The 115,343-nt window shown below is 45.3% G+C and carries 100 protein-coding genes, 3 tRNA genes, 1 pseudogene and 1 riboswitch (2 of these 105 running past the window's edge); of the genes and pseudogenes, 81 read left to right on the top strand and 23 right to left on the bottom strand.

Translation table 11 applies throughout. From position 1 onward, the window contains the following. Positions 1-534 carry the 5' portion of an iron-containing alcohol dehydrogenase gene (locus tag NV381_RS10355; protein ID WP_258213197.1) on the bottom strand. The gene continues 630 nt to the left of window position 1, outside the view, so only the first 534 of its 1,164 coding nucleotides appear in the window; the start codon lies at positions 532-534; its stop codon lies off the left edge, out of view. Positions 535-688: 154 nt separating this feature from the next. On the opposite strand from NV381_RS10355, the gene NV381_RS10350 reads away from it, so the two are divergent. The 19 genes from NV381_RS10350 (at position 689) to NV381_RS10260 (ending at position 20,358) form a co-directional block, all read left to right on the top strand. Continuing rightward, a complete protein-coding gene (locus tag NV381_RS10350; RefSeq protein WP_258213196.1) occupies positions 689-1,426 on the top strand; it encodes an SDR family NAD(P)-dependent oxidoreductase in 738 nt (245 codons plus the stop codon). 32 nt (positions 1,427-1,458) lie between these two features. After that, positions 1,459-2,070 (top strand): SGNH/GDSL hydrolase family protein, encoded by a 612-nt coding sequence (locus tag NV381_RS10345; protein ID WP_258213195.1) that lies wholly within the window; start codon positions 1,459-1,461, stop codon positions 2,068-2,070. 383 nt (positions 2,071-2,453) lie between these two features. Beyond that, complete coding sequence (locus tag NV381_RS10340) at positions 2,454-3,407, top strand: ABC transporter permease (protein WP_258213194.1); 954 nt, start codon at positions 2,454-2,456, stop codon at positions 3,405-3,407. Beyond that, positions 3,397-4,344: an iron chelate uptake ABC transporter family permease subunit gene (locus NV381_RS10335; RefSeq protein WP_258213193.1), complete on the top strand. Its 948-nt coding sequence runs from the start codon at positions 3,397-3,399 to the stop codon at positions 4,342-4,344. Before NV381_RS10340 ends, NV381_RS10335 begins: the two co-directional genes overlap by 11 nt. Further along, positions 4,341-5,099 (top strand): ABC transporter ATP-binding protein, encoded by a 759-nt coding sequence (locus tag NV381_RS10330; RefSeq protein WP_258213192.1) that lies wholly within the window; start codon positions 4,341-4,343, stop codon positions 5,097-5,099. The genes NV381_RS10335 and NV381_RS10330 overlap by 4 nt, the downstream gene beginning before the upstream one ends. A 76-nt stretch (positions 5,100-5,175) precedes the next feature. Next, positions 5,176-6,165, top strand: a complete 990-nt coding sequence (locus NV381_RS10325; RefSeq protein ID WP_258213191.1) for a siderophore ABC transporter substrate-binding protein — start codon at positions 5,176-5,178, stop codon at positions 6,163-6,165. Positions 6,166-6,332: 167 nt separating this feature from the next. Beyond that, positions 6,333-7,346 (top strand): hydroxyacid dehydrogenase, encoded by a 1,014-nt coding sequence (locus tag NV381_RS10320; protein WP_258213190.1) that lies wholly within the window; start codon positions 6,333-6,335, stop codon positions 7,344-7,346. Between the two features lie 128 nt (positions 7,347-7,474). Continuing rightward, on the top strand, positions 7,475-8,152 hold the full coding sequence (locus NV381_RS10315; protein WP_258213189.1) for a FadR/GntR family transcriptional regulator: 678 nt from the start codon (positions 7,475-7,477) through the stop codon (positions 8,150-8,152). Between the two features lie 102 nt (positions 8,153-8,254). Beyond that, positions 8,255-10,447, top strand: coding sequence for a dihydroxy-acid dehydratase (locus NV381_RS10310; RefSeq protein WP_258213188.1), 2,193 nt, complete (start codon positions 8,255-8,257; stop codon positions 10,445-10,447). Positions 10,448-10,484: 37 nt separating this feature from the next. After that, complete coding sequence (locus NV381_RS10305) at positions 10,485-11,420, top strand: U32 family peptidase (protein WP_258213187.1); 936 nt, start codon at positions 10,485-10,487, stop codon at positions 11,418-11,420. A 131-nt stretch (positions 11,421-11,551) separates the two neighbouring features. Further along, positions 11,552-12,352, top strand: a complete 801-nt coding sequence (locus tag NV381_RS10300) for a Gfo/Idh/MocA family protein (RefSeq protein WP_258213186.1) — start codon at positions 11,552-11,554, stop codon at positions 12,350-12,352. After that, on the top strand, positions 12,280-12,570 hold the full coding sequence (locus tag NV381_RS10295) for a Gfo/Idh/MocA family oxidoreductase (RefSeq protein ID WP_328517112.1): 291 nt from the start codon (positions 12,280-12,282) through the stop codon (positions 12,568-12,570). Before NV381_RS10300 ends, NV381_RS10295 begins: the two co-directional genes overlap by 73 nt. 166 nt (positions 12,571-12,736) lie before the next feature. Then, positions 12,737-13,495, top strand: coding sequence for a response regulator transcription factor (locus NV381_RS10290; protein ID WP_258213184.1), 759 nt, complete (start codon positions 12,737-12,739; stop codon positions 13,493-13,495). Further along, positions 13,492-15,204: a sensor histidine kinase gene (locus NV381_RS10285; RefSeq protein WP_258213183.1), complete on the top strand. Its 1,713-nt coding sequence runs from the start codon at positions 13,492-13,494 to the stop codon at positions 15,202-15,204. The genes NV381_RS10290 and NV381_RS10285 overlap by 4 nt, the downstream gene beginning before the upstream one ends. 259 nt (positions 15,205-15,463) lie before the next feature. Beyond that, entirely contained in the window at positions 15,464-16,414 is a 951-nt protein-coding gene (locus NV381_RS10280; RefSeq protein WP_258213182.1) for an ABC transporter permease, read from the top strand. Between the two features lie 29 nt (positions 16,415-16,443). After that, positions 16,444-17,337: a carbohydrate ABC transporter permease gene (locus NV381_RS10275; RefSeq protein ID WP_258213181.1), complete on the top strand. Its 894-nt coding sequence runs from the start codon at positions 16,444-16,446 to the stop codon at positions 17,335-17,337. A gap of 28 nt (positions 17,338-17,365) precedes the next feature. After that, positions 17,366-18,955 (top strand): extracellular solute-binding protein, encoded by a 1,590-nt coding sequence (locus tag NV381_RS10270; RefSeq protein ID WP_258213180.1) that lies wholly within the window; start codon positions 17,366-17,368, stop codon positions 18,953-18,955. A 39-nt stretch (positions 18,956-18,994) separates the two neighbouring features. Then, positions 18,995-19,957, top strand: coding sequence for a Gfo/Idh/MocA family protein (locus tag NV381_RS10265; protein ID WP_258213179.1), 963 nt, complete (start codon positions 18,995-18,997; stop codon positions 19,955-19,957). Between the two features lie 53 nt (positions 19,958-20,010). Continuing rightward, positions 20,011-20,358, top strand: a complete 348-nt coding sequence (locus tag NV381_RS10260) for a cupin domain-containing protein (RefSeq protein WP_258213178.1) — start codon at positions 20,011-20,013, stop codon at positions 20,356-20,358. 542 nt (positions 20,359-20,900) lie between these two features. Here the strand turns inward: NV381_RS10260 and NV381_RS10255 are convergent. The 4 genes from NV381_RS10255 to NV381_RS10240 form a co-directional block, all read right to left on the bottom strand. After that, positions 20,901-21,824, bottom strand: coding sequence for an AEC family transporter (locus NV381_RS10255; RefSeq protein WP_258213279.1), 924 nt, complete (start codon positions 21,822-21,824; stop codon positions 20,901-20,903). Positions 21,825-21,862: 38 nt separating this feature from the next. Then, positions 21,863-22,705, bottom strand: coding sequence for a sugar phosphate isomerase/epimerase family protein (locus NV381_RS10250; RefSeq protein ID WP_258213177.1), 843 nt, complete (start codon positions 22,703-22,705; stop codon positions 21,863-21,865). A gap of 96 nt (positions 22,706-22,801) precedes the next feature. Beyond that, positions 22,802-23,950, bottom strand: a complete 1,149-nt coding sequence (locus NV381_RS10245; RefSeq protein ID WP_258213278.1) for an MFS transporter — start codon at positions 23,948-23,950, stop codon at positions 22,802-22,804. Between the two features lie 97 nt (positions 23,951-24,047). Continuing rightward, positions 24,048-24,797: an MBL fold metallo-hydrolase gene (locus tag NV381_RS10240; RefSeq protein WP_258213176.1), complete on the bottom strand. Its 750-nt coding sequence runs from the start codon at positions 24,795-24,797 to the stop codon at positions 24,048-24,050. A 162-nt stretch (positions 24,798-24,959) separates the two neighbouring features. On the opposite strand from NV381_RS10240, the gene NV381_RS10235 reads away from it, so the two are divergent. The 8 genes from NV381_RS10235 to NV381_RS10200 all read left to right on the top strand — a co-directional run bounded on the left by NV381_RS10235 (position 24,960) and on the right by NV381_RS10200 (position 35,093). After that, entirely contained in the window at positions 24,960-25,637 is a 678-nt protein-coding gene (locus tag NV381_RS10235) for a DUF421 domain-containing protein (RefSeq protein WP_258213175.1), read from the top strand. A gap of 79 nt (positions 25,638-25,716) precedes the next feature. After that, positions 25,717-27,372 carry a response regulator gene (locus tag NV381_RS10230; RefSeq protein ID WP_258213174.1) on the top strand — a complete coding sequence of 552 codons (1,656 nt, stop codon included), beginning with the start codon at positions 25,717-25,719 and terminating at the stop codon, positions 27,370-27,372. Between the two features lie 18 nt (positions 27,373-27,390). Further along, positions 27,391-29,232 carry a sensor histidine kinase gene (locus NV381_RS10225; RefSeq protein ID WP_258213173.1) on the top strand — a complete coding sequence of 614 codons (1,842 nt, stop codon included), beginning with the start codon at positions 27,391-27,393 and terminating at the stop codon, positions 29,230-29,232. A gap of 241 nt (positions 29,233-29,473) precedes the next feature. Further along, positions 29,474-30,442, top strand: a complete 969-nt coding sequence (locus tag NV381_RS10220; RefSeq protein ID WP_379375294.1) for an ABC transporter permease — start codon at positions 29,474-29,476, stop codon at positions 30,440-30,442. A gap of 15 nt (positions 30,443-30,457) precedes the next feature. Then, positions 30,458-31,333: a carbohydrate ABC transporter permease gene (locus NV381_RS10215; protein WP_171656527.1), complete on the top strand. Its 876-nt coding sequence runs from the start codon at positions 30,458-30,460 to the stop codon at positions 31,331-31,333. Between the two features lie 71 nt (positions 31,334-31,404). Then, the gene (locus NV381_RS10210) at positions 31,405-32,949 is read left to right on the top strand and encodes an extracellular solute-binding protein (protein ID WP_258213172.1); all 1,545 of its coding nucleotides are present in this window, start codon (positions 31,405-31,407) and stop codon (positions 32,947-32,949) included. Between the two features lie 88 nt (positions 32,950-33,037). After that, positions 33,038-34,450, top strand: a complete 1,413-nt coding sequence (locus tag NV381_RS10205) for an FAD-dependent oxidoreductase (protein ID WP_258213171.1) — start codon at positions 33,038-33,040, stop codon at positions 34,448-34,450. After that, positions 34,437-35,093, top strand: a complete 657-nt coding sequence (locus NV381_RS10200) for an SGNH/GDSL hydrolase family protein (RefSeq protein WP_258213170.1) — start codon at positions 34,437-34,439, stop codon at positions 35,091-35,093. The genes NV381_RS10205 and NV381_RS10200 overlap by 14 nt, the downstream gene beginning before the upstream one ends. Positions 35,094-35,630: 537 nt before the next feature. Here NV381_RS10200 and NV381_RS10195 read toward each other — a convergent pair. Continuing rightward, entirely contained in the window at positions 35,631-37,187 is a 1,557-nt protein-coding gene (locus NV381_RS10195) for an ABC-F family ATP-binding cassette domain-containing protein (protein ID WP_258213169.1), read from the bottom strand. A 483-nt stretch (positions 37,188-37,670) separates the two neighbouring features. Between NV381_RS10195 and NV381_RS10190 the strand changes: the two genes are divergently transcribed. The 3 genes from NV381_RS10190 to NV381_RS10180 all read left to right on the top strand — a co-directional run bounded on the left by NV381_RS10190 (position 37,671) and on the right by NV381_RS10180 (position 41,324). Then, a complete protein-coding gene (locus NV381_RS10190; RefSeq protein ID WP_258213168.1) occupies positions 37,671-39,086 on the top strand; it encodes an MATE family efflux transporter in 1,416 nt (471 codons plus the stop codon). A gap of 76 nt (positions 39,087-39,162) precedes the next feature. After that, positions 39,163-40,137, top strand: coding sequence for an aldo/keto reductase (locus NV381_RS10185; protein ID WP_258213167.1), 975 nt, complete (start codon positions 39,163-39,165; stop codon positions 40,135-40,137). Next, complete coding sequence (locus tag NV381_RS10180; protein ID WP_258213166.1) at positions 40,134-41,324, top strand: MFS transporter; 1,191 nt, start codon at positions 40,134-40,136, stop codon at positions 41,322-41,324. The genes NV381_RS10185 and NV381_RS10180 overlap by 4 nt, the downstream gene beginning before the upstream one ends. A 174-nt stretch (positions 41,325-41,498) precedes the next feature. On the opposite strand, the gene NV381_RS10175 is transcribed toward NV381_RS10180, so the two are convergent. Continuing rightward, complete coding sequence (locus NV381_RS10175) at positions 41,499-42,296, bottom strand: SDR family NAD(P)-dependent oxidoreductase (RefSeq protein WP_258213165.1); 798 nt, start codon at positions 42,294-42,296, stop codon at positions 41,499-41,501. 203 nt (positions 42,297-42,499) lie between these two features. Between NV381_RS10175 and NV381_RS10170 the strand changes: the two genes are divergently transcribed. The 4 genes from NV381_RS10170 to NV381_RS10150 all read left to right on the top strand — a co-directional run bounded on the left by NV381_RS10170 (position 42,500) and on the right by NV381_RS10150 (position 46,160). Next, positions 42,500-43,390 carry a DMT family transporter gene (locus NV381_RS10170; protein WP_258213164.1) on the top strand — a complete coding sequence of 297 codons (891 nt, stop codon included), beginning with the start codon at positions 42,500-42,502 and terminating at the stop codon, positions 43,388-43,390. Between the two features lie 895 nt (positions 43,391-44,285). Next, entirely contained in the window at positions 44,286-44,753 is a 468-nt protein-coding gene (locus tag NV381_RS10160) for a GyrI-like domain-containing protein (RefSeq protein WP_258213162.1), read from the top strand. A gap of 55 nt (positions 44,754-44,808) precedes the next feature. Beyond that, complete coding sequence (locus NV381_RS10155) at positions 44,809-45,309, top strand: DUF1572 domain-containing protein (RefSeq protein WP_258213161.1); 501 nt, start codon at positions 44,809-44,811, stop codon at positions 45,307-45,309. A 482-nt stretch (positions 45,310-45,791) separates the two neighbouring features. Next, entirely contained in the window at positions 45,792-46,160 is a 369-nt protein-coding gene (locus NV381_RS10150) for a DUF4180 domain-containing protein (RefSeq protein WP_258213160.1), read from the top strand. Positions 46,161-46,301: 141 nt separating this feature from the next. On the opposite strand, the gene NV381_RS10145 is transcribed toward NV381_RS10150, so the two are convergent. After that, positions 46,302-47,465, bottom strand: a complete 1,164-nt coding sequence (locus NV381_RS10145) for a copper amine oxidase N-terminal domain-containing protein (RefSeq protein ID WP_258213159.1) — start codon at positions 47,463-47,465, stop codon at positions 46,302-46,304. Between the two features lie 285 nt (positions 47,466-47,750). On the opposite strand from NV381_RS10145, the gene NV381_RS10140 reads away from it, so the two are divergent. Next, positions 47,751-48,461, top strand: a complete 711-nt coding sequence (locus tag NV381_RS10140) for a YebC/PmpR family DNA-binding transcriptional regulator (RefSeq protein ID WP_258213158.1) — start codon at positions 47,751-47,753, stop codon at positions 48,459-48,461. Between the two features lie 252 nt (positions 48,462-48,713). On the opposite strand, the gene NV381_RS10135 is transcribed toward NV381_RS10140, so the two are convergent. Together NV381_RS10135 and NV381_RS10130 are read right to left on the bottom strand one after the other, a co-directional pair. Further along, complete coding sequence (locus NV381_RS10135) at positions 48,714-49,280, bottom strand: 5' nucleotidase, NT5C type (RefSeq protein ID WP_258213157.1); 567 nt, start codon at positions 49,278-49,280, stop codon at positions 48,714-48,716. Between the two features lie 193 nt (positions 49,281-49,473). Continuing rightward, entirely contained in the window at positions 49,474-50,475 is a 1,002-nt protein-coding gene (locus tag NV381_RS10130) for an NADH:flavin oxidoreductase (protein WP_258213156.1), read from the bottom strand. A gap of 151 nt (positions 50,476-50,626) precedes the next feature. On the opposite strand from NV381_RS10130, the gene NV381_RS10125 reads away from it, so the two are divergent. Next, positions 50,627-51,064, top strand: coding sequence for an Lrp/AsnC family transcriptional regulator (locus NV381_RS10125; protein ID WP_258213155.1), 438 nt, complete (start codon positions 50,627-50,629; stop codon positions 51,062-51,064). 110 nt (positions 51,065-51,174) lie between these two features. Here the strand turns inward: NV381_RS10125 and NV381_RS10120 are convergent, their stop codons facing one another. Continuing rightward, a complete protein-coding gene (locus tag NV381_RS10120) occupies positions 51,175-52,041 on the bottom strand; it encodes a sigma-70 family RNA polymerase sigma factor (protein ID WP_258213276.1) in 867 nt (288 codons plus the stop codon). 197 nt (positions 52,042-52,238) lie between these two features. Between NV381_RS10120 and NV381_RS10115 the strand changes: the two genes are divergently transcribed. After that, on the top strand, positions 52,239-52,709 hold the full coding sequence (locus tag NV381_RS10115; protein ID WP_258213154.1) for a carboxymuconolactone decarboxylase family protein: 471 nt from the start codon (positions 52,239-52,241) through the stop codon (positions 52,707-52,709). Positions 52,710-52,811: 102 nt separating this feature from the next. Next, complete coding sequence (locus NV381_RS10110) at positions 52,812-53,468, top strand: NAD(P)H-dependent oxidoreductase (RefSeq protein WP_258213153.1); 657 nt, start codon at positions 52,812-52,814, stop codon at positions 53,466-53,468. Between the two features lie 186 nt (positions 53,469-53,654). Here the strand turns inward: NV381_RS10110 and NV381_RS10105 are convergent, their stop codons facing one another. After that, positions 53,655-54,092, bottom strand: coding sequence for a MarR family winged helix-turn-helix transcriptional regulator (locus NV381_RS10105; protein ID WP_258213275.1), 438 nt, complete (start codon positions 54,090-54,092; stop codon positions 53,655-53,657). Positions 54,093-54,295: 203 nt separating this feature from the next. Here NV381_RS10105 and uvrA point away from each other — a divergent pair, with 203 nt between their 5' ends. The 7 genes from uvrA (at position 54,296) to NV381_RS10070 (ending at position 62,820) form a co-directional block, all read left to right on the top strand. Continuing rightward, positions 54,296-56,800 carry an excinuclease ABC subunit UvrA gene (gene uvrA, locus NV381_RS10100; protein WP_258213152.1) on the top strand — a complete coding sequence of 835 codons (2,505 nt, stop codon included), beginning with the start codon at positions 54,296-54,298 and terminating at the stop codon, positions 56,798-56,800. A gap of 129 nt (positions 56,801-56,929) precedes the next feature. Further along, positions 56,930-58,453: an MDR family MFS transporter gene (locus NV381_RS10095; RefSeq protein ID WP_258213151.1), complete on the top strand. Its 1,524-nt coding sequence runs from the start codon at positions 56,930-56,932 to the stop codon at positions 58,451-58,453. A 217-nt stretch (positions 58,454-58,670) separates the two neighbouring features. Further along, positions 58,671-59,252 carry an RNA polymerase sigma factor gene (locus NV381_RS10090; RefSeq protein WP_258213150.1) on the top strand — a complete coding sequence of 194 codons (582 nt, stop codon included), beginning with the start codon at positions 58,671-58,673 and terminating at the stop codon, positions 59,250-59,252. Next, positions 59,239-60,957 (top strand): DUF4179 domain-containing protein, encoded by a 1,719-nt coding sequence (locus NV381_RS10085; protein WP_258213149.1) that lies wholly within the window; start codon positions 59,239-59,241, stop codon positions 60,955-60,957. The genes NV381_RS10090 and NV381_RS10085 overlap by 14 nt, the downstream gene beginning before the upstream one ends. A 187-nt stretch (positions 60,958-61,144) precedes the next feature. Next, on the top strand, positions 61,145-61,351 hold the full coding sequence (locus NV381_RS10080; protein ID WP_258213148.1) for a hypothetical protein: 207 nt from the start codon (positions 61,145-61,147) through the stop codon (positions 61,349-61,351). A gap of 24 nt (positions 61,352-61,375) precedes the next feature. After that, a complete protein-coding gene (locus NV381_RS10075; RefSeq protein ID WP_258213147.1) occupies positions 61,376-62,629 on the top strand; it encodes a methyl-accepting chemotaxis protein in 1,254 nt (417 codons plus the stop codon). A gap of 56 nt (positions 62,630-62,685) precedes the next feature. After that, positions 62,686-62,820 (top strand): hypothetical protein, encoded by a 135-nt coding sequence (locus tag NV381_RS10070; RefSeq protein ID WP_258213146.1) that lies wholly within the window; start codon positions 62,686-62,688, stop codon positions 62,818-62,820. Positions 62,821-62,901: 81 nt separating this feature from the next. Here the strand turns inward: NV381_RS10070 and NV381_RS10065 are convergent, their stop codons facing one another. Continuing rightward, complete coding sequence (locus NV381_RS10065; protein ID WP_258213145.1) at positions 62,902-63,801, bottom strand: CAP domain-containing protein; 900 nt, start codon at positions 63,799-63,801, stop codon at positions 62,902-62,904. Between the two features lie 183 nt (positions 63,802-63,984). On the opposite strand from NV381_RS10065, the gene NV381_RS10060 reads away from it, so the two are divergent. Continuing rightward, positions 63,985-64,659: a hypothetical protein gene (locus tag NV381_RS10060; protein ID WP_258213144.1), complete on the top strand. Its 675-nt coding sequence runs from the start codon at positions 63,985-63,987 to the stop codon at positions 64,657-64,659. A 559-nt stretch (positions 64,660-65,218) separates the two neighbouring features. Here the strand turns inward: NV381_RS10060 and NV381_RS10055 are convergent. Genes NV381_RS10055 through NV381_RS10040 form a run of 4 tightly spaced genes read right to left on the bottom strand, consistent with a single transcriptional unit; the run spans position 65,219 to position 67,903 of the window. Further along, positions 65,219-66,055, bottom strand: a complete 837-nt coding sequence (locus NV381_RS10055) for an energy-coupling factor ABC transporter ATP-binding protein (protein ID WP_258213143.1) — start codon at positions 66,053-66,055, stop codon at positions 65,219-65,221. After that, a complete protein-coding gene (gene cbiQ, locus NV381_RS10050) occupies positions 66,052-66,858 on the bottom strand; it encodes a cobalt ECF transporter T component CbiQ (protein WP_258213142.1) in 807 nt (268 codons plus the stop codon). Before cbiQ ends, NV381_RS10055 begins: the two co-directional genes overlap by 4 nt. Further along, complete coding sequence (locus NV381_RS10045) at positions 66,855-67,139, bottom strand: energy-coupling factor ABC transporter substrate-binding protein (RefSeq protein ID WP_258213141.1); 285 nt, start codon at positions 67,137-67,139, stop codon at positions 66,855-66,857. The genes cbiQ and NV381_RS10045 overlap by 4 nt, the downstream gene beginning before the upstream one ends. Next, complete coding sequence (locus NV381_RS10040; RefSeq protein ID WP_258213140.1) at positions 67,136-67,903, bottom strand: energy-coupling factor ABC transporter permease; 768 nt, start codon at positions 67,901-67,903, stop codon at positions 67,136-67,138. Before NV381_RS10040 ends, NV381_RS10045 begins: the two co-directional genes overlap by 4 nt. A 141-nt stretch (positions 67,904-68,044) precedes the next feature. After that, a riboswitch (cobalamin riboswitch) is annotated at positions 68,045-68,237 on the bottom strand. Between the two features lie 261 nt (positions 68,238-68,498). On the opposite strand from NV381_RS10040, the gene NV381_RS10035 reads away from it, so the two are divergent. From NV381_RS10035 to NV381_RS10015, 5 genes are all read left to right on the top strand, one after another. Further along, positions 68,499-70,043 (top strand): ABC transporter substrate-binding protein, encoded by a 1,545-nt coding sequence (locus NV381_RS10035; RefSeq protein WP_258213274.1) that lies wholly within the window; start codon positions 68,499-68,501, stop codon positions 70,041-70,043. Between the two features lie 17 nt (positions 70,044-70,060). Continuing rightward, the gene (locus NV381_RS10030; protein WP_258213139.1) at positions 70,061-71,047 is read left to right on the top strand and encodes an ABC transporter permease; all 987 of its coding nucleotides are present in this window, start codon (positions 70,061-70,063) and stop codon (positions 71,045-71,047) included. Further along, positions 71,044-71,910, top strand: a complete 867-nt coding sequence (locus tag NV381_RS10025) for an ABC transporter permease (protein WP_258213138.1) — start codon at positions 71,044-71,046, stop codon at positions 71,908-71,910. Before NV381_RS10030 ends, NV381_RS10025 begins: the two co-directional genes overlap by 4 nt. A gap of 123 nt (positions 71,911-72,033) precedes the next feature. Beyond that, a complete protein-coding gene (locus NV381_RS10020; RefSeq protein WP_258213137.1) occupies positions 72,034-72,957 on the top strand; it encodes an ABC transporter ATP-binding protein in 924 nt (307 codons plus the stop codon). Next, a complete protein-coding gene (locus NV381_RS10015; RefSeq protein ID WP_258213136.1) occupies positions 72,947-73,594 on the top strand; it encodes an ABC transporter ATP-binding protein in 648 nt (215 codons plus the stop codon). Before NV381_RS10020 ends, NV381_RS10015 begins: the two co-directional genes overlap by 11 nt. Here NV381_RS10015 and NV381_RS10010 read toward each other — a convergent pair. After that, positions 73,575-74,054 carry a C40 family peptidase gene (locus NV381_RS10010; protein ID WP_258213135.1) on the bottom strand — a complete coding sequence of 160 codons (480 nt, stop codon included), beginning with the start codon at positions 74,052-74,054 and terminating at the stop codon, positions 73,575-73,577. The genes NV381_RS10015 and NV381_RS10010 overlap by 20 nt on opposite strands. A gap of 362 nt (positions 74,055-74,416) precedes the next feature. Here NV381_RS10010 and katA point away from each other — a divergent pair, with 362 nt between their 5' ends. After that, complete coding sequence (gene katA / locus NV381_RS10005) at positions 74,417-75,868, top strand: catalase KatA (protein ID WP_258213134.1); 1,452 nt, start codon at positions 74,417-74,419, stop codon at positions 75,866-75,868. Between the two features lie 119 nt (positions 75,869-75,987). Continuing rightward, a complete protein-coding gene (locus tag NV381_RS10000; RefSeq protein ID WP_258213133.1) occupies positions 75,988-76,479 on the top strand; it encodes a hypothetical protein in 492 nt (163 codons plus the stop codon). Between the two features lie 85 nt (positions 76,480-76,564). On the opposite strand, the gene NV381_RS09995 is transcribed toward NV381_RS10000, so the two are convergent. Then, entirely contained in the window at positions 76,565-77,368 is an 804-nt protein-coding gene (locus tag NV381_RS09995) for a WYL domain-containing protein (protein ID WP_258213132.1), read from the bottom strand. After that, positions 77,343-78,668 carry a helix-turn-helix transcriptional regulator gene (locus tag NV381_RS09990; RefSeq protein ID WP_258213131.1) on the bottom strand — a complete coding sequence of 442 codons (1,326 nt, stop codon included), beginning with the start codon at positions 78,666-78,668 and terminating at the stop codon, positions 77,343-77,345. The genes NV381_RS09995 and NV381_RS09990 overlap by 26 nt, the downstream gene beginning before the upstream one ends. 811 nt (positions 78,669-79,479) lie before the next feature. On the opposite strand from NV381_RS09990, the gene NV381_RS09985 reads away from it, so the two are divergent. The 18 genes and pseudogenes from NV381_RS09985 to NV381_RS09900 all read left to right on the top strand — a co-directional run bounded on the left by NV381_RS09985 (position 79,480) and on the right by NV381_RS09900 (position 99,508). Next, positions 79,480-79,554 (top strand) — tRNA-His (locus NV381_RS09985). Between the two features lie 4 nt (positions 79,555-79,558). Then, positions 79,559-79,633, top strand: a tRNA-Gln gene (locus NV381_RS09980). A 200-nt stretch (positions 79,634-79,833) separates the two neighbouring features. Continuing rightward, a tRNA-Ser gene (locus NV381_RS09975) sits at positions 79,834-79,903 on the top strand. Positions 79,904-80,233: 330 nt separating this feature from the next. Further along, on the top strand, positions 80,234-81,733 hold the full coding sequence (locus tag NV381_RS09970) for a TROVE domain-containing protein (RefSeq protein ID WP_258213130.1): 1,500 nt from the start codon (positions 80,234-80,236) through the stop codon (positions 81,731-81,733). 2 nt (positions 81,734-81,735) lie between these two features. Further along, positions 81,736-82,524 (top strand): nucleotidyltransferase domain-containing protein, encoded by a 789-nt coding sequence (locus NV381_RS09965; protein WP_258213129.1) that lies wholly within the window; start codon positions 81,736-81,738, stop codon positions 82,522-82,524. Between the two features lie 37 nt (positions 82,525-82,561). Then, positions 82,562-83,827 (top strand): class I SAM-dependent methyltransferase, encoded by a 1,266-nt coding sequence (locus tag NV381_RS09960; RefSeq protein WP_258213128.1) that lies wholly within the window; start codon positions 82,562-82,564, stop codon positions 83,825-83,827. Positions 83,828-83,830: 3 nt separating this feature from the next. Beyond that, positions 83,831-86,416 carry a metallophosphoesterase gene (locus tag NV381_RS09955; RefSeq protein WP_258213127.1) on the top strand — a complete coding sequence of 862 codons (2,586 nt, stop codon included), beginning with the start codon at positions 83,831-83,833 and terminating at the stop codon, positions 86,414-86,416. Between the two features lie 27 nt (positions 86,417-86,443). Further along, complete coding sequence (locus NV381_RS09950; RefSeq protein ID WP_258213126.1) at positions 86,444-87,670, top strand: RtcB family protein; 1,227 nt, start codon at positions 86,444-86,446, stop codon at positions 87,668-87,670. Positions 87,671-87,992: 322 nt separating this feature from the next. Next, on the top strand, positions 87,993-89,291 hold the full coding sequence (locus NV381_RS09945; protein ID WP_258213125.1) for a hypothetical protein: 1,299 nt from the start codon (positions 87,993-87,995) through the stop codon (positions 89,289-89,291). 151 nt (positions 89,292-89,442) lie between these two features. After that, a complete protein-coding gene (locus tag NV381_RS09940) occupies positions 89,443-91,164 on the top strand; it encodes a DEAD/DEAH box helicase (RefSeq protein ID WP_258213124.1) in 1,722 nt (573 codons plus the stop codon). A 14-nt stretch (positions 91,165-91,178) separates the two neighbouring features. Continuing rightward, positions 91,179-92,282: a DUF4236 domain-containing protein gene (locus tag NV381_RS09935; RefSeq protein WP_258213123.1), complete on the top strand. Its 1,104-nt coding sequence runs from the start codon at positions 91,179-91,181 to the stop codon at positions 92,280-92,282. A 139-nt stretch (positions 92,283-92,421) separates the two neighbouring features. Beyond that, a pseudogene (locus NV381_RS09930) lies at positions 92,422-92,577 on the top strand (slipin family protein); the annotation flags it as partial. A 214-nt stretch (positions 92,578-92,791) separates the two neighbouring features. Continuing rightward, positions 92,792-93,943, top strand: coding sequence for a Gfo/Idh/MocA family protein (locus tag NV381_RS09925; protein WP_258213122.1), 1,152 nt, complete (start codon positions 92,792-92,794; stop codon positions 93,941-93,943). A gap of 15 nt (positions 93,944-93,958) precedes the next feature. After that, positions 93,959-95,119: a dihydrodipicolinate synthase family protein gene (locus tag NV381_RS09920; protein WP_258213121.1), complete on the top strand. Its 1,161-nt coding sequence runs from the start codon at positions 93,959-93,961 to the stop codon at positions 95,117-95,119. A 302-nt stretch (positions 95,120-95,421) separates the two neighbouring features. After that, entirely contained in the window at positions 95,422-96,243 is an 822-nt protein-coding gene (locus NV381_RS09915; RefSeq protein WP_258213120.1) for a sugar phosphate isomerase/epimerase family protein, read from the top strand. Between the two features lie 210 nt (positions 96,244-96,453). Beyond that, positions 96,454-97,266: an AraC family transcriptional regulator gene (locus tag NV381_RS09910; RefSeq protein WP_258213119.1), complete on the top strand. Its 813-nt coding sequence runs from the start codon at positions 96,454-96,456 to the stop codon at positions 97,264-97,266. 31 nt (positions 97,267-97,297) lie between these two features. After that, a complete protein-coding gene (locus NV381_RS09905; protein ID WP_258213118.1) occupies positions 97,298-98,509 on the top strand; it encodes a Gfo/Idh/MocA family protein in 1,212 nt (403 codons plus the stop codon). Between the two features lie 6 nt (positions 98,510-98,515). Further along, positions 98,516-99,508 (top strand): Gfo/Idh/MocA family protein, encoded by a 993-nt coding sequence (locus NV381_RS09900; protein WP_258213117.1) that lies wholly within the window; start codon positions 98,516-98,518, stop codon positions 99,506-99,508. 82 nt (positions 99,509-99,590) lie between these two features. Here NV381_RS09900 and mraY read toward each other — a convergent pair whose 3' ends face one another. After that, positions 99,591-100,538 (bottom strand): phospho-N-acetylmuramoyl-pentapeptide-transferase, encoded by a 948-nt coding sequence (gene mraY, locus NV381_RS09895; RefSeq protein ID WP_258213116.1) that lies wholly within the window; start codon positions 100,536-100,538, stop codon positions 99,591-99,593. Positions 100,539-100,775: 237 nt separating this feature from the next. Between mraY and NV381_RS09890 the strand changes: the two genes are divergently transcribed. From NV381_RS09890 to araA, 4 genes are all read left to right on the top strand, one after another. Next, a complete protein-coding gene (locus NV381_RS09890) occupies positions 100,776-101,870 on the top strand; it encodes a GntR family transcriptional regulator (RefSeq protein ID WP_258213115.1) in 1,095 nt (364 codons plus the stop codon). Between the two features lie 80 nt (positions 101,871-101,950). Further along, complete coding sequence (gene araD, locus NV381_RS09885; RefSeq protein ID WP_308861734.1) at positions 101,951-102,640, top strand: L-ribulose-5-phosphate 4-epimerase; 690 nt, start codon at positions 101,951-101,953, stop codon at positions 102,638-102,640. 65 nt (positions 102,641-102,705) lie between these two features. Beyond that, positions 102,706-104,376 carry a ribulokinase gene (locus NV381_RS09880; protein ID WP_258213114.1) on the top strand — a complete coding sequence of 557 codons (1,671 nt, stop codon included), beginning with the start codon at positions 102,706-102,708 and terminating at the stop codon, positions 104,374-104,376. A gap of 102 nt (positions 104,377-104,478) precedes the next feature. After that, a complete protein-coding gene (araA, locus tag NV381_RS09875; RefSeq protein WP_258213113.1) occupies positions 104,479-105,969 on the top strand; it encodes an L-arabinose isomerase in 1,491 nt (496 codons plus the stop codon). Between the two features lie 932 nt (positions 105,970-106,901). Here the strand turns inward: araA and NV381_RS09870 are convergent. Continuing rightward, positions 106,902-107,666 (bottom strand): SDR family oxidoreductase, encoded by a 765-nt coding sequence (locus tag NV381_RS09870; protein ID WP_258213112.1) that lies wholly within the window; start codon positions 107,664-107,666, stop codon positions 106,902-106,904. A 277-nt stretch (positions 107,667-107,943) separates the two neighbouring features. Between NV381_RS09870 and NV381_RS09865 the strand changes: the two genes are divergently transcribed. Beyond that, positions 107,944-108,939 (top strand): glycerophosphodiester phosphodiesterase family protein, encoded by a 996-nt coding sequence (locus NV381_RS09865; protein ID WP_258213111.1) that lies wholly within the window; start codon positions 107,944-107,946, stop codon positions 108,937-108,939. 124 nt (positions 108,940-109,063) lie between these two features. Here NV381_RS09865 and NV381_RS09860 read toward each other — a convergent pair whose 3' ends face one another. Further along, the gene (locus NV381_RS09860; protein WP_258213110.1) at positions 109,064-109,870 is read right to left on the bottom strand and encodes an IclR family transcriptional regulator; all 807 of its coding nucleotides are present in this window, start codon (positions 109,868-109,870) and stop codon (positions 109,064-109,066) included. Between the two features lie 209 nt (positions 109,871-110,079). Between NV381_RS09860 and NV381_RS09855 the strand changes: the two genes are divergently transcribed. The 5 genes from NV381_RS09855 to NV381_RS09835 form a co-directional block, all read left to right on the top strand. Next, entirely contained in the window at positions 110,080-111,228 is a 1,149-nt protein-coding gene (locus NV381_RS09855; protein WP_258213109.1) for a mandelate racemase/muconate lactonizing enzyme family protein, read from the top strand. A 33-nt stretch (positions 111,229-111,261) separates the two neighbouring features. After that, entirely contained in the window at positions 111,262-112,263 is a 1,002-nt protein-coding gene (locus NV381_RS09850) for a zinc-dependent alcohol dehydrogenase (protein ID WP_258213108.1), read from the top strand. A gap of 85 nt (positions 112,264-112,348) precedes the next feature. Then, positions 112,349-113,146, top strand: coding sequence for an SDR family NAD(P)-dependent oxidoreductase (locus tag NV381_RS09845; RefSeq protein WP_258213107.1), 798 nt, complete (start codon positions 112,349-112,351; stop codon positions 113,144-113,146). A 168-nt stretch (positions 113,147-113,314) separates the two neighbouring features. After that, positions 113,315-114,661: an ABC transporter substrate-binding protein gene (locus NV381_RS09840; protein ID WP_258213106.1), complete on the top strand. Its 1,347-nt coding sequence runs from the start codon at positions 113,315-113,317 to the stop codon at positions 114,659-114,661. Between the two features lie 48 nt (positions 114,662-114,709). Further along, positions 114,710-115,343, top strand: the 5' portion of a protein-coding gene (locus tag NV381_RS09835; RefSeq protein ID WP_258213105.1) for a carbohydrate ABC transporter permease. 245 nt of this gene lie beyond the right edge of the window; only the first 634 of its 879 coding nucleotides appear in the window; it begins with the start codon at positions 114,710-114,712; the stop codon falls past the right edge of the window.

Raw genomic sequence — 115,343 nt, 5'->3', positions numbered from 1 at the left:
CAGCTCGGCGTCCAGCAGGGCCAGCTTCGGAAATAAATAAGGGCTTATAACAGCAGCCTTAAATTGAGTTTGTGTATTAGTAACGATAGTGGAGGCTGTCACTTCACTTCCTGTACCTGCCGTAGTAGGAATAGCGATAAGCGGATACCCGGCATTCTGAATTTTACCTACGCCTTCGTAGTCCAGGATATGCCCGCTATTCGTAGCCATGATAGCGATACCCTTGGCTGTGTCGATACTGCTTCCTCCGCCGATGGCGAGAACATGCTGTATTCCCGATGCCTTCAGCTTCTCAAGACCATTCATAATACTATTTGCGCTTGGGTTGGGCTCGGTTTCATCAAAAATCTCAAAGGCAATGCGCTGCTCATGAAGGCATTGTTCAATGGGCTCCAGCAGCCCGGCCATTCGGATTCCACGATCCGTCACAATGAACACACGGTCAGCCTGATAGGATTGGAGAATTTCACCGATTTTACGGCTTATGCCTAAACCGCATTCCACAGTAGTCGGCATAGCATATTTAAAATTCATCTAAGGAACCATCCTTCCTCTATTGGACTAACTAATAGGCTTGATTTAATTTTAGTATGAATTTCGTTAAGAATCACTACAAATTTTGCCATAGATCGCTTGAATTATTGTACTATAGGAAATAGTGATCTGATTAAACAAAAAGGAGAGATTCATGATGCTAGGTAAAGCCGCACTAATTACAGGAGCTGCGACAGGAATCGGTAAAGCGATTGCACTTCGTTTGGCTAAGGAAGGCGTACATATTACGATTAATTATTCCAAATCCGAGAAAGAAGCGTTGGAAACAAAGAAGGAGGTTGAGGCGCTTGGCGTGAAATGTCTGTTGGCCCAGGCAACTGTGTCGGACGATCAGCAGGTGAGGTCCATGGTTAAGCAAACTATCGAAGCTTTTGGACGTTTGGATATATTGGTCAATAATGCGGGAGTTACCGATTTCGTTAGACATGATGACCTGGAAGGCTTGAAGGAAGAATATTGGGATCGGGTTATGGATGTTAATGTTAAAGGCATGTTCTTCTGCTGCCGCGCTGCTGAATCCGAATTGAGGAAACAGCATGGTTGCATCGTGAATATTACATCCGTGGCTGGACTAACAGGATTAGGCAGCTCTATCGCTTATGCGGCTTCTAAGGCTGCGGCGATTAGTGTAACGAAATCGTTGGCGAGAGTGATGGCACCCGAAGTACGAGTAAACTCGGTTGCCCCCGGCATAGTTCAGACGCGTTGGATCGAAGGCCAGGGGGAGCATGTTTCACGGCTGGCGGAGGGAACTCCACTTGGCAGAATTGCAACGCCTGAGGATGTGGCGGAGGCAGCTTATTCGTTAGTCGCTCATTCCTCTTTTATTACCGGGGAGACGATTAAAGTTGACGGCGGAATGTTCATCTAAAATTAGTTGAGGAGAAGGGGATGGGAGGATAAATGAAGCGCAGTGTGTTTGTAATCGGTGATAGCATCTCGATTCAATATGGTCCCTATTTGCAGGCTGAAATAAGTTCAAGCTTTGCCTATGACAGGAAGCAGGGAACCGAACAAGCGTTAAAGGATTTGAACATTCCGGTTGGCGCTAACGGTGGGGACAGCGGAATGGTGCTGGCGTATATGAGAGAGCAGCAGCAGGAAGGCGCGCGATATGACATTTTGCTGCTTAATTGCGGATTGCATGATATCAAAACAGATCCGGTAAATGGCAGCAAGCAAGTGACCGCTGATCAATATGAGCAACATATTCAACAGATTGCTTCCTTGGCGCTAAACATGTCCAATCGGGTCATTTGGATTCGAACGACTCCTCTTATAGATGAAGTGCATAACGAGCTGAATCAATCCTTTCACCGGTTTCATAAAGATGTTATAGATTATAATTCAATAGCTGACCGAATAATGGGACAAAATGATATCCCAATGCTGGATCTGTACACTTTTACACTTGAGTTGGGGCCGGATGTATATTGTGATCATGTTCATTTTAAAGATGAGGTAAGGAAGGAACAAGCTGTATATATCGCTAAACAGCTGCTGGAGATGGTTTAAGTTGAGCGGCTGCATTATTTAGAGGAGGCCTACGGTCCTTCTCTTTTTTGCGTATATAGATTTTATATGTTTGGGGCTCCCCGCAAAGTATCTGAATCAACTTCGAAGCAAGACCCCACTTTGTGGGGATATTTGATGCCATCCTCCGCTTAAAGGGCAGGAACAGGACGTCTGATTCATAATGTTGTGTCAAATTTAGAGAAATAAGCACTTCGTGCAGAAAAGTCCATGCTCAGAAATGAAAAGTCTATTCATGCGAAGAATCGGTATCGAGTAATATAATACATGCTGATAATGATTATCACTTTCATGGTACTCAGAATGATTATCGTTATTAATTCAAATCAGACAATCCTTCTGTAAAGGAAGAGTAAGGATAGGCTATGAAAAAAAGGTATCTTCTTATCGCGCTAGTCATTTTATCCATATGCTCTGTATTTATAGGAGTAAAAAATATATCGCCTCTTGATATTTTTCATTTGACTGAGGATCAAACGGATATATTGCTAATCAGCAGGCTTCCGCGTTTAATCAGTATCATCATTGCTGGAGTCAGTATGAGCGTCATTGGCTTGATTATGCAGCAGTTGACCAGAAATAAATTTGTTTCGCCAACTACTGCGGGAACCGAGGATTCAGCGAGGCTGGGTATACTGGTATCGATGATCCTGTTTACTACAGCGAGCCCGATGGAAATGATGTTTGTTTCGTTTGCATTCGCTCTGCTAGGTACTTTTATCTTTATGAAAATTCTTGAGAAGGTCAAGTATAAAGATGTTATTTTTATACCCCTTGTAGGTTTAATGTTCGGAAGCATCGTGGGATCAATTACTACTTTTTTTGCCTTTAAGCACGATCTTATTCAGAGTATATCTGCATGGCTTCACGGGGATTTCTCAATGATCATGAAAGGCCGATACGAAATGCTGTATATCAGTATTCCTATCGTCATCATAGCGTACTTCTATGCAGACCGATTCACCGTTGCCGGCATGGGAGAAGAATTCTCTGTCAATTTGGGTCTAAATTATAAACAGGTGGTTAATATCGGGCTAGTTATCGTAGCGTTAGTGACTTCAGTTGTCATCCTCACCGTCGGTATGATTCCATTTCTCGGTCTGATCATTCCTAATATTGTAACTATTTTTAAAGGCGATCATCTTAAAAAAAGTTTGTCACATACCGCCCTGCTGGGAGCTGTATTTGTACTGTTTTGCGATGTGCTTGGACGCATCATTATTTATCCCTACGAGATTGCGATTGGTCTTACAGTCGGAGTGATAGGAAGTGGTATATTTCTGTACTTGCTTATGAGGAGAAAGGCATATGAACATTAGAACGAAGCTAAGCATTCTGGCCGTTGCGGCTTTAGCATTAATTGCGACTTTTTTATTCATCAAGCTTGGCAATAATTGGGGATATGCTCTCGAGAGAAGGGGAATCAAGATTCTGGCCATCGTTCTAACCGCTGGAACTATCGCCCTATCGACTATGGTGTTTCAGACCATTACAAATAACCGGATATTGACGCCCAGCATTCTCGGATTGGACTCCCTTTATTCATTGATACAAACGTTTGTCATCTTTGCTTTTGGATCAACAACCCTAACGATGATGAATAAAAACATCAATTTTGCTTTGTGCGTAGGGGTAATGGTGCTGTTCGCAGGAGTGCTCTACAAAATTATTTTCAAAAGAGAAGGTCAAAACATTTATTTCCTTCTGCTGGTCGGAATAATATTCGGAACATTGTTCCAGAGCTTCTCTTCATTTATGCAGGTGCTTATTGATCCCAACGAGTATCTCCGGCTGCAGGACAAATTGTTTGCAAGCTTTAATAATGTGAATAAAGATCTCTTGTATATATCCATCCTTGTGCTGATATTCATCGGGTTCTATTTTAAGAGATTCGTCAAATATTTGGATGTGCTGTCGCTTGGAAAAGAGCAGGCTGTGAACCTGGGCGTCGATTATGACTATGTTGTAAAAAGACTGCTTATTATTGTTGCCATTCTTGTGTCCATATCAACAGCTTTAGTTGGACCGATCACTTTCCTTGGGCTTCTAGTAGCGAATGTAACTCATCAGTTAATTGGGACATACCGGCACAAACACTTGATTCTTGGTTCTGTGCTGATCAGCATCATTGCGTTAGTTGGAGGACAGTTAATTGTTGAGAGAGTGTTCACCTTTACTACAACGATAAGCGTGGTCATTAATCTCGTCGGTGGCTTGTACTTCATCTATCTCTTACTAAAGGAGAATAAATCGTGATAGAAGTAAAGAAGGTAACGAAGCGGTACGGAAATAAAAATGTAATCGAGGACGTATCCGTAACTATAGCAAATGGCAAAATCACCTCGTTTATCGGACCCAATGGAGCTGGTAAAAGCACTTTACTGTCTATGGTAAGCCGCCTTCTCACGAAGGATAGCGGAGAGATTATGATTGACGGCAAAGAGCTTCGCGAATGCAAAAGCAATGATTTGGCCAAAAAAATCTCGATATTAAAACAATCCAATCACATTAATGTACGTTTAACGGTCAGAGAGCTAGTCAGCTTCGGACGATTTCCTTATTCTCAAGGCAAGCTGAAGGACGAGGACTGGAAATTTGTCGATGAAGCTATTCACTATATGGAATTGGAAGAGATGCAGGATAAATTTCTGGATCAATTAAGCGGGGGTCAAAGACAGAGGGCTTACATAGCGATGGTTATTGCTCAAAATACAGAATATATACTGCTGGATGAGCCGCTTAATAATCTGGATATGAAGCATTCCGTACAAATTATGAAGGTGCTCCAACGAATGGTTAACGAGCTTGGCAAAACGATTGTTATCGTTATTCATGACATTAACTTTGCCTCCTGTTACTCCGACTATATCGTAGCGCTCAAGGATGGGAAAGTCGTCAGAGAAGGAACAACCGATGAGATCATAACCCAGCCTGTATTAAAAGAGGTTTACGATATGGACATTCAGATAGAGACGATTAACGGTAACAAGATATGTGTATATTTCGCTTAAGGCAGCCATCGTTTCACTAATTCCGATTTGAAATTATTTCAAATAGCATGAACAAATAAAATTAGGGGTGATTAGATTGAAAAGAAAATTATCTATGCTTTTAGTAACGATCATGATTATGTTGGTAGCTGCGGCTTGCGGTACGACGAGCTCCAATACAGGTTCAGGCAACACAACAGGAGGTGCGCCGACTCCAGCTCCAGAGGCTGCTAAAGCGCCAACTGAGTTGACTTTCAAGCATCTATTGGGTGAAACTAAAGTTAAAACCAATCCGAAGAAAGTGGTTGTATTCGATTACGGTATTCTGGATTCATTGGATAAGCTTGGTCTGGATGCTGCTATAACGGCAGTACCGCAATCCAATCTGCCTCCGTATTTGGCCAAATATAAAGATGCAAAATTTAAAAATGCGGGTACTTTGCAGGAGCCGGCTTTTGAGAAAATCAACGAAATGAGTCCGGACCTTATCATTATTTCCGGCAGACAGCAAGCCCATTACGCAGAATTAAGCAAAATTGCTCCAACCGTATATATGGGAGTGGACAACAAGAAATATATGGAAACTTTCACTGAAAATATGGAAAGACTGGGACAAATTTTCGGTAAAGAAGCTGTTGTAAAAGAAGAGCTGGGCAAAATCAATGCTTCTGTTAAAAAAGTGAAGGACGCAGCGGCAGCAAGCGGCAAAAATGCGTTGGTTACATTGGTTACAGGCGGTAAAGTTACAGCCTACGGACCAGGCTCCAGATTTGGTATGATCCATGATGTGCTTGGAATTACGCCTGTAGAGAAAAATATAGAAGTATCTACTCATGGCCAAAACATCTCCTTTGAATTTATTGTAGAAAAAAATCCGGACTATTTGTTTGTAGTTGACCGTGAAACAGCGGTAGGTGAAAGCAAAACAACGGCTAAACAAATTATCGAAAATGAACTGGTTAAAAAATCCAACGCATTTAAAAACGGCAAAATCATCTATTTAGATCCTAACTATTGGTATTTGTCCGGCGGTGGATTGGCTTCTGTAGCGGCGATGGTCCAAGAAATCGAAAAAGGCTTTAAATAACTAACAAAACGCCTTCCTGTGAACTGAGTGCACACTCAAGTTTCGTGGGGAGGCTTTTTTTATAACTTATTGCAATAAAAAGGCATGGGATATTTCACTAGGCGAGCCAAGATTGTACTGTTATAATAATGATGTTCATGACCTGAAATAATAGCGGGAGGCGCGTTATGAAAGTAAAGGCGATATTTTTGGCTGACAGCAGTGATGCGAGGATCGAAAAGGCATATGATGAAAGCGTTCGCAATAGATTGGCGGAAAAGGTTGATTTGCTGCCTGTCTATATTAACCAGGAAAATGCGGAGCTTCATATCCATGATTTACACGATGCAGAAATTGCTTTTTCCACTTGGGGAGTACCGAATTTCTCCGAGGCTGAGCTGCAGCGTTTTTTGCCGAATTTGAAAATCTTATTCTACGCAGCAGGTTCCGTTCAACGTTTTGCACGTCCGTTTATGTCCCGTAATGTAATCGTTATCAGCGCTTGGGCTGCCAATGCAATTCCGGTTATTGAATTTACGGCAGCGCAAATACTGTTGGCTAACAAAGGCTTTGCTCAATCGGCAAGGTTTTATAAACAGCATGGCGATTATCGTCAGGCACAGCAGATCTCAAGAGCATTCCCAGGGAATTATAGTGCCCGTGTAGGTATTCTGGGTGCAGGAATGATCGGCAGAGGCGTCATAGAAATGTTGAGCAAGCATGAGCTGGCCATTGATGTATTCGATCCGTTTCTTTCAGATGAGCGGGCGGCGGAGCTCAAGGTTCGTAAGACGGATTTAATCGATATTTTTTCAAATTGCGATACGATATCCAACCATCTGGCCAACTTGCCTGCTACGGTAGGCATTTTGAACAAGGAACATTTTGACCGAATGCTGCCTCATGCTACTTTCATTAATACAGGGCGGGGTGCCCAGGTAGTCGAAGCTGATCTGATTAAGGCTCTGCGCGAGGTATCGACGAGAACGGCTATATTGGATGTAACGGCTCCCGAGCCGGTTCCTGAGAACAGTCCCTTCTTGCAGCTGGATAACGTTCTGCTTACACCCCATATCGCTGGAAGTATGAATAAGGAGATTTATCGAATGGGCCTTTATATGGAGGAGGAATGCGAGAGGTATTTAAATGGGACTGCCATGCGCTATGAGGTGAAGCTGGAGATGTTGGAAACGTTAGCTTAGTTCGCATTCTTTGGAGTTGTGATGAAAACGCTTAAAAAGTCTCCTGTCAGGAGGCTTTTTTTTGTTGTCTGATTAAGGATCTAGTGATAATATGAGTCTAAATACATATCATATGAGTTGGTGGGCTTATGAAAGAGCTGGTAAGCACGAAGGTTTTGAACGAGCTGACAAAGCGGATCGAGCAGGAGGATTGGAAGCCGGGTCAGAAGCTGCCTTCATTAGCGGGACTGGCCAAAGAGTATGAGGTCGGTGTCTCAACGGTAAGGGAAGCTCTCCGAATTATGGAGAACAGAGGCTACCTGATTATTGAGCATGGTCGTGGAATGTATGTGCGCAGCCGAAATTATTGGAACAATCATTCATCTACTGAGCTAGCGCAGCTGCCGATAGGCGATTTGTCCTCACTTCTGGAGTTTCGCGGCGTGCTTGAGCCTGAAATGGCGGCATTGGCAGCCGAACGGGGGTCACCGGGGCAAATTAGCGCTATCAAAAAGGCGGCTTCTGTCATGATAGATGATTTGGAGAAAGGCAATGACTATTTTTCAGCCGATATTGCATTTCATGAGTACATTGCTGAGGCATGCTCCAACAAGGTGATGGCTAATGTTATGAAGGGTATTTCCGATCTGCTGCTCGAAAGCCGCAGACAAACTAGCAGGATTCCAGGAAGCGCGGAGAAAGCGTCTCATTTTCACATGCTGATTGCATTAGCCATTGAGCAGCGGAACGCTTCTCTTGCCAAGGAGATGATGAAAGCTCATCTTGAAGATGTGAAGCAGGACAGTATGATACTGAAGGAAATTTGAAGGAAGTCTGAAGGTAGCGGTGGTACAAATGCCCAGTGGTTATCAGAGGAGTGGGGGCAGAGTATTCTGGGTAAAATCGTAACGAGAAGGAGAGCTGGCGCAATGACAACGATTAACAATCCAATCAATTCTTATCGTGGAAATGTGCAAGGCAAAGCGAATGAACCGATTACCGTTGCAGGATTGCTGGACAGGGCATGGCGCGAACTTGGGGGTCAGTATGAAGGAGGGGGACCGGATTGGACGCTGGATCATATATATGACCGACTGGAGCATAACGCGCCAAGGATTGCTATTATCGGAGGTTCGACCGATCATCCTGCACACATATTGGATCATGAGACAGTATGTAAAGCTGCGTTGAAAATTTGGCTGGAAGGCGGAGTGCCGTTTTATTTCAGCACACCCGTGCTTTGCGATGGAACCGCTCAGAACAATATCGGCATGTCTTATTCCCTGCAGAGCCGCAATGCCATAGCGGAGGTTGTAGTCAATCAAATGGAAGCGCATTCATATCATGCGGCTTTTGTTATTCAAGGCTGTGATAAGCAGCCCCTTGGCGTGCTGAGCGGACTGGCCCATCTCGATCGTGTACGGAGATATCGCGGCGAACATCCCGTCTATGCAACCTTCAGTCCCTCCCATGTACTTAAGGGGGGAACCATTCCTGATGACTTGAAGCAAGAATTGATGCAGCTGGCTGCTCAAGCGAAATCCAGCGGATTCGATGATATCGCCGCAGACATCGATGAGGCGGTCAGCTATATACTGCAGTGCTCCTCCAACACATCGTTTCAAGGTGTGTTTCAGAGAGCAGTAGAATGCGGTTTACTTACAGAGGTACAGCATAAATATTTTGAGAAAAGGCTCGCCGTTAACACCTGTGATTCCAAAGGCGGTATTTGTGCCTTTCATGGAACCGGCAACAGCTCCCGTGATGTAACGGCCGGATTCGGTGTTGTTTGCCCGGAACTGGAGCTGCTTACGGAGCCTCCTACTCAGCAGCAGGTCAATAAGGCCGTTGAAGGCTTGTTTGCAATCCTTCCGAGACCTGAATGCAGTGTAAGTGAACTGGTAAGCGCCAATATAGCCAACACGATTCGTATTCACAGCGCAGGCGGGGGCTCTACTAATCTGATGATGCATATCGTAGGAGCTATGATTTATGCAGGCTATGATTTCTCATTGGAGGATTTGGAGCACATTGCCAATGAATATCCGATTCCAGATTTATTTGATTACAGCCTTACAGAAGGCAGGGACATCTATGTGCTGGCGCAGCAGTGCTGTTCAGGGGACATTCGTGGAATGGAGACATTAATGTATGAGCTGAACCGTAATGGCGTGCCGATGGATCTGGATGCGCCGACTGTGACAGGGCAGACCTGGAGGGAGCGGCTATCGGATACAAGAGGGCTTAGTGCGGATGGAGTGAAAGAGAACCCGATTATATTGAGCAAGCCGAGGCGCAGCTTTAGCGGAGTGGATGTGCTGCGGGGAAATTTCTTCAACAATGCGGTAGTCAAAATCAGTGGTATGCCAACGAAGCAACTGGATCAGTTCGATAATAAAATGGCGTTCGTGCTTTATTACGAGAATGAAGATGAAGCCAATCATCATCTGCTGGATGTCGGTCTGCTGGATAGCTTAAAGGCAAAAAAGCTATTTAAGCTGGAGCAGATGAGGCAGATGGCTGCGCATAACGCCTCGGTAACGTTGGATGAGCTGATTGGATTGAGCTATGACGAGCTGTTCGATCGGATGATCTCGGAAGAATGGATCCGGCTCGCGTTAATTATTGCAGGTCAAGGACCGGAGTCGTTCGGCATGCCGGAGATGTTCACGCCGATGCAGCATATTAATGCTCATCGTCAGCTCAAACGTCTCACGACTCTAATAAGCGATGGCCGCTATTCAGGTGTTACCTTTGGAGCGGCTGTAGGGCATGTGACACCGGAGGCTTTTCATGATGGTGGCCTCCTGTACATTCAGGAGGGCGATCTGCTGCATTTGCAGTTCCGCAATAAGCGCATCGATTTGCTGGACGCTGAGCAGTTCGAATCCGGCATAGTGCTTCCTTATGCCGGTGATCTTCGGGCGCAGCGCAGCGAGCTGGGCGTGAAACGGCTGCAGAGGCTGCGCATGCGGCAAAGGCAGGTCGCGGCAACGAACCGGCTGCGCGATTGTACAGATGCGGCGCGAGGCGTAGTGCCGATGGCCGTGGCATTGGATGCGGAGTTGCCGTGGCGAGAGCTGCGGGAGAAGCTGAGGCAGGAACAAGCGTCTGCTAAATGAACCTAAATTTATAGTTTAGAGAGGGAGAACGGATAGTATGGATAAATCGAAAGCTTTGTTGAAATCTTTAGGATTCCTGGACAGGGAGGCCTATGATTTGCCGGATTCCGCCAAGCGGTTTCCGGATGGCGCACAGTATCGCTTGGAAATTCCAAGCGTGGAAGGGCCTGGAGCGTTAAAAGCTGTATTTGAGGAAGCAGACAAATACGGGCTAATCGTTCATCGCGTCTCGCAAGGCAGCGGCATCATGCTGCTGACGGATGAAGAGATCACAGAAATGGTCGAGCTATGCGCTCAGCGCGGAGTTGAGCTCAGCTTATTCGTTGGACCACGCGGTACTTGGGATATCAGCGCCTTGCCGCTGACTCCCGCTGGCAAGGTTGTCGCTTTGCGGCATGAGGGCATCGACCAGCTCGTCTATGCGATGGAGGATTTGCAGCGGGCTAACCGTCTTGGTGTCCGCGGAGCGTTAGTGGCGGATGAAGGGCTGCTGCTGCTGACCAAGGAAATGAAGAAGCAAGGATTGATCGCACCTGATTTTGTAATCAAAGTTTCTGTTCAAATGATGGCTGCGAATCCTGTATCGATTAAGCTGATGGAGGATATCGGTGCCGATACGTATAATGTTCCTACTGCGTTAACGCTGCCTAAGCTTGCTTCGATCCGGCCTGCCATTGATATTCCTATCGATTTGTATGTAGAAGTGCCTGACGGTCTTGGAGGATTTATTCGACATTATGAAATTCCTGAATTTATTCGGATATTGTCTCCGGTTTATATTAAGTTCGGCTTACGCAATCATCCGGATGTATACCCTAGCGGCATTCATCTGGAGCAGGTTAACATTAATTTGTGCCGGGAGCGCGTAAGAAGAGCCTATATGGGGATGCAGCTGCTAAAGCAATATGCCCCCGAGATGGTCACTTCGGAATTGGGTGCACCAGGCTTGGGTGTTCCAGTTCCACAGAAATAGCAAGGAGCAACGCCATTCGTCCTTCGAATTACAGCGAAGGATGAATGGCGTTTGTGATACAATGAGCAGTATACAAAAGTTTCTATAAATGGGGCGTTCAAACGATCAGGGCTATTGGAGGAGAGGTATGTATGGGGAAAAACCTCAGATTTGCGATTATCGGAACAGGCATGGTCGGTGCTATTCATGCTCAGGCTATTCAATCGGTGGAGGGTGCAGAATTAGTCTATGTACATAGCCGCAATGCCGAGATGGGGAAGGCTTTTGCTGAAAGATTCAACTGTACCTATGCGCCTGGCTTGCACGAAATCCTTGACAACGAGGACATTGACGCGGTAGCGGTTTGTACTCCCAGCGGCAGTCATGCCGACCTGATAATTCTCGCTGCACAGCATGGTAAACATGTGATGGTCGAGAAGCCGATAGACATTGATCTGGGAAAAGCGGATCAGGCTATAGAGCAGTGCCGCCGCAGCGGGGTCAAATTGTCAGTTGTCTTTCAGCTGCGCTTTATGCCGGATGTGGTTATAGCGAAGCAGATGCTTGAGGATGGCTTACTCGGTAAATTGATCGAGGCGGATGCCTATCTTAAATTTTATCGGCCGGAATCGTATTATCGTAGCAGCCAATGGAAGGGGACTAAGCAATGGGATGGTGGAGGGGCCCTGATGAATCAGGGTATTCACGGTATAGACCTTTTGCTGTGGCTCGCAGGACCGGTCAGCTCTGTAACCGCTCAAGTACGCACGTTGAAGCATGATATTGAGGTGGAGGATACCGCAGCGGCGATTATTAACTTTGAAAAGGGTGCGATGGGTGTTCTCCAAGGTACGACCTCCATTTACCCTGACATCCGCAGCTGCTCATATTCCATGGTACGAACGGAACCCTGGAGCTTGCTGGAACCGAGGTTCCTTATATACGCCAATTAGTACTGCTGGATCGCCCCGAATTGAACATATCGAACGTACAGCCGCCCAAGGACCAGCTGGGTGAAGCTCATCGCTTGCAATATATTGATTTTATCGATGCCATCCGTCATGACCGCGAACCTTTCATTAACGGCTATGAGGGCCGAGAAGCATTGGAGCTTGTAAGAGCAGTTTATATGTCGTCTGAAAAGAAAGGCGAAATTGCCCTTCCCATTTGATTTGAATCCAATAGTGCACGGAACATCAGGCTTCCCGTGGGGAGGCTTCTTTGTGTTCAATAAAAAACTGAAAGGTAAAAAAAGTCATGTCAAAGTAATTTGGCGTAATGTACCATATATTGGTATACTGTATGATTAAAATAGTCGAGCTTGAGAGGTGATGTTGTTGTACAAAGTATTAGTTGTGGATGATGAGAGAATTGAACGTGAGGGTATCAAATTTTTGATCAGTCACTATGATTTTCCTATAGAAATAACAGAAGCAGAGAATGGTCTTAAAGCATTACAGGTATTGAAAGCTGAAAAGGTTGATATTCTGTTTACCGACATCAGAATGCCATTCATGGATGGTCTGCAGCTGATTGCGGAGGCCAGGGCGATTCAACCGGACTTGAAAGCAATTATTTTAAGTGCTTATGGGGAGTTTGACTTTGCCAAGGAAGCGATTCGGCTTCAAGTTGCTCATTATTTACTTAAACCGGTTGAAACCGAGGAGTTTCATGAGGTATTCTCCAATGTTCTTGGTATAAAAGGAAAACCAAATGCAGAGATGCTATTGGATGCATTGCCTGACAGAAGTAACGGCAGTAATGGAAGCACCTCAAGAAAGGTGATTGAGGAAGTGCTGCAGCTGATTCATAATCATTACAGGGAATCTATTGGGCTGGACTGGATTGCGGAACAGGTCTATTTAACGCCCAGCTATTTGAGCTATTTATTTAAGAAGGAGATGGGCGTTAACATCGTTAAATATATCGTTTCTTACCGGTTTGAGAAGGCGGCGGCGCTTCTTTGCGGCACTAATATGAAAATCATCGATATTTCTGTTGAGGTGGGCTACGAGAACTATCCGTATTTTTGCTCTCAATTCAAAAATTATTTCGGAACAACGCCAGCAAAATACCGGGAAGGACAACGCAAATGAAACCATGGCCGTATTCTATTAAACATTTGCGGTTTCGTCAAAAGCTCATATTATCTTATATAGCCGTAGTGCTGGTTCCGCTGCTGCTGCTTGGCCTTTACTCCTACTACCAATCACTTGAGCTATTGCAGAAGCAGGCGATTCAGGGAGTCAGAGAAACGGCTGGCACTGTTGCGGGCGGGATCAATAACAATATGATTCGTTATGAAAGGATATTTGACTCCATCGTGCTAAATCCGGAAATCCAACGTTTTTTTGGGAGAACTTATACCGACCTGACTGAATTATCGAGTGATTTGAAAAAAAATGTGGACCCTTTTTTTACGATGGTAACCCATTTAAACAAAGATGTAAGTCAAGTTACAGTGTTCACGAAGAACGATATTCCGGAATATGGGAATTATATTCAGTCCTTTGATAGGGCGCGAGAAGCAGTATGGTATGACCAAGCCAGCAAGCAAAAGAAAACGTTCTGGTATTACCGCTCTGGCGAATTTGCAGCTGTGAAAAAATTTCCTAACATTTACGTTAACGAGGATACAACATTGCTGTATTTGAAGCTAGACACGGCGCATTTGCTGGATACGACAAACATAGGGAATGCGGATCATTATGGCTTCGTGGTGTCCGATAGCAATCACAACATTATATTGGAAAAAGCGATTCCGGACGCAGCCCAAAGAGGAATTAAGCCTCAGGAGTTAATAAGAGAAACGGACGGTTTTTTTGTTAAGGACGGTGTTTCCTACATTGTACTCACCCAGAGTATTCCCATTCCGGGCTGGACCCTCCATTGCTACATACCGGCAAAGCAGCTTTCCGTTGACGCCACAAGCATCATTAAAGCAACGATCGTGGTGGTGGCCGTCTGTACCTTGATTTTATTCGGATTAATTTGGATGTTCTCGCGAAGTTTGCTCTATCGGATTCAATTATTACATAGATGGGCTAAGCAGGTGGAGCTCGGTGACCTCCGTGTTTCCGTCGTAAGTGATGATTACAGGGATGAAATTGGGGAGCTGACCCGACGTTTCGGTAAAATGCTTCAGAGGATCAATGAACTCATTAACGAAACCTACAAAAATAAAATTACGCAGAAGGAATTGCAGCTGAAAGCATTGCAGTCTCAAATTAACCCGCATTTTCTGTACAACTCCTTGTCTATCATTAATTGGAAGGCAGTGCAGATCGGGGCCCGGGACATCAGTCATTTTGTAACTACGTTGTCGAGGTTTTACCGAACTGCATTAAACAGGGGGGAGAGTCTGACTTCCATCCGCGATGAAATCACGAATACACAATCGTACGTAGAGATTCAATCCATTATGCACGACTATGAATTCGAAATCGTTTATGAGATCGACGAAATGATTTTACCCTATGCTACGGTCAATCTGACTCTGCAGCCGCTGGTAGAAAATGCAATCCTGCATGGAATAGATATGAAGGCGGACGGAAAGGGCAGGCTTATCATTCGTGGCAAATGGAACAACGGAACTATTGAATTTTCGGTTGAAGATAATGGACCTGGAATTGATGAGGTTTTGCAAAAACAGCTGCTATCTATACCTTCCAAAGGCTACGGCTTGAAAAATGTGCATGAACGCATCCAAATTACATTCGGTGAGCCGTATGGGCTGCAAATAGTTAGCGAAAAGGGTGAGGGAACCATCATGAAGTTGATTATTCCGGCAAAAGAATATGAATAACGTGCAGCTGCATAAAAAAACGAAATATTTCCAAAGAAACTGAAGATTCCGTCTAAGTTGAGCTGTGATATAGTGAATTCATTGAAATGAATGCGCATTCATTTTGGGGACATAGGAGTCTGTCCGACGATTTGATTTTCGTGAATATTTATTCATATGGTTATGGAGTGCCATCCCTTTCCTGCAATAACCACAGTAATGAATAAATATTTACGGACTTGCTTCCGTCGGACAGACTCATAGAAGGAGGAAATGGGCTATGGATACCTCGCTAACCGGTAAGATAGCCGCTACAGCTAAGCTACGGCTGAGAAGAAGAAAGTTCTACGAATACAAGACGCTTTATTGGATGATGCTGCCGGGGATATTGTATTTTATTATATTTCATTACATCCCGATGTACGGTGTTGTACTGGCATTCAAAAATTTCTTTATTTTGAAAGGGATTATGGCTAGCCCCTGGGTCGGATTGGATCATTTCCGCAAAGCATTTGCCGATCCGTATTTCTTTAATGTCTTGAAGAATACGCTTATCATCAGCTTCTACAAGCTGCTGTTCGGATTCCCGATCCCAATTGTCTTTGCCTTACTCTTAAGCGAAGTCACTCACATGCGTTTTAAGAAGCTGGTACAAACCGTATCTTATTTGCCTCACTTCATATCGTGGGTGGTATTGTCAGGAATTTTCATCAGCCTGTTCTCCATGGAGGGTCCGCTTAATCTGCTCATGAGCTTGTTAGGTATGGAGCCTGCGGTTTATATGGCCGATCGAAGATATTTCAGAATCATTTTGATCGTTACTGACATTTTCCAAAGCTTTGGCTGGGGCTCGATTATTTATTTCGCCGCCATTGCCGGTATCGATCCGCAGCTGTATGAAGCAGCTATAATTGATGGCGCAGGCAGGTTCAAGCGGATTTTGCATATTACGATTCCTATGTTGATTCCGGTTATTTCTATCCTGCTTATTCTTAAGATGGCTCATATTCTTGACGCCGGCTTTGATCAAGTATTCAATATGTACAACCCTATGGTTTACGAAGTGTCAGACATTATCGATACCTACGTATACCGGAAAGGGTTAGTTGAAGCCAATTACAGCTACTCTACGGCGGTAGGATTATTCAAATCCGTGATTGCACTGATTTTGATAGTGATTGTTAATAAAGCGGTTAAAACGATGGGCGGTAAAGAACATACTTTATGGTAAAGCTTCAAGCAGTTGGAGGTTAAACGGACATGAATCATATTAAGGCAACCATGGGTGAGAAATGGGCACAAGCAGCGCTTTACTTGCTTATGAGCACCATAGTGCTGGTTACAGTATTTCCCTTCTGGAATCAACTGGTCGTTTCATTAAGCACAAGTTCATCCCACGCTGTTTACTCTACGGGGACACTGCTTTTTCCAGCGGGCTTTACTTTAGACAGCTATAAGTTCGCCTTTCATTATGACAGTCTTTGGAAGGGCTATGGGAATACGCTGCTTAGAGTAACGCTTGGCGTTATACTGAGCCTTGTGTTTACCTCACTTCTGGCGTATCCGCTGTCCAAGGCCGATCTACCGGGCAACCGAATCGTCACCGCTCTGATTCTGTTTACGATGCTGTTCAGTGGCGGGCTGATTCCTCATTATTTGCTTATAAAAAAGCTGGGTCTGTTTAACAGTGTCTGGGCGCTCGTTCTCCCAAACATGATTGGCGCGTTCAATGTATTGATCATGAGAAATTTTTTCAAGTCCATACCGGATAGCCTGCAGGAGTCGGCCAAGGTAGACGGGGCTGGATACTTTCTTATATTTCGCAAGATCGTGATACCGCTTTCAAAGCCTGTTCTGGCCACGGTAGCCTTGTGGGTGGCGGTAGGACACTGGAATGCATGGTTTGACAGCCTGATCTATATTACGGATACGAACAAGCAGGTGCTGCAGGTTGTATTGAGAAAAATAATTGTCGATAACAATATGGATGAAATCAATGCCATGCTGTATCAGAGCAATCAATTCGACGCTTTTTCCAGCCGGCAGCTGCAGTCCACTATCATTATGCTCTCTGTCATTCCGATGCTGGTAGCCTATCCATTTGCGCAAAAATATTTCGTTAAGGGCATCATGCTGGGAGCAGTCAAAGAATAACAGATTAGTTAAGAGAGAAGGGGTACTTTTGGGTAAAAAAAAGCGTGTGGTTTCGGTTGTGTTAGGCTCGGCATTATTAACGGGAGTTGCATCGGGCTGCAGTCAAGGCAGCAGTGAAGCTGGCTCATCGGGTGGGGCTTCTGAACAACGTACTTACAAAATGACCTATTTGAACCAAAATTATGATAAAACGGTTAAAGACAGCTATGCGATCAAAGTGGTTGAGGATAAATTTCATGTAAAAATCGAGCAAGTTCCGCGTTCCAAGGATAATTTCAAGGAAGAGCTGTTAGTGAAGGTGGCATCGGGCGAAATCCCTGACGTCTGGGTGGATCTTCCTTTCCCGGAGTATGATAAGCTTGTAGAGCAAGGTGCGGTTGCTGAAATACCGAAGGATTTACTTGATAAGTATGCTCCTAAATATATGGCATGGCTAAAAAAACATTTGGGCGACAACCCTCTGCAATATACGATGAGAAACGGAAAAAATTATTCGATGCCTATTATTTGGACCTTGGGGCCGACTTCCAAGGTTGTCGGAATCCGGGAAGACTGGCTGCAGAAGGTGGGTATTAACAAAATACCGGAGACGCTGGAAGAGCTGGAAGCTGCCATGAGAAAGTTCCGCAATGATGATCCAGATGGTAATGGAAAAAAGGATACCTATGGTTGGACGGGAACCGGAGGGAAAACGGAAGAAATTTTCTCCCCCGTATTTGGTGCCTTTGATGTGTATCCAGGGATTTTTACCGAGGAAAATGGACGGATCTTAAGAGGCGAAATATTGCCAGGCGCTAAGGAAGCACTTACTGTGTTGAATCGTTGGTATAAAGATGAATTAATCGATCCAGAATTTATAGTTAATAAAAGCAAAAACGTTGACGACAAAGTTATTTCCGAGAAATCCGGGGTAGTTGTTGCTTCTTGGTGGAAATTTATTCCGAAAGAGGCGTTCATCGGCGGGGAGTATTATGCGATGAAAGACAAGAACCCTAATGTTAAATGGGCAAGCTTCGCAGGTCCCAAAGGCCCTGAAGGCAAGCTGGGTACGATCCAGGGGAGCCCGATTCCGAGCTCTGGCGCACAATTTGGCATTCATATGGAAAAAGATCGCGATAAGATGATCAAATATATCGAAATCGCGGAATCCACGGCGTTTGATCGGGATATTTTCGAAAAAATCGTATATGGAGAATTAGGCAAGACTTACCGTAAAACAGATGACGGCGGCTTCGAGTATCTTCCTCCTTACGATAAGGCAGAGGAGCAAATCAAATTCGGAATCGGCCAGCAGTATACCTTTGTGGGCAAATCCTTTAACGATTACGAGTTCCAAACGCCATATATGACCAAAAACAGTCTGGTTTCAGTGCGTCAAAAAGCGGAAACGACAGGTAAAGGCAAGTATGATGTTTTGAAGACGATTCAGCTTCCCCAATATAACCAGATTAGCGATAAATTGGAGCAGCTGACGATCAAAAATTATGTCGACTTTATTATTGGCCGCAGACCGCTTAGCGAGTTTGATAAATTTGTAGATGAATGGAAGAAGACAGGCGGAGAGCAAGCGATTCAGGAAGCCCAAAAGAAATACGATGAAAATTTTAAAAAGAAATAGCATTTGCTTAAAGTGAGAGTTCGAAAAGGAGTGGGGAAGTTGAAGGCTGTTTTAGTCGGTCTTGGGAACAAGGGTTATTCATGGTATAAGCGGATTCGCCGGGATCACCCTCACATTCAATTAGCGGTTGTCGAAGTGAATGCAGAGCTGCAAGCACGGTTAGCAGGTGAGCCCGTTCCGTTCTATACGTCTGTGTCAGAGGCAATAGAGAAGGAACGGCCGGACATCCTTATTAACGTAACGCCTCCAGCCTTTCATTCAGCAGTTAATGAACTGGCGTTCGAGCATCGTCTTCCTGTATTTTGTGAGAAGCCGATTTCTAATAACTATGAGGAATCCGTCCGAATTGTAGAGCTGGCTAGCCAGAGGAACATCCCGTTTATGATAGCAGAAAACTATCGCTGCTTCCCCTTTACTCGTCATATGAAATCGCTGCTTGAACAAGGGGAGATCGGGAGCATCTCAACCATTCAAATTGATTTCTGCCGTTACCATCCAACGGATATTCCTTATTTCCTTGCTCTCAAAAATCCGCTGCTGGAGGATGTAACCATTCATCATTTCGATTTGATACGTTATTTAACCGGGCAGGAGGCAAAGAGTATTTATGCTTTCAATTATTGTCCGGTCGGGAGCTGGCTGCAGGCTAATGTCAATCTGAACTTTTGCCTTGAGATGGAAGATGGGATAGTTGTCAATTACATTGGCAGTATGACAGAGAAAGGACACCAAACAGGCTGGAGCGGAGACTGGCGTATTGAAGGGACCGAAGGTGCCTTGCTGCTAATCGAAGATCGTTTGTTTCTGAATAAAGGGGAAGGCAACATTCCGGTCGACAGCAGCGGTATTCCCGACTTGTCCTGCTTCCATCATTTTCTGGAGGCTTTAAGCGAAGGCAGAAATGCGGAAACTTGCGGAGAAGACTACATCAAATCTGAGGCGCTCGTTCATTTTGCCAACCAATCGCATGAGCTTCAGCAAAGAGTGCAAATCACTTCATAATCCACTATACAATAGTACGGCAAATGGCAGCATAAATAGGAGGGATGATGTCCATGTTCAATCGTAATTTTCTGGAAGCGCAATTAGTTACGGAGCAGTGCCATCGCGGGATAGGTACAGTCAATCATACGAGTATTTATAAGAAAGAGGATTTTGATACGGCAATTCAATTTATTAATTACGTTGAAATTCCACCTGGTTCATCCATCGGATTTCATCGGCATCGTGAAGATGAAGAAGTTTACATTATTCTTGAGGGCAACGGCATTATGAAAGTGAATGATGAGCAGACAAGAGTGAAGCCGGGGGATATTCTGCTAAACAAGCCTCACTGGGGACATGAATTGTTTAATGATTCCAACGAGATGCTGAGAGCTATAGTATTTGAAGTATTGAAATAGAAGCGGGTTGTGAAAAAGGTACGAGCAAGAAGCGAACGTGCAAACGGGGCTGTCCCAAAGTAGCACCAGCCAGGGGCAGCCCTTTTTGTACGTTGCATAAGTGATGGCGCGTGAACAGATGGGTTATGTCATTGCATGGTAGTATGGCGAACTCCACGTAATTATCAGGAAAATGTCACGTTATTTCCCCAAAAAATAGCGTTTCAAGCCCAATAACTGGAATTTCTCCTGCTAATTCTAAGGATTTTGGCTGATTTCGGCCCTATTATCTAGATTAGCAGGAGTTTTTCCAGTTAGATTGCTTTCAAACGGTATCCGTGCTGGATTAACGGGAGGATTTCCATCTATTGTCTTTCTTTCGGCAGCCGCCCGAAAATCCCAGTCTCCTCTGGAATGAATGAAAGCAAATTTTGTACCGAACTTAAACGCCGATGCCCAAGATTAGCACGGGTTGGGAAGTTAATTCATCTTTGCATCGCTGAGAATACCCAAGAAGAGGCTGCCCTTCCTTTGACAGCCGCTTTTATAGCTTTTTTAACCTGTTATTGAAGTAACAGCAAGATTACAGGCAATACAAGGAAGGAGGCAAGTGTTGTCCAGAGAATGCACTTGGACACGAACTGCGGAGCCGCATTGAATTGTTCGGCTAACAGAACGGCGTTAACTGCGGCCGGCATGGAAGCCAGTACAAGGATGACCGAAAACAATATGCCCTCGATACCTAAGCAATACAAGGTGAGGTAAGCGAGCGCCGGCGCTGCAATCAGCCTTATAAAAATACCGGACCAAAACGCTTTTTTATAGATTGTCGGAAGCACGGTGTTTTTAACACTTACCATCTGCGCTCCCAGTATCGCAAGGACCACAGGAGAATACGAATCCGCCATCAGAGTGAAACCTTTATATAGCGCTTCCGGGATTTGCAGCTCCAATGTTTTGGCAATGGTTGCCAATACCGCCGCATAAATAGACGGCATTTTAAATATAGATAAAAGCGCGGATTTTACAGAAAATTGGGAACGCGCCGCGAAATATATGCCGAGCGTATTGACGATAATCATTTGAACGATGACATATAAGGAGGCTTTATCAAGACCTGCTTGTCCGAAAGCTAATAAAACCAAGGGAAGACCATAATTCACGCTGTTAGTGAAGGTTGAGACCATCGTTAGCCCCGCGCGTTCAGCGGCCGGCAGAGCAAGCATTCTACTGATTAGGAGAGCGATTGCCCACAGCACCAAAACATTAATGATCGAAAATAGTATCGTATTCGTTATGTCGTCCCACGATATCCGGGCATTGAACAAGGCAACAAATATAAGCGCAGGACTTAATATGTATAAGGCAAGCATAGATATCGGCTTTGTATCCATCCCACGGAAGCGCCTAAGTAAAGCGCCACCGATCACAGGCAGGGAGATAGGAAGAAAAACATGATAGATCGTAGAGAGAAAGGTTTGCAGCAGCATCATGGGTTGGGACTTCCTTTCAATCCGCCCATTTGCTATTTATTAAGACCCTTCAAATAGTGAATGACCTCATTCATCTCGTGGGCATCCGTATCTTCTATGGAAACATCGACGAATGGCTTGTACTCATAGAGCTTCTGCAGGAATCCCGCTGTGTCGAACACACCCGTACCTGGCTTTACGGATTTGGGACGTCCATCACGTTCGTTAAATGGAGTCACCACATCCTTCAGATGAGCCAGTACGATTCGGTCTCCGAACAGCTCGAAGGATTCGTTAACAACCTGCTCCCGGCGCTCAAAGTTCGTACGATCAAATAAGTTGCAAGGATCGAGTACAACTCCGATATTGCGGGAGGGGACTTCATCTATGATGCGCTTCATTTTCTGAGGTGTGGTAAGCGTATGTGTGCAGACAGGTTCAAGACCTACATAGGCGCCCCATTTCTCCGCTTCCTCGGCTAACTCTTCAACAGTGCTGCGCAGAATCGACCACCCAATCTCTTCATATCTCTCAGCATCCTGATTGCGGTAGGTTGTGAGATCGCCTGTTTCAGTAGCAACGATGGTTGTGCCAAACTCACGGGCAAACCGCAGATGCTCTTTAAAGCGGTCGATTTCGTACCGTCTTTGTACAGGATCAGGATGGACCGGGTTGATGTAGCAGCCCAGCACTCCAATGCGAATGCCTTGCTTGTCAAACTGCTCGGCAATATGGTTGGCCAAGCCAGGGCTTAACTTGCCCAAGGACGTATCAATATCGCCTATAGCCTTCGTCAGAGCGAGCTGTACGAAATCAATTTCAAGCTCACCTAATTTCTGTGTTAGTTGCATCAGCGGCAGTGTGCCGACTTTGTGAGCTAATGTTCCGAATGCCATGTTGTTCTCTCCTCGCTTTGTCTTAATGTTAAAGTTTGTTGAACTCCCATTCTAATGACATCATACTATTTTCCAGGAACGTAGTCGATCCTATCCTTATGTTTTGGCCTTGCGTTGTGCTCCCTTTTCATAAAAGCTCAGCCATATAATACAGACCGTGCAAGCTGCGGCAATCCATCCATTGTAATAAAAAATATTTTTCATACCGAAGGCATCACTCGCAATCCCTCCGCCAAAGCTGCCAATAATACGGGCGATACCTGCGCTAAGCAGAGCGTTTAACGTCTGTCCGCTGGCTTTCAGTTCCTTCGGAACCTCTTGATTTATGTACATAGCCATAGTGACCGACAGCACGATAAAAATCAATCCATGCAGCACTTGAGCGGGGAGTACCCAATAGGGATTGTCGGTTAAGGAGAAGGCGAACCAGCGCAGAGCAGTGGCTATACTGGCAACAAGCAAAATATGTGTGATTCGAACGCGCTTCATAATTCGCCCAGAATAGAGTAGAAAAGGAATTTCGCTTATAGCGGAAATGACCATCGACCAGCCTAATAGAAAGCTGTTTCCTCCCATATTGTGAAAATAGACAGGGAAGAACGTATAATAATAGCCCAACGTAATTTGTAGGACCAGATTAATGCCCATGTAGATCATGAGCTTGCGATTTCGGAATAAGACTCCGATATTTATCTTTTTGCCTGATGATTGATAGCCTGTAGTAGCAGGGAATTGGGAAAGCAGAAGCACACTGATGAACATAATAATAGCATAGACGACAAATAAAGAATGGATGTGGCTTTTGGCAATCCAGCCGAACAGGAGAGACATAATAGCGAATCCTATAGTTCCGCCCAACCGGATCGGACCAAAAGACCAGCGTTTCTGCTTGTCGAGCTCTTCTAAGGTAATAGCATCGCTTAAAGGGGCGATTGAAGTTTGGAAGAAGGTAAACAAGCATACCATTATTAACAAATAATAATATTCTGTTGATATCGGGAAGAGTAGAATAACTACCCCTGTGCCAATGATGAGTACGCGAAGCACGGAATTTTTTGTCCGGGCCCTATCTCCAATTGAACCCCAAACAGGCTGTGCCAATACCGCGACCAAAGGTCCCAGACTTAGCAGCAGCCCTATTTGTGTGGAGGTTGCGCCGATGGATTGGAAGTAAACTGGGATGAACGTTCCATAAACCGCATTCGCCATATAAATGACCGTATAAAAAAGCAAGAATGGGAGCATACCTTTCAAAGCAACCGCTTCTTTCCTCAATAAAATGTGAAGTATGGTGCTAATTATCACATTAATTCGGCTTGACGTAAACAATAAAAAGCAGCATTTAATGGATGGATTCCCCATCTTCTGGAATGAAGACCTGATCCTGAAGCTGATGCTTCTCGACCAATGCTCTTAGCTCCGGTCGTTTCAGGAAGCAGTGGTTCCATGTCTCCATATGAGCAACCACAATACGAGTATTCGGGCTGTGCAAGCATACTTGCCGAACGTCCTCAGAGGTCATCGTTATGGGGCCGCCTTGCAGAAATTCGGCTCCTCCCGCGAATACGACTGCAACTTCAGGTTGATATTTGGTGAGAGCTTGCGCTACATCCTCACACCAAATCGTATCACCGGCTATATATAAGGTCGGCTCGTTTGGGGCCTGAAGAACAAAGCCTGAAACAGGCCCCATAAGTCTCCCGATTTCGCCAACGCCATGCTGACCGGTAGTCCGTGTGATGCGGATGCCATTCCATACAAATTCATCCTCAATGGGCATAACCTCTTGAAATCCCCGCGAGCGTATCGTCTCCACATCCTGCGGCTGGCACAGGAAAGCTATATCTTTACGCAAGAGCTCAGCCGCAACACTGTCGAAATGATCTCGATGCGTATGGGTTAGGAGTACGGCGTCAGCCTTGAGCAATTCTTCAATGTTGATCTTCAAATTGACGAGGGGGTTGGAAAGTGTATTGGCTGTGTTTGGAACAGCTGCCATCGCCCCGGCTGGGCTGAGCATAGGATCGATTAGCAGTTTATACCCAGCGTACTGAATGAATAAGGTACTGTGACGCACGAGTTGAATGTTCATAGTTTGCAGCTCCTCTAAAAGCGTAATTATTTACTAGTGAGTCATAGAAATTATAAGCTTTGTAACACAGCCTATACAACAAGTAAAGTTAGAATTGCCATGGTTTCGTTATGCAGCCTGTTCGGGTAAAAAAAGACCAATCATCCGAAAGGGGTTTTTCCTATGGATTTCTATTACATAACCGTTAAGCTGGCTACCGCGATGGTCGGTCTATGGCTTATTACCAAGCTATTAGGGAAAAAAGAAATTTCTCAGTTAACCGCATTTGATTTCGTTTCCTCTTTGATGTTAAGCGAAATTGTTGGGAATACGCTGTATGATAAAGACGTTCATCTAACTCAGCTTCTTTATGCTCTGGCGTTATGGACTGCTCTATCCCTTGGTCTCGAGAAGCTGGTGCAGTTCATTCCTGGACTATCCAGGCATCTCAACGGTACTGCAGATCTCATTATCGTGAATGGTCAGATTGATTTTGCAGCAATGAAACGTAATAATCTTGATTTCGACCAGCTGCACACACTGCTGCGTGAGCAAAATATTTTTTCTGTCCGTGAGGTTGGCTTTGCGGTATTCGAAACAAACGGGAACTTGAGTGTAAAGAAAAAAACATCGCTCGAAAGCGTCACAAGGCAAGATTTGCAGCTTCCAGAGGAGCCGCTGTCCTTGAGTTTGGTTCTTGTTGAGAACGGCAGGGTACAGAAGAAACGGCTGGAGCATACGGGGCACAGCATGAAGTGGTTGCTGAAAGCACTTAAGGAGCAGGGGGCAGCCCGGATCGAGGATGTGCTGTATGCAGAATGGGATGAGTCTAAGGGGATGTTTTGCCAAATGAAAAAATAGTTTATCCAATCTATTGCTTGTTCCATTGAAATCGATTTCATGTATAATGATGAAAAATGGCTTAGGGGGAAGACATTGGATGTACAAGCTTGTTATCGTTGATGACGAACCGACCGTTCGTTATGGTCTGCGTAATTATTTCGACTGGAATACTTTTAATATTGACTTCGCAGGCGAGGCTGATGACGGAGACGTAGGTTTGGACCTAATTGAACGAATCCAGCCTGATTTGGTGCTGACCGATGTGCGTATGATCAATATGGATGGGATACGTATGTCCGCCCAGATTCGCGAGCGGTATCCTCATATCAAAATTGTTTTTGTAAGCGGTCATGATGATGCGGATTATTTGAAGTCTGCGCTTCAAGTCAACGCTGTCGATTATATATTTAAGCCTGTCAATATGCAGGAGCTAAGAATGGTAGTTGAGCGAGTCGTCGGAGAATTACAGAACGAAGCAAAGGAAAAGATGCTGATTGCAGATATGCAGGTCAAGCTGACCCAAAGCATGCCGTTACTTCGGGAAAAGTTTCTCATGTCGCTGATCCGCGACGGAATCACCCAGCCTGGCGGCGCACGGAATCGGATGGAGTTTCTACAGCTGGACCTGCCGGCAGATGCATCGTATTGGGTCATTGTGGTTACTATTGACGACAATGCGGAGGTAGTCGAGCCTCGCTCGGAGAGGGACAAGCAGCTGTTGTCCTATGCTGTGCTTAACGTATGCCAGGAGTTAATTGACCGGCACATGGGCGGATATGCTTTCGAGAACAGGAGCAGCGAATATGTCGGCATACTCCGTGTGCGCAATACCAACAGTAACGGGGTTGTTGGCGGCATTGGGGACGAGGAGGAGTCTCAGGAGGACCTGCTGTTCAGCCTGGCTGAAGAAATCCGGGAGAATCTGCAGCGCTGGCTCTCAATCACGGTGACCATCGGGGTCGGCGAGCATGTATCCAACCTTCAGGCATTGCCATGGTCGTATATACAAGCACGTGAAGCGGCGGATCAAAAGTGGTACCTTGGCAAGAATCGCGTCATTTCTATGGACAGCCTCGAACACGAGGAGCAAGGTATGCACAGGTTTGATCAAGTTCAAAGCGAACGCTTCTTGTCTGTTATGAAAGCAGCGGAGCCTTATCAGCTGTCGATAGAGCTCAACGATTTATTCGAATGGTTAGCAAGAAACCGCCGTGAAGGGTTGAAGTACTGCCGCAATGTTTGCCTGCAGTTGATATTGCTGTCCAATCGTTTGTTGCTGGAGCTGAATATACAAAGCCGTGACCTGGAAGAAAAGGAGCTTAGCTTGTGGGAACGCGTATTTAAGCAGGAGACGATAACGGATTTGAGGTTCACCTTGGAATCTTATCTCATAGAAGTATGCTCACGGATACAAGAGAAGCGCAGCGGGAAATCGAGCAATGTAATAGAGCGTATACGCCAAGTCATTGAAGAACGGTTGGCAGATAGCTTGACGGTTTCGGATATAGCGGAAAGCGTCTATTTAAGCCCTACCTATGTCAGCTTGCTCTATAAGCAAGAGACAGGAGATACGGTCTACGAATATTTAACCAAAGTTCGGATAGAGAAAGCCAAGGAACTGCTTCGGGATACAACGGTCAAATTATATGAGGTTTGCTATGCTGTCGGTTACTCGGATCCCAGCCACTTCAGCAAGCTGTTTAAGAAGGTTACCGGCTTTACGCCCAGCGCCTACCGTGAACAGGTCCTATAAAGGGGGGAAGCTCGTCGGATGAAATCCATGCTCCACAAGGGTGCTCGCTATTCGTTATTGCTGCTAAAAGAGCTGGCGGCCGCCAGAACCTGGCTGCTATGCTATGTTCTATTGATTTTACTGCCAGCATCTTTCCTCCTGTATTTTTATTACGAGCGTTCTTCCGTAATATTGGAGAAGGAAGTAACCCGCTCCATGCTGCAGACGATGAAGCAAACAGGGATCAATCTGACCTATCAATTTGAACGTGTGCGTGATACGTCCAATTCCATTTTTATGAATCCTAATCTATATAAGTATTTGGATCAATCTGAGGCGACGGCACCTATCGGTCAACAGCTTGTTGTGCTGAAGGATTTGCGTTATATGATGGATACGGCAGAGACGAATGGCAATGTGTTTCGCGTCAGGCTGTTTGTGGATAAGTCCAGAATTTATGCTGGAGAATTGATCAATTTCTTCCCAATGGATAGCTTAAAAAGTCGGCCTTGGTACAATAGTGTCATCGAAGCCGGCGGTTCAATCGTATGGGTAGGAGCTTATCAGGAGAATTATATCGACAGGGGCAGCGCTTATGTGCTTTCCACAGCCCGGATGATTCGCAATGCTCAGAAATTCGACCAGATGACGGGCGTGCTCGTCATCGATATGACAGAGCAAACCGTAAGAACGATACTTGATGCTGTAGATTTATCCAAGCAGCAGGTTATTTATATGGTTGACTCCGCTGGAGTCGCTGTATCGCATGCGGATCAATCTTTGCTCGGCAAGCCGGTCCTGAGCGCTGATCTAAGGAAGTCGATTATAGAAATGGACGAGGGCATAATTAAAATAGCCGAAGGTGACGATGCCAAATATGCGGTATTCACAACCATACAATCCACAGGCTGGAAGCTGGTGGCTGAGGTGCCGGCAGCAGAAATATCTCGTCAGGCCGTTACGCTGAATCGGTTTTCCAGTGTCGCGACATTGCTTGGGGTGTCGATTATGTTCCTCTTGCTGGTTTTCGTTCTGTTGGCTTTTATCATACGTGGCATGAACCGACGCGTTCAGCTTGTCATTCGAACTATTCATAAGGAAGGTTTGGAAAGTCTGGATGACCGCAATGCAGCATCCGATGGTCATATCAACGTTCTGGAACGGAGCGTTGATCATTTAATCGATAAGGTTAGAAATCTGATGGAAGAAACCTACAAGACGAAGGTGCTGGAGCGTGAAGCTCAGCTTCGCGCCCTGCAAGCTCAAATAAATCCGCATTTTCTATACAATACGCTCGATACGATCAACTGGATTGCTATAGGACGTAATGCACATGATATTAGCCAAATGATCGATGCGCTGGCCAAATACTTCAGGCTTAGCTTAAACAAAGGCCGGGACAACGTCAGTGTGGAGGATGAATTGAACTTAGCCAAAGTATATTTGGAAATCCAGCAAAGCCGGTTTCCCGAGAGCTTTGAATTTACGGTTGAGTCAGACCCGGCAATTCATAAACATTACATGCCCAAGCTGACCCTTCAGCCTATTGTGGAAAATGCGCTGCTGCATGGAATTCGTAAATCCAAAGCTAAAAGCGGTCATATCCGGATTGCCGCCCATCAGGATGGAGAGGAGCTTGTGCTGTCCGTCTCCGATGACGGAGCCGGCATGGAGGAGGAGATTGCCAGGAAGCTGCTTAGCGAGCCACGGCCGGAAAGCTCCTTCGACAGTGCTGGCAGCTCTTATGGTTTGTACAATGTAAATGAACGTATCAGGCTATACTCGGGAGAGGGCTATGGATTGTCCATCCGATCCGCACCAGAACAAGGCACGACGGTTACCGTCCGCTTGCAGATTATTCGTGAGGAGCAAGTGTCGTAGCTGATGAAGTTTTAAAGAAAATAAGCCCACCACTAGGTAAGCAATTATCAGATCATCTTATAAGAAAATGGCGCTCTTAACCCCGCTTATGCCCGGGAATGAGGGGTGCCATTTGTCTATTATCGATTAGTTTTCGACAAAAGGCAGTAGGATTAAACCAGAAATCATAGCTTTACCCTCTACTGAGCGTTTTTCAAACCCGATATAATGACATTACAAGCACAGGGAGGTGACAACAATCATGAATACAACAACGACTGCAAACTTAGAGAGTAAAGAGATCAGCCCTGAGCTTGCCGTCAAACGGGACAGCCGTTGGAAGCTGTTTCGCAGCAATTTGGACATGTATGTTTTGTTGGTGCCTGGTTTGCTTTTTTTACTGCTTTTCAAATACACGCCGATGTATGGGGTTTTGATCGCCTTTCAAGACTTTAACATTTTTGACGGTATAGCGGGGAGTAAATGGGTAGGCCTGGAGCAATTCCAGAAGCTGGTCCACTCCGATGAATTCATGCAAGTGTTCAGCAACACGTTATTGATTAGCTTTTACAAAATTATTTTGTTGTTTCCTATCCCAATCGCAGTCGCGCTGCTGTTAAATGAAGTACGCAGAATGTTTTTCAAACGAACCGTACAAACCATCATCTACTTGCCCCATTTCTTGTCTTGGGTAATTATTTCGGGCTTGTTCATCAACATTCTGTCTCCTTCAGGCGGTTTGCTCAATCAGCTCATACAATGGTTTGGGGCGGAGCCGATTTCGTTCCTGCTGGATAACGGATTTTTCCGAAGTGTTGTCGTCTTCACTGCAGGGTGGAAGGAAGTAGGCTGGAACGCTATCATCTTTATTGCAGCTATTGCGGGTATTGAGCAGGAGCAGTACGAAGCGGCAGCCATTGACGGAGCGGGGCGCATTAAGCAGATGTTTTACATCACGCTGCCAGGCATCTTGCCTACCATCGTATTAATGTTCATTTTACGTATAGGCCATCTGTTGGATGCTGGAACCGAGCAAATATTGACACTGTACAATCCGGTGGTGTATCAGACGGGGGATGTAATCGGGACCTATGTATACCGCATGGGGCTTGGCAAAATGGATTACAGCTTCAGCACAGCGGTAGGATTATTTAACTCAGTGGTTGGTTTTCTACTCATTATTTTTGGCAACATGCTCAGTAAAAAACTGCTTAATCGAAGTATATGGTAAAAGGAGGCGGGAAAGATGCGTAGAAAATCAATAGCTGACCTGAGCTTGGATGTATGTGCTTATACATTTCTCCTGCTTATGGCGGCGTCCACACTGCTTCCGTTTGCCAATGTGCTTTCAAAATCGATCAGTGAGGAATGGGCTGTTGTCTCAGGCAAGGTAGGTATATTTCCAGTAGGCTTTCAGCTGCACACAATGGAGTATGTGGTCACATCCGCCCAATTTATCCGTTCCTTTATGGTTTCTGTTGGAATCACAGTCGTCGGAACGCTGATCTCGATCTTATTGACAGCGGTTACAGCTTACCCTTTGTCGAAAAGGCATTTGCCAGGCATTAGCTTCATTATGGTGCTATTCGTTTTTACGATGATGTTTAATGGGGGCATTATTCCGAATTACTTGCTGATGCGCAACTTGAATTTGATCAACAGCTTATGGTCGCTTATTTTACCTGCGATGATCAGTGTTTTCAATCTATTGGTTATTAAAAGCTACTACGAGAGCTTGCCGGAGGCGCTTGAGGACTCAGCCAAAATGGACGGTGCCAAAACCTACACTATTTTGTTCCGGATCATTCTTCCGCTCAGCGGACCGGTGCTTGCGACGATTGGGTTGTTTTACGCGGTTTACTTCTGGAACGACTTTTTCAATCCGATGCTCTATATAAGCGATGCCTCTTTAAAGCCTTTACAGCTGTACCTGCGGGATATTGTGATGGATGCGGATTCCTCTTCGGCTCTGAACAAAAGCGTAGACGATTTAATGAATGTTTCACCTGAAGGTGTACGTGCAGCTACAGTTATTGCTTCTACGATTCCTATTTTACTGGTGTATCCGTTTTTGCAGAAATATTTTATAAAAGGTGTTCTCATAGGTTCCGTGAAAGGCTAAGCAAGCATTCAATCCTTGTTATTGAGGGGTTAATGATACAGAGATTGTAAATTAAACTAGGAGGGTTTTCTATGAATAAAAAGAAATGGCTCCTCATTACATTGGCCGCAATGACACTGACTTCTGCTGCTTGCTCATCCAAAGGGGGAGATTCTCAAGCGACGGCTCCTGCAGCATCTGGATCCACACCTGCACCCGCTGCCAAAAATGAAGTGAAACCAACGTTGAAATCACTGCAAATTTGGCAAAAGGACGATTACAACACGTATCCCGTAGCCAAAGTGCTGGAGGATAAAACCGGCTATAAAGTACAGTACGAAATGCTTCCTCAGGATAAGCCTCAAGACAAGCTTAATTTGTTGATTGCGTCTGCAGAACCGTATGATGCTATTACGACCGCTGGCGGCAGTGATTTTAAAGCGCTTTATTCAGATTATGCCAAAAAAGGGGCTTTAGTTGATTTAACGCCTCTGATCGATAAGTTTGGTCCGAACATTAAAGCATCCGTGTCCCAGGAAACATTCGATGCTGCCAAAGTGGACGGGAAAATTTATGCCATTCCCACCAAGTCCATTAATTTTTCCAGCACCGGCCTGATGATTCGTCAAGACTGGCTGGATAAGCTAAGCCTGAAAATGCCGACTACATTGGAGGAGCTGACGGCTGTCCTGAAGGCATTCAAAGAGAAGGACCCGGGCGGTAACGGAGATAAAAATGTGGCTTTAACACTCAGGGGAGACGATCCGTTCCTGCAAAATGTGGTCGGTGCGTTCGGGATGCCGAACTTTTGGAATCCGGTTGATGGCAAGCTGACTCCGCGTACATTGGACCCGGCCTTTAAAGAATATGTGGGTTACATGAGCGAGCTGTTCAAGCAAGGGCTGCTGGATAAGGAATTTGGCGTAAATAAAGATGCTACGATGAAAGAAAAATTCACAAGTGGCCGTGCCGGCGTTATTCCGCTTAACTGGTCCGATGTGCCGACTATTGCGGATGCACTGAAAAAAAATCAACCTGACGCCAAAATGGTGTTTGCTCCAGCTTTGAAGGGTCCAAGCGGCAAAATGGGCTTCTCTGCATCGTCAGGCTTTGACCGAATCACCTTTATTCCCAAATCCTCCAAACACATTGAGGATACGATTAAATGGATGAATGCCAAGCTGGAGAAGGATACTTTCAGGACGATGGCGATAGGCGAGGAAGGCAAGCACTATACGTTCAAAGACGGAGCCTATAACCCTATTCTGCCGATATTTACCGATGAGCGGAATCAGGCGAACAATTATTTGATGGGCGTTGACGAGAAAAATTATCCGATCTACTGGCAGGCACGTGTGCGTAAGGACCCGCGTTTGTTTGAAGCTTGGGAGTTTCTGAATGTGAAGCAGCCTGCGGAAGCACGCATAATCGACCCGTTGGGGATGGCGCCTTTCATGCCTGAGTATTCAAAAAATTTCCAACAGCTCAACACGATGATTAACGATTATACAGTCAAATTGATTTTTGGTGCAGAGTCTGTATCGGGCTTGGAAGCTTTCCAACAAAAGTATAAAGCAGCCGGCAGCGATTCGAGCTATAAAGAAGTTAATGATTGGTACACCACTTTGAAAAAATAACATGCCGCGAACAGAAAGCAGCTTATCTTATAGGCGGCTGTTTTCTGTTTGCTTCCCATTTTCAGCGTAAATTTGAGGAGGAAATCAAATGACCATCAAGTTGACTACGGTTACCATCCCGCAGCAGGAGCTTCCGATATCTTATACACCGGATGTCGTTGTGATCGGCGGAGGAGCTACAGGCATTGCTGCGGCTATTGCAGCTGCAAGGAATGGCGCGGATACGCTGCTAATTGAGCAGCGAGGTTACATGGGCGGTATGGGAACTGCAGCGCTCGTTCCCGCATTCTGTCCTTATACCGATGGGGAGAAGCCGGTAATACGAGGTATCGGATTGAATCTGATGGAGAAGATGAAACAAGCCTCCGGCGATATCTATATGAGCATGCATAAAGACAGGCTGGACTGGGTTCCCATTGATGTGGAAGTATTGAAGCGCATCTATGACCATGAAGTGACTCAAAGCGGAGCTAAGATGCTGTTCCATACTTTTGTTGATCAAGTGCTTACGGAAGGCGAACAGATTCAAGGAATAGTGATCAGCAATAAAAGCGGCCGTTCGGTTGTCCAAGCGAAGCTGTACATCGATGCTACGGGTGATGCGGATTTGGCAGCATTGGCCGGGGTACCCTTTCACATCGGCGGGGAGGAAGGGGAGCTGCAGCCGGGTACGATGTGCTTTATCTTATCCGGTTTGGACAAAGATGAATTTGACAAATTTATCCAGGATACCGGTCAAGGCGGCCAATTGCCGGATACCGTCACGCAAGCACAGCAAAATGGCGATTTGCCGGAGGGACGCAAGCGGATTTCCGGTACGGCCTGGCTTTCGAAGTCAGTGGCGGGCTTTAATTTCGGCCATGTATTTGGTATTGACGGTACGAAAGCAGAGGATTTAACTTATGCTGCTATCGAAGGCAGGAAATTGATAGAGACGCAGCTGCGCTTTCTGCACAAATATGTGCCAGGCTTCGAGAACGCGCATCTGGTTCATTCAGGTGATCAAATTGGAATTCGTGAAACACGCCGAATAGTTGGTGATTACACCTTGGTGGTAGAGGATTTCCTCCAAATGCGCACCTTTGAGGACGATATTGCCCGGAATTCCTATTTCATTGATATTCATCTTGCGAACGCGCAGAGCACTATGGCAATCAAACACTTGCCGAAAGGACAATCGCATGGCGTTCCTTATCGCTGCATGCTGCCGCAGGGTAAGGAGAACCTGATTGTAGCCGGTCGTTCGGTTTCCTCGGATCGTCCAGTACAAGGCTCTCTGCGAGTCATGCCGAACTGCTTCGCGATGGGGCAGGCCGCAGGCACTGCTGCTGCCATGGCGGCGAGATCCAATACCGGATTTCGCGGGATCGATATTCCGACGCTGCAAAATACATTAATAGAGCAGGGAGCTTGGCTCGGTGATCGTACGGAAGCGTCATTGGAAGCTGTGACGGCTGGAATAAACGAGACAGCTCAAGTTATATTTGATGAAGAAAATTGACAAGGAGTCTGCAACCGGACTATTCACTCCCGAAGCAAATAGATGGAGAGGTAGGAGTTGGGGGACGCTAGGCGATAGCCTAACAGAGGCCAACGGCTATCAGCCGCTTGTATGCAGCAGGCTAGGATTGAGCCGAGTGATGAATTACGGTAAAAGCGGCTGCACCATGACGGCTGGCGGAGACAGAGATTATGGGGCAACCGTGAATGTCGGTCGGAATATCGACCAAACGCTCGATTGTGTGACCATTTTTGCCGGAGTGAACGATTTTCGCTTGAATAAACCGTTAGGAGAACCAGGCAGCTATGATATCCTGACTTTTATCGGAGCTTACCGAACACTAGTTGAGCATATTTTAACTAATAATCCGGGCTGCCGGTTAAATCTTTGGACTCCATTGCCTAGAGATAAGGACGGTTACGATATATTCAGCACGAACGAAGCAGGCTGCCGCCTCTTTGATTATGTTCATGCTATCCATATGATCGGGCTTAACTATTCTTTGCCATTGCTGGATTTGTATGCAATTAGCGCTTTTAACAAGCTAACGATGCATTATTACACATCCGATGGGCTTCATCCGAACGAGAACGGGCATCTGCGAATAGCCGATTTGGCTGTTGCTTTTCTCGCGCGGCTGTAAAGCATTGTTAACAGCATTGTGTGATGTGAGGGATTAATCCTGGCATTTTGTTGTGCTTGTTATGAAATAGTCACATAGCTATGATCACAATTGCTGCAACCGTGGGTCGAGAAAATAGTGGTGGCAACGAACGAAACAGAATCGCACTTGGCATTACTTAGGTTAACAGCGGAAGTGACCGTTCCGTTATTTCCTAAAAAATCATAAAAACAGAGAAATAAAGGAAGCACTTCTTCCGTTAACTTTAAAATTTTAGCGTAAACTGCCCGAATTCTTCCTAATAACGGAACAGCGGCTTCCGTTATTGTCTCGTATTTAACGAGGCCGATTGAATAACGGAAATTTTAGTTCCGCTAAGGTCATTCTAAGCTTAATCCGGTGCCAACCCAATTTCACGAAGGTTCATGTTTCCATTAAACGCCGAATTCACAGAAAAACAAGCTTCCAATTTCCACTTTGACAGTGGTCATGGAAGCTTGTTTAATTTGGCGACTGGCTCGTTCTATGCTTGTGAGACAGTTCCTTAACATACAGGGATTAAAACATTTTTGTCGTCCAGGATTCACAATTCCAAGTATCTGTAACGACATCGCGATAAAATTCCGGTTCGTGAGAGATCAGAAGAATGCTGCCTTTATACGCTTTGAGGGCGCGCTTCAGCTCGTCCTTCGCATCCACATCCAAGTGGTTGGTCGGCTCATCGAGCACGAGCAGGTTTGTTTCACGGTTTATGAGCTTACACAATCGCACCTTTGCCTTCTCACCGCCGCTAAGAACGGTAATCTTGCTCTCGATATGCTTCGTTGTTAGCCCGCATTTGGCCAGTGCCGCACGCACTTCGAACTGTGAGTAAGAAGGGAATTCCTTCCATACTTCCTCAATACAAGTATTGTAGTTGGCTTCCTTCATTTCCTGCTCGAAGTAGCCGATACTCAGGTGCTCCCCAAGCTGAACGGAGCCCGACAGTGCTTGGATCTCACCTAAGATACTACGCAGCAGCGTTGTTTTGCCGATACCGTTGGCACCTACCAGGGCGATCTTCTGACCGCGCTCCATACGAAGGTCCAACGCTCTTGATAGGGGTTCCTCGTAGCCGATGACAAGATTCTTAGCTTCAAAAATCAGCTTGCCGGACGTTCTGGCATCCTTGAAGTTGAACTGCGGCTTCGGTTTTTCTTTGGCGAGCTCTATGACATCCATCTTGTCCAGCTTCTTTTGTCTGGACATCGCCATATTCCGAGTCGCGACACTAGCTTTATTCCGGGCTACGAAGTCTTTCAAATCTGCAATTTCCTGCTGTTGGCGCTTGTAGGCTGATTCCAACTGCTGCTTTTTCATTTCATGGACCTGCTGGAAATAATCGTAATCGCCAACGTATCGGTTCAGCTCTTGATTTTCCATATGGTAGATCAGGTTAATAACGCTGTTAAGGAACGGAATGTCATGAGAGATTAATATGAATGCATTCTCGTACTCTTGCAGATAACGTCTCAACCATTCGATATGCTGCTCATCGAGATAGTTCGTCGGCTCATCGAGGAGCAGGATGTCCGGCTTTTCGAGCAGAAGCTTGGCCAATAATACTTTGGTCCGCTGTCCGCCGCTAAGATCATTAACATCCTTATCCAGTCCTATATCGGTAAGTCCCAGTCCGCGGGCGGTTTCTTCGATCTTGGCATCGATCATGTAAAAGTCTTGATTCGTCAATGTATCCTGAATCGTACCGACATCCTCAAGCAGCCGATCGAGCTCCTCCGGAGATACATCGCCCATCTTAACGTACATGTCGTTCATCTCTTGTTCCATGTCGAACAGATATTGGAAGGCTCCCTTCAGAACATCGCGGATTGTCATGCCCTTGTTGAGCACCGCATGTTGATCGAGGTAACCTACGCGCATGCGTTTGGACCATTCTACTTTTCCTTCATCCGGCTGGAGCTTGCCTGTAATAATGTTCATGAAGGTGGATTTACCTTCACCGTTAGCACCGATGAGTCCGATATGCTCACCTTTGAGCAGACGGAAGGATACATCTTTGAAGATAGCGCGATCTCCAAATCCGTGGCTTAGTTTTTCTACATTTAATATGCTCATGAATGACACCTTTTCTTTTAAACTTTTTTCTCATTTTTTATAATATCATAATTAATAAGTTTTCAGCAGAGCTGAACCATTCTGATATTGCAAGAAAAGCTACCGCTAAGACACGAATGTATCTTGATCGATAGGGCTTCGAATAGAAGCTTTTCTTATAATATTAGAAAGTATAAGTTTGAACCGGAGGTTCACCTTTCTAATATTGCAAGAAAAGCTACCTTTAAGACACGAATGTATCTTCATCGATAGGGCTTCGAATAGAAGCTTTTCTTATTATAAGCGTTAAGGGGCGGTCAACTCAATATGGGAGACTATACAAAAGTTTTGTCAATAAATAAAGCTACTATACTAAAGGTTACTTATTGAAGCCGAATTCAGTCCTTATTAAATTGTGAGAAATCGGCTATGATTAGGAAAGCTGTTAAAATTGGAAGCTGCTGGTGGAAAATACGCCTAAAGAATGGAAACGAAGGTGACTGCATGAAAGCGCGAACAAAAGATGAACAACCTTCCGAAGCAGATGAACAGATGGATGCTCCTGAGGCGGCCTTAGCCGATCCAAACGATCGTAAAGCTATTCGTAAAATTATTTTGAAGCTGGCAGGCCCATCCTTGGTGGAGATGCTGCTGATTAATTTTATGCAGATGCTTAGCATGATTTTGGTAGGTAGGGTAGGTCCAGAAGCAGTGGCGACGGTAGGATTAACGAGTCAGCCGTATTTTCTGTTGTTAGCTATTTTCATGACTTTAAATGTAGGCACTACGGTTATTGTAGCAAGATCAGTCGGTTCAGGAAAAATTATGGAAGCTAACCGGGCTGCGAGTCAGGCTTTTGCACTAAATATTGTACTTTCTGTGCTGGTCGTTGCGCTTGGATACTTCTTTGCAGCTGACTTGCTCCGGATGATGGGAGCAGGGGAGGACGTGGTGGCGCACGGACTGCGTTATGCAGAAATTATTTTCTTGTCCGTCGGCTTTAATACGATTTCGATGGCTTTAACCGCAATATTACGCGGAGCCGGAGATACTCGTACACCAATGAAAATCAATGTGTTATCGAATGTGCTTATTGTTATTATCGGATTCCCTTTGATTTACGGAGTCTGGGGTTTGCCGGAGATGGGTGTTACCGGCGCAGCGGTTGCAACGATCGTATCGCAGCTGGTTTCCATGGTTTGGGTTATTGCTGTAATGTTCAGCGGCAAATATACCATTCGTTTAACAGCGCGCGGCTTATTTCAAATAGACCGTGTGATGATTGGGCGTATTCTCAAAATTGGGCTGCCCACGGCAATTGAACAAATCGTGATGCGGCTTGGAATGCTTGTGTTTGTAAAAGTTGCCGCAAGCCTTGGAACCGTAGCGTTGGCAGCAACGCAAATAGCGTTTAATGTGTTTGGGCTGACCTTTATGCCGGGAATGGCATTTTCCATAGCGGCTTCTACTTTGGTCGGTCAGGCACTCGGGGCCAACAATCCGGATTTAGCGGAAAAGTATGGATGGCAGGTACGCAAAATTGGGATGGTTGTAGCAGGGGCTATGGGTGTAGTGTTTATCTGCTTCGCCCCTTATATTATGATGCTGTACACGCCAGACCAAGCTGTAATCGAACAGGGAGCTGTTGGGATAAGAATTATGGGCTTTATTCAAGTGTCTCAGGCAACCCAATTTATTTTGGGCGGAGCCTTGAGAGGAGCAGGAGATACCCGGTACCCGCTGTACTCGACTTTAATCGGGGTATGGGGCTTCAGAGTTGCTTTGAGTCTCTTGTTCGTATTTGGGTTGAATTGGGGTACCGCCGGCATTTGGACAGCAGCAGCTGCAGATCAATTTGTGCGCTCGGTGCTCATATATGGACGGTTCAAGAAGGGAATTTGGAAAACCACCCGTGTATAGCTTGTCGCCTATGATAAGAACATTGGAAACAGCAATTATTTTTACTTAATTATAAATAGAAGGGTTGGGGAAATGTATGAAACACAGAAGCTTGGGAAGAACCGGATTGAAAGTATCGGAGGTCAGCTTGGGGACGATGGCTTTTGGCCGGTGGATTGATGAGACGCAGTCTCGAAATGTGTTCGATGCAGCGTTGGATGCTGGGATCACATTGTATGATACAGCAGACGTCTACGGCAAAGGAATGGATCGTGATAATCCGCTTGAATCTGGAGAATCCGAAGAGATTCTGGGGAAAATTATGCAGGGTCGACGTGATCAAATTATTCTCGCTACTAAAGTACACGGCAAAGTTGGACTAGGTCCCAATGATTCGGGTCAAAGCCGATACCATATATACCGTGCCGTGGAGGCGAGCTTAAAAAGGCTGCAAACCGATCATATCGATTTGTATCAAGTGCACCGGTTTGACTCTCAGACTCCGTTGGACGAAACGCTTCGTGCGCTCGACGACCTGGTGAAGTCGGGTAAAGTCCGCTATATCGGCTGCTCCAACTTTGCAGCATGGCAGATTGCCAAGTCGCATGGGGTTAGCGCTTTGAATAATCTTCACCGGTTTGAAAGCGTGCAGCCGGAATACAGCATCATTTCCAGAGGCATCGAGGATGAGCTGCTCCCGTTCGTTGAATCTGAAGGAGTAGGGGTTATTGTATACAGTCCGTTGGGAAGAGGGCTGTTAACCGGCAAATACCGGCAAGGTGAAGCTCCGCCGGAAGGATCACGTGGTGCTGCCGGAGAGAGAAGGCTGCAATCGTTGCTTGGAGTAGACCGCAATCTTGCCATTGTAGAGGCGATCAAGCCTATGGCTGATCAGAGGGGATGGACATTGGCCCAATTCGCATTGGCCTGGGTGCTTAGCAATAACAATATTAGCTCCGCCATACTGGGAGCATCCCGTCCTGAGCAAATTGAAGATGCGTTATTGCATATCGGAGAAACGTTGACGGCCGAAGAATTAGCCGAAGTGGACCGTGTATCGAAACAACGATGAGCACTGAAAAATCAGCAAAGGCCACTTACGTATATGTATCCTTTTATTATGCGCTTATGTTTATGGCATTAGGCGCTTTCTCTTCTTATATTAGCTTGTATTATAACAAAATTAATTTGGATCTTTTTACGATCGGCTTGCTTACCTCAGTGGGTTCGATTATTGCTTTATTCATACAGCCCTTGTGGGGGCTAGCGGCTGATCGGGCCAAATCGAAGAACGGTATTTTATTGCTAAGTCTGTTGCTGACGGCTGCTACAATATGGCTGGTTCCGTTATCGGGTAACCATCTTTGGCTGCTGCTGCTGTCCACCACTTTGTTTTCTGTGGTTCAATGTGTTGTCAATCCGCTTAGCGATACGATTGCATTGGAGCTGGCTAACAAATCGAGATTTAATTTCTCAAGGGTCAGGACGGCAGGCTCTGTCGGCTATGCGGCCATGTCGGCGGTTGCAGGGTGGATATTGGACAAGAACATCGATTATATGTTTCCCGTATTTTCCATTATGATGTTTATCGCTTTTTTATTTGCGTGCGGCATTCCAAAAGTAGAAGGCCATCAACGCAAGGCGAAGGTCAAGCTGAAGGAGCTTTTTAAGAACAAGCCGTTATTATTAATTTATATTTATACGTTCACGATTGAGTCTACGATGGGCTTCTTCTTCACTTTCCATGCCGTCTATAGTCAAGAGCAGGGAATCACCACCAGCTTGATCGGTATTGGAATTATGATCGGATCCATCAGCCAGTTTCCTTTTATGATCTTCTTTGATCGGTTGTACAGAAGGTTTGGCATTTATCAAATATTGATGTTTTCAGGCTTAATTCACATTCTTAGATGGCTGCTGTATGCGGTCGCGGTTACCAAATTTACTGTCATATTGTCATGGGTGCTGCATGGAGGAACGTTCATTTTATTTTACTTATGCCTTGCAGAATATGTGAATCGGTATGTTCAGAAGGAATTGAAGGCGAGCGGGCAAATGATGAATTCCATCATGCTGCTGGGAGGAAGCCGGATTTTTGGCGGATTGGCAGGTGGTGCTTATGCAAGCTTGTTTGGTATGGGCTCTGGGTTCGCTGTTTGTGCAGTTGTTTGTGTGATGGCTATGATTTATTTTGCCTTGTTTGTAAAGAAGCATTTACAGACACAGGTGGAGCAGAGCCAAATAGGGGTTTCTTCTTAGTGGTAAGTGGAATGCATTGTTTAATAATTGCAAGAAGAAGGCTGCCAACAGGAATGGTTGGACAGCCTTCTTTGTCTATATGGCTTGAATATAAGGGTACGGTTTGAGGCGATGAGTCCATTCGAAAGAGCTCTGGAAGCTAAGTTCCGCTAGTCAACCAGCCGTTCCGGTCACTTAATCGACAAGAAAGCCGCAGGTGAGATTAGCCACCGTGCCCGTCATAGCACCAGCTTGATCCGAAGCCATGAAAACCGCTGTGTTGGCTACTTCGGCAAGCGTAGGAAGCCGCTTCAACAGTGTGCTGCTTGCGGCCCCTGTCAGCATCTGATCCAATGTTATACCGGCGAGCTCGGCGTTGATCTGGAAGATGTCGCGGCTGTGAGAGCTTACTTCAGTGGCCTCAGGAATCATATGGGGTCTGAGGCAGATAACGCGGATGCCATTGGGAGCGAGCTCGCCTGCCAGATGGCGGGAGAATGATTCGACACCAGCGCAAGCAACGCTGTGTCCCATGAATCCTGGTCCGGCCATTCGTGACACGGGTGTTGACAGAGTAAGAATGACGCCTGATCCTTTGTTCACCATGTGCCGGGACACGGCCTTAGAGGTAATGAAGTTAGTCCGTGTATAGGTAGTGATCGGAGACATATAGTCCTCGAGGGTCAGTTCCGCGATTGGTGTGCCCTGAACATGAAAAATCCCGATGGCATTCAATACGATGTCGATACTGCCCGCCTTCATCGCCACGTCATCGGCATGATTCTGGACCGACCGCTCATCAAGAGCATCGACTTGAGCGATTTGGGCTGCTCCTCCAGCTGTGGTAATATCACTCGCCACCGCTTCGAGTTTATCAAGCGTGCGGCCGGCTAGGAAAACATGTGCCCCTTCGCGAGCGAAAGCACGGGCAATAGCGCCGCCAATCACTCCACCTCCGCCGTAAATTATCGCGTTCTTATTGTTAAGTAGCATAGTCATTTCCTCCTTTTCCACTATCATAGCACGCATCCTAAATATTGGTTTCTTCTCGATTGCTGTTTTGGATAAGGTATGCTAACCGTCTCAAGCTTGAAGGCCAACCGCTTCCCTTAAATCCAGGTATACTGGGGAATTTCAATTCAACCCTAATATGGTATGATAAGGTAGATTTGTATTACAAGCTCGGAGGTTAGTCTGTGAACCGTTTTTACTTCGCATTTTTGCTAATTGTTACTACTGCTTTAATGGGTTCATCATTTGTGGTGGGCAAAATAGGGGTAACTTACATCTCACCGCTTCTTTTGGCAGGGCTTAGATTTTTTTTGGCTGGGGCTTTAATGGCTGTTTTTGTAAGAAAATATACGCACCCTCATCTTTTAGCTGATTGGATAAAAGTTATTGTAATCGGGTTGTTTCAAACTGTTGGGGTTATGGGCTGCATATTTGTCAGCCTTCGTACGATCACAGCTGGTGAATCTTCTATTCTAACCTTTATGAATCCGTTATTTGTTGTTATTCTCAGCACCGTATTTATAGGGATAAAATATAAACCTGTTCAGTGGCTTGGAGTGGTTTTGGGTTGTATTGGGATGATAATTTTAGGTCTTTTACAATGGAGTAACGGAACCATTATTGGTTTAATAGGCGGATTATGTTGGGCCATTGCGACTTTGCTTATTAAAAAATTTAATCTCGCTTGCAGCGTTTGGGTTTTGACTGCGTATCAAATGTTATTTGGCGGATTAATATTAACGATGGCAAGCTTTTTTATGGAAAACATAAGGTTAACCGTTAATTTTATTTCCGTTTCTTCGTTAGTCTACTTGGTGTTGTTTGGTTCCATTGCGCAGTTTGCTTTATGGTTTTATTTGCTTTCTATAGGCGACTCCACTAAAACTAGTGCATTCCTGTTTCTTGCTCCGTTTTTTGGCGTATTATTCGGGTATTTATTTCTGGACGAACCGCTACACAATGAAACAGCTGTAGGAGCCATATTGGTTTGTATAGGTATTTTTCTAGTTAACAGGTCTTATTCTAAAAGCGATAAAATAATCAAGCAAAACCTGAGTAAACAGGGGGATCATTAACCCCATATGGAAGTAATGGAAAGCAACAGCTTAATAATCACGATCGAGGCTGCTGATTTCAATTGGATGGGCAGCTTTGTTGTATAAATAATGATTGATGCTGGCGCAGAACGCCAGTCGACAAAGGCAGTGGCGGTCTGGACTCAACTCATGTCCGAGGCTCTCACTGCTCTTTTTTGATGAGTGTAAAATTATTATTTAAGACTTGGCCCCTTATTGCTACGAAAGACAACCTCACCTCAAGTATTTTATAAATTGCTGAAAATAGGCATCTGTCCAATCCAAAAATTCATACCTACATACATTATATTAGCCCACTTTAGAAAAGGAGTGAAATCTAATGTCGTTTATGCCACCACCCGGACCTCCGCCTGGACCATCGCATGGTCAGCAACACGGACCTCCACATGGCCCACCGCATGGACATGGACCGCAACACGGACCCCATCATGGGCCGCCACCTGGACATGGACCGGCATTCCCGCCGCCATCTTTTGAACCGACCATATCTGCTTTTGCTGTTGACCCCCGATCTATTTCGCGCTGCTTGTTTCGAAATACTTTTGTTTGGCTAACTAATGGAAACCGCTTTTGGTTTTTCCCGACTTTTGTCGGAAACTTTTCGGTTTCAGGTTTTAGGTGGACCGGCAGGTTTTGGGTGATTTTTGGAATCAGTTTAAGAGAAATTAGTTCTTTTACTTGCTTTTAGAAGACATAAAAAAGGGCCCTTTGATCCATTTTCTTTTCTTAATCCTTCGAGAGAAAAGGAAAGGGGGAAATTAGGGCCTTTCTGTATACGGGATTGTATATTTTGTGTTGCAACCTTTACAAGCGAACGTATATTCGCTAAAATTAATGTGGGTATATTTTCCATTTGAAAAGGAGGCATTTTATAATGAAAACTCATCAAGTCGTTACGATGGAAAGAGAAGAGATCAAGTTGGTTGGGTTTACAATAATTGAAAGCTTAAACAATGTTTTAGAATCAAAGATTTTTGGAACGTTACGAGAAAATTTGGCGAAACAAATGGATGAAATTGAAAATAGGAACGGATCCGGCATTTATTTAATTCAAATTTACCCTCATGAAGGTCAATGGACTCCCGATATTCCATTTCAACATGTGATTGCCTTCGAAGTGACCTCCTATGGTGAGATTCCTAGTGGCATGATAACTTATATTGTACCTTCGGGGCGTTTTGTGAAAATTATACATACAGGTGCAGAATCACAGATTGGTACAACTTATGATTTTATTAATAAATCGTTTGGAGAAAGACCGATTGATATAGAATATTGGAACGATATTCATACATTAGAAAGTGATGACGGGCAAATTGATATTTATATACCAGCGAAATAATACAATTTGAACCAGTAACAGGCAGGATCGCCAACTTTGAAAGGTGTGTGACCAAATGGACCCATTGACCTCACTAATCGAAAGTTTTTTATGGAAATTTAGAGGGGAAAGGAAGTGGGTGCCTATACTGATCGAACAATTGTCAGAGGAAGATATAGTTTGGAGACCTACTGCAGAAAGCAATAGTATAGCCAATTTAGTGGCACATATATGGGGTACCGTACATCAACGAGTTGAAATCATATTTTTTAATATTCCTGATACTAGGGACAGAGATGAAGAGTTCAGAATTGGACTTGTCATGTCTAAAGAAGAAGCGTTAGATCTGATCATTAGATCTTTTGATATTATTATACATGTGCTGGAAGATATGAAATCGAAACCGGAAATACTGCTTAGTCAGCCTTATGTAAATATGGCACCGCTTAAATATAGTGCTTTAAATAATCAATCCACTGTACTTGATGTAATGATGCAGATGATGAATCACCTGCCCTATCATACGGGCCAAATCACATACATAGCTAAAATGAGGAAAGGTCAGCTGAATTGGTAAGCATGAAACAATGAAGTCTAAATGGAATTTGATTGAATTCCTGCAATTTTACAGGCTTTTGTTACATGAATGATCCCTTTCGCAAAATGCCTGCTTAAATGCAGGAATCTCATCTTCTACTCCTCAATGGATCCATCTGCGGGTACAAAGCCTGCACAATCGCAGGAATATGCTCTCTTCATCCATTTTGAACCAATAATTCCTGTATATTAGCAGGTTTATGTATATGTTCGATGGTCGACTACCATTGCCTTACTTAACTTCGGAAATAAAGGTTGAACTTGCAGCAGGCTTAAAAAGTATTTGGCTGGGAAGAGTAAATAAGGGGCCATCCGGATATTTCCAGCTTAGCCGATAATGTGTGTAAGATGAACCTTATCACAAATAGTGGTAAAATGAGGGTAAAGTGGATAGATTGGATAGATTGGTCACTGTTACATTCGATAGATCCAAGCAGCTTATAAGTGGAAGGTGAATTAATAATGAATATAACTATCGATCAACAAGGTAATTCAAAGGTCGCCATTGTAGAAAGCTCTGACATCATAATAAGCGATGTTCAAGGGGCATTGGATTTGATGGCTTCTGTTAGGTACAATCAGGAATGCGATAAAATAATGATTGAAAAATCGAACGTAACGAAGGAATTCTTCGAGCTAAGAACGAGACTTGCAGGTGAGATCTTGCAAAAATTTGTGAACTACAACGTTAAGTTCGCTATTGTAGGAGATTTTGATGAGTATAATAGCAAAAGCTTGAAGGATTTTATCTATGAGTGTAATAACGGCAATCAAATATTTTTCTTAAAGGATAGACAGGATGCACTAGACGCTCTGCACAGGAGCACTTAAACACTTGGTAAAGGGAATCCATAACATTGGTAGAAGTGTGGATCAAAAGAGGGAAGTGTAAAGAATCTACAAAAAACCGCATGCCCACTTCATGCGGCTTCACAAGGATTTTAGCGATACAAGTCTTGAGTGAGCTTCGTTTTATTTTTCAATTCCACCAGTATCAACGACTTCGAAATCGCTGCCTTTGAGCTTGCTCAGTTTATGCAAGTCATCGTCGTCCCATTTGGGATCAGGCGCTCCGCTTACATAGAGATCACTGCCGTTGTCAGCGACTATCATACCGTATTTCTTCATCGCGCGAAGGATCGCCTGATTTGTGGAGGAGTAACTGGATATGTCGAAATCGTCACGCAGCCTGAGCCGTAGTCCCATTGGTGGAAGATTGGGATCTGTACTGTTCGAGGCATAGTGGGTGGCAGGAGCGATGAATCCGCGTTGTGTTTTTCGAACAGTGAAACGCAGCGCATGGTTGATTTCTCCAGCTAACGCTTCCTCATACCGGACGAGTCCGGGAAAGATTGGCAAGCCAGCTGCGTCAGCGGATGTCCAATATTTGGGCCTCATCGCGTTTGAATTCAAATCCCATTTGGCTCCGTTCGAAGCTTTCCAACCATCGGGTGTGGAGTGGGCGTTGTACAATTCATACAGCATTTGATTGTCTTTATCGACAACGATAACATGACGGTCGCCATCACTATTCGGTCCGCCCTCTATAGGCGCATTTGCCGGTATTGGGTAGGGTCCCGGATCGCTCTCGTCTCCGTAGTCCGTGAAGGTAACCTTTACTTTTGGTTGATCGCTGCCTACGATCGAGTATGGAATCCCTATGGGGGCCCCTTGCCACGTGGTGCCAAAATCAGCATGCACGCTGGTATTAGTGCCAATAGAGGCGATATACTGCTTGGATTTCTGGTGAACAGGATATTTCGAGATATCCGTATTCCATGGATTATCCTTAGGAAATACTTGCAATGCCGCCGATCCGGGTGATGATTTCTTATTTTCCTCCGAAGGAGTCGGATTTTCCACCGGTTTGTCCCCGACATAAATAGAGCTTGTAGCATCATCCCAGCTTACCGGTTTACCCAAAGATTCCGATAGAAATCGAAGCGGTACATAGGTCGTATTTTTGTAAATGAATCCTTGCAGATCCTGCGGTGGCTGCTTGTTCTCTCCGTTGAAATAGTACTTTATGTTGCGAAAATAAACGTCAATGCCGACCGCATCGGCCGCGTATGTAAGACTCGAGAAAAACAAGGCGCCACAAACGAATCCGACTGTTCCTGATTTCCAGTTGCCCATTGTATATTCACTCTCCAATTTTTTTTATGCGACGTTCCTAATAATTTGGCCTATCAGATTATTCGTAGAAGAATTAATAATTTATGTCCCGTGTTTAAAATTGTTTTATGATCATGCAAAAATCAATAACAAGCGTACTATTGTCTTGAACAAATGGCAGTAGTCGAAAGGACAAAAGTATGATATTTTGATCCTGTGAATAACGAAGCGATATTATTTTTTTCCATTTATAATGAAAATCGGTTATTATGTGTAGTGAAATCAAAATAGAAAGTGGGATCAATCGTGGGCCGTAAGTGGAATAACATTAAAGAGAAGAAAGCATCTAAAGATGCAAATACAAGTCGAATTTATGCTAAGTTTGGACTTGAAATTTATGTAGCGGCACGGAAGGGTGAACCGGATCCAGAAGCAAATCGTGCTTTGAAGGTTGTTCTCGAACGGGCAAAAACCTATAATGTGCCAAAAGCGATTATTGATCGCGCTATCGATAAAGCAAAAGGGAGCTCAGATGAAATTTATGAGGAGCTTCGTTATGAAGGCTTTGGACCAAACGGTGCGATGGTCATTGTAGACACACTAACGAATAACGTGAATCGCACAGCTTCAAGCGTACGTGCAGCATTCAATAAAAATGGCGGGAATATGGGTGTAAACGGTTCAGTCGCTTACATGTTCGATGCCACAGCAGTTATCGGTATTGAAGGCAAGAGCATCGATGATATCATGGAGATTTTGTTGGAAGCGGATGTAGACATTCGTGACCTTGTTGAAGAAGATGAGATGGTTATGGTATACGCTGACCCGGAACAGTTCCATGCCGTTCAAGAATCATTTAAAAAGGCTGGTATCACGGAGTTTTCCATTGCTGAACTGACCATGTTAGCTCAAAATAGCATCGCTTTGCCGGAAGAAGGACAAGCCCAATTCGATAAGTTGATTGATGCTTTGGATGATTTAGAGGATGTGCAGCAGGTATATCATAATGTGGAATAAGATATAGAAGAATAAGCAGTTTATTTCCGCGCATGGCGCGGTTTTTTTTAGGTAACCATTTAATGTTATTGGATCAGGGGTGAGCGAAGCTTGCCCTTATTTGTCTATATAGCATTTATATGTTTCGGGGCTCCCCGCAAAGTATCTGAATCAACTTCGAAGCAAGACCCACTTTGTGGGGATATTTTATAGGCTACTACCCTAATTTTAGGCAAGCTCATTCAACGGTTAACCAAAAGTTCTCCCGAAAAACTAATTCAAGGTCAGCTTCGATGCTAAATGATCGATATGCTCTTTTACTTCAATCCAGTTTGAAGCGCGAAGTACGAAGTCGTTGGTTACGGCCAAATTATAGGGCTGCTCGTATAAAATAACCGGCTTATTTACTAGGGCAAACTCCTCAGCATAGTGAGGGCCATCATCAATCAACACATCTATTTTGGAGTTCATACATTCTTGGAGTTTATTTTCAATAAGCGTAATATTGTGATAATTAATCTTATGATGTTGAAGCCATTTAATAGTAACCTCACGAAAAAGTAAAGGTCGAGCGGTAATGATTGATATTTGATGCTGATTAAATAATTGCTGTAATATTTCTACGGCCATTGGTAAAGGTGATGAGTTCCAATGAATATCATGTCCGTATTTGTTATAAATGACATTACGTTCTGCCTCGTCCCACCCATATAAACGATATATATAAAAATCATTAACATCATCAGGTGTAAAAGACAAGCCGGACGCTATATTATAGTAATGTAAATGAGCTGAAGTGGCATCAAGAATGGTGTTGTCCAAATCTATTCCAATATGCAAAAGTTAGCAGCTCCTAACTAGAATTACTAAATTTGTAGTAACCCTATTATACCATATGTTGGGTTCTGCTTTTAAATATGTGTTACTAATCTTATCTAAAAAAAGAAACCGCCCATGTGGCGGTTTTTAGCTATTTAAAGGTGGCGCCGCATGATGCAGCGCCTCTCTTTTGTCTCTGGCGGGAAGGGAAGCCTCAGTCCCTTGGGCCTATCATTTTCTGCGCGAAATCGGGGTCTTCAAGCAGCGGTCGTCCGATAGCTACGGCATCTGCCAGCCCATCCCCAATGATCCGGTCGGCAAAGCTGCGGGTATAGATTTTTCCGACAGCGATGACGGGTACGTTAAGATGCTGCTTAATGACGGCTGCGTCAGGCAGTTGATAGCCTGGATGAACATCCGTCGGTTGGATGGGCAGCAGACCGCCGGATGATACGTCAACCGCGTCTAGAAGTCCGTTTGCTTCGAGTGGTTTGAGCATCAGCGCCAGCTCCTGCGGATTTAGACCGCCGTCGATATAATCGGTCGAGGAGACCCGCACAATTATTGGATAATTGCGGCCGGTTTCGGAACGGATTGCAGCAAGCGTGTCTTGCAAAAATTTGGTCCTACCGCGAGGTGTTCCACCGTATGCGTCATCGCGGAGATTGGAGAGAGGCGACAAAAATTGATGAATCAAAAACCCATGAGCCGCATGCACCTCAATCCCATCGAAGCCGGCCGCAATGCTGCGTCTGGCAGCCATTCGGTAATCATCAATGAGAGCCTCGATTTCAGAGAGCGACAATTCAGCAGGATTTCCGTAAGTCCCGTCATAGGGAATCGCACTTGGCGCAATGAGCCGCTTCGTCACTTCCGGTGCTGATTTTCTTCCTCCATGGGACAGTTGAACGAATATCGGTGTATTTTGGTTATGAACGGGATCGGTAATTCTTTTCAGGGCATCGGTATGTCGATCTGAATAAATGCCAATGTCATTAGGCCACAGTCTACCGTTATCGGACACTGCCGTCGACTCCACTATAATTAATCCAATCAAGTTAGCCCTTCTCGAATAATGCTGAATATGATGCTCTGTCGCATAACCTTCCGGCGAGCCTTTGTACTGCTGCATAGGCGCCATGATTAACCGGTTGCGAAGCTCCATGCTGCCAATCGTAAGAGGGGTGTCGAGAGAAAGTGATTTTGCCGTTATCATTAGTTATCTTCTCCTTCAAATCTGTTTAATGACATTTTATAAGGTTGGATATATAATTTACATACACAAAACAAGTTATAAAGAAGTCATTTTCTTCATATTAAAGTTAAAAGAACGAGTATAGCGTATAAAATAAAGGAGATCACTCGCAATGGACAAAATCGACAGTCAAATACTAGCGCTGCTGCATGAGAACGCACGAATGCCAGTTGCCGAAATCGGTCGGACGATCGCAATGACACAGCCGGCCGTTACCGAACGAATGCGCAAGCTTGAGGAGCAAGGGATCATCGAGGGCTACAAGGCGATTCTCTCATCCAAAAAGCTCGGCAAAGACGTTACAGCGTTCGTGCTGTTCAAGACGAGCAATTGTTTGGATTTCCAGGGATTCTGCATGCAATCCTCGGATGTCATAGAATTGTACCGCATTAGTGGAGAATATAATTTTATGATGAAAATAATTACCGCATCGATGGAATCGTTGGCCACTTTTCTCGATTCGTGCAGTCCGCACGGTTTCTCTTCTACGCTTATCGTGCTTTCTGCGGCGATTGAGAATAAGCGGATGGTCGCTGACAATGTCGATTAAAAAGCCACTTAAAACTTAAAGGATTCAACTTGCGAAGGTTTAATGGTAATGACAACGCAAAAAAACTGCCAATGGCGCCATTAGGCAGTTTTTTTGCGTTGCCAGATCAATCAATCTCCCAATATCGCCAGGTCGAGCTGGCGTATCCGTTCAGGGTCAGAGATCAAGTCAATCTCGGTAATTTTCTCGTTCTTTATTGTATATTTAAGGATGTAGAGCAGTTTTCCGCGAGGAGCGACGATAACTCCTACCGATCCATTTACTAGAGCTGGTTGCGAAGCTTGTACACGGCCTGAAACTTGCTTGGCGAGAGATATTGCGCCTCTAGTTACCCTTGAGGCAGCTGACTGTCGATCATCCCGAAGCACAACTTCAGGATCGAGCGCTGCTACAAGCGTATCGAAGTCGCCGGCGTGAGCCGCAGCAAGGAAAGCGTTAATGAGCTTGCGGTGACTAGCAAGGTCGGCCTCGGGGGCCGTTCGTACCCCCTGAACCCGTCGGCGTGCACGGCTTGCAAGCTGCCTGGTTGCGGTCTCGGATTTACCCACAATAGCAGCAATCTCGGTGAAGGGCATGGCAAATATATCGTGCAATACGAACGTGATGCGTTCAGCAGGATTCAGATTGCCAAGCACGACAAGCAGCGCGAGACCGACAGAATCAGCAAGCAGTGCTTCATGTTCGGGATTGCCTTTACCCTCATGGCTCGCAAATGTATCGGGAAAGAGCGTTTCTATCGATTCCTCTCGCCTTGTTTTCCGTGATCGGAGCATATCGAGGCATACCCGTGAGACAACTGTAGTCAGCCATCCTCCCAGGTTCTCGACACTGCTCGTATCCGAACGGCTAAGCCGCAGCCAAGACTCCTGTACAGCATCCTCCGCTTCACTCAATGATCCTAGCATTCGATAAGCCACCGCTTGCAAATGATTTCGGTGCGTTTCGAATTGCTGGGCCAACCCTTCATAATCGCTCATCATTCTAATCCCTTCTTAATAAAAAATTAGCCTCTATAAATATTGACGAACAAAATCCAGCCGATGTGACAAGATCGCCAAATATTCATTGAATTTCCGTGTCTTATGCAAACCTGTCACACTCCCGAGACTTGATTCGTCTTTGTAGAGAAGGGCCGAATAATTGGCTCCAATCAGAAAGAGAAGGAGTGTTTCCCATGCAATCAAGAATGAACAGCCCCGCTATGATCGTACCCGAAGCGATCCAAGCCCTGCAAGCCTTGGGCCAAGCCCTGTTTGCTTCCGCAGAGACAACCAGCGTTCCAATGCGGACGCTTTTCCTTGCCTATCTTCGGGCAAGCCAAATCAATGGAGACAGCGTCTGCGTTGAGCTTCATTCACGCAATGCTTTAGCGGCAGGTGAAAAGGCAGAGAGGCTTCTGGCCGTAGCGGCATGGCGTGAAACACCACACTTTACCGACGCCGAACGTGCTGCTCTGGCGCTCAGCGAGGCGGTTACCCGGTTCAGCGACAGAACAGACCCGGTGCAAGACGAGATCTATAAGGAGGCTGCCCGGCATTACGATGAGCAGGCGCTGGCTACTCTCATCACCGGTATCGCCACGGCCAGCCTCTGGAATCGCCTCAACGTCTCTACAAGGCAGATGGTCAGCGTTTCTTACGGCTAAATGCTCCTGCCAGTGCGGTTATTATGGACGAAGAAGGTCGTCCACCATTGGCTGTCTTTATCTTTTTGTTTTCTATAAAAAATTGAAGGTGGTAATTATATTATGGCAACTGTTTTATATATCACAACAAATCCAAATGATCATGAAACCTCATATAGTATGGCTGTAGGCGAAGAATTTGTACAGGCTTACCGCTCCGCAAATCCGAATGACGTAGTCGTTCATCTGGATCTATATAAAATGGATATTCCGCAGCTTGATGCCGACGTTTTTAGCGGTTGGGGGAAACTCGGAGCAGGCACTGCTTTTGAAAAATTGACCTATGCAGAAAAAGCGAAAGTAAGCCGTCTAACTGAACTTGTAGATCAATTTGTTGCTGCTGATAAATATGTATTTGTAAATCCCGTATGGAATTATTCATATCCACCTGTTATGAAAGCATACATCGACTCCATCTGCGTTGCAGGCAAAACCTTTCAATATATTCAGGGTAAAGGGCGGGTTGGTCTACTGAGCGATAAAAAAGCGGTTCACATTCAGGCGAGCGGAAGCGTGCTGTCCCCGTGCTCAGCTACAGCTACTGGCGACACTGGCGACTTTGAAATGGGTCATCGCCACCTGGATATCATCATGGAGTTCCTTGGGGTTCCAAGCTTTGAAGGCATCTTTGTGGAGGGTATGGCCGTAGCTCCTGACCAAGCACCAATGATTAAAGAAAAAGCGATCCAACAGGCGCGCGAAATTGCCTGGAGCTTCTAATAAATTCCATAACTTTTTTGGATTTAATGGCTCAAAAGAATTCCATAATCATTATGTGGCAACCTGCCTGTATGGTCTCAATAATTTTCGGGTATGCTTTAACTAGTGAGTTTTAATGTGAATAAGGACGGTACCCTGGAGGCATTTACCCTCTGGATATCGTCCTTTTTAATTTTCTTGCCTAGGTTAGGAAGAAGATTTGCTGCGCGCAATGGAGCTGAGATGATGAATCTGCTCTTCCAAGACCGTGCTTGCTTTGCCTAAGAACTGCGTAATAAGATCGAGCTCTTCAGGAGTATAGGTGGAAGCCAATTTAATCATTGCGGTGTGAAGAGGGAGGTACGTATTGCTGACCTCTTCTTTATTTTCATATTGTGGGACAATAATTACTTTGCGACGGTCACTGGGATCATTTTGCCTGCGAACATAACCGATTTTTTCAAGTCGATCAATCAATGCGGTAACACTCCCCGTAGAAAGCCCAGTTAATTTGGATAGTTCCCCAGCGGTGATTGGGCCTTTTTCGCGCAGAATATCCACGGATATAAAATCATGATTGTATAAACCGAGAGATGTAGCCACATTCTGCTGGTACAATACTGTTCGGGTTCCAAGTCCACGCATGAATGAGACGAAATGTTCTTTTGGATCTGTAGTTTGATCCTGCTGATGGCTTGACAAAAAACAAACCTCCTTTTATCATGTTAATATCTTGATAGTAGAGATATTTGATAATAGAGCAATTATTCTAGTTCATTGTATCGCAATCATTTATATTTTGCAAAAACGTTTAGAACTTGAGGGACTTAATAGTGAGGAGGATTTTTATGAAAGAGACTATTACTATTAAAGGTGCGAGAGAAAACAACCTTAAGAACGTCTCGCTTTCGATTCCCAAATACAAGCTGGTTGTCTTGACAGGACCATCGGGATCGGGCAAATCGACACTGGCTATGGATACACTTCAGCGGGAATGCCAGAGACAGTATATGGACTCCATGGGAATGATGACCGATACGATCAGCAAACCGAAGGTAGAATCGATTGAAGGACTATCCCCGTCCATCAGTGTAGGACAGCATGTCACCAATCGTAACCCGCGCTCTACAGTCGGTACCGTGACAGATCTGTACACATTTGTCCGTTTTATCTTTTCCAGATTGGGGGAGCGGATTTGCCCTTCCTGCAGCGGCTGCATCCCGCCTTCTTTTGAACCGACAGGTGTGATGGCAGAAGATGACGAGGAAATGGATCAGCAGACGATGAGTTGTCCGTATTGTGGAGCTAAGCTTGAGAAACTGGGAATGTCACATTTTTCCTTCAACAAACCGGAGGGTGCATGCGAAGTTTGCAGCGGGCTTGGTCATGTCGCAAGCATAAATGAAGAGGCAGTTTTCAATTCGGAGCTAAGCTTGTCAGACGGGGGAGTTGCTTCGCTGAACGGCGTCCATCGGGATATTCAGACCCGCATTTTAATAGCGGCCGGAAAGCATTATGGTTTTGAATTTGATCCGGATCAACCGTTGAAAGATTTGGGTGAGGTACAGCGTGATTTACTATACTACGGAGTCGAAAGTGAAGCATTCAAGCAGCATTATCCGAATGTGAAGCCGATCCAAGGGACTAAGTTTGAAGGTGTTATACCTGGATTATGGCGGCGTTACAAAGAGAAGGAAGGAGAGTCCGGCACTAAGGAAAAAGAGGGGAGTTTCTTTCAAGAACAGCTGTGCCCCGAATGTCTAGGAGCACGTCTTAAGAAAGAAGTTCGTCTTGTTCGAGTAGCTGGCTCATCCATTACTGATGTATCGGACTGGTCGCTCGGTGATGTATTGGAGTGGACGAAAGGTTTGCAGGCGGTGCTGCCGCCCGAGGGCCTTCATCTGCTGAAGCCGGTCCTCGATGATATGCCCGTAAGGCTAAAACGGATTATTGATGTTGGACTAGGTTATCTTTCTATGAACCGGCAGACAGTCACATTGTCCGGGGGAGAAGCGCAGCGGCTTAGGCTTGCATCGCTGCTTGGTTCAGGACTTACAGGCGTGCTGTATATTCTGGATGAACCGACGACGGGTCTTCATCCGCGGGATACTATCGGCCTCATTCGGGTGCTGCAGCAGCTGCGCGATCTGGGCAATACCGTGCTCGTTATCGAGCACGATGTCGAGATGATGCGCGCTGCCGATCATGTTATAGATATAGGACCAGGTGCTGGCTTGCACGGCGGGACCGTTGTGGGCGAAGGAAGCCTTGAGGATTTGATGTCAAGCGAGCTTTCAGTTACCGGTGCGTACTTAAGAGAAGAGAGTCTTCCGATTCCCAATCGCATTCGAAGAACAGGTAACGGACAGCATATTACGATCCGAGAAGCAGTGGCTCGAAATGTCAATATCCCGGCTGTTTCCTTTCCGCTTGGCTGTCTGGTGTCCGTAACGGGAGTTTCGGGCTCAGGTAAATCCACTCTTGTATTCGATATTCTTGCTGAAGTAAATCAGGAAGGACTAGAGCAAAAAGGCTGCAAGCAGATTACAGGATTAGAGCATGTCGGAAATATTGTTATCTTTGATCAATCGCCTATGGGTAGAATCCAGCGCTCTAATGTAGCCACTTATACCGATGTGTTTACACATCTGCGCCAGCTGTTTGCCGGCTTGCCGGAAGCTAAGGAAAGAAAGCTGACATCTAAACATTTCTCATTTAACACGCCGGGTGGACGTTGCGAGAGATGTCAGGGACTGGGTGTATTGTCTGTAGATATGAATTTCCTGCCTGATCTGGAGGTGAAATGCCCCGACTGCAAAGGTAGAAGGTTTACTGACGAGGTATTGCAGGTTAAGTATGAAGGTTTCTCCATCTCGGATCTGCTGAATTTGTCAGTGCAGGAAAGCCTGCCTATTCTCAAAGGTGAATCCAAAATTGCTGGCATAATCGAGATGCTGTGTGAGGTTGGACTTGGTTATCTTCAGTGGGGTCAATCGGTCAAAACCTTATCAGGCGGCGAAGGTCAGAGGATTAGGCTCGCGAAAGAACTGAGCAAGCCGTCCAAAAACCATACGCTCTATTTGTTGGATGAGCCAACGACCGGTCTTCATCCGTCTGACATCAAACAGCTTCATATTTTACTGAAAAAGCTGGTAGATACAGGGAATACCGTTGTCGTTGTTGAACACAGTCTGGAACTGATCCGAGAATCCGACTGGGTTATCGATATCGGTCCGGAAGGTGGCACAGCGGGTGGCAAGCTTGTAGCCGAAGGTACGCCGGAGCAGGTAGCCCAAGTGTCGGCTTCTTACACAGGTATGTTTCTAAAGCGGGTTCTGGCTGAAGGGCTTTGATCACAGAGAGCCGATTTCTTGGCGGATCCAAGCACATGTTGAAACATTCAAGCTGGAAGGTATGTTGACAGTACGTCTGTGGAATTATAATTGAAATGGCAATAAACAGTGTGGAGGGAACAAGAGTCGATGGTAAAGGGCAATAACATGGGCGTTATTATTGCAGGTCTGCTGCTGGCCATTCTTATGGCGTCGATGGATAACACCATTGTAGCAACAGCAATCGGTACGATTGTCGGCGAGCTAGGCGGCTTTGACAAATTGATGTGGGTGACCTCTGCTTATCTGGTAGCCGAGATGGCAGGTATGCCGATTTTCGGTAAATTATCAGATATGTATGGCCGCAAACGATTCTTTATTTTCGGAATCATTGTATTCATGGTCGGGTCAGCTTTATGCGGTACTGCAGATTCTATCATCCAGCTGAGTATTTATCGTGCAATTCAAGGTATTGGCGGCGGAGCTCTAGTGCCTATAGCTTTCACTATCATGTTTGATGTCGTTCCTGCAGATAAACGCGGTAAGTTGGGCGGTTTATTCGGAGCCGTATTTGGTCTTTCCAGTATTTTTGGACCGCTTCTTGGAGCCTATATTACGGATTACATCAATTGGCCATGGATTTTCTATATTAACCTGCCGTTAGGTCTTATCGCATTCATAATGATTGCATTCTTTTACAAAGAGTCTGTGGAGCATTCGAAGCAAAAAATTGACTACCTTGGTGCATTTACGCTTGTAGCTTCAATTGTTTGCCTGATGTTTGCACTTGAGCTGGGCGGCAAGCAATATGCTTGGGATTCCAGCATGATTATTGGTTTGTTTGCAGCTTTTGCAGTGCTTGTCATTGCTTTTATTTTCATCGAGCGCCGTGCAGAAGAGCCAATCATTACCTTCGCTATGTTCAAGAACCGTCTCTATGCAACAAGTAATGTGATGGCTATGTTCAGCGGCGCGGCTTTTATAACTGCTTCTATCTACATTCCAATATTTATCCAAGGTGTTCTTGGCGGCTCGGCCACGAATTCAGGGCTTGTTTTGCTTCCGATGATGGTCGGCTCCGTCGTTACCGCCGCGGGAGGCGGCTCCTTACTTACCAAGTTTAAATATCGCTCGATCATGATTCCAACCTTAGCGCTGCTTGTTGTCGGAATTGCGCTCCTTACCACATTAACGACCAGTTCCTCGCGCTTTATGGTTACGATCTTTATGATTTTGATTGGTCTTGGAATAGGCGCTTCGTTCTCCGTATTAAGCAATGCGGCGATCCATGGGTTCGCAGCAAGGCAGCGCGGTTCTGCCAGCTCCACGCTTAACTTCTTGCGCTCATTGGGTATGACGCTGGGTATTACGGTATTTGGTATTATTCAAAGCCATACCTTTACGAATAAATTAGCTGCCGTGTTCGGCGGAGGCGGTCAAATGCCGCAAGGTGTCGATCTAAGCGATCCGCGGAAAATCTTGACTCCTGAAACTCGTGGCCAAATTCCTGCTCAGGTTCTTGATAAGATTACAGAGGCACTTTCCTCGTCTATCGTTCATACCTTTGCCTGGGCGATCATCCCGTCTGTTCTTGCTTTGCTTGCTGCATTCGCCATGAGCAAAGAGAAATTAGATCCGGCTGCCGAGCTGGAACAATATTCGGCTTCTCATTAGCAGAATTGTATAGGCTAGCCCCAAAAGCCCCGCTGATTGCAGCGGGGCTTCTTCACGCGCACACCGAGTCCATCCCATTTGTGTATCGAAAGATAAGTTATCGTATAGGGTAAACATCCAGGGTCTGGAGCCGACTCCGTAAAGATTTGTCTCCTGTGTGAGAGTTTCGCGAATGTTTTTCGTCTATATGGTATAGAAACTCCAAGGAGGCTTTAAGGTGGAGAAATGGAGAGACCAGGATGAGAAAAATCATGAAAAACAATGGATTCATAATGTACTTGAGGGCCAGAAAGAGGACTATGCCTTTCTTGTAAACCGATACAAAAATAAAATATACGGAATTTTACGGGGGATGGGAGCGGATCATCAGGATGCCCAGGATCTGACTCAGGAGACCTTTATTAAGGCTTATCGTAAGCTGGCTTCGCATGACCCTAATAAAAGCTTTGCTGCGTGGATATATACAATTGCAACGAACCTGCTGAAGGATCTGCGGAGAAAAACACGTCACACGGAGTCGTTAGCGCATCCTCCCCCAGACCCTTCAACACGCAACAATCCGGAAGCAACTCTGCTGCAGACAGAGTATAGAACGGAGCTTCAGGTCCTAATCCAGCAGCTCCCTCCCAATTATCGCTTGGCGCTTCTGCTTCGTTATACGAACGATTTGAGCTATGAAGAAATAAGCGAAGTTCTGAATATTCCAGTGAACAAAGTCCAAAATGACCTTTACCGGGCTAAAAAGAGATTAAAACAAATACTAACCGTCGAGGAGGTGAGGACCGGTGCAATGCTTTAGCCCCATTGAGATTGAGCAATACCTTTTGGAAACTGCATCACCCTATAAACAGGAAATGGCCAAGCATATCGCAAATTGCCCTCGATGCCGCTCTCTCTATCAGGAACAATTCGAAGAGCAAGAGCGTTGGTCTTCAGAACTGTTTGTTGAAGCTTTGCCTGATTCATTCACGATTAACGTGATGGCTGCGCTGGAGCATGAAGAGTTGGATTCTGAGTCAACGAGAGCTGCGATATCGGGGACTAAGTCATCATTGTTCCAACAGGAAATTGAAAGTAGCTCAGCTCACGTGACAGTCACTGAAAATCCATCTACCGTAGCAGCAAAAGGCTTGCTTAAGCGAAGAGCTGCAATCTTCTGGAAGCCAATGATTGGAGTGGCATCGCTATTGATTCTTTTTAGCGCTGTAATTTTATATTCCGTTCCAACGCTAGCAGAGACGCTCCGTTCCCTATTTACGCATAATAACGTCGATATCGGGCTGCTTCGGGCACAAGAGCTTGGTCTGGTGGAGCATCCCAATATTAAGATTAAGGATAATGGCTATACCATTATGGTTAACGAAGCGGTAGCAGATCCAACCCGAGTGGTTATAGCCTTGCAGTTGTACGGACCTGATGGAAAGCATGATAGAAATCGGTTGGTTTTTGGCTCGGAGAATAGCATTAAGATTAAAGATGATCAGGGAAAAATCGTAGGAAAGATGTACGACATGGGGGCAACGAATGATTTTTACTATCTAGTCGCCTTTTTCCCCGAACCTCTTCAAACAGACCGAATTACGATAGAAGGCCGACTTACCCAGCTAGGTAATCCAATGGCCAATATCCCGTTAAGTCAAGGACGGTGGAATTTTGATTTTTCCATCGATATGAAGGAGGCTAATAAAAAGACGGCTATTACTCCGCTGAAGGGAAGCTATACCGCACCGGACGGGATGACGGTTCGTTTGAAGCGGTTGACCCGGATGGTGCAGGGGGTTCGCTTAGAACTCGACACCGAACTTAGTGAGGAAGCACTCGTCCGTTCTCCCGGCGAATTATGGAAGCAGCAGGGCTTAAGATTTCATCTAGAGGACATGAATGGCGAGGTCATTCAAACTGTTAACACGAGAAATGTGACAAAAGGGCGAGGAATGGTGATGACTCAATCTTCTCACTCCGGGGATAGGCCAGGTTTGATGCATTTGAGCTATACGTTTGAATATTTGCCTATGGATAAACCTTACACCTTTGTATTTGATGGGTATTTCATCTCAGAGCGCGACGATGCTTCGGTCCAGTTTGAACCGTCCAAGCTAAAAGCGCAGCCGGTTTCCTTCCGTTTTGACGGTGACGAACTCCTGTTAAGGGATTTCACTGTGGAATCCCCACCGAATACGAATGGCGAGGAAGTAGAGGGATCCTTGCATTTGGACGGTAAGCTGCGCAATGAGAATTTGCAAAGCGAATGGACGCTAAAGGCTTTCAATGGCAAAGAGTATGCGATCACAATGCGCGGTGCTTCGACGACAGAGAACTCTTCTGGATGGAAAGACGGTTATATTCGGCTCGGCGGACCTGATTTAGGCGGTCTATTTGAATTCCGTGCCAAGGGCCTTGCACAGATTCCGGATCGGCTTCAGCTGACTCGGACGGTAGTGGATCGCCTTTATACTAATGTGGATTGGTCCGCACAGATCAAGGAAGAAATCAAGAAACCGTAAAGGTAAACATTTCATAGACCAAGCTCTAGTCGAAATCCAATGACAAGAGCTTGGTCTATTGGTGCTGATCCGAACAATCAGATCTACCTCGTCGGAAGCAACGCTATAAACTAAACGATAAATTTACATGAAATCTTGTAAAATGATAACAAATTGCTGTCACAAGTTAGAAACAGGAGTTGAATTTATGAAAATGTCTATTGTCAAGCAAGTTGTTATCGGGTTTCTGATATCTCCGCTTTTGCTCGGATGTATCGGCGGTATGTCCTATTACTTTTTGCAAAAGGTCAATGAATCGTATTCGAATCTCGTCAATCACCAAGCTAGGGCTGCATTTGATTCACATGTCATTCAATTTGACTCGATTCAACAAATGAACTTTTTAAATGCCTAGTTTGTTGTGAATGAGAGTCAATATTTGGAGGGGTTTAAACGGACTAATATTGACTTGAATGAATTGGCTGTCAAAGTAGCTCCGAATTTATCTGGCGATGGTCAAGTCAGCTTAACACAAATAAAGGAACTGAATGCCAAGCTGCAAGCTCAAGCTGATAAGGTCGCGGGTCTGCTTAAATCTGATCCTCAGGAAGCACAGCGGATTATCCGGCAGGAAGTTCTTACTGCTGGCAGTGAAATCAACAATCTGTCCAAAACCATTGTCGACCAGCAGGAACAATTAATGAAAGAGGCTTATGACAATAACTCCATACTGGTGGATTCCATTAGAAATATGATTTTGCTAGCCAGTGTTCTCGCAATTATTATAGCTCTTACATTTGGCTTAATATTGGGGAGTAAAATATCCCGACCTTTATCTATTGTAAACCGGCAGCTTAAAAATATTGCCCAAGGAGAAGGTGATCTCACACGGCAAATTGTTATTCAATCCAAGGGGGAGTTTGGGGAAATAGCTGCTTATTTTAATCTGATGGTTCAAAATTTACGTAAACTGATCCAACAGATTGGTTCTCATGCAGAACAATTTACTTTTAAAGCAACGCAATTGAAGCAAAGTGCTGTTGATTCTGGGATTGCATCTGAACGGATTACGAAAACCGTGCAAGGATTGGCTGTTGGTTCGGAACGGCAGCATAATAAAGTCGATGAAAGCTCGCGTATTATTGACTTGATTTCAGATCGGGCCCGACAAGTTGCATTAAATATGGAACATGCCTCATCAGCAGTCGACCGGACGAAAAAAGCGGCTTTTCAAGGAAATGAAGCGATAAATTCAGCGATGATCAAAATGTCATCTGTTCACGATTCTCTTGGGATTGTCAATGGAATTGTCCAACAATTGGAGGAGCGATCGAAGGAGATTGAGAAATCCATTCATCTGATAACGGATATTGCACGAAGAACTAACCTTATTGCTTTAAATGCCGGTATAGAGTCCGCTAGAGTTGGTGAGCATGGTAAAGGCTTCACTGTTGTAGCGAGTGAAATCCGCACTTTAGCCGGTCAATCCTCAGTAGCAGCAGAAACCATCTTTGAATTAATAGTAGGCATACGTGAGGAAACGCAACAAGCGGCCCGCTTCATGCTAGAGAATGCCAGAGAAGCAAGTGAAGGGCTTCAGGTTGTAAACATCGCAGGTTCTTTTTTTGATCATATTGTTCAATCGATTCAAGATATTCATCAGGAGTTTGTGAGAAGTGTCCGTAGCGTCTAGCCGGGGAACATATTGCAACGGCAATTCATTCCATTGCTGAGGTTGCTGTCGAAAATATGGAAGGTACAAGCCGTATTCTATTATCAACTGAGGAGCAGCAAGCTGCTGTGGAATCTATTTCTCTCTCCATACAAGAGCTTTCGATAATGGCGGAGGAACTTCAGGCATCCATTGGACGATTTAAGGTATGAAAAACCAATTAGAGTAGAAGAATAATAAGGATATAAGTTCTTGTCTGTTGTTTCCGACAAGAACTTATATCAATAGGGTCGTTACCCAGTAAACTCCTGAACCCATTCACTGTTGTAATAAGCAACGCCGATATGGGTATAACTACTATTCAGTATATTGGCTCTGTGACCTGGACTGTTCATCCAATCGTTCATAACTTGGGTAGGGGTGGATTGCCCTTTTGCGATATTTTCTCCAGCTGTGCTGTATGAGATTCCATACTCCTTCATCATATCGAAGGGGGAACCATGCGTGGGAGAGTTATGATCAAAGTAATTGTTATTGTACATGTCTTGTGCCTTGACCATAGCCATGTTTGACAATTCACTACTCATACTAAGGGAGCTTAAGCCGGCTTTGGACCTTTCTTGATTGACTAAATCCAGAACCTGCTGAGCGAATTGGGAAGAATCCTTGTTGCCTTGTTTCGCTTGACCAGTCGAATCCGTAGGTGTCTGACTGGATGGATATCCGGTAGGTGTCTGGCCTGATGGATAACCTGTAGGTGCTTGGTTTGATGGATATCCCGTAGGTGTCTGACCTGATGGATAACCTGTCGGCGCCTGGTTTGATGGATAACCTGTTGGTGTCTGGCTGGATGGATAACCGGTTGGAGTTTGGTTTGTCGGATACTCGGCTGGTGTTTGGTTGGCCGGATACCCAGTTGGTGTTTGGTTTGCGGGATTTCCGGCCGGCGTTTGAATCAGATCCAACAAATACGATGGAATTCCGCTTGGTGCCTCTTTTATTGTAATAGATTCTTTACCTGCATTGGATGTAGCTGTTGATGATGCCTGAGTTATAACAGGAGTTGGTGCAGCAGTGTGAGCATGAGTTGAAATTTGACTTTGCTTAGGAGTCACTTGCTTTTGGGTCATATTTTTGTTGGCCGTACAGCCTGTTACCATTAATAATACCGCTAATAAAATAAACTTTAACATAAGCCAACCTCCTCGATGCGTTATGAAGTTACTGGCTTTAAGATTTCCTGCCTGTTCTTGATTTATTCTCGAAATCAGGTTCACCTTATCCCTATTCTGACCAAAACAGCATAATCGGGATATATTATCCATATAAGGTAAGTGAATCGGAATGGGCATAATGAAAAGAACAGGAGGTGTCCAATGAAAAAGCATCGGAAGGTTTTGATTGCTGCAGTTTGCGGATTTGTAATTTTTTCGGGATCTGTTATAGCTGCAGTAACAGGACCGCGAATTTTTATCAATAACGTTGAATTTGCCGGCAGCGCCTTTAAATTGAATATGGACGAAGGAACAGCGATGGTATCCTTAAGGTCTATAGTAGAACAGCTGCGTGGAAAAGTGACTTATAAGGATAACACCATCTATGTCACTATGCCCGAATCATCCAATTTATCTATGCAGGTGAGCAGTTTGGAGAATGCACTTGAAGCTGCGTCTCCGGAAGAAGCGGTTCGGACTTGGATCCGTGGAGTGCAAAAAAGAAGCGGGGCTATGCAGTACGCTGTATTATCGCCTGATCTTCGCCAAAAGACGAAGCAGGAATTCGAGGACAATTTCTGGGTAACAGGAGTTTCTAGCCCTCATATGGGAAAAGTCGAACAATTGCACACCAAGGAATTGTCACCGGATAAAGTTCAAGTTTCATTTAATTACCCGTTAGTGATGATGAATGGACCCATTGGAATGGGGAGTGCTTCCATTATTGTGGAAAAAATTAAACGGGAATCGTCTGATTACTGGGTAATTTCGGATATTGCATTGAAGGATCCTGGGGATACAGGGATTATGATCGGGGCGAAAAAGCTTGAGAAATAAACTGGGTAAAGAAAGGGTTTATGACCTGATATAGGGCTATAAGCCTTTTTGTGGTTTCAAAGAGTTGCGGTGAAGCTCACAGAATCCGTTGCGTGTTTTGGATATTGAGGATAAAATCGTAGACCTGCATATTGCTGCAGAAGCATTGTTCCAGACAAGCAATAATTACAGACTAGTTATGCGTGCTTAACCAATTACCCCTTTCTTATGCGGCTCATCGTCTTCGAAATGTCCCTAGAGGCTTAACTATTGACGAGCAAAAGAGGTGAACGCCGAACGAATGAGCGTAGGTTCACTACCGATCAAAGGTTTCTCTAGAGGAACGTGGATCCGCTATTTCGCAGTGCACACGTGATCATTGAAGTGAAACGGAAGTACGATCCCTTATTTGCTTGGAATGGGGCAATTCGGCAGGTCGGAGACGAAATAGCGGCTCGTAGTTCCGCGGGATCATGAATTCTAGGAGATTCCAAGCAAATAGCGGAATGACGTTCCGTAAGAAAGTGAGTAAGAGTGGAATGATTCCCAAGATAGCATCTCGATTACCGATTCACGAAAACTATGTGAACAGTTTATATACAGTTTGTTTAAACTCGGCCATATTGGTCGGAGGAATTATCCCAGAGCGTATTTTTTCAGGCAGCGATTGCCAAATTTCAAGCAGCATGGGAAGCTCCAATCCGATTGATTTGAGCTTGTCCTCATCCTTGAATACCTCCTGTGGAGAGCCCTCCATGAGGCATCTTCCTCGATCCATAACGAGTATATGCTCAGCCCATGTATAAGCGAGATTCATATCATGTGTTGCCATAACAACGGTAACGCCGCTATCATGAACCCGGTCAAGCTGTGCTATTAGCTGCTGCTCGGATACGCGGTCCAGATACGCTGTTGGCTCATCCAGCAGCAGAAGCTCGGGCTCCAGCACTAAAACTCCTGCGAGCGCAACTCTTTTTTTCTGGCCGAGACTCAGATGGTGAATAGGTGTGTCTGCCAAATGTGAAAGTCCCATTGCTTGAAGAATGCTTTGTGTTCGGCTGCTAATTTCCGTTTCCGGTACCTTGGCATTACGCAGACCATAGGAGACATCCTCATGAGGCGTATTGAGAATCAACTGCTGCTCCGGGTCTTGAAAGACAAGCCCAATTCGCTGTCGAAGCTGCTGTAAATCTTTGGAATGATAAGATATGGCATGGTCCTTCCATATCATTTGGCCTGATGCAGGGCGATGTATACCAATGGCATGAAGAAAAAATGTCGATTTTCCCGATCCGTTATGCCCGCAAATAGCGGTCTTTTTACCCTGAGGTATTCGCATATTTAATTCCTGGAGAGCAGCAGTTTTGGCGCCTTGATATATATAGCTCACATCATGCGCCTCCAAAATTGAGTTCATAACATTTCCCGCCAACCAAGCCATAATTCAAGCAGTATTAAGATGATGATCCCTGTACAGCTTTCCCATAAGCAGCGGGATGGGACCGGTTTACCCTGATACGGAGCCATATGAATTTCATCGATAAATCCTCTTGTGATCAAGCCGTGTGAAACTCCTTTATAGCGCTGCATCGACTTAGCGAACAAGCGCACGATCAGGATGGCCGTATCATTAAGCCTGTTGGTAAATCCGGTCTGTCCGCCGCGCGACTTCTGGGCTGTGTACATATCATAGGCCGTGCTCTCCAGCAAAAACAAAAAACGATACATAATTAGCATCATTTCCAATACTAATGCCGGCACCCGCAGCTTTTTCATAACCTGAAACAGCTCGGAAACAGGAGTGGTCAGCATTATAAAGGTCATGCATGACAAGCAGGCTATTATTCGCGTAAGTAAAATAATGGCTGTATGCACTCCATTGTCAGTCAAAAAGGCTGTCCAATGTAGAAATGTAAAGAGTATGGTGCTTGCTTGTGCAAGGGTCGACAGCTCAGTTGACCGTTGAAATTCAATAAGGATAGCTGGAAGACTGGCTGCGTAAAACAAACAGGGGGCAGCAATCAGCCGTAAATAATATTTGGCTCGTATTTGGGCATAGCTGACTGTCCATACAACCAACCAACCACTTATAACAAGCTGTGTGACAGGATGGGACAAGTAAGACAACAGAAATAGAACGGCTGCAAACCCGATCTTCCACATGGGAGAAACGGTCCGCAGCTTGTTATTGTAAGAGAGTGAATCGATGAATTTGATCATTGTGTTTTTGTTTTGGTAGCTCTTCCTTTGAACAACCCGATTACATATCCAATGAAGCCTGCCCCCAGTGCCGCTTGTAAGGCGAACAGCATACTTTCAGTTTCCGCAGGCGGCTCCAATAATGGGGTAAACCAAGGCTTGTAAGTAGGAGACAGCGTTGCAATCATTTCCTCGGCAGCCCCGTCTGCGCCCCCGAATTCCCCATTGACAAGTAATAAAGGGAGAGCGGCTAAGAGGATAACTGCACTTATAATTAAAGCGTTCTTAGTGCCGGTTTTCATGATTTTTGAGCTCCTTTCATTTTGCGCTGCAGCAATGATAATTCCTCAGAGCTGTAAGCTTGCAGCCAATTCCAGATCAAGATAGTGAGCAAACCTTCGCTTATTGCGAGAGGAATCTGTGTAAAGGCGAAGATCGCCCCGAATTTGCCGAAAGACGCAGCAATTCCGCCTACCTCTGCTGGAAAAGCAATTGCCAGCTGGAACGCTGTAACGACGTAAGTGGACAGATCTGCAAGCGCCGCAGCCAAAAAGATGGCAAGCCGTTGTTTTCCTGTGCTTTTCATTATCCATTTATAGACGCCGTAACCAACCATTGGACCGGCAACGGCCATCGAAAAGGCATTAGCACCAAGGGTGGTCAAGCCGCCATGCGCCAGAAGCAGCGCCTGAAACAATAGGACGATAGAGCCGAGTACACTCATAGGCAGCGGTCCGAACATAACAGCACCAAGACCCGTTCCTGTCGGATGGGAGCTGCTCCCCGTTACGGACGGAATTTTGAGCGCCGAGAGAACGAAGGTGAAGGCTGCCGCCAATCCTAGCATAATTTTCAGCTCCGGAGTTTCCTTAGTAATTCGGGTTAAAGCTCTTAGGCCTAGAATGAAGAATGGAATAAAAACCGCCCACCAGAAAATAGCCCATCCTACAGGCAGAAAACCTTCCATAATGTGCATAGCATAGGCCGATTGAGGCTCATTAAATGTCAGGTACACCGTGAATCCCAACACTAAGAGTGAAGTGGTTAGCCATTTTTTTGTTTGCATTGTGAAATCCTCCTGATTCAAAAATAGGTGAAAAAACTAAAAAACCAATCCCTTTGGAATTGGTTATGGGTACGCGCCAATAGACGACAGCATGTGGATAAGCTGAATCCATGTTCGTACACCGCTCCTTTCCGCGAAGGCCTGTGGGTGTGCTAATCAGGTAGGTCTCCTGGCTCCCGGCTCCTCATTATTCTCCATCTTCCCCGATATGCGTTCATCGAGTGATACATTGGAAAAAAACTCCCCGGTTACAGTGGCGGGACCGCTCGGGATTTGCACCCGATTCCCTGTTATCCTTTTTCAATACAAAGGCACCTGACTAGTAAATATGCGATTTTTTTAGCTGCAATCTAAGTCTATTCGATATGAACAGGCTAATTCCTTTTTTGTAACATAATTTTTCGAAAAAATAACACGGGGTAGTGACTCGGATTTTCAAGTGTGTTACTATTTTAATGATTCGTGCTACTGGGTGATTTTTCTAGTCGCGAATTCATCATAGGCTTGTGGACATGGAGCAGATAAAAAGGATTAGGAGTGGGATAGTGTGAGAAAGAGATTTGCATTTATTCTTATTATCAGTTTGATTGCAGCAATGGTAATGAACGGTTGTACAGCGAAACCTAAGGAAGAATCGTCTAAAGCTGCTAACGAATTAGTTCTGGCAGTCGGTAGTGAACCGGAAGCTGGCTTCGATCCTACAACAGGTTGGGGACGTTATGGCTCTCCGCTTTTCCAGAGCACTCTGCTGAAGAGGGATTCTGATCTGAATGTTGTAAATGATCTGGCTACTGGTTATGAAATCGGAAACGGTGGATTGGTTTGGACAGTTAAGCTGCGTAAGGACGCCAAGTTTTCTGATGGTAAACCCTTGATGGCTGAGGATGTCCAGTATACTTTCGAGACCGCATCCAAGAGTGGTTCGTCTATTGATCTCAGCTACGTGTCGAGTGTAGAGGTGGTTGATGATTACAGTGTAAAATTTACTTTAAAAGAACCTAATTCGACTTTTATTCAAATGCTGGTGGCGACTGGAATCGTACCCAAGCATGCCCATAGTAAGGATTATGCCCAGAAGCCTATAGGGTCAGGGCCTTATAAGCTTGTGCAGTGGGACAAAGGACAGCAGGTCATCGTAGAGGCTAATCCGGATTATTACGGTACCAAACCTGTGTTCCAAAAGCTGACCTTCTTGTTTCTGAGTGAAGATGCAGCATATGCGGCAGCAAAGGCCGGGAAAGTTGATGTCTCTTATATTCCCGCTGCATTCAGTAAACAGCCTGTCGCCGGGATGCGACTGGAGACTGCCCGTACTGTAGACAATCGCGGAATCATGTTCCCTTACGTGAAGTCCGGCGCCAAAACCAAGGACGGCAATCCGATAGGTAATGATGTAACCTCTCAATTATCCATCCGTAAAGCTATTAATATCGCTATCGACAGAAAAGCTCTTGTACAAGGAGTACTGGAAGGACATGGAACGCCCGCATTTACCATCAATGACGGTTTGCCTTGGTTTAATCCGAAAGCGGTCATCACTGATGCCAATTTAAAAGAAGGGCAGCAAATCCTTGCCAATGACGGTTGGAAGGACAGCAACGGAGACGGCATTCTCGAAAAGGGCTCCTTGAAGGCCGAATTCAGTCTCCTGTATCCTTCGAACGACGTTACCCGCCAATCTCTTGCGATTGCCGCAGCTGATATGATCAAGCCGCTTGGGATCAACGTTAAGGTTGAAGGAAAGAGCTGGGATGAGCTAGGAAAGCTTATGCATGCGAATGCTGTGCTTTTTGGCTGGGGAAGCCATGACCCTACAGAGGTATACAGTGTTTACAGCAGCAAATACAGCGGCATTGATTATCTGAATCCAGGCTACTATACGAATCCGACTGTTGAGAATTATATGAAGCAAGCATTACTTGCTCTAAATGACAAGGATGCTAATGAATTCTGGAAAAAAGCTCAGTGGGACGGCAATACAGGGTTAAGCGCGCTAGGAGATGCGCCTTGGGCATGGCTTGTCAATATCGATCATTTGTATTTGGTCAAGGATGGGTTGGATATTGGCAAACAGCAGATTCATCCTCACGGACACGGTTGGCCAGTTACTAGCAACATTGAGGAATGGCGCAAAAAGTAAGCAGGGGGATATCGTTGATGCATAACATCATGTTATATGGACTGCAGAAAAGCTTGAAGCTGATTATTCTGCTGCTTGCGGTAAGTGCCCTCTCATTCGCGCTTGTCGAATTTTCACCAATCGATCCTGTCCAAGCTTACGTGGGAGCAGATATGCTGCGAGTCAGTCCCGAGCAGCGTGAGGCCATAGCAGCACATTGGGGATTTAACCAACCGCCTGCTGAGCGCTACATACGCTGGATCACTTCATTGATCGGTGGTGACTTCGGTATGTCGATGATATACCGAAGCCCAGTGCTTGAAGTTATCCAGCAGCGGTTTCTCAGCTCGGCTGCTCTGATGGGAACGGCTTGGCTCTTATCCGGCATTATTGGTTTCAGTGTTGGTGTCGTTGCCGCTATGAAAAAGGGTACATGGATAGATCGGGTGATTCAGTGGTATTGTTATACATTAGCTTCAACGCCTACCTTCTGGCTTGGGCTTGTATTATTGCTCTTATTTGCTGTGTGGCTGGGCTGGTTTCCCATTGGTTTGGGCGTTCCGGCAGGTGTATTGGCCCAAGATGTTACGTGGCAGGACCGGATGGTTCATATGTTTTTGCCTGCTCTTACCCTAAGCTTTACCGGTATTTCTACTATAGCACTGCACACCCGTCAGAAGCTGATATCTGTGTTAGACAGCGATTATATTCTGTTTGCCAGAGCGAGAGGAGAGAGAGGGTTTACTTTGTTCTGGAGACATGGCTTGCGCAATGTGGCACTGCCTGCGGTTACGCTCCAGTTCACCTCCTTCAGTGAATTGTTCGGAGGAGCCGTGCTGGCTGAACAGGTTTTCTCCTATCCCGGTCTCGGACAAGCAACAGTAGAGGCAGGACTGCGTGGAGATGTACCGCTGCTGCTGGGCATCGTGCTGTGCAGCGCGTTGTTTGTTTTTACCGGCAATGTACTGGCCGATCTTATTTACCGTAGGGTGGATCCGAGAATGAGGGAAGGAGATGCCCTATGAGCCGAATAAATGAAATGGCGAGGAGCGGTTCTTTCCATCTGCCCAAGCTTCACCGAAGACATAAAACTTGGCTATCGGCTCTTTTCACAGCTGTGTTATTAACGGCAGTCTGGCTTGGATCTTCGCTGCTTGGAAACGATAATCTATCCATCAGCCTGAACTCTCGCAACCTGCCGCCATCGTTGGCGCATCCTTTTGGCACCGATTGGCTCGGGCGGGATATGCTGACGCGTACACTCAAAGGACTTGTCCTAAGCATCAAAACAGGCATGCTCGCAGGAGCGGTCAGTGTCATAATTGCTGCTCTATTGGGGCTGCTGGCGGCTACTATGGGGAAGATCACGGACCGTTTAATTACATGGCTGATCGACCTGTTCTTGAGTGTCCCTCATCTTGTTACGTTAATTCTTATTGCTTTTGTAATGGGTGGCGGGGCAAAGGGGGTAATAGTAGGTGTAGCGCTGACCCATTGGCCGAGCCTTTCTAGAGTCATTCGCGCTGAAGTCATGAACCTTCGAACCGCTGAGTATGTGCAGGTATCCAGACGTTTAGGCAAATCCCGCTGGTGGATCGGAACGAGGCATATTTTACCGCATTTACTTCCACAGCTGCTGATCGGGCTGCTGCTTATTTTTCCGCATGCCATACTGCACGAGGCTGGCGTTACCTTTATAGGAATGGGATTGTCTCCGCATGAGCCTGCGATCGGGATTATTTTATCGGAATCCATGCGATATCTTTCTACCGGGATGTGGTGGTTAGCTGTATTCCCTGGATTAAGCTTATTAATTATTGTGATTGCTTTTGGCCGATTAGGTGAAAATCTTCGACTGCTTGCTGATCCGAACAGGGCTCACGAGTAGACAGGTTTATTCAATAACAGGAGTAACCCTTAAATGCTTAGCTGTAGGTAATTAAGTAGAGGCATAAGCGGAGTGGCAGCAAATATTCAACAAGTAATCAACAAGAGTGAAGGAGGGGCTGCTATGTCCTTGCTTAAGGTTAACGATTTATGTGTAGGATTTACCCAATATATTAGTCTTTTGCGCCAAAAGCGTCTTCAGGTTATACATAACCTCGAGTTTGCTGTGGATGCAGGTGAAGTAGTTGCAGTTATTGGCTCCAGTGGTTCGGGTAAAAGTATTCTGGCTCATGCGGTATTAGGCATTCTTCCAAGCAATGCACATGTATCCGGCAATATCTATTTTGGAGGCGAGGAGCTGACTCCGTCCAGACAGGACAAGCTGCGGGGGAGCGAGATTGCATTGATTCCCCAATCCGTGCAGTACTTGGATCCCTTAATGCGTGTGGGAAAGCAGGTTAGGCATTCTGTGAAGACAGGAGATCCTGTTAAGGCCCAACGCGCTATTTTCGGGCGGTATGGGCTAAAGGCAGAAGTCGAAACCATGTTTCCGTTTCAGCTTTCCGGCGGTATGGCGAGAAGAGTTCTCGTATCAACAGCAACGGTAAGTGGAGCAAGGCTCGTCATTGCCGACGAGCCGACTCCTGGCCTGGATGCAGCCTCGATCAAAGAAGCGCTTGGTCAGCTGCGCGAGCTTGCGGATCAAGGCTGTGCGGTAATGCTGATCACTCATGATATCGAATCCGCCCTAACCATATCGGATCGGATTGCCGTTCTTTATGCTGGTACAACAGTCGAAATAGCCAACCGGGAGGACTTCAGTGGTAAAGGAGAGCAGCTTAGGCATCCTTATACGCAAGCCTTATGGAGGGCGCTTCCGCACAATGAGTTTGTTCCTATTCCCGGCTCACAGCCGCTATCGGGAGCTGTCCCGGCAGGCTGTGCATTCGCGCCACGCTGTCCATTGGCGGTACAAGCATGCATGGAAAGCTTGCCCCAGGCTAGAGAGCTTCGCGATGGGATGGTGAGGTGCATCCATGCCTCTTGAAGGAAGAAAGCTTGGTTATCGATATAATACGAAGCATTGGTTGTTTGAGAAGTTTGATATTCGCATTGAACCTGGCGAAATTGTCGGGCTTGCCGGGCCCAGCGGCTGCGGCAAGTCGACCTTGGGACGACTGCTGGCAGGCTACGCCGAGCCTATGCAAGGTGATGTCACGCTTGGCGGCGCTCCGCTGCCCCGAAGCGGTTATCATCCGGTGCAGATGGTGTTCCAGCACCCGGAGAAGGCGGTCAATCCCCGCTGGACGATGCGGAAGACGCTGCTGGAGGCGGGGGAGCCTGATCCGCAGCTCCTGTCAGCGCTAGGGATCGGTCCGGCTTGGCTGGACCGGTGGCCTAATGAGCTGTCCGGCGGTGAGCTGCAGCGCTTTTGCATTGCCCGGGCTCTGGGACCGGGCACCCGTTACCTCATTGCCGACGAAATGACGGCCATGCTGGATGCTATAACGCAGGCGCAGCTATGGCAAGCTGTTCGAGACAGGGTGAAGGAGCGCCGATTGGGTGTGCTGGTCATAAGTCATGAACGCCATCTGCTGGAGAGGCTGTGCAGCAGATTAATTGACTTCAGCTCTGCCCATATAGATGAATGGTTTCAATCTAATTCTAGTAGTGGCGGGCTGTAATATAACGCGTGCTCCAGTAGCCGGTATTCAGAGATGAGATGACAACTCCAGAGCTTTTAGTATTGCTGATGAACTCTCCATTTCCAATATAAATACCAACATGATCGATATGGCCGGGCTTATTCACACTGAACATGATAAGATCACCAATGGATAGCTGCGCTTTATTAGGTACTCGAGATCCGAATTGTGCTTGTGCGTTTGAGCCCCAAGGGAGATTAATTCCGTTCTGACTGAAAACAAATTGAGTAAACGCAGAGCAGTCAAAAGTCAGATGCTGAGGATCTCTAGTACCAAAGCGGTAGGTGACTTTACCGATATAAGATTTAGCTGTATTAACAAATTTATGACCATTAGTAGCATAACTCTCTTGTGCCGAAACCGCCGTAGGCATCGTTAAACCAATAGCAGGAAATAAAAGTGATAAGGCAACTGAGGAAGCAATGACTAATTTTTTCATTATGTATGCTCATCCTTTTCCATATATGGTATTGTGAAGCGTTTTCAGGATTAATGTACCATAGGGAATGCTGGATTGGCTTTAGAGGATTAATGGTTATGCAGGGCATATTTCCCAACACCTCATAAAGAGGAAGTCTCAGCTTTTCCGTTATTTTGGACGGTATAAGAATGAATGTCCCTCTACAGTCATAAATATGAGTAAGGCAAGTGAGGTCAGTACATAGCGTACTCTAGCGGAGAAGAAGGTTATTGCAAGCTCGCGCATAGCAATTTTTAGTTCATTTTCTGTACCATTGTACGCTATAATGATAACGCTTCAACCTTTTATATGACTAAAAATAATTACGAGGTGATTCTATTATGAGTACTGAAAAGAACAAGCTTACTACCAGTTGGGGCGCTCCCGTTGGAGACAACCAAAACTCAATAACAGCAGGCCCGCGCGGTCCCGTACTTATTCAAGACGTACATTTATTAGAAAAGCTCGCACATTTCAACAGAGAACGTGTTCCTGAACGAGTGGTCCATGCTAAGGGAGCGGGTGCACACGGATATTTTGAAGTCACGAACGATTTATCTGCTTATACCAAGGCTAATTTTTTGTCAGAGGTAGGAAAGCGCACTCCCATGTTCATTCGGTTCTCAACCGTTGCCGGTGAGCTGGGTTCTGCAGATACGGTGCGTGATCCGCGTGGATTTGCCGTGAAATTTTATACAGAAGAAGGAAACTATGATTTGGTGGGCAACAATACGCCTGTTTTCTTTATTCGTGATGCAATTAAATTCCCTGATTTTATTCATACACAGAAACGTCATCCGCAAACACATTTGAAAAACCCGAATGCCGTATGGGATTTCTGGTCCTTATCTCCTGAGTCCTTGCATCAAGTTACTATTCTAATGTCTGATCGAGGAATTCCGGCAACACTAAGACATATGCATGGCTTTGGGAGCCATACCTTCAAATGGGTGAATGCGGAGGGTCAAGGCGTGTGGGTTAAATATCATTTTAAAACCGAACAAGGGGTTCAAAACTTAGCTCCTGAGGTTGCGGCACAAATCGCCGGTGTTAATGCTGACTATCATACGGAAGATCTCTTTAATGCCATTGAAAACGGCGATTACCCAGCGTGGAAGCTATGTGTTCAGATCATGCCTCTGGAAGACGCCAATACTTATCGGTTTGATCCATTCGATGTAACCAAGGTTTGGTCTCAAAAAGACTACCCATTAATTGAAGTAGGACGAATGGTTCTGGATAGAAATCCGGAAAACTATTTTGCGGAGGTTGAACAGGCTACGTTCTCTCCTGGAACTCTCGTGCCCGGTATCGATGTTTCCCCAGATAAAATGCTTCAAGGCAGATTGTTTGCCTACCATGACGCGCATCGTTATCGTGTAGGAGCCAATCATCAGGATTTGCCAATCAATCGAGCGCGGAATGCTGTGAACAACTATCAGCGGGATGGACAAATGCGTCATGATAACAATGGCGGAGGATCCGTGTATTATGAGCCTAACAGCTACGGTGGGCCAACGGAAACACCGGAGAACAAGCAAGCTGCCTACGAAGTGTCGGGATTAGCGGATAGCGTGGCCTATGATCATAATGATCATTTTACACAAGCTGGAGATTTATACCGTCTGTTAAGTGAAGATGAGCGTGCACGGCTGGTTCAAACCATTGTTGGCGCTATGCAGCCTGTGGAGAAAGACGAAATTAAGCTTAGACAAATCGGGCACTTTTATAAAGCGGATCCGGAGTATGGTCAACGCATTGCGGAGGGTCTTGGTTTATCGGTACCTGAATGAATTTAATAGTAGGAGGCAGCTATCTATTTCTCATCCAAGATAGCTGCCTTTCTTTTTCTAACAGTAGCATAATAAATGAAAACGCAATCAATAAAAATGGATAAAACGAGGTGATCGCAGTGAGGACCCGTTTATTATCAGAGCAATTAATTAGAAAACGTTTCCCGCATTTAAGATATGTAAGGGTGCATACTCATGGGAAAAATGCAGCGACCATTTATGCGTGGAATGATGATTTGCAATTGCCCCATAAGGAAATACGCAGCTTGAAATTATTTGCTTCCGACCATTTGCACCCCTATGTGTGCTTTAAAGTGAAATCGTACAACATGGTCCAATCCGACAGGGTTCCCCAAGCCCAAGAACTGCCTCAATCCGTAATAAATTCAGCTATGAGCAGAAAATTAGATCAGGATGAAATAGTGACGTTAATCAACCGTCTATTCTCATACGGCCAATTGACCTTTAATAGGTATGATTCGACTAACGCCATCATTCATTTTGATTTTCACTCGACCGTATTTGTAAACCAAATAGATAAGGAGTTGATTTACCATTATTTATGTGAGCTGATTCCGTTGGGTTCCAGCTGTGAAGTGGCTTTTTATTAGTCGAAAAACCCGCGAGCTTCGCGGGTTTTTGGGTTGGTTAGGAGTTTTCGTATCTTCGAAAGGAAGCATTAAAGATTGTGCCGGATCAGTTTTGGTCAGCATATCGGGCAATCGCTTTAGATGAGGATTCCAGCATGCGCCTCTTGAGGTAATCACCTTCAACAATTTTTACTCGCAGTCCGAGGAATCGGATTTTTGACAATAAAAACTCACTTTCGTCTGCAAGGTAGGTTACATGAATTTGATAGATGCCAGAGTCTTCATCAAAGGAGACCGACTTTTCAAAGCAGGAGAAAGCGTATAAAATTCGTGACAGTTCAGCATTAAAGGTCGGAATGACTTGAACCACTGAGTATTCTTTACGTGCCTCTAACAGGCGCTCCAACGTTATCTTTAAGGTAAAAACCCGATCGCTAGGCAGAATCGTTTCCTCTACCGTTACGATATTTTTTAATTTTGTAGACATAAGAGAATGATTGCGCGTATTGTACCATTGCAGGTACCATTCTCTTTTCACCATGTTGTATTCCAGCTTATGAGGGAAGCCGGACTGATTTGTTTTAACTCCGCCATGCTTAATACGGTAAGTAAGAAGGATCCCTCTGTCCTGCATAATCATTCGACGGAACGTGCGAAGTAGCGGATGGTAGACCTGTCGCTCCTGACTTTTGGCTTTTTCAATAATAATCTCACTTAATTCGGTTAAGGCTTCGGTATTTAAAAGGAGGTTGAGCTTGCTCAATGTATCCGGTGTGAAGGCTTCGGCGGAGGCCGAGTGCACCAGCATCGTTTTCAGCCATGACCTCTCTTGAGAAGTTAGCGCCAGGGAGCCTGCTGCGTCGAGACGTGAGATGATTTGGAAGTTAAATATTTTCTCGAATGGATTCATAGTAGTTGTGAATCTCCTTCCATTCCGCAATGAATTCCTTACGAAGCCATGCAGGTTCCAGAACCTCACAGCTCGAGCCGAAGCTCCGCAACCAGGGCTTTATTTCATAGATTCCGTTTACATTGATTTCGTAGCGGAACGTTGCTTCCGATTCATCCGTAATGGTTCCCCACTGTCCTTGCGCCTCAACCCGTTCCCGAATAAAATTAGCACCAGATATTTCAGGATTATAAAATCGAGCGACCACTTTAATAGTGCGCATGGTATCCGTAACCCAGCTTGTTTTCATCTGTTCTTCTACAGCGCTGAGTTTTCGAGTAAACTCTTCTTCTTGAACGGTGTCGCCTTCTTCAATCTGAGTAAGTCCCTCCATGCGGAATTTCATTATTCCTATGCGGGTATTATGGCCGATTAAATACCAACGCCCGTATTGATGGTCATAGATGACTCGGAGTGGGAGAACCGTTTCTGTAATACCCTTCGTTTCTCGCTCAAAGAGTGGATTTGTATTTTGAGAAGCGTAGTTCTTACCCTTTTTAGGTGATAGATAAAGAAAATGGAGCTTTTTTCGCTGCTGAATGGCGCGAAAAATCGTATAGAGATGCGCCTCGTCGAGAATACGTGAATGGTAATTGTATTTGTATCGGTGAGTTTCCGCAGCCTCAGCATTAAATCCCCGTTTTCGTAAAACCTTCTTTAAGGTATCACGAAGCAGATAGCCTTGCACGGACGGAATCTGCGTATTGGCGATGACATCCACATAGTCGAAAAGATCCATGAGTTCATCGTCGGATAATTGGTTGACTAGGTCGTTAGCAGCCCTGTATCGATAGGGACGCCCTCCGTTTGAACGGATAATAACGCCAACTTCCTCCAGATATTTCAGATCTCCCCGGATGGTCTTTTCATCGGGGAGTGGACAGTCGGCTGGCAGTTGCTCGCTGCAGATGTCCTGCAAGTCTCTGGCACTTAGCTCCTGTGATTGGACTGCGGTTAACAGTAATGTAAGCCGGATGCTTTCCGTTTCTTTAATGGACTTCGCGCGAAACAAGAAAAGGAGCAACGGGTCGGCAGATTCATAATAATTATAGCGGAGCCCTTCTGAGAGTTCAGTTCCTTGCTCCAAAGGGAGACCTTGTTGTAGGACGGTTACCATTTCTTTAAGATTTCGCAGCGTTTTATCATAGGTATGTACAGAAATGCCGAGACGATCGGCAAATTGTTGTCTGCTATATGCTCCCCCAGCTAAAGCCAGCATGCGAAGAAATTGAATCTCCTTGTCGAAACTTTCACGAGCCATTTGCTTTCCCCCCGCATGTAGCGAATCCGTTAACATCATGATTTTCATTATATCAAGCGCTCGAGTTGAAGAAAATGGAAAAGTTTTTATGGTTCGCCATACTTTCGCCCTGTTCGTGAGTTCTTAAATCAGCGAAAATCAAATTGTGAAGCCGAGGACGTAAGGTGTCGGAGTTGCAAAATCATAATGTGAAAAGAGGTGCAGGACAATGAAAAATTTCAATCCATGGGGAATGAAGAATCACCAGGATATTAAGGAAAGTCCAATACAGACTCAGGAGCATAAACAACATCTTTCCTGTAACCAATTTCATAATGGCATTCTTTACAGACGCAGAAGCTATGCGGTCAGTAAGTTGTGTACAACAACTTGACCCCAGCTTAAAATTTTACATAAGCGTTTTTGTAAAGACTGCTTGATGCCAAGCGGTCTTTTTCTATGGCTAAAATGCTGTAGGGAAGGATCAATGGGTAAAGGGGGTCTTTTTTTGATCCCTTCAAAGTACATAGGGCACCAACACAAAACTTATGCAGGCTGAACTTACAGCCAATTGAAAGCGAGGTGAAAAGGATGATGATGATTAAAAACGATTGGCAGCATCAGGAAAAGCATCAGGAATTCAGTAACAGGTATAGCCGATTCATAAAAATGAGGTATGATCCGCCGGACCATAGGCATGAACGCTCCCTTTGCCTGCAGGTGAAGAAGCACCCTCATACGTGAATTGAGCTATCTATGCACGATGATTCGTCTCTGTCTTTTGCAGAGGGTGAATCCGTGAACAGATAGCTTTTTATTTGGCAACAACATGGAGACCATGGCGAAAGGGCGAACGCGGCGGATTGTGACTCTGCAAGTACCAGTTCGAGTCTGGTTGGTCTCCCCAAATATGGCTCGGTAGCCAAGTGGGAAGGCAGATGACTTTGAATCATCGACCGTAGGTTCGACTCCTGCCCGGGCAGCCAAATTTTATCTCGGATTGGTAACATTACATAGGCTGCTGCACAAGGTGGCTGACAGATTTGCGGGATATACCCGCTCCTATCCACCAAAGGGATTTTCATCTTTTTACTTATCGTCATACTTTCACCATGTTCGTGAAGGTGAAGATGAGCGAAGATAGATGCATGAAGCCAAATCCAATAGGGATGAGGCAGACAATATTGTTGAGGCGCATGGATGGGTTACTTCGACTTTTAATCGGCTTGTCGTTGGTTCGAGTCCAACTCTCACCGCAGGGTGAGGTAGCTCAAATGGTAGAGCAGCATGTTCCTTTCCGCACTTTTTCCTCAACAATGAATTGAAAAAGATTTCTTAGGTGTGAGGCGCCAGAGAGGGCTACTTCGTCAAAAAGGACGGTATGGAGCGCACAAACGCCGTACCGATGCCTTCTCAACTTATTTCCTCACACCACCACACAAATGAATACCGGCGAGGCGCCGGGGAGGGTTTCTTCGCTACTTATGCGCCACAATGATTTACCCGGGCTTTATGGCAGGTTCGACTCCTGCAGTTAACCTTCTCTTCTTTTTCTTTGCCGGTTTTTAATTAAGGAGGCTATAATCATGAGTTTTGCGAAAAAATTGTTCTCAACCATAAGACCAACCATAAAGAATAAAGAAGGTTTCCCAGCCTACACCCGCTCCGCTGAGGAGCAGTACGTACAGACACTGGTAACCAATACATTTGGCAACACCTTTTACGCTGATCAGCAACAACTTTTAACTGAAGCGGAAGAGATGCACCGCGAGATGGCACAAAGTAACCCATTGTTTATGGCTAAAGCCATTGTCTATGCCCGGAATGAAGGATATATGCGCTTACAGCCTTTGTTCGGATTGGCAATTCTGTCGGCTTACAGACCAGATTTATTTTCGAAAATTTTTCTGAATGTCGTGCGGATTCCTTCAGATTTGAGCGACTTCCTAATGATCTTGAAAGGTTTGGGTCGTGGGGAAGGTGGGCGAGCGGTGAAAAGGCAAGTTAACCGGTTTCTAGCTGGTGTGTCCGAGTATTGGGCAATCAAGTATAACGGCCGAGGACGAGGATACAGCTTGGGCGATGCGATTGCAACAGCTCATCCGAAGCCAGCTGATCTCAAGCAGCAAGCACTATTTCGTTACTTGCGAGGTCAAGAGGCCAACTTGTCTTTACTCCCCCAAGTGCAAGCACTGGAGCAGTTGAAGAAGGCGGACTCTGAAGCAGAGCAATTAAACTGGATTGAAACTGGAAAATTGCCACATGAAGTGGTTACTGGGGCTGTTAAGCCAACAAAGGCAGTCTGGGATGCGCTTCTTCATCAAATGCCGACATTTGCGCTGCTTCGCCACTTGAATACGCTCGAGCGAGCAGGTGTTTTTGAAAAGCGATACAGCTTGGAGACAGCGGTAGAACGCTTAACGGATCAACGAGGATTGCAAAAATCTAAGATTTTGCCTTTCCGATTCGCTAAAGCATTTCGGCAAGTCCAACATCCTGTTCTGCGCGACGCGCTTCGGGATGCTGTAGAGTATACGTTCGCGAATTTGCCGGATCTGGAGGATCGGACGGCTATCTTCTTGGATATATCAGGCTCGATGAATGGCGAGTATTTGCAGATTGGGTCGGTGTTCGCTCTGGCCTTGTACAAGAAAACGCAAGGAAACTCGCTGTTCTGGTTGTTTGATACCGCGGTAGAGGATGCCAAGCCGTCTCGGCGCGACAGTATTTTATCACAAGCTGACCGGATTCAAGCCCGCGGTGGTACAGATACTGGAGCACCTGTGCGGAAGCTGCTCGCTGAGCGGCGCAAGGTTGATCAAATCATCATTATCACAGACGAACAGCAGAACAGTGGCAGCCCATTTTATGAAGCCTTACAAAAATACCGTACTAAGGTGAACCCTCAAGTTAAAGCATTCATTATTGATATCGCTCCTTATCGCAGTGCGATGGTTCCACAGCAAGATCGAAATACCTTTTATATCTATGGTTGGAGTGATACGGTGCTGAGCTACATTATGCAGACGGTGAAGGGCTATGGCTCGATGGTGGAAAAGATTGAAACGATGGACTTGGAGGAATGACGATGGATCATATACAAAAGGTTATCAAGGAACAGCTGGTTCAGATAGAACAAGAGGAGCAAATAACAATCCTGTATGCCTGTGAATCAGGCAGTCGGGCGTGGGGGTTCCCATCACGGGATAGCGATTACGATGTACGGTTTATTTATCTTAGGAAGCCGGAGTGGTACTTGTCCATTTTTGATAAGCGGGATGTCATAGAACGGCCTATTAACGATATGCTTGATATAAGCGGTTGGGATTTGCGGAAAGCGCTAAATTTATTCCGTAAGTCGAACCCTCCGTTGCTCGAGTGGCTGCAATCACCGATTTCATATGCCGAGAAATACAGTGCGGCTGAGAAGCTGAGAGGGATTTCTCCATTTACATTTTCACCGAAGTCTTGTATGTACCATTATTTGAACATGGCTCGGGGAAATTACCGTGAGTATTTGCAGGGAGAGCAGGTCAAGATCAAGAAATACTTTTATGTGCTTCGACCCGTTCTCGCCTGTGAGTGGATCCATCGATATGGTGAGATGGCGCCGATGGAGTTCGATGTGCTGGTAGATAGACTCATTCCAAAGGATGAGGAGTTATGGCAAGTGGTAAATCAATTGCTGACACGGAAAAAAGCAGATGAGGAGCTAGACTATGAGCCGCGGCTTAATCCTATCAACCATTATTTAGAAGAGCGGTTTCATGTGTTGGAAAAGGCGGCAGCGTCCTTAAGTTCTAAAGGTGATTCATTTCGAGATAGCCAGTTGGACGCCTTGTTTCGCGAAGCTTTACAAGAAGTAGGGGGGCTTTAATCCCCCATTTAGAATGATATATAGGAGGAAGACTCTATTGGCTATTGTTCAGTTGAAATCTACAAATCCGAAATTCACTTTTTTAATCAAGAAAAACCCAGGTACAGGTATGCAGCTTCGTCCTGTTCGCCAAGGGATGGCATACGGCTGGTATTCCGATGACGCAACTTTTAACGTTTATTTTAAGGATGCGGACAATGATATATCCTACAAGCAGCATGAAAATGAAAGTTTTGAGTATTTAAATGTTTCTAGATTTAATACACCCTTATTTCCGCTTAATGCGGTGAATGAGTTTTTCTCTGCAGCTTTCAAGGCGCAGGACGAACGGGACGAGGAAGGATATGAGCACTCCTTTTTCATCAATTTGGTTCAAGTTGAACGGGTGCGATATATTGAATTTTTCCAGAAGCACTTGAAAGAGTATTCCTTTTCCTTGCAGCATCAGGCCCATAAGAGTTATTCACTGACCATTACAACGAATAAAAGCTTGTATCACCTTTTGCATGTAGTCGGTGTGCTGTGCCTGTTTTTGTCTATGTTTGGAGACGAGTATATTGATATTTCGGATGCCATTCTAGATAAATATATTCGAAGCCTTAACGTCATTGACGCTCCATTTTATATTCGGAGTCTTTTTGCGAGGAACTTTCTCACCACAAAGGAGCGGTTTAAGAAATACAAATCACACATCGAACGAACAAACCGCTATTCAATCGGGCTGGAGTATGGCGGTACCGCCATGCAGCGGCGTAATTATATTGGAGGTGTGGTTCCGTTTAACAAGCCGATCTTGGATGTAGGATGTGGCGAGGGATTTTATGCCATTCCCTATTCCAGGAAAATAGAGGGCACCTATTACGCAGTAGATGTAGTTGATGAGCTGCTGGAGGTCGTGAATCGCAAAGCGAGAGCTAAGGAAATCGATAACATTGCGACTTTCCACTCTCTGGATCATTTTCTGGAGTCGTACAATGGGGAGCAGGTTGATGTTATTTTAACGGAAGTGATTGAGCATATGAGTGAGGGTGCGGCCGCGGAGCTTATCCATCAAATTTGCAGCGGTGTCGATTTCGAAAACTTCATTATAACAACACCGAATGCCGATTTTAACCAGTACTACGAGTTGGAAGGATTTCGGCATGAGGATCATAAGTGGGAAATGGGTCAAGTAGCATTCCAACTATGGTTTGCCAAGACGATTGAAGGATTGCCTGTGGAGATTGAGTACTTGATGGTTGGTGACCGGGTTGAACAGTTACATACGACGCAATGCGTTATTGTTCGTAGAAAGGAGGAATAGAAAGTGGACATTCAAACGCGTGTACATACGATATTTCTGCTCGTAGGGGCAACAGAATGCGGGAAATCGACTTTTGCTAAAGAAGTGCTGATCCCGCAGCTACAATTAGAGGACGCCTCCAGGGGCTTACGGACGAATGTGCAGTACCTGTCATCAGACGGAATCCGGCAGGAAATATTGGGCTATGACTATGACAAGTATGACCAGGTAATGTTAGAGGCGAGCTCGCATACCTTTCAACTTTTGTTTGAAAGACTGAGGCTTGTCACTTCTTTTCCGCTTAATGCGGAGTTTGTGGTGATGGACACGATTGGACTGGCTGAAGATTACCGAACTAAAGTTCGTGAAATCGCCCAAGAGAATAATTACAATCTTGAGGTTATTCTGTTTGATTACCGTAAACGAGAAGATTACTACGCTTCTGAAAGATCAAAAAAACTAATTACCAATCACCTGAATCGACTGAGAAAGGAGGTTCTGCCTGTCCTATCACGGGAAGGTTACAGCAAAATTCATAAGGTACGGGCTAAAGATTTTTACATGCCGAACGAAGGGCAGCCGAATTCGAACTATCGAGTGATTGTGCAGGATTGGGAGGCGTATATATCCTCGATACTCCCACAGGGGCTAGGGTACATTGTGATTGGGGACGTTCACGAGTGTGTTCAAGAGCTCCAGGGACTGCTCCGTGACTATGGTTACCAGGTGGCCGATGGTAAGCTGATCGCGACGGATAAGCTCACTAATACAAAAATCATTCTTGCTGGCGACTGGATTGATAAGGGTAAACAAACGCGGGAGACGATCGAGTTTCTCTATGAAAACCGGGAGCATTTTCTGCTTGTCATGGGTAATCACGAGAACTTTGTTTACAATTACGTAAAGGGTCAGATTCAAGGTGTGGATCTGGAACTGCTGCACAGTTACTTCGATTCGACGCAAGTGCTTATAGGAGATTGTGAGCTTTTTGAAAAATTCTCATTTTTGGTAGAGTTATCTAAGCCATTTTATCGCTATGTTGGCATGCAAGTACCTTCATTTTATGTAACACATGCTCCTTGCCGTAATAAATACATCGGTAAACTGGATACGAACTCCACTCGCCAGCAACGCAACTTTCGGATTGATCGAGGGGCTGCTTTTGAGGAGCAGCTCGATTTTCTAAAGCAAGAAGCGGTTGGCAACCACCCTTACCATCTGTTCGGGCATATTGCAGCTAAGCAGGCTTTTCGGATAAAGAACAAAATCCATCTCGATACGGGAAGTGCGCACGGTAATATGCTGACTTCGGTTCGCATTTCGTCAAGGCCATTTTATAAAAATCATAAGTCACAGGTGGCTGTTGTGCAGGAAGAACTTCCGGTCCTGTTCAAAGAAGAGAGAAAAGTATCGCTTCAGGACCTGGACGACGAAGCCGTTCGCAGATTGCAATATTGCTCAAAAAATCGCATCAATTTCATCTCCGGTACGATGTCGCCGGCGGATAAAGATGAGGCTACTGGAGAGCTCGAGTCTCTAAGGAAGGGCCTGGATTATTTTGCTGAACGCGGTGTAACGGAAGTTGTGCTTCAGCCTAAATACATGGGTTCACGCTGCAATGTGTATCTTCATCACAATGTGGAGCAGAGCTATTCGGTTAGCCGTAATGGATATAAGGTTCATGCCGTCGATTTGAGTCCTATTTATGAACAGCTGCTTCACAAATTTGGAGCCTATATGACTGAGCATGGTATAGCTGTGCTTATTCTGGATGGGGAACTTTTGCCATGGAAAGCGCTTGGAGATGGGCTAATTGAGCGACAGTTCCGGCCGATTGGAAAGGCTTTAGAGACGGAGCTTGATTTTTTAAGACAAAATGGCTTTGAGGAAGCACTTGGCAAGCTTGTTCAAGAATTTGAAGCCAGCGGCTTTGAAAAGGATCAGCATCATTTGTCGAAAGAGACGCTGAGTGATACCTACGGTTCTCATGTATACCAGAACTTTAAGCATATTCGAGCAATCAGAGAAGCGTATGTGACCTTGGATCAGCAAGATGAAGCTTACCGTACATACAAGCGTCAGTTGGAGTTGTATGCATGTGATGCGGAATTGGCCTACAAACCGTTTGCAATTTTAAAAGAAGTGTTAGAGGATGGCGAAGAGCGGGTACCTGAGGGCAAAACCTCCGAACTCTACCGTTTCTTGAATGATGATGAGTATCTGATTCTCGATTTGCAGGAGCCGGATGCATACATCAGAGCGGAACAGTTTTTCTCTAAATTAACGGTCGAAAACCATATGGAGGGCATTGTCATTAAGCCGGAGCAAGAAGAGCGGGGTGTGGTCCCTTATCTAAAGGTTCGTAATCCCGGCTATCTGTCGATCATTTACGGGTATGACTACAAATTTCCACACAAATACGCCAAGCTCATGAAGCAAAAAAATATTTTCTCTAAATTGCGAACTTCGGCAAATGAGCACCGTATAAGCAGACAAATGCTTGAAGTGAGGCTGAATGAAATTACTCCAGAGAACGAGACTTACAAGCAAATAGCGGCAAACCTGCTGTTCGAGGTTTCTAAAGAGAAAGAGATCGACCCGAGATTATAGTAGGAAGTTAAGGAGTGTTATAAGCAAATGGCATATCAAACGATAGATGGTGTACGCGTCTGGGGTAACCCCGATCAGGGCGCGTTGTCGCAAGCCAAAACGTGTGCGGAGCACGGCAATGTGGTTCAAGCCCTGCTGATGGCGGATCATCACAAGGGCTATAGTCAGCCAATAGGTGGCGTGATTGTATATGATGGACAAATATCGCCTTCAGGTGTCGGCTACGACATTGCGTGCGGTAACAAAGCGGTTCGTACGAACCTGCTAGCGGCGGATATAAAACCTCGATTATCGGAGATTATGAATCAGATCGCCCGGAAAGTCTCCTTCGGAGTAGGGCGTGTTAATAGTGAGAAGGTGGACGATGAATTATTCGATGACTCGGACTGGGGTGTTTATGCTGCAATCGGGAGGCAAGAGCATGATAAGCTAAAGTCTTTGGCCCGTGATCAATTGGGAACAGTGGGTAGTGGCAATCATTTCGTGGATTTGTTTGAAGAGGATGGCACGGGAAGGTTGTGGATTGGCAATCATTTCGGGAGTAGAGGGTTTGGTCACAAGACAGCCAGTGGGTTCTTGAATTTGGCCGCTGGACGAGATTTCCTGGCTAATGCACCAGGTGAAAAAATGGACCAACCGCCCGTCCTTTTTGAAATGAATAGCGAACTAGGCGACATGTACTTTCGAGCGATGAAGCTTGCTGGGCGTTACGCCTATGCCGGACGGGAATACGTCATCAAACAAGTGCTTGCTATTGTTGGGGGTGAGGCGGATTTTGAGGTGCACAATCATCATAATTACGCATGGCGGGAAACACATAGTGGCAATGATACCATTGTAGTCCGCAAAGGCGCAACGCCATCAGCTCCAGGCCAAGTAGGCTTCATAGGCGGCAGCATGAGCGATATCTCTGTCATTGTACGGGGCAAGGATTCGGATGAGAATCGTGATTCGTTTTACAGCACGGTGCACGGAGCGGGGAGGATCATGAGCCGTACGCAAGCAGCCGGCAAAATGAACTGGAAAACCCGTAACCGATCCGGTGGTCAGATTTCAATGGATCAAATGATGCAAGCTGTGCATGACTTTGGCGTAGAGCTTCGGGGAGCCGGTACTGACGAAAGTCCGTTTGTTTATCGGAAGCTGCAAGAGGTACTGGATGCGCACTCGGAGACCATTGAGGTGCTACATGCGCTTAGGCCGATTGGGGTGTGTATGGCAGGTGCGGATGAATTTGATCCATATAAGGATTAGATAAAGCAGTTAAGTTAATTAAGAGTGAGTTAACTTAGTAGTAAATAACAATGCGTTAGAAGCAATATAATCAAGGACTTGACTATACTGTCCTTGATTTATTTTGTTTCTTTTTATTTTAATGGCATAAGATGCAAGCAATTTGAACTGTTGAAAAATGGAGGATTTTTCCTAACCCTGTCGAATATAACAGGTTAATACGAGGCTTTTTTATCATATTTCTTAAAACAAGAGGACCAAGAAATAAGACTATTGATCTATTTTATAAGATAAAGTTGACGACTGGCCAAATATTAACTCACAGACTGAAGGGATTTCAACAATGGACGAGCACATTAAGCGCAAGCTGCAAGCTTGGCATAAAATAGAGTACCTGACACCTTATACAATTGAGCATGATGACGACACGATTCCAATTGCATATAATACAGACCTGCCGTGGATAAATCCAGAGAAGTATAACTTGGTGGAAACAGAAAAGCATACATTCCGACATCAAGTTTTTATCGGGGTATTTGATATTGAAGAAATGATGAGTGTTGTCCGAAAAGTGTTTCAGGATGATGAGATTAATCAACAATACAATGACTATAAAGTAAAATCAGTCTTTGCAGAGGTTACGGTCGATCATACGGGATATTACAGACAAGGTAGTTTTAAGGTTTCGACTGTCCCGTTTGCACTTGGAAAACTTGAGAGAGAAGGGGCAGGACAATACGAAGCTTGGCATCAACCTTTTCGTGAGATCGAATTAGAACTTCAAAGTTATATTCTACAACAACTTCAGGGGTCTGTAACACTGAATACGTTAACCGAGCTTTTAAAACTACTGGTTGAAAAGATGCAATGGACTCCTCGTTTTCGAAAGCGTCTTTTTTGGGTTAGGACAGATCAGGTTCTTAAACAAAAGGCAAGTCAAGAAGCAGGGGGAAATGAAGAACAACAGGACGAAGAGAGTGAATTACCAGGGATACTGAACAGTTTCTACCTTCGTGAGTTAGAGTCCATTCTTCATTCCGCTGAAAAATCTGATGAGTCTATAGGTAAAGGATTAAGTGAGTACCTGAGTAGTGAGAGAATCCGCGATTCTGAAAGAATGGATATTGATAATAATCGGAGTACATTGACCCAAATACTGAACCCCCGAAATATTCCACTTGGCAAGTGGCCGGGCAATGATAAACATACGCTTAATCTCATGCAACAGGCCGCAGTAAATCAGATGTTTTTAAAATTATCGGATAAATCGGGCTTGTTTTCAGTAAATGGACCACCAGGAACAGGGAAAACGACACTGCTCCGAGATGTCATTGCCGCTATCATTGTGAATAAAGCTCAGCAATTAGTTAGATTTGATAATCCTAATTCTGCATTTTCTGTTAAAAAAATTTTCAACGGGTACCCACTGTATGCACTCGATCCTAAGTTGTGTGGTCATAGTATTGTAATTGCTTCTTCTAATAATGGTGCTGTCGAAAATATTTCTATGGAACTGCCTGAGAACTCTGCAGTTGATCCGGCTTATATTGATCATGAAGGAGCTTCATATTTTAGAGAAATTGCACAAACAATTAGTGGTCCCAATAATTGGGGACTAAAATTGGGGACTAATCGCGGCTAAACTAGGGAAGAGCAGTAATCGTTTTAAGTTTTTCTCTAAGTTCTGGTATAAGCCGAATGACGAGCCAGGTACTTCATTTCGGCAGCTTCTAACTCAAACCAAAGAAACAAAAAGGAATAAGTCGAGTTCTGATCTGTTAAAGAGTTGGGATATGGCTAGAAAGAGCTTTCAAATAGCTTTGAATGATGTTTTAACTGAGCAGCAGAAGGCTGAAAGTTTATATAAGGATGTATTAAGGCTTCATGGAGTAAAACAGAGAATCCAACGTTTGATGATCGAAGTTAGAAACTTAGAAAGCATGTTGGACTCTGAAAATAATCAATTGAATCAAGTTCAGAATGAATTACTTGATAACCAGAGACGACAAGATTCCAAACAGAAACAATTAGAGTACTTGGAAAAGATACGTTTTGGTTTTTTTGGTGTTTTGTTACGTTGGAAAGAGTTTCTTCGTGTGAGGAAACAGAAAAATGAGTTGTATGTGCAGTGCGTTGCACTCGAAGAAAATAAGAATCATCTGGAAGAACGAGTAAAGTCATTATTAGAAAAGACAAAAGGTTTGCGCAGTAAGATTGAAATTTATAAGGCGAAAATTGAAAAAAGACAAAGCAAGCTCGATGCAATTCAACAAATGTTCAGTGATGAGAAAACAGAAAATAATCGTGTCATAATGGACGACGAGTTTTGGGAACAAACACTATCCTATATTCAAAAGAGTTCGCCTTGGATTACTTTAAAGTATACGCAAGCAAGATCGCGACTTTTCCTTGAGGCGTTACGTCTGCATGAGAGTTTTATTATGGCTGCTCAAAGCAAAATTATCGGTTCTCTTTATGCAATTACTAAGCCTTCATCTATTGATTATCATGCTGATAAATATCTTTTTCCTGGCCTGTGGGATGTCTTTACATTGATAGTACCAGTGGTTTCGAGTACATTCGCCTCTTTTGCGGGCATGTTTAAGGGGATGGAATCTCAATCATTGGGATGGCTGTTTATTGATGAGGCTGGTCAAGCTGTTCCGCAAGCTGCGATAGGGGCGATTTGGAGGTCACAAAGAACGGTTGTAGTAGGCGACCCGCTGCAAATTGAACCTGTTGTTACACTGCCTAAAATTGTTTTGCAAGATGTAGCCAACTATTACGAAGTGAGTGATAGATTTATCTCTTTAAATAGCTCTGTCCAGATTGTAGCTGATATGGCTAATAAGAATGGGACATGGATTCGTGACAAATGGATTGGATCCCCGCTATGGGTGCATCGCCGCTGCATTTCCCCTATGTTTGATATCTGTAATGAGATTGCTTACGACGGGAGAATGGTTCTAGATACGTCTAGTCCTAATCCAGATATTATAATAAATATTGATCGTCTAGGGCCAAATGCATGGATACAGGTAGACGGAGAATGTACTGTGAAACAGTTTGTCCCAGAGCAAGCCAGGGTTATTTTAAGTCTTATATGGAAAGCGTTTGAATCGATAAGATTAGGGCTTAGTAATGAATTACCTAGCCTTTATATTATTTCTCCATTTGCAGTTGTAAAGCAACAGCTGAAAACGAAGGTTAGGGAGGCGCATCGTCAGATTGCTGGAACTCTTTCTAAGAAAGAGTTCAATAGATGGGTTAATCAATCTATCGGCACCGTACACACCTTTCAAGGCAAACAAGCTGACGCCGTTATTTTTTGCTTAGGAGTGGATGGGAAAAATGCTGGAGCAGCTGGTTGTGCGACTTCTAGTGTTAATCTGGTAAATGTTGCTGTATCTCGAGCTAAATATAGATTTATTGTAGTCGGCAATAAAAAGATTTGGTCGACTAAAGAATATATGAGCAATGTGAATCGGTACTTGGGAGAACAAAGTGGAAAATAGGAGGTTGAGGTAGGATGGGATTTGGATTCCGTAAAAGCATAAAAATTGCTCCAGGAATAAGGTTAAACATGGGAAGTAAAAGTGCGGGTTTGAGCTTTGGAGCAAAAGGGTTGCGTTATAGTGTTAATTCCCGAACCGGTAGTAGAGTGACAGCCTCAATTCCAGGAACGGGTATTTCGTATACAACCTCAGGTACGTCGGGCCGTGCCCGGCGTACTCAGGCTTACCGTCGTCAAAATGAACTGGCTAAACTACAGCGTGAATATGAAAAGATGCAAGAACTGCAAAAGGCAAGACATGAAGTTGAATCATATGAAAACCATATTGAAATGATTCATTCCATACATAAAGAATGTGATGATCTGATTGATTGGAGTACGGTGCTATCTTGCCCGGAACCGTTTTTAAAAGGACAGGCGGGGCCCAAGGAGTCGGCAGCAGAGAGTGCCTTAGTAAATTTCAAACCAAGGTTCTTCGATAAATTATTCAAAAGAATTGAGAGGAAACGTGAGGCGCTCTCCAAAAAAATTTTAGATGGAAGAAGAGAAGATCTAGAGGAATACAGGATTTGGGAAGAAACCGTCTTACTTGCCAAGAGGATAAATAACGGCGATACCGAGGGATATTTACAAGTTATTGAGGAAATGAATCCTCTTGATGATCTTGCTGAATTTGGAAGTGGATTTGAGTTCTATGTCGGAGATGATCCCAATTTAATAGTTGTAGAGTTTGAGGTTAATTCTGAACGAGTTGTTCCCAGAGAAGTGAAAACGCTTACTAAAACGGGGAAATTATCCATCAAAGAAATCTCTAAATCAAAGTACTATGACCTTGAGCAGGATTATGTTTGTAGTTGTGTAATTCGCATTGCTCGGGATATGTTTGCATTACTGCCGATAAATCAGATCTTTATTCATGCAATAGATGAACGAATAAATTCATCTAACGGTCTCCTAGAACGGGTACCCATTCTCTCAGCTAGGATTGATCGCCAGATTCTCAATAAACTTAATCTTGATGCAATTGATTGTTCTGATGCAATGAAGAACTTTGACCACCGAATGAAATTCCTTAAGACTTCTGGATTTCAACCTATACTGCGGTTAGAAGTTGAGTGACAGTGTACATATACAGGATAGTCACGTCTTTATTGTTATCTAGCTCGTATGGATTGTGATTTAGGTGTCCACTCCTATTAGGTGGAAGAAGAACGAACTCTGGGATTTATAGATTTAGGCAATCGAATTTATTATGTTTATAATGGATGAGAACCAGACCCTGTATCGGTTGAAGGAGCTTGAGTTTCTGGAGAAAATCTGTGAGAAAATCGGAACGATTTCGCTTACCGGTGGTGGTAATTTGTTAGAGCAGTTGAACTCTTTGCTTGGTGAAAAAAGTATAGGGAAAGAGTGATTGAGTGGATTTGGAACCGAACGCCTAGCAGTTGGGAATACCCCCTGCTATTTTCTTTGAAGCAATAATGAGTATGAAGTACATAACGAATTATAGCAAACGGTTCCAAAATTAAGAATTGATTTCTGATATTCATAAGACGGCTATTGCTGGAGAGATTACAATGAGAGCAAGCAAAACATATTAAGTCCCCAATCTGAAAGGAGCAATAACAATGGCAACTATTAAAGTGGGTATTATAATGAACGGTGTAACAGGACGTATGGGAACGAATCAGCATTTGATCCGGTCTATTGTTGCGATCCGCCAGCAAGGAGGAGTTGCACTGGCTAATGGTGATGTTATCATTCCGGATCCGGTTTTGGTAGGCCGTCAAGAAAGCAAGCTGAAGTCATTGGCTGAAGCTCATGGAATCGAACGCTGGAGCACGGATGTAGATACATGCCTGGCAGATCCATACAATCAAGTTTATTTCGATTCCCAAACTACAGTACTTCGTGCGCAAGGCGTTCGTAAAGCGATTGCAGCGGGCAAACATATTTATTGTGAGAAACCGACGGCTGAGAGCTTGGCTGAATCGTTGGAACTTGCAAAGCTGGCACGTGATAAAGGTATCAAAAACGGTGTCGTTCAAGATAAATTGTTCCTGCCAGGCCTTATTAAGCTGAAAAGATTGATTGATTCCGGTTTCTTCGGTCGCATTTTGTCCGTACGTATGGAATTTGGCTACTGGGTATTTGAAGGTGATATGATTCCTTGCCAACGCCCTTCATGGAACTACCGCAAGGAAGATGGCGGCGGTATCATCACAGATATGTTCGCTCACTGGCGTTATGTGTTGGACAACTTGTTTGGAGAAGTAAAATCTGTATCCTGCCTTGGTGTTACTCATATTCATGAGCGTTTTGATGAGAAAGGTGATAAATACGAATGTACGGCTGACGATGCAGCGTATGCTACCTTTGAAATTGAGGGAGGCATTGTGGCACAAGTCAACTCCTCTTGGACTACACGTGTAGATCGCGACGATTTGGTTACGATTCATGTTGATGGAGTAAACGGCAGCGCGGTGGCAGGACTTCGTGAATGCAAAACCCAACATAAAGTAAATACGCCTAAGCCTGTCTGGAATCCGGATATTGCGAATCCTTTCAACTTCACAGCACAATGGGAGAATGTTCCGGATAATCAGCTTTTCGATAATGGCTTTAAAATTCAATGGGAGCTGTTCTTGAAGCACGTTGTAATCGACACGCCGTTCCCTTGGGATCTGCTTGAAGGAGCAAAAGGTACACAACTATCTGAGCTTGGGCTTCAATCGTGGAAAGAACGCCGTTGGATCGACATTCCTGATTTGAAATTGTAAGAGGGGGTAATTAACTTGGCTCAAACGATACAATTGCCGCGTGCCGGAGGGGAGCTCTATACTTATGAGCTCAGTCGCTCTGAAGCGTTTGAAATACCGAAAGGTCCATTGAAAAACCGCATCGCCTTTTCCGCGGCGCATGTAGTTTGCGATCCATTCTCCAATACAGACCCATTGGCGCAGTCCAGAATCGATTTCAAAGCGACAATGGAGTACCGTCATTACCTGTGGTCGCTTGGCCTTTCCGTTGCGGAAGCGATGGATACGGCACAGCGCGGCATGGGCTTGGACTGGAATGCTTCCAAGGAATTGATCAAGCATTCCATTGCGGAAGCTCGTTCAGTAGGAGGCAATATGGCTTCCGGAGCGGGTACGGATCATCTGGCTCCCGGTGCAAATGTAACATTAGAAGACGTAGAGGCTGCTTATGAGGAGCAGTGCTCTTTCATCGAAGGCGAAGGCGGACGCATTATTTTGATGGCAAGCCGCGCCCTGGCGGCTTGCGCCAAAAGCCCGGAGGATTATGAGCGGGTTTACGGCAAAGTATTGAGTCAGGTTTCCCAGCCGGTAATTCTGCATTGGCTGGGCGATATGTTTGATCCTCAATTAGCGGGCTATTGGGGGCATCAAGACCCGGATGCCGCTATGGAGGTTTGCTTGCGCGTAATACGCGCAAATGCAGATAAAGTGGACGGTATCAAAATCTCGCTGCTTGATGCGAGCAAAGAGATCAAAATGCGCCGTCTGCTGCCAGAAGGCGTGAAAATGTACACGGGTGACGATTTCAACTATCCGGAATTGATCCGTGGAGATGAGCAGGGCTTCAGCCATGCGCTGTTAGGTATATTCGATGCGATCGCACCTGCCGCCGCCGCTGGGCTGCATGCATTGGACGCTGGAGATACCGACCGCTTCCACAGCATTTTGGATAAGACATTGCCGCTATCGAGGCATATTTTCCAAAGACCAACGTTTGCCTATAAGACAGGTATCGTATTCATGGCCTACTTGAACGGCCACCAGTCCCACTTCCGTATGATTGCCGGAGCTGAGGGCGCTCGTTCTGTTGTCCACTTATCCGACTTGTTTGTAATGGCTGATGAAGCTGGCTTGTTTACCAACCCTGATCTCGCAGTAGAACGTATGCGTAAAGTTCTAACGTTGTCTGGGATTTGATATACCCACCCAAACCCTCCCTATAGGGAGGGCTCCAAGGGCTCTGCCCTCTGGACACCCTTTAAGGGCTTGGGGAGGTAGATTCTTTAGATGCTCCTTTGTTACTAAGGTGAATGATCGCTTTCGTCCCTGAAGGACACGCTTAACTTTGAGTGGTGCTTAATATTTATATCCAGAAGGGAATGCAATTTCTTTTGCGATTATTCACTTTGGTAAGGCAGCTGAAATTCCTTAGCAAAGTTGAGATTCGAAGAGAAGGTTTGAGCAAGTCAGTCTATAGAAAGTAAGGAGGTTGTTTCACTATGGAGAAACTTCAAAATTTCGATCGTCTCAGCTTAAATCAGATCACAACTGATCGCTGGAGCTTGCGCGAGGCAGTAGAGGGCAGTGTACGTGCGGGTATTCCTTGGATCGCTCCTTGGCGCAACAAGGTTGCCGAAGCGGGTCTGGCTGAAAGCCGCCGCTATATTCGCGACGCTGGACTACAAGTATCCAGTCTTTGCCGCGGCGGATATTTCCCGGCTGCAACAGCGGCTGGACGCCAAGAGCGGTTGGATGACAACCGTCGTGCAGTTGAGGAAGCCGCTGAGCTGGGTGCTGAAGTACTGGTTCTTGTCTGCGGTCCATCTGCTGACAAGGACATTGCAACAGCTCGCCAATATGTAGAGGAAGGCATCGAGCAGTTAATTCCGCACGCACGCGCGCATGGAGTTAAGCTGGGTATCGAGCCGCTGCATCCGATGTATGCTGCAGAGCGCTCGGTTATTGTGACGCTAGGACAGGCTAATACGTTAGCTGAGAAATTTAACGCAGAGGATGTCGGCGTTGTAGTCGATGTATTCCATGTATGGTGGGATCCAAATCTATACAGTGAAATTGCACGTGCAGGGGATCGGATTAGAGGCTTCCACGTCTCCGACTGGCTTGTACCGGTACCAGACCTGCTGTTAGGTAGAGGAATGATGGGCGATGGGGTAATCGAGCTTCGCCGCATTCGTCAAGCTGTTGAAGCTGCAGGCTACAACGGTCCAATCGAAGTGGAAATTTTCAACCAAGCTATCTGGGATACTCCAGGTGATGAGGTTCTTGCACTTATGAAAGATCGGTATCTGGAGCACTGCTAAACGTTAGAGAGCCGATCAATCCAACAACACGACTCCAACAGCCGACATAATCCCAAGCCGACTGCCTACCGACGCACCAACATATAGGTTTAAACAATGACAAGAGGCGCAGCCTCACGTCTATCATTGGAATATATTACTTGTGAGCAGGTTCCCAAAACGTTAAGATGAATATATCATTGCTATTTTCGGGCATTTTGGGGGCCTCTTATGAAGTTGAAAAGGATTGAACTGCCATTGCGCGGGATTCATTTATATGAAAGCAAACATCTGGACGGGGATGTCGTCGACGAGCATCATCACGTGATTCATCAGATCTTATATGCTTTGGAAGGCGAAGGAACCATTACACTGGATAACAAGCAGTATGAGTTTAAGCAGGATAGCGTTGCTTTGATTGTGCCGCATTCGAATCATTCCGTATTTTCCGAGTCCAAGCTGACCTTGCTTGTTCTTGCTTTTGAGGAAACGGTACTGGATGCGAATGCACGTTCAGGCCTGCTGTATTCCTGCTTTGAGTCGTCTGCATTTTTACAATTAAACCCTTTTGCCGCGGCGGATTTAAGACAATTGCTGCGTAAAATGCTATTCGAGCAAACGCATCAGGATGATTTGAATCAATGGGCGCTGCAAATATTTATTTTGGAAATCATATTGGTACTCGCACGTTCGAGTCAAACGTCACTGGTAACGGATTCCAACAGTCTTCGTGCTGAGCGGATCCGCAGTTATATTGACAGGCATTATTTTGAACCGCTTACAGCGAGTGATATTGCTGCCAGGTTGGGTATTGGGGCCAGGCATGTGAATAACATTTTCAAAGATCATTACCGGATTACTCCGATTCAATATTTGACTGAAATACGTATTAGTCTGGCTAAAAAATTGCTTGTCGAGACGGATAAGGACATTGTTTCCATTTGCTTTGAGGTTGGGTATGAGACGCTGCCTACATTTTATCGGGCATTTAAAAATATTGTGAAAATGTCCCCGAACATGTTCAGACAGCAGAATAAAAGCTGATCGATGAATCGTGATAGAGGTGATAGGGATCATGAAAGGTAAACAAGTTTCCATATTATTGGTAGGAATCGGTGGTTACGGGAATAGATATGTGGAGGAGCTTCTTAAAGCAACGGACGATAGTCAGTTTACGATCGCTGGTGTTGTAGAGGTTAATCCGGACCGCAGCCGGTATGTTCAACAATTGCAGGACAGAGGGATTACATTTTACGCGGATATGGAGAGCTTCTACGCGTCTTCTGGAGCGGATTTAGCTATTATTTCGACACCTATTCAATTCCACTGCCAGCATGTGTGCACCGCATTGTTGAATGGCAGTCACGTATTATGCGAGAAACCGATAGCTGCTACCGTACAGGATGCGCAGAAAATGATTGATGCACGGAATCAAAGCGGCAAATTCGTTGCCGTAGGCTATAATTTATCCTTTAATGATCAGATTCAAGAGTTGAAACGAGATATTTTATCCGGAGCATTCGGCAAACCTAAGCGGTTGAAAACGTTAGTATTGTGGAGACGCCCTCTTGCTTATTTTCAAAGCGGTTGGAAAGGGAAAAGAAAGAGCGTATCAGGCGACTGGATTCTGGACAGTGTAGCTCATAATGCAACCGCTCACTTTTTACACAATATGTTTTATTTGACTGGCTCCCGAACCGATGCGAGTGCGAAGCTTCAGTATGTGGCGGCGGAGCTTTACCGGGCGAACGACATCGAAACCTTTGATACTTGTGCCTTAAGGGTTAAGACGGAAGATGACGTGGAGATACTGTTTTACACTTCGCATACGATCTTGAACAATGAAGGGCCGGTCTTTAGCTTCGAATTTGAAAAAGCTTCGATATCCTTCGCTGAAGGTCGGAATGAGAATCAGATTAAAGCTGTTTTTCACGATGGTACGGAAAAAGTGTACGCGAGTACAGGCACGGCAGCCTGCGAGGATAAGCTTCGCGTATGCATCGGCGCGTTGGCATCAGGCAGCAATGAAATTCCTTGCGGTCTGGAAGCGGCCTATCCGCAGCTGCTTTGTGTAAATGCGATGATGGAGGCGATACCGGAAGTTCCGGGATTTCCTAAGGCGCTGGTAGGACTTGATGAAGAGACGAATGCGGTATGGGTTGATGGTTTGGAGGATGTGCTGAAGAACTGCTTTGAGCAGGGCGTGCTTCCATCCGAAGCAGGCATTCCTTGGGCGGTTCCCGCTCGAACAGCCGACTTGACTGATTATCGTATATTTAAGGGGTGAACAGCCTTGAGATTAGGTATCATTGGATCGACAGGTCATATTAATTATGTAATGGACGGACTTCGGGAATTGCCCGAGGTTCGTCTTGTTGGCGTCTCTGCGGGATCTGCAGGTGAATCGATTGAGAAGCTTACGCTCAGAGCTGTGCAGGAAGGGCATTCTCCTGTTGTATATGCTAATTATAACGAGCTGCTGGATCAGGCTAAACCGGATATCATAGCTGTGGCTTGTTACTTTAATGATCACGCAAAAATTGCGGCTGAAGCTCTGCGCAGAGGGATTCATGTATTTGTGGAGAAACCGGTTGCCACAACGTTAGAGGATTTAGCTATGCTGAGAGAGGCTTACGAAAACTCTCGCGGGGCGCAGCTTGCTGCTATGTTTGGGATTCGTTACAATCCTGCTTTTTATACGGCATGGCATGCGGTTAAGGCTGGAGCTGTAGGTCAAGTTAGGCTGCTTCACGCGCAGAAATCATATCGACTCGGCAGCAGAGGAGAGCATTTTAAACGAAGAGAGACCTATGGAGGGACTATTCCTTGGGTCGGAAGCCATGCAATAGATTGGGTGCATTGGTTCAGTGGGGAGCGGTTCGAAACCGTCTATGCTTCACATTCAACGTTGTATAATCAAGACAATGGCGATCTGGAAACCTCGGCACAGTGTCATTTTACGATGTCAGGAGAAGTGTCGGCTTCAGTAAGCATTGATTATTTGAGGCCTGCTCAAGCATCGACCCATGGGGACGACCGGATTCGGATTGCGGGAACGGAAGGCGTGCTTGAGGTTCGTGATCAAAAGGTGCTGCTTATCAACGGTCAGGCTAACGGTGAGCAGGAGCTTCCGCTACTGCCCAAGGTGGAGATCTTTGCCGATTTTGTGCGGCAGATTACGGATGGAACGTCTTGCTTGATCAGCGCTGAGGAATCCTTTTATGTTACCGAAGCTTGCTTGAAGGCTGTAATAGCTGCGGATGAGAAAAAAACTGTGAGGTTTTAAGAGATCTACAACAACAACGGATTAAGTTCTATTTAGGGACTTAGTCCGTTTTTTTGTTTTAGGACATACGTATCCCATCCCCTCACAACATGTATTTCCAAATAAACAGGCTGATTAGAGTGCAGATCCAGGAAATGAATCCAAATACAGTAACAATTTTATTTTCGCTCCAACCGTACTTTAAAGCAAAGTGATAATGAATGGGAGCCATTCGGAAAAGTCTTAATTTCGTCCTCCTATAATACCAAACCTGGAAAATCACAGACAATTGTTCGGCAAAATAGACTAAGAATAATAAGGGGAGCAAAATCTCAACCTTCTCGATTACTGCCAGAAATGCAAGTGAACCTCCAATGGCTAATGACCCCGTATCCCCCATAAAAGCTCTGGCCGGATAAATGTTATAAATTAATAAACCTAATAAACACGCAATCATTGTCAAGGAAAAAAGCTGTACCTCAAATTGATTAGATATCGCAAAAAAGAAAAAGTAGGTAGGGATACATACGACGATAAGCAGTCCATCCAAACCGTCTGTAAAATTAATAGCATTTGCGGATCCAACTATAAACAGCAGAACAAGCAGTATGTACACACTCATGGGGAGTACTATTTGAAAGTCTCCATGCTCAATTAACTTGGAGCTTATGCCATGGAAGCGATAGAGGAAGAAAAGAAGAAAACCTGTACATGTAAATTGCAAATATAATTTAGTTTTTCCCGAAATGCCGGAGGGGTCTTGGAAGGCAGCTTTCTTAAAATCGTCAAGAAATCCAATCAGGCTGAAAAGGAGGAACGTACAGCAAAGGAAGACAGTCATGATGCTAGGGTGGGAAATAAGCAGAGTAATAATCCCGACAAGCAATATGATTCCTGCCATTAAGGGGGTTCCTAATTTAGCTTGATGATCTGCAGGCAATTCAGTTCTAATGGGTTGAATGAGTCTTAAAGTGCGAAGCCCCCATATCAAGACAGGACATAAACAAGCAACGATAATAAAAGACACTATGACAACATTCAGAATTGACATCGAATTTGTCCACACTCCAAGCTTTATTTTAACAATCCGTTATCTTGTCCTTATCCCTTTAGGTCTTGTACTTTATTTTTATATACTAGGCGACTATTTAAAAGCGAAACTTTATATATATTTATTTCATATTTTCTAACTAATGGTTAACGCTGATGCTTTGAGATGTACATACAACTCATCAAGATGATATAATGATACAAATCAATTGGACTTGGCAGTCCCTAGAGGTGGAAAATGAAAGACAACAAACAGCTTCCCAAGTATCTTCAATTAAAGCAAGAAATATTAACCTGGCTGCAATCCGGCCAATTAAAAGCAGACGATCAGATGCCGACGGAGCATGAGATTGCCGAGAGGTTCCAAATGAGCAGGCAAACCGTCCGTCAAACCTTCGGAGAGCTGGAGAAGGATGGATGGCTGCAGCGCGTGCAGGGTAAAGGCACCTTCGTCTCGACTCCGCATAGTCACAAGAGTGCGGATGTACAAACGATCGGTATTATTACAACCTATATATCGGATTATATTTTCCCCCATATTGTTCGTGGCGCTGAAGCAACGTTAAGGAACAGAGGCTACAGAATGCTGCTGTCCAGTACGGATAATGATAAAAGCAAAGAATTGGAAAGCCTGCAGATGATGATGAGCCAGCCTTTAAGCGGACTTATTATTGAACCGACCAAAAGCGCCGAGGGCAATCCTAACCTAAGCTGCTATTTATCTCTGGATTATCAAAAAATCCCCTATCTCATGATAAATGAACGGTATTCTGAAATGAATTGTCCGTACATTAAAGTGAATGATGAGGCTGGTGGCTACAAAGCAACGGAGCATCTGATTCAATGGGGACACAGGAAGATCGTGGGCTTTTTTAAAATGGATGATCTGCAGGGAGTGAACCGTTTGAAAGGCTTCATACGCGCCCATCATGATTCACAGGTTCCGCTGCTGCCCCAGTCTGTAGTGCATTATACGACGGAAGAGAAACAGACAAAGCCTTACGAGCTGGCTCTGTCCATGCTTACTGAACCTGTGGAAAATCGGCCAACTGCATTCGTATGCTACAATGATGAGCTGGCTGTTCATATATTGGAGGCCGTTAGACAAGCTGGCTTAAATGTTCCCCATGATATTTCGATTGTTGGTTTTGACGATTCTTCTTTAGCTACGGCAACCGAAGTAAAGCTGACCACATTGACTCATCCGAAAACAGATCTGGGAATTCGTGCAGCCGAGCTATTGATTGACAAAATCGAAGGCAAACAAAACTTGCCGGACAAACATATTTTTGAACCGGAGCTTTTAATTCGAGAATCGACTCGAAAAATTTAAAACGAACTATAGAAAATTTGTACGTACAATTGTATAATGGTCGTAGACCACACTTCACAGGAAGAAAGGTGAGGATACTTTTGTTGAAAAAGCTAAAGCAGGCCGTTCTTGAGGCGAATCTGGATTTACCCAAGTATGGGCTTGTCACATTCACTTGGGGAAATGTAAGCGGAATTGACCGCGAAAGGGGGCTTGTTGTCATTAAGCCGAGCGGTGTTCCCTATGAGGATTTGAAGGCGGAGGATATGGTTGTACTTGATTTGGAGGGGAATGTGGTGGAGGGCAGCCTCAAGCCATCATCGGATACGGCAACGCATCTTGTGCTGTACAAGGCATTTCCGAAAATCGGTGGAATTGTACATACCCATTCCCCGTGGGCTACTAGCTGGGCACAGGCAGGTAGGGCAATTCCGGCGTTAGGCACGACGCATGCGGATTATTTTTATGGCGAAATTCCTTGCACACGTAAGATGACCGAAGCCGAAATTAAGGGTGCTTATGAGCTGGAGACCGGAAATGTGATCGTTGAAACCTTCAAAGACCTGGACCCTGCACAAATACCGGGAGTGCTGGTCAACTGCCATGCTCCTTTTAATTGGGGTAAAAATCCTCATGACGCCGTACATAATGCGGTAGTTTTGGAGGAAGTTGCTAAAATCGCCCTTAACACTTTTAATTTAAACCCGGCTATAGAACCGATGGATCAAACGCTCTTGGACCGACATTTTCTCAGAAAACACGGTGCAAACGCTTACTATGGACAGAAATAATGAAAGATTGCATAAATATGGACTGTATTTTGAAACTATTCTAAGCTGCAAAGGGAGAAATGATAATGGCTCCAAAATACGCGATTGGTGTGGATTACGGTACCGAATCAGGAAGAGCAGTTCTTGTTGATCTGACGGACGGTACTGAAGTAGCGGATCATGTAACACCTTATCCGCATAATGTTATTGATGAGCAGCTTCCTGATTCGAATGTGAAGTTGGAATTCGATTGGGCGCTGCAGCATCCTGGAGATTATATCGAGGTGCTTAAACAGTCCGTACCTGCGGTAATGAAAGCATCCCGTGTTGATCCTGCCGATGTAATTGGGCTCGGTATTGATTTCACGGCTTGCACCATGCTGCCGGTAGATGCTGCCGGAACGCCGCTTTGCTTCAAACCGGAGCTGAAGGATCAGCCTCATAGCTGGGTCAAGCTATGGAAGCATCACGCAGCGCAGGATGAAGCGAATCTGATCAATGAGATTGCAGAGCAGAGAGGGGAAACCTTCCTTCCAAGGTATGGGGGGAAAATTTCTTCGGAATGGATGATCGCCAAAGTATGGCAAATTCTTGATGAAGCGCCTGAGCTGTATGAACAAACCGATATGTTCCTTGAGGCAACGGATTGGGTAGTTTTCCAAATGACAGGGAATAAAGTGCGCAACAGCTGTACAGCTGGCTATAAGGCGATCTGGCATAAACAGGACGGCTATCCGAGCCGTGAGTTTTTTAAAGCGTTGAATCCACAGTTGGAAAATTTGACGGAAACGAAGCTGCGCGGAGAAGTAGTTCCGTTAGGCACGAAAGCGGGAGAGCTTACTCCAGAAATGGCCGGGCTAATGGGATTGAAGCCTGGCATAGCGATTGCAGTAGGCAATGTGGATGCACATGCCGCTGTCCCAGGTGTAGGGGTGGTTAGTCCAGGGAAGCTGGTCATGGCAATGGGAACATCGATTTGTCACATGCTGCTTGGAACTGAAGAAAAGCGTGTGGAAGGTATGTGCGGCGTTGTGGAAGACGGCATTATTCCCGGATATATGGGTTATGAGGCTGGGCAATCGGCGGTAGGAGATATTTTTGCATGGTACGTGGAGCAGGGTGTTCCCGCTTATGTGAAGGAAGCTGCCGAGAAAGAAGGCGTTAATGTACACGAATGGCTGGAAGCGAAGGCTTCAGATTATCAACCGGGAGAAACCGGGCTTCTGGCGCTGGATTGGTGGAATGGCAACCGTTCCGTACTCGTTGATACGGATCTGACTGGCTTGCTGATTGGTTGTACTTTGTTGACGAAGCCGGAGGAAATTTACCGAGCATTGCTGGAATCAACAGCATTCGGAACCCGCAAGATTGTCGATGCCTTTCAAGATAACGGTGTGGAGGTTCACGAGTTGTGTGCATGCGGCGGGCTTCCGCAAAAGAACCGACTGCTTATGCAAATTTATGCGGATGTAACCAATCGCGAAATCAAAATTGCCGATTCCAAGCAGACACCTGCATTAGGTGCGGCTATGTTCGGCGCAGTAGCAGCAGGAGCGGCACAGGGCGGATACGATACGATCGTGGAGGCTGCGCAAAAGATGGCTCGTGTCCGCAAGGACACCTACAAGCCAATTCCGGAAAACGTGGCTGTCTATGAGCTGCTTTACCAGGAATACAGCAAGCTGCATGATTACTTCGGACGTGGTGAAAACAACGTAATGAAGCGTTTGAAAGCGATAAAAGAAACGACTGCATAGAGAAACAAGCAGGAACGTTGTTCTATGGATCCCTGTATGCAAATGGAAGCGGTATAAAGAAATCATTGTTTATTATTCCTAATTTCCCGAGGAGGGCTAACTATGTTGACTGTAAAGCCTTATGAATTTTGGTTTTTAACCGGAAGCCAGCACTTGTATGGACCGGAAACATTGGATGAGGTAGCTGAACATTCCAGACATATTGTCGAGTCGTTGGACCGAGATGCTGCAATTCCTTTTAAAATAGTGTTTAAGCCTGTTCTTACTACACCGGATGCTATTCGTAGAATATGTATTGATGCTAATGCTGACGATTCCTGCGCAGGACTGATCACCTGGATGCACACCTTCTCTCCGGCCAAAATGTGGATCGCAGGACTCACGGAGCTGCGCAAACCGCTTCTGCACCTGCACACCCAGTATAACCGTGACATTCCATGGGATACGATCGACATGGATTTCATGAACACGAATCAATCCGCTCATGGTGATCGTGAGTATGGCTTTATTGGAACCCGTATGGGTATTTCACGCAAAGTAGTAGTAGGACATTGGGAGAACGGGGAAACACGTGGCCGCATTGGCGGCTGGATGCATACTGCTGTTGCTTATACTGAGGGAAGCAATCTGAAGGTAGCTAGGTTTGGCGACAATATGCGCCAGGTTGCCGTTACTGATGGCGATAAAGTTGAAGCGCAAATTAAGTTTGGCTGGTCCGTAAATGGTTATGGAATTGGCGATCTTGTGCAGCGGATGAATGAATTTTCAGATGCTGAGGTTAATCAGCTGTACAAGGAATATGCCGAGCTGTATACGATTGTTCCGGCAGGACTTGAGAGCGGCCCTGTACAGGACGCTATTTTGGAACAGGCTCGTATTGAGCTTGGTTTGAAATCATTTTTGCAGGAGGGCGGCTTCGGTGCCTTCACTACGACCTTCGAGGATTTGCATGGAATGAAGCAGCTTCCGGGCCTGGCCTCACAGCGCTTGATGGCGGCGGGTTATGGCTTCGGCGGAGAAGGAGATTGGAAGACATCAGCGCTAGTGCGTATGATGAAAATGATTTCCGGCAATGTTGGCACCTCATTTATGGAGGATTACACTTATCATTTCGAGCCTGGGAATGAGCTGGTGTTAGGTTCGCATATGCTTGAGGTATGTCCGACTATTGCTGCAACACGTCCCAAAATCGAGGTTCACCCGCTTTCCATCGGTGGTAAAGCCGATCCTGCAAGGTTGACCTTTGACGGGGATTCCGGTTTCGCAATTAACGCTTCTCTTGTAGATATGGGCAACCGTTTCCGTCTTATTATAAGCGAGGTAGATGCTGTAAAACCTCTCAAAGAAATGCCGAAGCTGCCGGTAGCTCGTGTGCTATGGAAGCCGCAGCCGTCGCTGCGTGATTCCGCTGAAGCCTGGATTTATGCTGGCGGAGCCCATCACACTGTATTCTCCTACAAAGTCACCACCGAGCAGCTCGTGGATTGGGCGGAAATGGTTGGGATTGAATGTGTGGTTATTAATAAAAACACATCCGTGCAAGCATTCCGTAACGAGCTGAGATGGAACGAGCTTTATTGGAAGCTTCGTTAAACATTTAAGACGTAATAAGGACAGCTCATTCACCACTTTATCCTGAATATACGGTTTCAAAAGAACCCACAGTTCCACATTGTTATTGGAGTGCACCCCATAGAATAGACATTGAATAAACCGCTGGTTTATCCAATGAAATTCTAGGAGGTGCACTTTTTATAATATTAGAAGTATAAGTTTGAACTGGAGGTTTGCCTTTTAATATTGCAAGCAAAGTCACCTCCAGGACACGAAAGTATCTTCATCGAGAGGGCTTCGAATAGAAGCACTTTTTATGTTGAAGGGTCGTTTGCGAATTTATGGGATTCACTCACTAGGGTTTACCCTTTTGAGGCAACCCCACCATGGGTATTCTCAGCGAAATAAAGACATGAGGTCACTTTTGAGCATGTGCTAATCTTGGGCATCAGGATTGTGGTAATCAGGGTTAAGGGATGAATGTTATGGTTGTGGGTTAGGGATTGATGGTTGATGGTTAAGGCTGAGGGTTAAGGATTGATGGTTAAGGCTGAGGGTTAAGGATTGATGATTGATGATTGATAGTTAAGGGATAGTTGAGGGTTCGATTACGGCATTGCAGGGACACCTACCGAACCCTAAACAATTATCGGGAATATGTCATGTTAATTGTTCCGGAAAATAGCGTTCCAAGCCCTATAGCTGGAATTTCTCATGTTAATTCTACGTATTTTGGCTGATAACAACAAGATCACCTATATTAGCTGCATTTTTTCCAGTTAGATTGATTTCAAGCGATATTCACCCTGAATTAACGTGAGGATTTCCATCTATTTCCTTCCTTAAGGCAGCCGTCCGAAAATCCTGGTCTCCTCTACAAAGAAAGCAACCTTTGAACATCGGTACTTGCGCCACCACTTAAGCAACATTCAAAAAAACATTAGCTATTTTCTCCATATTGTGAGTAAAGCTTACAGATGTGATCCTCCACTAGCATCGATCAATTGCCCGGTTACCCAACGGCTGTCAGACGAGGCAAGGAATGCAACAATATCCGCTACGTCTTGCGTTTGACCCCATCTGCCAAAAATGGAAAAGTCGGCACCGAACTTCCTCGCCTCTGGATTTTGAAGTACATCTGCTTGCATATCCGTTTCGATAAATCCCGGCATCACAGCATTGACGGTTATCCCACGAGGTCCGAGCAGCTTGGCTAAAGTGAGCGTCAGCGTGTTGATTGCTCCCTTGGTCATGCTGTATGCAGGGATGTCGGGAATTGCAATTCTTGTTACGGCTGACGAGAGGTTTATAATGCTGCCTCCATCTCTCAACCGCGGCAATGCTTGTTGAATCAGGAAAAAGGGAGCCTTTACATTAACGGCCGCCAATTCATCGAAAGCTTGCTCGGTCGTTTGCTCAATGGTTTTCATTAGAGCGCCTCCGGCATTGTTTACCAGAATATCCAAACGACTATCCTCCGCTCTTTCTTGAAGTGCCGCTTCCAATGCTTCGAAAATGATGTGTACACCACTTGTACAGGAAAGGTCAGCTTCGATCATGAAAGCTGAACCGCCGCTTTGTTTAATCAGCCTAATCGTCTCTTCTGCAGCCTCACGGTTCTTGCCGTAATGAACAGCCACTAAAGCGCCATCCTGTGCCAAACGTTGGGCAATAGCCCGTCCAATCCCTCGACTTGCTCCCGTTACCAATGCAACCTTGCCTTTCAATTTGCTCATCTTCTCATCTCCTCTTCTTTTTCAATTTTAGTTATATCACGATACAGCATTTAAAATGTTGCTCTCTCATTCGATCCTCCCGTAGAACGGTTGCACATTACAGGCTTTCCGCTAATTGAAACGAGTATCGTTTAATCAACCTCAGGAACAGCGGCTAGCATCAGAATCTTATCATTCAAATATGATGCCGCAGCTATTGAGCGATCGAGCCTATTCTATTAATATCAGGCTACGAGGCTGGTATAACTAAACATCTCATAACTGGGAGGACAACTAGATGAGCTTTAAAAAAGTAATAAAAAATAAAATGGTGATATTTGTTTTCGTACTGGTTACATTTATATATCTGAATAATAGTTCTCTTTTCACGAAAAGCACTGGAGCGCCGTTTTTACTTGCTCATCGGGGACTTGCACAAACATTCAGTATGGATGGAATAAAGAATGATACATGTACAGCGGAGCGCATAAATGAACCTGATCATCCTTATTTGGAAAACACTATCCCATCTATGGAAGTTGCGTTTGGAGCTGGTGCTGACATGGTGGAATTTGATATAAAGCCAACCAAAGACGGCCAATTCGCTGTTTTTCATGACTGGACCCTAGATTGCCGAACAGATGCAAAAGGCGTGACCAAAGACTATACTATGGCACAATTAAAGAAAATCGATATTGGCTATGGCTATACCGCAGATAATGGGAAAACCTATCCTTTCCGGGGAAAAGGAGTGGGGCTTATGCCTTCGATGGAAGAAGTGCTGGCTTATTTTCCGGAAGGCTCTTTTTTGATTCATATTAAAAGTAATAATCCGGAAGAAGGGGCGATTCTTGCTCAATATCTTTCTGAATTGCCGGAAAAACGCCTAAGTCAACTAACGGTTTACGGAGGAGATGAACCGGTTGCCTTGTTAAAAAAACAGCTTCCTGACATCCGCGTTATGTCAATGGCTTCGCTGAAAGGCTGCTTAATTCATTATATCGCTGAAGGCTGGACAGGTTTCGTCCCGTCCTCCTGCAAGAAAACCCAATTGCACATTCCTGAGAAATTTGCTCCTTGGTTATGGGGATGGCCTGAAAAATTTGTGAAAAGAATGGAAAATGTCGATACTCGTGTCATTGTCGTTGCAGGTGATGGAGGATGGTCGGAAGGCTTCGACACAGTAAAAGACACGAAGCGGCTGCCTTCCAGTTATACAGGTGGCATATGGACGAACAGAATTGATCAAATAGCGCAGCTGTATCGTCAGAAAAATTCACGGGTAGGTGAATAACCCAAATCTAAGTATGTGCGCGCACATCTAACCTCAAAAAAAGCATTCCGCACAAATTGCCGTAAACAGGCAGCTTGAACGGAATGCTTTTTAATTAGATTCGATAAATAGCGACAAGCCAGCTCTACCGGATATAACCAAGCCTGTTTGAAATGTCCAGAGCCGTATCCCGTATCCATACCCCTGAAGTTTCGATCCGTTCTTCCGACATGCGCCATTTGGGTGCAGATATGCTGATAGAGGCAACAGGCTCTTTCAGATGATTAAATATGGGAGCTGCAACACAACGAACCTCCGGTTCATGCTCGCAATTGTCGATAGAAAAGCCGCGGGCTTTAATTAGCTCCAGATCGGCCACCAGCGTTCCTTGAGTAGCAAGGGTGTAAGGAGTAAATGGAATTAAGCCCTCCGCTATGACTGCGTCTGTTAGTGAGGAGGGAGAAAAGGCCAATATTGCTTTTCCAACCCCTGTGCAGTACATAGGGTTGCGCAGCCCGATTTGGGAATGCATGCGGATGGTTTTGGATGATTCCACCTTGTCGATATACACGACGCGCAAGCCGTCACGGACGACCAAGTGCACGGTTTCACCGGCAAGATCCGCCAATTTCCGCAAGTACGGGGAGGCAATTTCCCTAATATTCATCGTTTTTAGCGCCAGTGAAGCAAGGCGAAGCGAGTAGAGGCCAATACGGTACCGCTCGGAATGCTCATCCTGTTCTACAAGACCGCTTTGCTGAAAGGCTGCAAGATGTTTGCAGACGCTGCTCGGACTTTCGCCGGAAAGCTTGGCTATCTCGCTGACGGAAGCGCCTTGCGGACTTGTATCGCATAAGGCAGCCAGCTGCTCCAAAACATGCAGTGCCTTCACGACCGTCGATGAGGCCACCTTCTGATTCGTATCTTTCGTATTTGGATTTCTTCGGCCCATAGCATCAGTACTCCTTTTGGAAATTGAGACATATATTTTAGAAATTGAATTTATAATTTTAACAGGGGATTGATTGGTTTTAATGTTATTTTATAAAAAATTCCAAGTCAAGTCATATTTATATTGACGAATTAGAATGTGTTATTTATAGTAAAAATTGTAAATAGAAATTTAATTTCTATATTAGAAATAAGGAGGACTGCTGCCTGATGAAGATCACCGATGTGGAAACGTATATCGTCGGTAATCCATGGAAAAATTGGCTGTTTGTCAAGCTTCATACGGAAGAAGGCATTTATGGCATCGGAGAAGGCACATTGAATGGGTTTGCCAAAACAGTGGAAGCCTGCATACACGAGCTTAAGCATTTATACATAGGGATGAGCGCATTTGATGTAGAGGCGTTAACTTTAAAAATGATCCGTGACGTCTATTCAGACGGCGGACAAATTCAAGGCTCAGCATTGGCTGCAATTGAAACCGCTTGCTGGGATATTATCGGCAAAGCAACGAATCAGCCGTTATACAAGCTGCTTGGCGGCCGCTGCCATGAGAAGCTTCGCTGCTATGCTAACGGTTGGTACCGTGGACCCCGAACTCCTGAAAACTTTTATGAGAAAGCTAAAACAGTTGTGGAAAAAGGTTATACCGCTCTGAAATTCGATCCGTTCGGCTCGGCTTGGCGCACCGTGGAACGCAAAGATTTCGAGCTTGCTCTCAACATTATCGCAGCAGTGCGGGATTCTGTTGGTCCGGATGTAGATATTTTGATAGAAGGCCATAACCGCTTTAGCGTTCATACAGCCTTGCAATTTGCAGAAGCGATGCTGCCTTATAATCCCGCCTGGTTCGAAGCACCTGTTCCGCCGCAGCACATATCCTCTATGGTTGAGGTTGCTAAGCGCAGTCCCGTTCCTATAGCTTGCGGCGAGGATTATTATTGCAGAGAACAATTTGCAGAGCTGCTGAAGCATGATGCCGTGCATATTATCCAATTGGAGCCTCAATTTCTTGGTATTAGTGCATCGAAGCAAATATGCGGTATGGTTCATGCCCATAATGGCGTCATTGCTCCGCACAGCGCTCAAGGTCCCATATGCTCAGTGGTCTGCTCTCATCTCAATATGGCAACTCCTAATTTCTATATGCATGAAATATTTGACGAGTTTAATGAGCCATGGGAGGAAGAAGTATTGACACCGCTTTTTAAAATAGAGCAAGGATATCTTCAACCACCGGATCGACCCGGATTAGGCGTGGATTTGAATCTTGAGCTCATTGCGCAGCACCCGTATCACACCGGTAACTGGATCCCTCTATTCAAGCAGGGCTGGGAGAAGAGGGAAGGGAATGGCTGATGGTACAATGAGCAGCGACCGGAGGAGATAAAGATGAAAGCATTAGTATACGAGGGGCCGAAGGTATTAACCATTCGCAATCAGCCTACGCCCATACCCGAAGCGGGTGAGGTGTTAATCCGTGTGGAGCGGGTCGGCATATGCGGTTCAGAACTCAGCGGCTATTTGGGGCATAACTCTCTTCGCAAGCCTCCCTTGATTATGGGACATGAATTTGCCGGGACTATTACACAAACGGGTGCAGAAGCAAGCAGATTTAACGTGGGTGACCGAGTTACCGTGAACCCGCTTGTAACTTGTGGAGTGTGCCGCGATTGCATCTCCGGTTCCTCACAAATATGTCTGCATCGTAAACTGCTGGGCGCGCATTTTCCTGGAGCATTCGCGGAGTATGTGACCGTTGTGGAGAAAAATGTATATTTGCTAAAGGATACGGTTAGCTTCGATGATGGAGCACTAACAGAGCCTTTTGCCTGCGCCGTCCATGTTTGCCGACTTTTGCAGCTTACGCCTAGGGATAGCTTGTTAATCGTTGGTGCGGGGCCTATCGGACTTTTTACTATGCTGGCAGCGCAAGTTTACGGACTTAGGAACATCACAGTCATCGACATTAATGAGCAGCGTCTGGAAATTGCTTCACAATTGGGAGCAGTGACCGCTGTGAGGCTTGATACGCTCCGCCGGGACCAAGGAATGGATGCCTTCGATGCAGCTGTAGATGCGGTTGGTTTGGAGGTCACTCGCACGCAATGCACCGACAATGTTAAACCGGGCGGTCGTGTTATTTTTACAGGGCTGCACGAGGATGCCAGTCAGTTTCAAGTTAATTCCTTGATACGTAATGAAATAAGTATGAAGGGAGCTTTTGCATATAATGCCGTTGATTTTGAAACGGCGCAGCAATGGATAGAGGAAGGAAGGGTTAACCTTCGACCCTGGCTCGCGCATGCTCCATTGGAAGATGGACAGCAATGCTTTGAGAAGCTGATCACCAATCCGGGAAATGTGGCCAAATTTTTATTGACTTTCAGTTGACTGTCAAACGTTTGTGGAATACAAAATGTAAGTGCTTACAATAAAGCGAATGCAGTTCTATTCAACTAAATGGAGGGGGATACCATTGCTCATTGATCTGCGTGGGAAAGTTGCTCTTGTGACAGGAGCGGGCAGGGGAATCGGCCGGGAGATTGCTCTTACATTAGCTGGTGAAGGAGTTAGAACGATTGCGATCGATGTAAACGAGGAGCATCTGGCAGACCTGAATCAAGTGTTTGCTGAAAATGGCTTTGAAGGATTCCAGCAGGTATGCGATATCCGTGATTTCTCCGCGATCGAGAAGGTGGTTCAGGAGGCTGAATACAAGTACGGACGTATCGACATTCTGGTTAACAACGCTGGAGTGGCCAGTGGAGGGCTTGTTGAGACGATGTCCGAGGAAATCTGGGATCTCAATCTCGATATTAATCTAAAAGGCACATTCCTGATGTGCAAGGCCGTGCTCCCGATTATGAAGCGGCAGAAATATGGCCGTATCATCAATGCAGCCTCCTTTGCGGCCATTATTCCAAGCTTAGGAGGCTCGGCATATGCCACATCCAAGGCAGGGGTCGTGCATTTTACCCGAGTGCTTGCCGGAGAGCTCGGTCCATGGAACATCACGGTTAACTGCTATGCTCCGGGGGTCATCCCTACCGATATGAATCGATTTGCCGACCGTTCTCCTCAAGAGCAGAAGGAGCTGTTGGACAATCTTTCCTTGCGGCGTTGGGGCAATAAACAAGAAATCGCCCATTTGATCTGTTTTCTGGCTTCTGATTTTGCCGTCTATATTACCGGTACGATGATCGACATCAGTGGAGGCAAGCTTGCTACACAGGTGCCTCGTTTGGCTTACGAATGGGCAGCCGAAGAGGAATGAACGGATTTAGATCAGCTGTTTTTCTGGCAAACACTTAGTAAATGCTCACGAATGCTTCACTTAGGCTTAACTCTAAGCCTGATGCTTACGAAGCAAGTTTTCTTACAACAACTCAGTTTATGCTTACGACGCAAGTTTTGCTAAAGCAAAACTTTAAGGAGGATAACTATGTTAAAGAAAGCATTGTCTGTGACGCTTATGATGGGGTTAATTTTTACAACTGCATGCAGCTCGGGGGGAGCCAACACACCGGCTTCAACCAGCAAGGACAGCGGGAATGCGAAGCCGGCACAACCTGCTGAAGCCAAGCCCGAAGCTAAACCGGAGCCCAAGAAGGGTAAATTCATTTTTTGGGATAAATCGGAATATGTGAAGGATTACAATGACTTTCAAAAAGAGAGAGTAGCCCAATTTTCCAAGGAATTTAATGTTGATGTGGAGTATGTGGCAATTCCGCCTGCTGATGTAAAAACAAAGCTATTGGCAGCGGTAGAAGCAGGTAATCCTCCTGATTTACTGTTAGCTGACGACTTTGTCGCCAAACAATTCGTAGGCAACAATCAGCTGATGGATGTTTCGGATATATTGAAGCAATTTGATTTCAGGGAAGATTCCAAGAAGTACGCTTTTGCGATAGAAGGATTGTTCGAGGTTCCGGTTTATCATAGTCCTAATGTTATGTACGTCCGAAAGGATAAGCTGGAGGAAAAGAAGTTGGCGCCTCCCAAAACGTGGGAAGATGTTAAAAACGTAGCAAAAGCTATCAATGATCCCAAAAACAATTTCTACGGTTTGGGCTTTCAGCTTGGCGGGGGCGGAGATTCCGATGGCCGGATCAACAATCTGATCAGAAGCTTCGGCACCGATATCGTCAATAAAGAGGGAAAGGTCACCATCAATACACCGGAAGCCGTGGAAGCGATTAAATTTGACGCCAGCTTTTTTGCAGAAAACTTGTCCCCTCAAGGCGGCATTACCGGTGATGATGCTTTCAACAACAATCTGTGGCTGGCCGGACAGGCGGGAATCGTATTAAACTCCAGCAGCATTTACGCAGCAATGAAAAAAGATAAGCCGGAGCTGCTTGAGAAAACCTTAATTATGCCATGGCCTGCTGGTCCGAAAAGACAGTTTGGTTCAGGTGGAGGAACGGTTTTCATCATGTTCAATAAAGCCAAAAATACCGAAGCCGCCAAGCAGTACATCAAATACTTTTTCGATAAAGCTTATTATGGAAAATTGTTAGAGAAGCTCAACGGACTGGCGGGACCCGTATTGAATGGCCTTGAAAATACAGAGTTTTGGCAAAGACCGGAAAATAAGAGCTGGTTCGACGCAACGAGAAACATAGTGCCATTGGGTGATCCCGGTCCTCCGGATGCACGTGCATCCCAGGCAGTCAGCGAAAATATTCTTTCAAAAGGCGTGCAAAAAATTGTCGTCAACAAGATAGATCCGCAAAAAGCTCTCGATGAAATGGAAAAAGAATTCAAGAAAATTTATGAGAAAAAATAACACACTGTAAACTTACACCGACGTACTCTTCCAAGGGCAGGTGAAAGCATGCTTCAATCGAATCGAAAGAGTGAATTGGCTTTGGGGTATACGTCCGTTATGCCGATCGTCATCATCATCTTTGTGGTGATCGGCATTCCTTTTGTCAATGCGTTATACCTGAGCCTGACTGATAAAACGGTTGGCGCGGACGCCCATTTTATCGGTTTTGATAACTATCGCGAAATTTTCTCTGACCCCATCTATTGGAAAGTATTAAAAAATACGTTTGTTTATTTTGTTACTGATGTCTTTTTCAAACTGATAATTGGGATGGTATTCGCTTTGACCGTTAACCAGCAATTTTTCGGAAGGTCGGTTGTCCGCGTGCTGTTCCTGGTCCCTTGGGCAATCTCCGGAATGGTAGCTGCTCTCACATGGAAATGGATGTATAACGACACTTTCGGAATTATAAATAAAGTGCTGCTGGACATCGGGCTGATTGATGTGCCGGTAGCATGGTTGAGCGGGGCGAATATTGCTTTGGTCTCGGTTATTATCGTAAATATTTGGCGAGGCATCCCGTTCTTTCTATTCAGTATTCTTGGAGGCTTGCAAACGATTGACAGACAGCTGTATGAAGCGGCAAAGATTGATGGAGCAGGGACCATCCGCCAGTTTTTTTCCATCACGATACCTTCTA

This window comes from Paenibacillus radicis (ex Xue et al. 2023), from assembly GCF_024722015.1.
In the GTDB taxonomy this organism is placed as follows: domain Bacteria; phylum Bacillota; class Bacilli; order Paenibacillales; family NBRC-103111; genus Paenibacillus_S.
Note: the sequence above shows the minus strand (reverse complement) of the source record. Positions and strands in the feature narration are given on the sequence as shown.

What these genes read in the sequence shown, in the direction of transcription:
- NV381_RS10350 (WP_258213196.1), top strand. Translation starts at nt 689, where the DNA reads ATGATGCTAGGTAAAGCCGCACTAATTACAGGAGCTGCGACAGGAATC.
- NV381_RS10345 (WP_258213195.1), top strand. Translation starts at nt 1,459, where the DNA reads ATGAAGCGCAGTGTGTTTGTAATCGGTGATAGCATCTCGATTCAATAT.
- NV381_RS10340 (WP_258213194.1), top strand. Translation starts at nt 2,454, where the DNA reads ATGAAAAAAAGGTATCTTCTTATCGCGCTAGTCATTTTATCCATATGC.
- NV381_RS10335 (WP_258213193.1), top strand. Translation starts at nt 3,397, where the DNA reads ATGAACATTAGAACGAAGCTAAGCATTCTGGCCGTTGCGGCTTTAGCA.
- NV381_RS10320 (WP_258213190.1), top strand. Translation starts at nt 6,333, where the DNA reads ATGAAAGTAAAGGCGATATTTTTGGCTGACAGCAGTGATGCGAGGATC.
- NV381_RS10315 (WP_258213189.1), top strand. Translation starts at nt 7,475, where the DNA reads ATGAAAGAGCTGGTAAGCACGAAGGTTTTGAACGAGCTGACAAAGCGG.
- NV381_RS10310 (WP_258213188.1), top strand. Translation starts at nt 8,255, where the DNA reads ATGACAACGATTAACAATCCAATCAATTCTTATCGTGGAAATGTGCAA.
- NV381_RS10305 (WP_258213187.1), top strand. Translation starts at nt 10,485, where the DNA reads ATGGATAAATCGAAAGCTTTGTTGAAATCTTTAGGATTCCTGGACAGG.
- NV381_RS10300 (WP_258213186.1), top strand. Translation starts at nt 11,552, where the DNA reads ATGGGGAAAAACCTCAGATTTGCGATTATCGGAACAGGCATGGTCGGT.
- NV381_RS10285 (WP_258213183.1), top strand. Translation starts at nt 13,492, where the DNA reads ATGAAACCATGGCCGTATTCTATTAAACATTTGCGGTTTCGTCAAAAG.
- NV381_RS10280 (WP_258213182.1), top strand. Translation starts at nt 15,464, where the DNA reads ATGGATACCTCGCTAACCGGTAAGATAGCCGCTACAGCTAAGCTACGG.
- NV381_RS10275 (WP_258213181.1), top strand. Translation starts at nt 16,444, where the DNA reads ATGAATCATATTAAGGCAACCATGGGTGAGAAATGGGCACAAGCAGCG.
- NV381_RS10260 (WP_258213178.1), top strand. Translation starts at nt 20,011, where the DNA reads ATGTTCAATCGTAATTTTCTGGAAGCGCAATTAGTTACGGAGCAGTGC.
- NV381_RS10250 (WP_258213177.1), bottom strand. Translation starts at nt 22,705, where the DNA reads ATGGCATTCGGAACATTAGCTCACAAAGTCGGCACACTGCCGCTGATG.
- NV381_RS10245 (WP_258213278.1), bottom strand. Translation starts at nt 23,950, where the DNA reads ATGCTCCCATTCTTGCTTTTTTATACGGTCATTTATATGGCGAATGCG.
- NV381_RS10240 (WP_258213176.1), bottom strand. Translation starts at nt 24,797, where the DNA reads ATGAACATTCAACTCGTGCGTCACAGTACCTTATTCATTCAGTACGCT.
- NV381_RS10235 (WP_258213175.1), top strand. Translation starts at nt 24,960, where the DNA reads ATGGATTTCTATTACATAACCGTTAAGCTGGCTACCGCGATGGTCGGT.
- NV381_RS10230 (WP_258213174.1), top strand. Translation starts at nt 25,717, where the DNA reads ATGTACAAGCTTGTTATCGTTGATGACGAACCGACCGTTCGTTATGGT.
- NV381_RS10225 (WP_258213173.1), top strand. Translation starts at nt 27,391, where the DNA reads ATGAAATCCATGCTCCACAAGGGTGCTCGCTATTCGTTATTGCTGCTA.
- NV381_RS10220 (WP_379375294.1), top strand. Translation starts at nt 29,474, where the DNA reads ATGAATACAACAACGACTGCAAACTTAGAGAGTAAAGAGATCAGCCCT.
- NV381_RS10215 (WP_171656527.1), top strand. Translation starts at nt 30,458, where the DNA reads ATGCGTAGAAAATCAATAGCTGACCTGAGCTTGGATGTATGTGCTTAT.
- NV381_RS10210 (WP_258213172.1), top strand. Translation starts at nt 31,405, where the DNA reads ATGAATAAAAAGAAATGGCTCCTCATTACATTGGCCGCAATGACACTG.
- NV381_RS10205 (WP_258213171.1), top strand. Translation starts at nt 33,038, where the DNA reads ATGACCATCAAGTTGACTACGGTTACCATCCCGCAGCAGGAGCTTCCG.
- NV381_RS10200 (WP_258213170.1), top strand. Translation starts at nt 34,437, where the DNA reads ATGAAGAAAATTGACAAGGAGTCTGCAACCGGACTATTCACTCCCGAA.
- NV381_RS10195 (WP_258213169.1), bottom strand. Translation starts at nt 37,187, where the DNA reads ATGAGCATATTAAATGTAGAAAAACTAAGCCACGGATTTGGAGATCGC.
- NV381_RS10190 (WP_258213168.1), top strand. Translation starts at nt 37,671, where the DNA reads ATGAAAGCGCGAACAAAAGATGAACAACCTTCCGAAGCAGATGAACAG.
- NV381_RS10185 (WP_258213167.1), top strand. Translation starts at nt 39,163, where the DNA reads ATGAAACACAGAAGCTTGGGAAGAACCGGATTGAAAGTATCGGAGGTC.
- NV381_RS10180 (WP_258213166.1), top strand. Translation starts at nt 40,134, where the DNA reads ATGAGCACTGAAAAATCAGCAAAGGCCACTTACGTATATGTATCCTTT.
- NV381_RS10175 (WP_258213165.1), bottom strand. Translation starts at nt 42,296, where the DNA reads ATGCTACTTAACAATAAGAACGCGATAATTTACGGCGGAGGTGGAGTG.
- NV381_RS10160 (WP_258213162.1), top strand. Translation starts at nt 44,286, where the DNA reads ATGAAAACTCATCAAGTCGTTACGATGGAAAGAGAAGAGATCAAGTTG.
- NV381_RS10155 (WP_258213161.1), top strand. Translation starts at nt 44,809, where the DNA reads ATGGACCCATTGACCTCACTAATCGAAAGTTTTTTATGGAAATTTAGA.
- NV381_RS10150 (WP_258213160.1), top strand. Translation starts at nt 45,792, where the DNA reads ATGAATATAACTATCGATCAACAAGGTAATTCAAAGGTCGCCATTGTA.
- NV381_RS10145 (WP_258213159.1), bottom strand. Translation starts at nt 47,465, where the DNA reads ATGGGCAACTGGAAATCAGGAACAGTCGGATTCGTTTGTGGCGCCTTG.
- NV381_RS10130 (WP_258213156.1), bottom strand. Translation starts at nt 50,475, where the DNA reads ATGATAACGGCAAAATCACTTTCTCTCGACACCCCTCTTACGATTGGC.
- NV381_RS10125 (WP_258213155.1), top strand. Translation starts at nt 50,627, where the DNA reads ATGGACAAAATCGACAGTCAAATACTAGCGCTGCTGCATGAGAACGCA.
- NV381_RS10120 (WP_258213276.1), bottom strand. Translation starts at nt 52,041, where the DNA reads ATGAGCGATTATGAAGGGTTGGCCCAGCAATTCGAAACGCACCGAAAT.
- NV381_RS10115 (WP_258213154.1), top strand. Translation starts at nt 52,239, where the DNA reads ATGCAATCAAGAATGAACAGCCCCGCTATGATCGTACCCGAAGCGATC.
- NV381_RS10110 (WP_258213153.1), top strand. Translation starts at nt 52,812, where the DNA reads ATGGCAACTGTTTTATATATCACAACAAATCCAAATGATCATGAAACC.
- NV381_RS10105 (WP_258213275.1), bottom strand. Translation starts at nt 54,092, where the DNA reads ATGCGTGGACTTGGAACCCGAACAGTATTGTACCAGCAGAATGTGGCT.
- uvrA (WP_258213152.1), top strand. Translation starts at nt 54,296, where the DNA reads ATGAAAGAGACTATTACTATTAAAGGTGCGAGAGAAAACAACCTTAAG.
- NV381_RS10095 (WP_258213151.1), top strand. Translation starts at nt 56,930, where the DNA reads ATGGTAAAGGGCAATAACATGGGCGTTATTATTGCAGGTCTGCTGCTG.
- NV381_RS10080 (WP_258213148.1), top strand. Translation starts at nt 61,145, where the DNA reads ATGAAAATGTCTATTGTCAAGCAAGTTGTTATCGGGTTTCTGATATCT.
- NV381_RS10070 (WP_258213146.1), top strand. Translation starts at nt 62,686, where the DNA reads ATGGAAGGTACAAGCCGTATTCTATTATCAACTGAGGAGCAGCAAGCT.
- NV381_RS10065 (WP_258213145.1), bottom strand. Translation starts at nt 63,801, where the DNA reads ATGTTAAAGTTTATTTTATTAGCGGTATTATTAATGGTAACAGGCTGT.
- NV381_RS10060 (WP_258213144.1), top strand. Translation starts at nt 63,985, where the DNA reads ATGAAAAAGCATCGGAAGGTTTTGATTGCTGCAGTTTGCGGATTTGTA.
- NV381_RS10055 (WP_258213143.1), bottom strand. Translation starts at nt 66,055, where the DNA reads ATGAACTCAATTTTGGAGGCGCATGATGTGAGCTATATATATCAAGGC.
- cbiQ (WP_258213142.1), bottom strand. Translation starts at nt 66,858, where the DNA reads ATGATCAAATTCATCGATTCACTCTCTTACAATAACAAGCTGCGGACC.
- NV381_RS10045 (WP_258213141.1), bottom strand. Translation starts at nt 67,139, where the DNA reads ATGAAAACCGGCACTAAGAACGCTTTAATTATAAGTGCAGTTATCCTC.
- NV381_RS10040 (WP_258213140.1), bottom strand. Translation starts at nt 67,903, where the DNA reads ATGCAAACAAAAAAATGGCTAACCACTTCACTCTTAGTGTTGGGATTC.
- NV381_RS10035 (WP_258213274.1), top strand. Translation starts at nt 68,499, where the DNA reads ATGGTAATGAACGGTTGTACAGCGAAACCTAAGGAAGAATCGTCTAAA.
- NV381_RS10030 (WP_258213139.1), top strand. Translation starts at nt 70,061, where the DNA reads ATGCATAACATCATGTTATATGGACTGCAGAAAAGCTTGAAGCTGATT.
- NV381_RS10025 (WP_258213138.1), top strand. Translation starts at nt 71,044, where the DNA reads ATGAGCCGAATAAATGAAATGGCGAGGAGCGGTTCTTTCCATCTGCCC.
- NV381_RS10020 (WP_258213137.1), top strand. Translation starts at nt 72,034, where the DNA reads ATGTCCTTGCTTAAGGTTAACGATTTATGTGTAGGATTTACCCAATAT.
- NV381_RS10015 (WP_258213136.1), top strand. Translation starts at nt 72,947, where the DNA reads ATGCCTCTTGAAGGAAGAAAGCTTGGTTATCGATATAATACGAAGCAT.
- NV381_RS10010 (WP_258213135.1), bottom strand. Translation starts at nt 74,054, where the DNA reads ATGAAAAAATTAGTCATTGCTTCCTCAGTTGCCTTATCACTTTTATTT.
- katA (WP_258213134.1), top strand. Translation starts at nt 74,417, where the DNA reads ATGAGTACTGAAAAGAACAAGCTTACTACCAGTTGGGGCGCTCCCGTT.
- NV381_RS09995 (WP_258213132.1), bottom strand. Translation starts at nt 77,368, where the DNA reads ATGAATCCATTCGAGAAAATATTTAACTTCCAAATCATCTCACGTCTC.
- NV381_RS09990 (WP_258213131.1), bottom strand. Translation starts at nt 78,668, where the DNA reads ATGGCTCGTGAAAGTTTCGACAAGGAGATTCAATTTCTTCGCATGCTG.
- NV381_RS09970 (WP_258213130.1), top strand. Translation starts at nt 80,234, where the DNA reads ATGAGTTTTGCGAAAAAATTGTTCTCAACCATAAGACCAACCATAAAG.
- NV381_RS09965 (WP_258213129.1), top strand. Translation starts at nt 81,736, where the DNA reads ATGGATCATATACAAAAGGTTATCAAGGAACAGCTGGTTCAGATAGAA.
- NV381_RS09950 (WP_258213126.1), top strand. Translation starts at nt 86,444, where the DNA reads ATGGCATATCAAACGATAGATGGTGTACGCGTCTGGGGTAACCCCGAT.
- NV381_RS09945 (WP_258213125.1), top strand. Translation starts at nt 87,993, where the DNA reads ATGGACGAGCACATTAAGCGCAAGCTGCAAGCTTGGCATAAAATAGAG.
- NV381_RS09940 (WP_258213124.1), top strand. Translation starts at nt 89,443, where the DNA reads ATGGCTAGAAAGAGCTTTCAAATAGCTTTGAATGATGTTTTAACTGAG.
- NV381_RS09935 (WP_258213123.1), top strand. Translation starts at nt 91,179, where the DNA reads ATGGGATTTGGATTCCGTAAAAGCATAAAAATTGCTCCAGGAATAAGG.
- NV381_RS09925 (WP_258213122.1), top strand. Translation starts at nt 92,792, where the DNA reads ATGGCAACTATTAAAGTGGGTATTATAATGAACGGTGTAACAGGACGT.
- NV381_RS09915 (WP_258213120.1), top strand. Translation starts at nt 95,422, where the DNA reads ATGGAGAAACTTCAAAATTTCGATCGTCTCAGCTTAAATCAGATCACA.
- NV381_RS09910 (WP_258213119.1), top strand. Translation starts at nt 96,454, where the DNA reads ATGAAGTTGAAAAGGATTGAACTGCCATTGCGCGGGATTCATTTATAT.
- NV381_RS09905 (WP_258213118.1), top strand. Translation starts at nt 97,298, where the DNA reads ATGAAAGGTAAACAAGTTTCCATATTATTGGTAGGAATCGGTGGTTAC.
- mraY (WP_258213116.1), bottom strand. Translation starts at nt 100,538, where the DNA reads ATGTCAATTCTGAATGTTGTCATAGTGTCTTTTATTATCGTTGCTTGT.
- NV381_RS09890 (WP_258213115.1), top strand. Translation starts at nt 100,776, where the DNA reads ATGAAAGACAACAAACAGCTTCCCAAGTATCTTCAATTAAAGCAAGAA.
- NV381_RS09880 (WP_258213114.1), top strand. Translation starts at nt 102,706, where the DNA reads ATGGCTCCAAAATACGCGATTGGTGTGGATTACGGTACCGAATCAGGA.
- araA (WP_258213113.1), top strand. Translation starts at nt 104,479, where the DNA reads ATGTTGACTGTAAAGCCTTATGAATTTTGGTTTTTAACCGGAAGCCAG.
- NV381_RS09870 (WP_258213112.1), bottom strand. Translation starts at nt 107,666, where the DNA reads ATGAGCAAATTGAAAGGCAAGGTTGCATTGGTAACGGGAGCAAGTCGA.
- NV381_RS09865 (WP_258213111.1), top strand. Translation starts at nt 107,944, where the DNA reads ATGAGCTTTAAAAAAGTAATAAAAAATAAAATGGTGATATTTGTTTTC.
- NV381_RS09860 (WP_258213110.1), bottom strand. Translation starts at nt 109,870, where the DNA reads ATGGGCCGAAGAAATCCAAATACGAAAGATACGAATCAGAAGGTGGCC.
- NV381_RS09855 (WP_258213109.1), top strand. Translation starts at nt 110,080, where the DNA reads ATGAAGATCACCGATGTGGAAACGTATATCGTCGGTAATCCATGGAAA.
- NV381_RS09850 (WP_258213108.1), top strand. Translation starts at nt 111,262, where the DNA reads ATGAAAGCATTAGTATACGAGGGGCCGAAGGTATTAACCATTCGCAAT.
- NV381_RS09840 (WP_258213106.1), top strand. Translation starts at nt 113,315, where the DNA reads ATGTTAAAGAAAGCATTGTCTGTGACGCTTATGATGGGGTTAATTTTT.